Annotated in this window: 85 protein-coding genes, 2 tRNA genes and 2 riboswitches; of the genes, 78 read left to right on the top strand and 9 right to left on the bottom strand. The window is 44.8% G+C overall.

All coding sequences use genetic code 11. The features are described from left to right. Nucleotides 1-192: 192 nt before the first annotated feature. The 32 genes from K6T91_02440 (at nt 193) to speB (ending at nt 34,275) form a co-directional block, all read left to right on the top strand. Entirely contained in the window at nt 193-663 is a 471-nt protein-coding gene (locus K6T91_02440; GenBank protein ID MCL6471652.1) for an HAD hydrolase family protein, read from the top strand. Between the two features lie 541 nt (nt 664-1,204). Next, nucleotides 1,205-1,636, top strand: a complete 432-nt coding sequence (gene mraZ / locus K6T91_02435) for a division/cell wall cluster transcriptional repressor MraZ (protein ID MCL6471651.1) — start codon at nt 1,205-1,207, stop codon at nt 1,634-1,636. 10 nt (nt 1,637-1,646) lie between these two features. Continuing rightward, nucleotides 1,647-2,585, top strand: coding sequence for a 16S rRNA (cytosine(1402)-N(4))-methyltransferase RsmH (rsmH, locus tag K6T91_02430; protein MCL6471650.1), 939 nt, complete (start codon nt 1,647-1,649; stop codon nt 2,583-2,585). A gap of 3 nt (nt 2,586-2,588) precedes the next feature. After that, the gene (locus K6T91_02425) at nt 2,589-3,122 is read left to right on the top strand and encodes a hypothetical protein (protein ID MCL6471649.1); all 534 of its coding nucleotides are present in this window, start codon (nt 2,589-2,591) and stop codon (nt 3,120-3,122) included. 16 nt (nt 3,123-3,138) lie between these two features. Then, nucleotides 3,139-4,845 (top strand): penicillin-binding protein 2, encoded by a 1,707-nt coding sequence (locus K6T91_02420; GenBank protein MCL6471648.1) that lies wholly within the window; start codon nt 3,139-3,141, stop codon nt 4,843-4,845. Nucleotides 4,846-6,744: 1,899 nt separating this feature from the next. Further along, complete coding sequence (locus K6T91_02415) at nt 6,745-8,202, top strand: UDP-N-acetylmuramoyl-L-alanyl-D-glutamate--2,6-diaminopimelate ligase (protein MCL6471647.1); 1,458 nt, start codon at nt 6,745-6,747, stop codon at nt 8,200-8,202. Then, the gene (locus K6T91_02410; protein ID MCL6471646.1) at nt 8,199-9,596 is read left to right on the top strand and encodes a UDP-N-acetylmuramoyl-tripeptide--D-alanyl-D-alanine ligase; all 1,398 of its coding nucleotides are present in this window, start codon (nt 8,199-8,201) and stop codon (nt 9,594-9,596) included. The genes K6T91_02415 and K6T91_02410 overlap by 4 nt, the downstream gene beginning before the upstream one ends. A gap of 39 nt (nt 9,597-9,635) precedes the next feature. Then, complete coding sequence (gene mraY / locus K6T91_02405) at nt 9,636-10,682, top strand: phospho-N-acetylmuramoyl-pentapeptide-transferase (GenBank protein ID MCL6471645.1); 1,047 nt, start codon at nt 9,636-9,638, stop codon at nt 10,680-10,682. Beyond that, on the top strand, nt 10,682-12,076 hold the full coding sequence (gene murD / locus K6T91_02400; GenBank protein ID MCL6471644.1) for a UDP-N-acetylmuramoyl-L-alanine--D-glutamate ligase: 1,395 nt from the start codon (nt 10,682-10,684) through the stop codon (nt 12,074-12,076). The genes mraY and murD overlap by 1 nt, the downstream gene beginning before the upstream one ends. Next, complete coding sequence (gene ftsW, locus K6T91_02395; GenBank protein ID MCL6471643.1) at nt 12,057-13,535, top strand: putative lipid II flippase FtsW; 1,479 nt, start codon at nt 12,057-12,059, stop codon at nt 13,533-13,535. The genes murD and ftsW overlap by 20 nt, the downstream gene beginning before the upstream one ends. After that, on the top strand, nt 13,441-14,577 hold the full coding sequence (gene murG, locus K6T91_02390; GenBank protein MCL6471642.1) for an undecaprenyldiphospho-muramoylpentapeptide beta-N-acetylglucosaminyltransferase: 1,137 nt from the start codon (nt 13,441-13,443) through the stop codon (nt 14,575-14,577). The genes ftsW and murG overlap by 95 nt, the downstream gene beginning before the upstream one ends. A 64-nt stretch (nt 14,578-14,641) precedes the next feature. Then, complete coding sequence (murC, locus tag K6T91_02385; GenBank protein ID MCL6471641.1) at nt 14,642-16,039, top strand: UDP-N-acetylmuramate--L-alanine ligase; 1,398 nt, start codon at nt 14,642-14,644, stop codon at nt 16,037-16,039. Between the two features lie 108 nt (nt 16,040-16,147). After that, complete coding sequence (murB, locus tag K6T91_02380; protein MCL6471640.1) at nt 16,148-17,092, top strand: UDP-N-acetylmuramate dehydrogenase; 945 nt, start codon at nt 16,148-16,150, stop codon at nt 17,090-17,092. A 62-nt stretch (nt 17,093-17,154) separates the two neighbouring features. Next, the gene (locus tag K6T91_02375) at nt 17,155-17,946 is read left to right on the top strand and encodes an FtsQ-type POTRA domain-containing protein (protein MCL6471639.1); all 792 of its coding nucleotides are present in this window, start codon (nt 17,155-17,157) and stop codon (nt 17,944-17,946) included. A 486-nt stretch (nt 17,947-18,432) separates the two neighbouring features. Continuing rightward, on the top strand, nt 18,433-19,500 hold the full coding sequence (gene ftsZ, locus K6T91_02370) for a cell division protein FtsZ (protein MCL6471638.1): 1,068 nt from the start codon (nt 18,433-18,435) through the stop codon (nt 19,498-19,500). Nucleotides 19,501-19,609: 109 nt separating this feature from the next. After that, complete coding sequence (pgeF, locus tag K6T91_02365; GenBank protein MCL6471637.1) at nt 19,610-20,446, top strand: peptidoglycan editing factor PgeF; 837 nt, start codon at nt 19,610-19,612, stop codon at nt 20,444-20,446. A 455-nt stretch (nt 20,447-20,901) separates the two neighbouring features. Continuing rightward, entirely contained in the window at nt 20,902-21,582 is a 681-nt protein-coding gene (locus K6T91_02360; protein ID MCL6471636.1) for a YggS family pyridoxal phosphate-dependent enzyme, read from the top strand. Nucleotides 21,583-21,595: 13 nt separating this feature from the next. After that, a complete protein-coding gene (locus tag K6T91_02355) occupies nt 21,596-22,096 on the top strand; it encodes a cell division protein SepF (GenBank protein MCL6471635.1) in 501 nt (166 codons plus the stop codon). A 9-nt stretch (nt 22,097-22,105) separates the two neighbouring features. Further along, nucleotides 22,106-22,918, top strand: coding sequence for a pyrroline-5-carboxylate reductase (gene proC, locus K6T91_02350; GenBank protein ID MCL6471634.1), 813 nt, complete (start codon nt 22,106-22,108; stop codon nt 22,916-22,918). Between the two features lie 28 nt (nt 22,919-22,946). Beyond that, nucleotides 22,947-23,225, top strand: a complete 279-nt coding sequence (locus K6T91_02345; GenBank protein MCL6471633.1) for a YggT family protein — start codon at nt 22,947-22,949, stop codon at nt 23,223-23,225. An 84-nt stretch (nt 23,226-23,309) separates the two neighbouring features. Next, a complete protein-coding gene (locus K6T91_02340; GenBank protein ID MCL6471632.1) occupies nt 23,310-24,053 on the top strand; it encodes a DivIVA domain-containing protein in 744 nt (247 codons plus the stop codon). 20 nt (nt 24,054-24,073) lie between these two features. Then, nucleotides 24,074-24,373 (top strand): DUF167 domain-containing protein, encoded by a 300-nt coding sequence (locus K6T91_02335; GenBank protein MCL6471631.1) that lies wholly within the window; start codon nt 24,074-24,076, stop codon nt 24,371-24,373. Between the two features lie 33 nt (nt 24,374-24,406). Further along, nucleotides 24,407-24,745 (top strand): hypothetical protein, encoded by a 339-nt coding sequence (locus K6T91_02330; GenBank protein MCL6471630.1) that lies wholly within the window; start codon nt 24,407-24,409, stop codon nt 24,743-24,745. A gap of 210 nt (nt 24,746-24,955) precedes the next feature. Next, nucleotides 24,956-27,766 (top strand): isoleucine--tRNA ligase, encoded by a 2,811-nt coding sequence (gene ileS, locus K6T91_02325; GenBank protein ID MCL6471629.1) that lies wholly within the window; start codon nt 24,956-24,958, stop codon nt 27,764-27,766. A gap of 109 nt (nt 27,767-27,875) precedes the next feature. Next, nucleotides 27,876-28,247 carry a TraR/DksA C4-type zinc finger protein gene (locus K6T91_02320; protein MCL6471628.1) on the top strand — a complete coding sequence of 124 codons (372 nt, stop codon included), beginning with the start codon at nt 27,876-27,878 and terminating at the stop codon, nt 28,245-28,247. 88 nt (nt 28,248-28,335) lie between these two features. Beyond that, entirely contained in the window at nt 28,336-28,791 is a 456-nt protein-coding gene (gene lspA, locus K6T91_02315; GenBank protein MCL6471627.1) for a signal peptidase II, read from the top strand. Nucleotides 28,792-28,815: 24 nt separating this feature from the next. Continuing rightward, nucleotides 28,816-29,598 (top strand): prolipoprotein diacylglyceryl transferase, encoded by a 783-nt coding sequence (gene lgt, locus K6T91_02310; protein ID MCL6471626.1) that lies wholly within the window; start codon nt 28,816-28,818, stop codon nt 29,596-29,598. Further along, nucleotides 29,599-30,600 carry an RluA family pseudouridine synthase gene (locus K6T91_02305; GenBank protein MCL6471625.1) on the top strand — a complete coding sequence of 334 codons (1,002 nt, stop codon included), beginning with the start codon at nt 29,599-29,601 and terminating at the stop codon, nt 30,598-30,600. It begins immediately after the preceding gene. Between the two features lie 23 nt (nt 30,601-30,623). Further along, a complete protein-coding gene (locus K6T91_02300) occupies nt 30,624-31,508 on the top strand; it encodes a diacylglycerol kinase family lipid kinase (protein ID MCL6471624.1) in 885 nt (294 codons plus the stop codon). A gap of 285 nt (nt 31,509-31,793) precedes the next feature. After that, on the top strand, nt 31,794-32,834 hold the full coding sequence (locus K6T91_02295; GenBank protein MCL6471623.1) for a deoxyhypusine synthase: 1,041 nt from the start codon (nt 31,794-31,796) through the stop codon (nt 32,832-32,834). Next, nucleotides 32,831-33,181, top strand: a complete 351-nt coding sequence (gene speD / locus K6T91_02290) for an adenosylmethionine decarboxylase (GenBank protein MCL6471622.1) — start codon at nt 32,831-32,833, stop codon at nt 33,179-33,181. Before K6T91_02295 ends, speD begins: the two co-directional genes overlap by 4 nt. A 215-nt stretch (nt 33,182-33,396) precedes the next feature. Then, entirely contained in the window at nt 33,397-34,275 is an 879-nt protein-coding gene (speB, locus tag K6T91_02285) for an agmatinase (protein MCL6471621.1), read from the top strand. 47 nt (nt 34,276-34,322) lie between these two features. Here speB and K6T91_02280 read toward each other — a convergent pair whose 3' ends face one another. Beyond that, the gene (locus K6T91_02280; GenBank protein MCL6471620.1) at nt 34,323-35,522 is read right to left on the bottom strand and encodes a PD-(D/E)XK nuclease family protein; all 1,200 of its coding nucleotides are present in this window, start codon (nt 35,520-35,522) and stop codon (nt 34,323-34,325) included. Between the two features lie 79 nt (nt 35,523-35,601). On the opposite strand from K6T91_02280, the gene K6T91_02275 reads away from it, so the two are divergent. The 14 genes from K6T91_02275 (at nt 35,602) to coaBC (ending at nt 50,818) form a co-directional block, all read left to right on the top strand. After that, nucleotides 35,602-36,162, top strand: coding sequence for a hypothetical protein (locus K6T91_02275; GenBank protein ID MCL6471619.1), 561 nt, complete (start codon nt 35,602-35,604; stop codon nt 36,160-36,162). Continuing rightward, the gene (locus tag K6T91_02270; protein ID MCL6471618.1) at nt 36,163-37,074 is read left to right on the top strand and encodes a hypothetical protein; all 912 of its coding nucleotides are present in this window, start codon (nt 36,163-36,165) and stop codon (nt 37,072-37,074) included. It abuts the gene before it with no gap. A 218-nt stretch (nt 37,075-37,292) separates the two neighbouring features. After that, nucleotides 37,293-37,868, top strand: a complete 576-nt coding sequence (gene pyrR, locus K6T91_02265; protein ID MCL6471617.1) for a bifunctional pyr operon transcriptional regulator/uracil phosphoribosyltransferase PyrR — start codon at nt 37,293-37,295, stop codon at nt 37,866-37,868. A gap of 60 nt (nt 37,869-37,928) precedes the next feature. Then, nucleotides 37,929-38,861: an aspartate carbamoyltransferase catalytic subunit gene (locus K6T91_02260; protein ID MCL6471616.1), complete on the top strand. Its 933-nt coding sequence runs from the start codon at nt 37,929-37,931 to the stop codon at nt 38,859-38,861. Further along, nucleotides 38,854-40,197 (top strand): dihydroorotase, encoded by a 1,344-nt coding sequence (locus K6T91_02255; protein ID MCL6471615.1) that lies wholly within the window; start codon nt 38,854-38,856, stop codon nt 40,195-40,197. The genes K6T91_02260 and K6T91_02255 overlap by 8 nt, the downstream gene beginning before the upstream one ends. A 33-nt stretch (nt 40,198-40,230) precedes the next feature. Beyond that, on the top strand, nt 40,231-41,394 hold the full coding sequence (gene carA / locus K6T91_02250; protein ID MCL6471614.1) for a glutamine-hydrolyzing carbamoyl-phosphate synthase small subunit: 1,164 nt from the start codon (nt 40,231-40,233) through the stop codon (nt 41,392-41,394). Between the two features lie 122 nt (nt 41,395-41,516). Beyond that, nucleotides 41,517-44,795: a carbamoyl-phosphate synthase large subunit gene (gene carB, locus K6T91_02245; protein ID MCL6471613.1), complete on the top strand. Its 3,279-nt coding sequence runs from the start codon at nt 41,517-41,519 to the stop codon at nt 44,793-44,795. Between the two features lie 167 nt (nt 44,796-44,962). Beyond that, entirely contained in the window at nt 44,963-45,805 is an 843-nt protein-coding gene (locus tag K6T91_02240) for a dihydroorotate dehydrogenase electron transfer subunit (protein ID MCL6471612.1), read from the top strand. A 180-nt stretch (nt 45,806-45,985) separates the two neighbouring features. Continuing rightward, complete coding sequence (locus K6T91_02235) at nt 45,986-46,900, top strand: dihydroorotate dehydrogenase (protein ID MCL6471611.1); 915 nt, start codon at nt 45,986-45,988, stop codon at nt 46,898-46,900. Between the two features lie 97 nt (nt 46,901-46,997). Continuing rightward, nucleotides 46,998-47,735, top strand: coding sequence for an orotidine-5'-phosphate decarboxylase (pyrF, locus tag K6T91_02230; protein ID MCL6471610.1), 738 nt, complete (start codon nt 46,998-47,000; stop codon nt 47,733-47,735). 467 nt (nt 47,736-48,202) lie between these two features. Further along, nucleotides 48,203-48,514 carry an integration host factor gene (locus K6T91_02225; GenBank protein ID MCL6471609.1) on the top strand — a complete coding sequence of 104 codons (312 nt, stop codon included), beginning with the start codon at nt 48,203-48,205 and terminating at the stop codon, nt 48,512-48,514. 12 nt (nt 48,515-48,526) lie between these two features. Beyond that, nucleotides 48,527-49,096, top strand: coding sequence for a guanylate kinase (gene gmk / locus K6T91_02220; GenBank protein MCL6471608.1), 570 nt, complete (start codon nt 48,527-48,529; stop codon nt 49,094-49,096). 33 nt (nt 49,097-49,129) lie between these two features. Then, on the top strand, nt 49,130-49,357 hold the full coding sequence (gene rpoZ, locus K6T91_02215) for a DNA-directed RNA polymerase subunit omega (protein ID MCL6471607.1): 228 nt from the start codon (nt 49,130-49,132) through the stop codon (nt 49,355-49,357). A gap of 243 nt (nt 49,358-49,600) precedes the next feature. After that, nucleotides 49,601-50,818 carry a bifunctional phosphopantothenoylcysteine decarboxylase/phosphopantothenate--cysteine ligase CoaBC gene (gene coaBC, locus K6T91_02210; protein ID MCL6471606.1) on the top strand — a complete coding sequence of 406 codons (1,218 nt, stop codon included), beginning with the start codon at nt 49,601-49,603 and terminating at the stop codon, nt 50,816-50,818. 12 nt (nt 50,819-50,830) lie between these two features. Here the strand turns inward: coaBC and K6T91_02205 are convergent, their stop codons facing one another. Further along, the gene (locus tag K6T91_02205) at nt 50,831-52,201 is read right to left on the bottom strand and encodes a sensor domain-containing diguanylate cyclase (protein ID MCL6471605.1); all 1,371 of its coding nucleotides are present in this window, start codon (nt 52,199-52,201) and stop codon (nt 50,831-50,833) included. A gap of 224 nt (nt 52,202-52,425) precedes the next feature. Then, nucleotides 52,426-52,575, top strand: a riboswitch (SAM riboswitch). A gap of 253 nt (nt 52,576-52,828) precedes the next feature. Here K6T91_02205 and metK point away from each other — a divergent pair. From metK to K6T91_02125, 16 genes are all read left to right on the top strand, one after another. Beyond that, nucleotides 52,829-54,058, top strand: coding sequence for a methionine adenosyltransferase (metK, locus tag K6T91_02200; protein ID MCL6471604.1), 1,230 nt, complete (start codon nt 52,829-52,831; stop codon nt 54,056-54,058). A 147-nt stretch (nt 54,059-54,205) separates the two neighbouring features. Further along, a complete protein-coding gene (gene priA / locus K6T91_02195; GenBank protein ID MCL6471603.1) occupies nt 54,206-56,659 on the top strand; it encodes a primosomal protein N' in 2,454 nt (817 codons plus the stop codon). Nucleotides 56,660-56,804: 145 nt separating this feature from the next. Further along, nucleotides 56,805-57,314 carry a peptide deformylase gene (def, locus tag K6T91_02190; GenBank protein ID MCL6471602.1) on the top strand — a complete coding sequence of 170 codons (510 nt, stop codon included), beginning with the start codon at nt 56,805-56,807 and terminating at the stop codon, nt 57,312-57,314. A gap of 249 nt (nt 57,315-57,563) precedes the next feature. Next, a complete protein-coding gene (fmt, locus tag K6T91_02185) occupies nt 57,564-58,529 on the top strand; it encodes a methionyl-tRNA formyltransferase (protein ID MCL6471601.1) in 966 nt (321 codons plus the stop codon). A gap of 44 nt (nt 58,530-58,573) precedes the next feature. Then, nucleotides 58,574-59,920, top strand: a complete 1,347-nt coding sequence (gene rsmB / locus K6T91_02180) for a 16S rRNA (cytosine(967)-C(5))-methyltransferase RsmB (GenBank protein ID MCL6471600.1) — start codon at nt 58,574-58,576, stop codon at nt 59,918-59,920. A 119-nt stretch (nt 59,921-60,039) separates the two neighbouring features. Beyond that, nucleotides 60,040-60,708: a ribulose-phosphate 3-epimerase gene (rpe, locus tag K6T91_02175; protein MCL6471599.1), complete on the top strand. Its 669-nt coding sequence runs from the start codon at nt 60,040-60,042 to the stop codon at nt 60,706-60,708. A gap of 45 nt (nt 60,709-60,753) precedes the next feature. After that, a riboswitch (FMN riboswitch) is annotated at nt 60,754-60,934 on the top strand. 104 nt (nt 60,935-61,038) lie between these two features. Next, on the top strand, nt 61,039-62,211 hold the full coding sequence (ribD, locus tag K6T91_02170; protein MCL6471598.1) for a bifunctional diaminohydroxyphosphoribosylaminopyrimidine deaminase/5-amino-6-(5-phosphoribosylamino)uracil reductase RibD: 1,173 nt from the start codon (nt 61,039-61,041) through the stop codon (nt 62,209-62,211). 12 nt (nt 62,212-62,223) lie between these two features. Next, the gene (locus K6T91_02165) at nt 62,224-62,868 is read left to right on the top strand and encodes a riboflavin synthase (protein ID MCL6471597.1); all 645 of its coding nucleotides are present in this window, start codon (nt 62,224-62,226) and stop codon (nt 62,866-62,868) included. A gap of 169 nt (nt 62,869-63,037) precedes the next feature. Beyond that, on the top strand, nt 63,038-64,297 hold the full coding sequence (locus K6T91_02160; protein MCL6471596.1) for a bifunctional 3,4-dihydroxy-2-butanone-4-phosphate synthase/GTP cyclohydrolase II: 1,260 nt from the start codon (nt 63,038-63,040) through the stop codon (nt 64,295-64,297). 127 nt (nt 64,298-64,424) lie between these two features. Further along, nucleotides 64,425-64,886: a 6,7-dimethyl-8-ribityllumazine synthase gene (gene ribE, locus K6T91_02155; GenBank protein MCL6471595.1), complete on the top strand. Its 462-nt coding sequence runs from the start codon at nt 64,425-64,427 to the stop codon at nt 64,884-64,886. A gap of 64 nt (nt 64,887-64,950) precedes the next feature. Further along, on the top strand, nt 64,951-65,295 hold the full coding sequence (locus tag K6T91_02150; GenBank protein MCL6471594.1) for a phosphomannose isomerase type II C-terminal cupin domain: 345 nt from the start codon (nt 64,951-64,953) through the stop codon (nt 65,293-65,295). Between the two features lie 400 nt (nt 65,296-65,695). Next, nucleotides 65,696-66,112 carry an RrF2 family transcriptional regulator gene (locus K6T91_02145; protein MCL6471593.1) on the top strand — a complete coding sequence of 139 codons (417 nt, stop codon included), beginning with the start codon at nt 65,696-65,698 and terminating at the stop codon, nt 66,110-66,112. A 23-nt stretch (nt 66,113-66,135) separates the two neighbouring features. Further along, nucleotides 66,136-67,635, top strand: coding sequence for a glutamate--tRNA ligase (gltX, locus tag K6T91_02140; protein MCL6471592.1), 1,500 nt, complete (start codon nt 66,136-66,138; stop codon nt 67,633-67,635). Nucleotides 67,636-67,736: 101 nt separating this feature from the next. After that, nucleotides 67,737-67,807, top strand: a tRNA-Gln gene (locus K6T91_02135). Between the two features lie 174 nt (nt 67,808-67,981). Then, complete coding sequence (locus K6T91_02130; GenBank protein MCL6471591.1) at nt 67,982-68,581, top strand: tetratricopeptide repeat protein; 600 nt, start codon at nt 67,982-67,984, stop codon at nt 68,579-68,581. Nucleotides 68,582-68,724: 143 nt separating this feature from the next. Further along, entirely contained in the window at nt 68,725-70,131 is a 1,407-nt protein-coding gene (locus K6T91_02125; protein ID MCL6471590.1) for a CZB domain-containing protein, read from the top strand. Here K6T91_02125 and K6T91_02120 read toward each other — a convergent pair. After that, entirely contained in the window at nt 70,128-71,609 is a 1,482-nt protein-coding gene (locus K6T91_02120) for an HD domain-containing protein (protein MCL6471589.1), read from the bottom strand. The two genes, K6T91_02125 and K6T91_02120, sit on opposite strands and share 4 nt — an antisense overlap. Continuing rightward, nucleotides 71,594-71,785, bottom strand: coding sequence for a hypothetical protein (locus tag K6T91_02115; protein ID MCL6471588.1), 192 nt, complete (start codon nt 71,783-71,785; stop codon nt 71,594-71,596). Before K6T91_02115 ends, K6T91_02120 begins: the two co-directional genes overlap by 16 nt. Nucleotides 71,786-72,089: 304 nt before the next feature. Here K6T91_02115 and K6T91_02110 point away from each other — a divergent pair, with 304 nt between their 5' ends. The 9 genes from K6T91_02110 to K6T91_02070 all read left to right on the top strand — a co-directional run bounded on the left by K6T91_02110 (nt 72,090) and on the right by K6T91_02070 (nt 83,180). Next, nucleotides 72,090-73,679: a CZB domain-containing protein gene (locus K6T91_02110; GenBank protein MCL6471587.1), complete on the top strand. Its 1,590-nt coding sequence runs from the start codon at nt 72,090-72,092 to the stop codon at nt 73,677-73,679. A 186-nt stretch (nt 73,680-73,865) separates the two neighbouring features. Further along, entirely contained in the window at nt 73,866-75,746 is a 1,881-nt protein-coding gene (locus K6T91_02105) for a methyl-accepting chemotaxis protein (protein MCL6471586.1), read from the top strand. A gap of 36 nt (nt 75,747-75,782) precedes the next feature. Beyond that, on the top strand, nt 75,783-76,076 hold the full coding sequence (locus tag K6T91_02100) for an STAS domain-containing protein (GenBank protein ID MCL6471585.1): 294 nt from the start codon (nt 75,783-75,785) through the stop codon (nt 76,074-76,076). Nucleotides 76,077-76,112: 36 nt separating this feature from the next. Next, entirely contained in the window at nt 76,113-76,493 is a 381-nt protein-coding gene (locus K6T91_02095; protein MCL6471584.1) for a response regulator, read from the top strand. Between the two features lie 31 nt (nt 76,494-76,524). Further along, nucleotides 76,525-78,663 (top strand): chemotaxis protein CheA, encoded by a 2,139-nt coding sequence (locus K6T91_02090; GenBank protein MCL6471583.1) that lies wholly within the window; start codon nt 76,525-76,527, stop codon nt 78,661-78,663. Nucleotides 78,664-78,792: 129 nt separating this feature from the next. Continuing rightward, on the top strand, nt 78,793-80,505 hold the full coding sequence (locus K6T91_02085) for a HAMP domain-containing protein (protein MCL6471582.1): 1,713 nt from the start codon (nt 78,793-78,795) through the stop codon (nt 80,503-80,505). Nucleotides 80,506-80,523: 18 nt separating this feature from the next. Then, nucleotides 80,524-81,012 carry a chemotaxis protein CheW gene (locus K6T91_02080; GenBank protein ID MCL6471581.1) on the top strand — a complete coding sequence of 163 codons (489 nt, stop codon included), beginning with the start codon at nt 80,524-80,526 and terminating at the stop codon, nt 81,010-81,012. A gap of 83 nt (nt 81,013-81,095) precedes the next feature. Beyond that, the gene (locus K6T91_02075; GenBank protein ID MCL6471580.1) at nt 81,096-81,953 is read left to right on the top strand and encodes a protein-glutamate O-methyltransferase; all 858 of its coding nucleotides are present in this window, start codon (nt 81,096-81,098) and stop codon (nt 81,951-81,953) included. Nucleotides 81,954-82,070: 117 nt separating this feature from the next. Then, complete coding sequence (locus K6T91_02070; protein MCL6471579.1) at nt 82,071-83,180, top strand: chemotaxis response regulator protein-glutamate methylesterase; 1,110 nt, start codon at nt 82,071-82,073, stop codon at nt 83,178-83,180. Nucleotides 83,181-83,382: 202 nt separating this feature from the next. Here the strand turns inward: K6T91_02070 and K6T91_02065 are convergent, their stop codons facing one another. Next, on the bottom strand, nt 83,383-83,541 hold the full coding sequence (locus K6T91_02065) for a lmo0937 family membrane protein (GenBank protein ID MCL6471578.1): 159 nt from the start codon (nt 83,539-83,541) through the stop codon (nt 83,383-83,385). Nucleotides 83,542-83,723: 182 nt separating this feature from the next. Next, entirely contained in the window at nt 83,724-84,248 is a 525-nt protein-coding gene (locus tag K6T91_02060) for a hypothetical protein (GenBank protein ID MCL6471577.1), read from the bottom strand. Nucleotides 84,249-84,595: 347 nt separating this feature from the next. On the opposite strand from K6T91_02060, the gene K6T91_02055 reads away from it, so the two are divergent. The 3 genes from K6T91_02055 to K6T91_02045 all read left to right on the top strand — a co-directional run bounded on the left by K6T91_02055 (nt 84,596) and on the right by K6T91_02045 (nt 89,725). Beyond that, nucleotides 84,596-84,669 (top strand) — tRNA-Glu (locus K6T91_02055). Between the two features lie 254 nt (nt 84,670-84,923). Then, nucleotides 84,924-87,677 carry a PAS domain S-box protein gene (locus tag K6T91_02050; protein MCL6471576.1) on the top strand — a complete coding sequence of 918 codons (2,754 nt, stop codon included), beginning with the start codon at nt 84,924-84,926 and terminating at the stop codon, nt 87,675-87,677. Nucleotides 87,678-87,901: 224 nt separating this feature from the next. Next, complete coding sequence (locus K6T91_02045) at nt 87,902-89,725, top strand: APC family permease (GenBank protein ID MCL6471575.1); 1,824 nt, start codon at nt 87,902-87,904, stop codon at nt 89,723-89,725. 35 nt (nt 89,726-89,760) lie between these two features. Here the strand turns inward: K6T91_02045 and K6T91_02040 are convergent, their stop codons facing one another. Together K6T91_02040 and K6T91_02035 are read right to left on the bottom strand one after the other, a co-directional pair. Continuing rightward, the gene (locus K6T91_02040; protein MCL6471574.1) at nt 89,761-90,126 is read right to left on the bottom strand and encodes an STAS domain-containing protein; all 366 of its coding nucleotides are present in this window, start codon (nt 90,124-90,126) and stop codon (nt 89,761-89,763) included. Between the two features lie 161 nt (nt 90,127-90,287). Beyond that, on the bottom strand, nt 90,288-92,153 hold the full coding sequence (locus K6T91_02035; protein ID MCL6471573.1) for a SpoIIE family protein phosphatase: 1,866 nt from the start codon (nt 92,151-92,153) through the stop codon (nt 90,288-90,290). Between the two features lie 320 nt (nt 92,154-92,473). On the opposite strand from K6T91_02035, the gene tadA reads away from it, so the two are divergent. The 4 genes from tadA to K6T91_02015 all read left to right on the top strand — a co-directional run bounded on the left by tadA (nt 92,474) and on the right by K6T91_02015 (nt 97,431). Next, nucleotides 92,474-94,156: a Flp pilus assembly complex ATPase component TadA gene (tadA, locus tag K6T91_02030; GenBank protein MCL6471572.1), complete on the top strand. Its 1,683-nt coding sequence runs from the start codon at nt 92,474-92,476 to the stop codon at nt 94,154-94,156. Nucleotides 94,157-94,210: 54 nt separating this feature from the next. Then, nucleotides 94,211-95,758, top strand: coding sequence for an HD domain-containing protein (locus tag K6T91_02025; protein ID MCL6471571.1), 1,548 nt, complete (start codon nt 94,211-94,213; stop codon nt 95,756-95,758). Nucleotides 95,759-95,915: 157 nt separating this feature from the next. After that, nucleotides 95,916-96,350 carry a ferritin-like domain-containing protein gene (locus K6T91_02020; protein MCL6471570.1) on the top strand — a complete coding sequence of 145 codons (435 nt, stop codon included), beginning with the start codon at nt 95,916-95,918 and terminating at the stop codon, nt 96,348-96,350. A 46-nt stretch (nt 96,351-96,396) separates the two neighbouring features. Then, nucleotides 96,397-97,431 (top strand): flippase-like domain-containing protein, encoded by a 1,035-nt coding sequence (locus tag K6T91_02015; GenBank protein ID MCL6471569.1) that lies wholly within the window; start codon nt 96,397-96,399, stop codon nt 97,429-97,431. A gap of 348 nt (nt 97,432-97,779) precedes the next feature. Here the strand turns inward: K6T91_02015 and K6T91_02010 are convergent, their stop codons facing one another. Then, the gene (locus K6T91_02010) at nt 97,780-98,649 is read right to left on the bottom strand and encodes a mechanosensitive ion channel family protein (protein ID MCL6471568.1); all 870 of its coding nucleotides are present in this window, start codon (nt 98,647-98,649) and stop codon (nt 97,780-97,782) included. Nucleotides 98,650-99,441: the final 792 nt, after the last annotated feature.

Genomic DNA, 99,441 nt, shown 5'->3' with positions numbered 1-99,441 from the left:
GCACCTTAAGGTGCGGCCAGCAGTGTGCCCTTATAGGGCTAGTGCAAACCGCACCTTGAAGGTGCGGTTGTGATTATTCGGAGTTCTTGCAATTTTTAGGTTTTTAAGATATCTGCTGATTATCTTAATGGACAGATTGATGCAAAAGAGTATAGAATTTTCTTAACTGGTACTGGTAAAAAGGGGTGCGGAATGATAAGCATTGATATCCCAGGAAGGGGACGTTATGACCTTAAGAATCTCGTTCTTGATATGAACGGTACTATTGCAGTTGATGGGATTATCGCAGATGAGGTATTAGAAAGAATTAGGGTCTTGTCCAAGATACTGGATATCTATTTGATTACTGCAGATACGCACGGCAAACTCGAGTCTCAAAAAGAGAAGATAGCTGCAAAGATATCGCGTATTCAACCGCCCGGAGAGGCTTCACAGAAAGCAGATTTTATCGAGAGCATTGGCGCTTCTAATAGTGTTGCCATAGGGAACGGTGCAAATGATACTGAAATGTTAAAGAAAGCCAGGCTTGCAATAGCCGTTATTGAAGGAGAGGGTTGCGCTTTAGATGCGTTGCAGTCCGCTGATATAGTTGTAAAAAGTTCAGTAGACGCCCTGGACTTATTAATTCATACCAACCGCATTGTTGCTACTTTGCGAAAGTAGCGAATTATTTCTTGAACGACCCCCAGTTAATAATGTCATCTTCCCCACGCTATTTATGCAGATAGAGGAGATAGACAAGTTATCTGCATAAATTGAGAAGTGCTCGCAAATACCACATAATGGTATAACTCAGCAAATGGCCATCAAAAGTTTATGATGCAATTTAGCAGGTAGAGATATTGCGGCAGACATGAGAAGCAATATCAAGTGGATCGGCATCAAATAAATTGGCAGCTTATAGCATAAGAAGACAAGTAATCTACCTGAATCCTTTCAAACGATCGTCCTATCTTAAAAATCTCTTTAGAACCGGTCGGCAAATTTTTAAAAATTTTTAAAAATTTGCATTTTTTTTCTTCTTCTTTAAATCACCTTTTGTATCCAGCGGTGTTGGGTTGGAAGGCTAAAAAGTTGGCGGAAAGAGGATTAGAAATTCTTTAAAAATCGGAAGGAAAGTGAAAAATTTTGGAGAAAAGTAGTTGCAAAGTGGAACAAAGTGGAGTAAAGTGGATTGCAGTTCGAACGCCAAGGGGATAATAACTTGTTTTTTGGAGAGTACTACCACTCGTTAGATGAAAAAGGGAGAGTTATCTTACCTGCAAAGTTCAGGGAGATGCTGGCCGATGGGTTTTTTATAACAAAGTCATTTGATAACTGCTTGCTTGTATATACAAAGAGGGATTGGTTTGAATTAGTTGACAAGGTAAGAACACTGCCAACGACAAAGGCTAGCGTGAGGAACTTTCAAAGGTTCTTAATAGGAAGCGCAGTTGAAGGCGAAGTAAATCGGCAGGGAAGGGTATTAATACCGCAAAATCTTCGAGATTTCGCCGGTCTCGAAAAAGATATCGTAATTGTTGGCGTGGCTAACAAGTTGGAAATTTGGGCAAAGGAGAGATATGAGAGGTTCATAGCAAGCGCCGAGGAATCCAAAGCTGATATAGCAGAGGAAATAGCGGAGTTTGGCATCTAGGGAAAGCAAAATGGAATATTTTCATAAGCCGGTTTTGCTGGCTGAAGTCCTGAAGTATTTAAATTGCACTAATGGTAGCACGGTCATCGACTGCACTTTGGGCGGGGCAGGACATGCAGAGGCAATATTAAATTTAATTACGCCGGAAGGCTTCTTACTAGGGATCGATCTAGATGTCACAGCAATAAATGCAGCAAAGGTTAGATTAGCACGCTTCAGCCAGCAAAATTTTTCTCTAGTCCAGGGTAACTTTTATGACCTGGATCGCATCCTAAGCGATGCGAGACTTTATGCTATAGATGGAATCTTGTTCGATTTGGGTGTATCTTCGACCCAATTCGACCGGGCAGAAAGGGGGTTCAGTTACCGTTATGATGCACCATTGGATATGAGGATGGATCAGGGACAAAGTCTAACCGCAGCTGATGTAGTCAACACTTATTCGGAGGAGGAATTGGAGCATGTTATTAAAGCATACGGTGAAGAAAGATGGGCATCGCGAATCGCCGCCATGATCGTAAAAAACAGACAGAATCGTCCTATTCGAACGACTTTTGAGTTGGTTGATATCGTAAAGAAAGCAATCCCGGCGGCTGCCAGACGTCGGGGAGGTCATCCAGCAAAGAGAACGTTCCAGGCGATACGGATTGAGGTTAACGGCGAGATAAGAATCCTTGACAAAAGCTTTCGTGATGCCATTAAGTGGTTGAGGCCTGGAGGAAGACTAGTGATTATTTCCTATCATTCGTTGGAGGACCGGGTGGCAAAGGACGTAATAAATGAGTTCTCCAGGGGCTGCATTTGCCCACCTGGATTACCGGTTTGCAATTGTGGGTGCAAGGCACAATTGAAACCTATTACGAAAAAAGTTGTCAGACCCACACCCAGCGAGATAGCGGATAATCCGAGAGCCGAAAGTGCCCGACTCAGAGCAGCAGAAAAAATATAAGAGGTGAGAACAATACAAGCAGCAGTAGCACGGAAAGTAGCCGTTAAGCAACAGCCACAGTTAAGGGCGCAGCCACAAGGCAAATATCAAAAAAAGAAATTGAAGGTTATTGACAACAGAAGGCGTCAATCACTGTCGCTGCCAGAAATACCGTTTCCAGTGTTTATAATGTCTGTATCTGTTATCACAGCTGGCATCATTTTAAACGTTGCTCAACAGGCACTCGTATCTCAATTGAGCTATGAGACAGAGTCTGTTAAGAAAGAAATACAGCTGGCGCAGCAGATACAAGACAAACTGCTTGCTGAAAAGTCCATTTTAGAATCACCGCAAAGAATTGAATCTGTTGCCGTTAATAAGCTCTCGATGGTTAAGGCCCCAAAAGTATCATACTTAAGGATTGCCAATAGAGATCAGGTGGATACGAAGGGGAGTAACGAAAGCTCATCTGCAAACGCAGTCCATAGTGGTAAGACAATAAACCAAGAAAAAAGTTCCAGCGGCGGGAACTTAACTGGAAGTGTCTTGACACGTTAGTAGAGGGAAGACGCCGGTGAATAAAAAAGTTCACAGCATTGAGCGACGGCTGATTGCTCTACTAGTATTCATTTTTATATGCGTAGCGGGTATTGTGGGGCGGCTGTTTTTTGTGCAAGCTGTTTCGGCCGCTAAGTATGAGAAAGAGGCCGAGCAGCAAAGGCTATGCATAATCGAGATACCACCAAAAAGGGGGTCTATTCTCGATAGAAATGGCAATGAACTAGCCGTAAGTGTCATGATGGACACGATCTATGCGACGCCTTACTTAATAGAAGATCGCAAACAATTTGCGAAGAAGATTGCCCCAATACTCAAAGTGGATGAGCAGGAATTGCTTAACAAACTTACTAAGCAGGGGAGCTTTGCATACCTCGCAAGAAAAGCCGATTCAAAGACGGTTCAGGAGGTAAAAAAGTTTGTCCAAGATAACCATATCAGGGGCATCGGATTCTTAAAAGAAAGTAAGCGTTATTACCCAAACGAATCGCTTGGCGCACATGTTTTAGGGTTTGCGGGGATGGATAACAAAGGTCTTGCTGGGCTAGAACTATACTATGACGACGTGCTCTATGGGAAACCCGGCAGAATTGAGGCCGAACGCGATGCAAATGGAAGACCAATCCCTCAGAGCGTGCAACGCTCTTACAAAGCGGAAGACGGCTCGGATATTCGTATTAGTATTGACCGGGAAATACAGTACGAGGTAGAAACTGAGCTTGCTGCCGCAGTGGAGAAGTACAAGGCAAAATCGGGCAGCGTGATCGTTATGAACCCAAAAAATGGTGAGATATACGCTATGGCCAATGTGCCTTGCTATAACCCGAACCAGATTAAAGATACGCTAAACGATGGCAATTCAAGGAATATAGCCGTCACGGATCTCTATGAGCCTGGTTCAACCATGAAAGCTGTGATCGCGTGCGGGGCTCTTCAAGAAGGGTTATGCAATCCCTCTACGGAGTTTTTCTTAGAGCCAGAAATAAGGATAGGTTCTAAAAGTATCAAAGATGCCCATACAAGACCGGCAGTAAATTATACCCTATCAAAAATAATCCAGGAATCGAGCAATGTTGGAATGGTCAAAGTAGGATTGATGATGGGGAGGACGAGGATCAGCGCGTATTTAGAAAAGTTCGGTTTTAACCAAAAGACCGGTATAGATTTTCCTGGTGAGGCAAAGGGTTTCTATCCTAAGGCAGAAAACTGGTCACAGATGTCATTGGCCAATATACCGTTCGGCCAAGGTATTAGCACTACCCAGTTACGGATGGTTGAGGCATTCGCAACTATAGCCAATGATGGCATACCAGTTAAGCCACATTTTTTGGTCGACGTAACGGATCCGAGGGGAAGGGTTACGCGTAGGGCAGCCGTTATCCAGGAACAGCGCGTTATAGATGCTCAAACCTGCAGGCAGATGAAAACCATCCTCGAGAATGTGGTTCTTGATGGCACAGGCACGCAAGCTAAGGTACTAAATTACAGGGTTGGGGGCAAAACCGGAACCGCGCAGAAGGCAAAGGTTCATGGACGAGGCTATGAGAAAGATAAGTTTGTGGCATCGTTTATTGGAATGGTCCCTGTTCAAGACCCGGAATTAGTTATCTCTGTGGTTATAGACGAACCGCAGGAGAGTATTTACGGCGGGTCAGTAGCAGCGCCTGTCTTTAGCAGGATTGCTGAGTTTACATTGAGGTACTTAAAGATCCCACCTCAGTAAGCTAAGGCTAGAAAGGAGGATCATAACTTGAAAAATGAGGAGGTGAAGTGCGTATGAGGCGGATTGAAATTGCGTGTGCCCGGTTTATCGAATCTGTAGCAATTGGCAGGTATATCAATAACCGATAAACCGGGCGGCTCCAAACAACTGAATAATGAGCTTCCTTGCTTGCACTCCGCTAAAGTTGTTGCAATAAGTTTACGCTGAGACGGCAAGGTTCTCGGGCATAATATCTCCGGCGATGAGACCTTGGGTATGTATGTATCGGCAAAAAAGGAAGGGAGTATGCCACGGCCTTAAGTGTAAACATGTGGTGGGAATGATTTGTATTCATTGTCACTGCTATAAAAGGGTTTAAATTATATATTCCCTTCAGGCCAGATCCGCAAAGCGTGAACTATATGTGGAGCAAGGTTTTCCTACAGAATCCTATTAGGAAGCCTCATTAGTAGAGAAATCCATCCGTTGTAACAACGAAGAGATCGCAATTTGCAAGTATGAGCAAATGGAGCAGCATGACAGGTTAAAAAGCATCAAGCCGAAAGAAGATGAATGCATAATTTATCACGAAAAAGATGCTTCAACGAGAAAAGCTGATGCAAGTGTGTTCCGGAGGCATGGATTGCGGTGAGCAATAAATGCTATTGTCAAAGAGCCGTATTGAATACGAGATAACGGAATCCCATAAAGGGAAGGACGGCCAAATAGAGGAATAGCAGAGCATAAAGTCCGCGCGTATGGATCCATGGCTGAGGGAATCAAAGCGCCAAAAAGCATCTTGGATGAATGTGGGATGTGCGAATAAGAGCTGAGGAAGATGCAGGCGGCAGCAGGCATCAGGCATCAGTGAGGTAGCCTTGGTTAAGGCTTGTATGAGGCTTGGTTAAAGATTACGTGCAAAGCGGTACGTATGGAGGATGGATGGTGTGAGGATGTGGGATGCTTTGCCCACGAATCGCAAAAATTGAAAAAGGGGTGTCAATATAGAGAGGCATAAGGTGCTAGGTAGGGCATGCTCAAAAAGGCTGTTATGGCTATAGTAATGATGCCTATGCTGGAGCTGGGCATGAAAAACGAATGTCCAGTGGTAGGTGTGTTGCATGCGAATGCTAATGCAAAATCCACGATAAGCGGATAGTAAGTAAAATGTGAATGCTTACTAGTGGTTAGTGTGCCCTAAAACAAAAGTAAACTATAAACAACAAGAAGAATGTATCATGCAAACAGATTGGTAGGGTGTTTGCTGTTTTAAGTGGATCTTGCTTGGTAAAAGAGCATTTAAAGTGGGGGCATCTCGAAAAGCGCATATCAGGAATGCATATCCTGGTAGTAAAGACGTGCGGAAAGATATCCATAGAATTATATCCATAGAATTATAATGCATGCGTTATGGCTGTGTGCTAGGTATAGCAGCCTAAGGTGATGCATTAAGTTGAGCATGCTTTGCAACAAAAGCATATGTCTTGGGATATGGGGTAGTAAGGAAGGGATAGTAAGGATGTCTTGCGCTATGTGATCCCTTGTAGGCAAATAAATGCGTGTGGCGAATATTTGTCGCGGCGATGTGAAGAGGGCATTCTTGCGAGGCATCACAAGTAGAAGCTGCATTGAGAATAAGACATCTAGAAGAAGGAGCGTTTTAAATTTGGCGCTGCCTTAGGTAGAAGTACGCCATAAAACAGGATAGCTAAATATGGATACTTTAGGTAAGGCTGCATTAAAATTGGCGGCGGGATTTAGCATGCCTAAAAACAGATAAAGTTCGGCTGATGTATGGTTTTACAGGTGATAGATTTTATATAAAGGGAAAAGGGAAGCGGAACATAAGGTGGTGATAGGGTACAGCTTTATATGGACGTTTGATTGCAAAGCCTGGTATTATAGTGAGCGGTGGAGAGAGTGCATTTAAAAAAACTAATTTCCGAAGTAAATCACAGCGAGATAAGCGGAAATGCAGATATAGAAATAGCTGGCCTTTCATATGATTCGCGAAGAGTAAAAGAGGGCGAACTGTTTTTTTGTATAAGGGGGCTAAAAGCTGACGGTCACAAATTTGCAAAAAAAGCGGTAGAAGCAGGAGCTAAAGTCGTTGTAGTAGAACGAATGTTGCCGGAAGTAGAGGCAACCCAGATTGTAGTAGATGATGCGCGGAAAGCCATGGCCCGAATGGCAAGCGCATATTTTAATCACCCAACAAAAAGAATAAAACTAATCGGGATAACCGGAACGAATGGAAAGACAACGACAAGCTTTATGGTCGAGAGCATACTAAGGGCTCAAGGTTATAAAACAGGACTCCTTGGGACTGTTGAGTACAGGATAGGAGATAATAATCTACCGGTTAACCGGACTACACCAGAATCGCTTGACCTGCAATCACTTTTTGCACAAATGGTTGATGTGGGCGTTGAGGCGGCGGTTATTGAGGTATCATCGCATGCAATCGATTTGCAAAGGGTCGAGGCATGCGATTTTGATGTTGTAGTTTTTACAAATTTAAGCCAGGACCATTTAGATTACCATGGGACAATGGATGAGTATTTCAACGTTAAGAAACGGTTATTCGACTTGGCATTTGAGAGGGGTATAACCCAAATTATAAACATAGACGACCAGTATGGTCGTTTACTCATAAGAGAGGGCCAAAATAGCCAATTGAGATATAGCACTAAAGATAAGGTAGAGCTGTATGCCAAGAACATTACTCTACGGGCCGATGGCTCTGATGTAGAATTGGTAACCCCATGGGGTGAAGTTGAAGTATTACTTAAAATACCAAGTCATTATAATGTCTATAACGCTCTTGCGGCTGCTGGAGCGGCGTTTGCCGTTGGAGCTGATAAATATAAGGTTAAAGAAGGACTCGAGAAAGTAAGCCACGTTCCGGGCAGGTTTGAAAGAGTCGATTGCGGACAAGATTTTACGGTTATTGTTGACTATGCGCACACACCTGACAGTCTTGAGAAAGTTCTTACTGCAGCCAGGCAGCTGGCACAGCGAAAACTAATTACAGTTTTTGGCTGCGGGGGCGATAGAGATAAGGGGAAAAGGCCATTAATGGGTAGAATTGCAGTGGAGTTCAGTGACTGGGTAATAATTACATCTGATAATCCGCGAAGCGAAGAACCGATTCAGATAATTGAAGACATAAAAAGTGGAATAAATAATAAATCAGCATACGAAGTAGAGGAAGATAGAAGGCGCGCGATAAAATTGGCGCTTGAAAAGGCAGAAAAAGGTGACATCGTCGTAATTGCTGGGAAAGGACACGAGCAGGGTCAGGAGATAGGAGGCAGGGTAATTCCGTTTGACGATGTCGCTATAGCACGTGAAGTGCTAGAGGAGATGATGAAATGATTCCTTTAACGGTTGAAGAGATAGCCGATAGCACTGAAGGGATAATCATAAGTGGGTCGCCGAATATTAAAGTAACCGGTATAAGTGTAGACAGTAGAGCCATATCAAGCGGATACTTGTTTGTGCCGCTTAAGGGGACTACAGATGGCCATGCTTATATAACTGATGCCCTCAAAAAAGGCGCTTCAGGATTTTTGGTTGAAAGCAACGCGAACGAAAAAGAGAAGCTGGTTAAACTAAGCAGGTCTCAGTTTGTGATTGAGGTTCGGAACACACTAAAAGCTTTGCAGAGCATTGCAGCTTATTACCGGACGAAACTTTCTGCTAAAGTTATAGGTATAACGGGGAGCACTGGTAAGACAACCACAAAAGACATGCTTAATTGCATTTTATCAAAAAAAGCAAGAGTTGTTTGTACTGAAAAAAACTTTAATAACGAGCTAGGTGTGCCATTAACAATTCTCAGAGCGGATCAGAATACAGAAGTATTAATTATAGAGATGGCTATGCGTGGCAGGGGTCAGATAAAGGAACTTGCCGAAATAGCCAGGCCGAATATAGGCGTTATTACCAATATTGGTCAAGCTCATATAGAGATACTTGGTTCGGAGAAAGAAATTGCAGCCGCAAAGGCAGAACTGATCGAATGTATTCCAAGAGATGGGGTTGCTGTTTTAAACGCAGACGATTTATGGACTGAGAATATAGCAAGCGTTGCATGTTCTAAGATTATTACTTTTGGGATTGCAGATGGCGATATCCGTGGCACTGAAATAGATGTTGATGAGCTGGGCAGGCCAACATTTAGATTACATTTTGGCCGTGAACCGGCCTATGTTGTCCGCCTCTCCATACCAGGTAAGCATAATGTATATAACGCGTTGGCAGTTGCTGCGGTAGCATTGGAAATGGGCTATAGCATAGACGACATCAGGGTAGGTCTCTCTGGCTGCCGGCCGTCGGCAATGCGTATGGAGATTTTTGCGACCGATGATAATGTGCTAATCTTAAACGATACCTATAACGCCAATCCGATCTCTATGCAGGCGGCTTTGTCGACTCTTATCGATATATCGACGGCAGGAAGACATATAGCGGTGTTAGGTGATATGCTGGAACTCGGTCATATTTCAAATGAAGCACATAAAGAAATTGGAGAAATGGTAGCTTCGCTAGGTGTGGATGTATTGATTGCTGTAGGTAATGAGAGCCGGGTCATGGCAGAGAGTGCAACAAAGGCAGGAATGAGCGCCAAATCTATTATTACGTGTCTCGATTCAGGTACGGCTGCACGCATTTTGAAGCAGCTTATTACACCGGGGGATGTTGTACTGGTTAAAGGGTCACGTGGAGTTGGATTAGAAGTAGTTGTGAAAGAACTGGTCAAAATATAGACGAGCTATTGCTAATTTGAATAGGGATAATCATAAAAGATGATAACTTTCTTAAGATACCCAACCTATCAATTATTTCTAACAGCCGTTCTGGGTCTGGTAATCACAGCCGTTTTAACGCCGGCTTGGATTAAACTACTACGCAAAGAAGGCATAGGTCAGGTTGTAAGAATCGATGGACCCCAGCAACATCTTACGAAATCAGGAACTCCCACTATGGGAGGTATTGTCATCCTTTTTACGGTCGCCATCGTATATTCATTAATGGCTTCGGCTACAATGAGGGGGCTCATTGCGCTTTTGACCCTTATTGCCTGTGGTTTTGTAGGATTTATAGATGACTACCGCAAAGTAGTAAAGGCACGGTCTTTAGGATTAAAGGCAAGGTCAAAAATTGTATGGCAGCTAATCATAGCGATAGTTGCGGGTCTTGCGGCGGTAAATTTTGCCGGTCTTGGGACCGATGTACAGGTGCCGTTAACGCATATCGTAATACCGCTTGGGCAACCTTCTTTTCAATTTACGATCGGTCATATTGGAATTACTGTTCCTTTATTTTACATAGCGCTTGTTTTTCTAATTATTACTGCAACGACAAATACCGTTAATTTAACGGATGGTTTAGATGGGCTTGCCGCTGGCACAGTTACCATTGCGATGCTGGCATATGCAGGCATAGCTTTTAGACAGGATCGCCTAGATCTTGCTATAATAGCTGCTGCAATAGGGGGAGCCAGCATTGGTTTTCTATGGTTTAATAGCTACCCGGCCAGTATATTTATGGGCGATACCGGCTCGCTAGGGCTGGGGGGAGCAATCGCGATCCTGGCTATCCTCACCAAAACCGAACTGTTGCTTGTCTTTATAGGGGGCATCTACGTAATTGAGGGCCTATCAGTAATTGGGCAGGTTGTCAGCTACCGCTGGTTCCATAGGAGGATTCTTAAAATGGCACCTATTCATCACCATTTTGAGATGCTGGGATGGTCTGAGACCCAAATTATGATGAGATTTTGGATTATTTCCGGTATACTTGCCGGAGTAGGGTTCGGCATCTATTTTATGATGGCGGCAAGAGGTTCTTGATGGATTTTTTAAATAAACATGTTCTAGTTATAGGCCTTGGTAAAAGCGGTAAGGCCGCCTCGCTTAAACTCAAAGACCTCGGTGCAAACGTTCTGGCTTCCGATATTTCTGAAAGCGAAGATATGATGAAGCTTGCGGATGAGCTGAGGGCGAAAGGTATAAGTGTAGAGCTTGGGAAGCAGGAAGAATCGCTTTTACGTCGAATAGATCGAATAGATATAATAGTTGTCAGTCCTGGTGTCCCGAGTAAAGTTCCCGTACTCAAGGCCGCAGAGAAATTGAATATTCCGGTATGGAGTGAGATTGAGCTGGCATATAAGCTAGCCAATAAACCGATTATTGCAATTACCGGTACAAATGGAAAAACCACAACTACTACTTTGATTGGAGAGGTATTCAGGGCTGCCGGCAAAAAAGTCGCGGTTGCCGGAAATATAGGCATGCCGCTTGTAATGGCGGCAGATGATCCGGCTATTGAGACGTTAATAGTTGAAGTAAGCAGCTTTCAGCTCGATACGATTGTAGATTTTAGGCCAAATATCGCGGTTCTTCTTAATATCACAGAAGACCACCTAGACTGGCATCCGGATTTTGAGGATTATGTTCGGTCAAAAAGCCGGTTGTTTTTAAACCAGCAGGATAGCGATTTTGCCGTTCTTAACCTGGATGATCGTATCGTCAGTTCACTTGTTTCTGGAATAAGAGCAAATATTATAAGTACAAGTAAGCAAAAATTAGAAAAGGGAGTTTTTATAGACGGGGATCGTATTGTAGCAAAATTACCAAGCGTAAAGGCAGGCTCGGAGGATACCGTCGATATATGCGGTATCAGTGAGCTTAAGGTCCGTGGAAGCCATAATCTAGACAACGTAATGGCCGTTATAGGAGCATGTCTTGCGGCAGGCATCGATTATGCAATCATAAGAGATGTAATAACCTCCTTCCCGGGCCTTGAGCACAGAACCGAATATGTTGCTACCATAAACGGAGTAGATTATTTTAACGATTCAAAAGCTACCAATGTTGATGCAACCGTAAAAGCATTGACGGCTTTTGATAGCTCTATCATTCTACTTGTTGGCGGAAGAAATAAAGGTAACGATTTTAAGCCCCTTGCCCAGAGTTTAAGCGAGCAGGTTAAAGCAGTAATTGGTTTTGGAGAATCTGGGAGAGAAATCCTGGGAACGATTACAGCAAATATTTATCTAGAATACGCAGAGACGGTTGAAGAAGCAGTCAAACTAGCAAGTAAGCTTGCTCAACCCGGACAGGTCGTCCTTTTCTCACCATCTTGCGCGAGTTTCGATGCCTTTAGAAGCTATGCCCACAGAGGTGAGGTATTTAAACGAGCTGTTCAGGCACTTGGGGAAGGATATGGCGACACGACAAACTAAAAGTCAGAAGAAAGATCGAGCTAAGAAAAAAACCAGAGATCGCAAAAATTATTACCGATTACTTGGTATAGTATTTGTAATGATCCTGTTTGGCATGGTCATGGTACTCTCCGCCAGCTCTGTTCGCGCCATCGCAAGCAATGGCGATGCTTACTATTACATAAAAAAACAGCTGATCTCTGTAATTATCGGCTCTGCTGTCCTTTTTATATTCTCTCAAATTCCCAGCAGTAAACTGCAAAAAATTGCACCCCATGCCATCTTTATCACGCTAGCGATGCTTGTTGCCGTATTGATACCCGGAGTAGGTAAGTATGTGGGGGGATCGAGCAGATGGATACCGATTGGTGGTTTCCACTTGCAACCTTCGGAAATTGCTAAGATAGCGGTTGTTCTATATACGGCGGATTTTTTGTCCAAGAGAAAAAACAATCTAAGTGATATGAAGGATCTTGTATATCCATATGGTCTAATTATTGCAGCAATAGCATTGCTGGTATTGAAGCAACCGGATCTGGGTACGACGGTTACGATTTGTCTTGCTGCTTTTACACTGATATTTATCGGGGGCGTAAGCCTGCGCTATGTTGCTGCAATAGGAATAACGGGTCTAATTGCAGGTACTTATGCCATTTATTCTTCTAAGTATCGCTTCAGTCGATTTGCCGCTTTTTTAAATCCAGAAGCCGACCCTCTGGGAGCGGGATATCATATCAGACAAGGTCTGATAGCGTTTGGTTCTGGCGGCATTTTCGGGGTCGGGCTTGGGATGAGCCGGCAAAAATATTTTTATCTTCCTGCAGCGCACACCGACTTTATATTCGCCATAATCGGCGAAGAACTGGGCCTTCTCGGTACACTGTTTACTGTTTCGCTTTTTGCTGCTTTTACTTATTATGGAATCAGGATATCTTTTCAATCCAAGAATCTTTTTAGTAGGCTTTTGGGTGCCGGATTTACTTCAATGATCGCTCTACAGGCGCTAATCAATATGGGTGCAGTAACGGCGGTTCTTCCCATCACCGGAATACCGATGCCTTTTATTAGTTATGGCGGGTCGTCTTTGATTGTAAACCTTGCGGCTGTAGGAATGCTTTTAGGCATTGCGCTTGAGAATGAGAGGGAAGTTTCGTTACGTGAAAGAGCCCCGAGACTGCACGCAGTGGAGGATGGGTTAGGCGGCAAGAGAAAGCCTATAAAGAAGGGCAGGTCCATCGGGGAAGCTTCAAAGAAAAGAGCATCTACCGGCTCATCGAAGGCGAAAGCTGCAAGCTCAACCAGGTCTGCTAAATCCTCTAAGACTAAGTCGGCTAAAAAAGAGTCAGCTAAATCAAATACGCAAAAGACCAGGAGAGTTAAGGTTAATGCGGGTAGTAATAAGCGGAGGCGGAACAGCGGGCCACATTTATCCAGGGTTGGCTCTCGCCAAAGCACTTCAAAAAATAAGAGACGATCTTGAGATCGTCTATATCGGGACATCCTCGGGCCTTGAATCCACACTAGTACCACAAGCTGGTCTCACATTCAAGGCGGTGGAGGCAAGAGGACTTCCGAGAAAGCCGTCATTTAAGGCATTGGCTACTGTTTTTTCGGCAGGCTGGGGAACTCTGGAGTCGATCAATATACTTAAGGGTTTCAAGCCTGACGTAGTGGTCGGTATGGGCGCTTATGTTAGCCTGCCTGTTGTTGGAGCCGCTGTATTGCGTCAAATTCCTACTGTAATTCATGAACAAAATGCGGTTCCAGGTCTTGTAAACCGGGTTCTTGGAAAGGTAGCGACAGCAATTGCTGTTTCTTATCCAGATATGAGCAAATATTTTCCTTCAGGAAAAAAAGTTGAGTTTACCGGAAATCCGGTTCGGGAAGAGATTCTTCAAGCAAAGAGAAGTGAGGCGGTTAAGAATTTTAAAATAGATAAGGCACGGAAGGTCTTACTTGTATTTGGCGGCAGTCGAGGGGCTAAGCGGATAAATGAAGCGGTTGTTGAAGCATACGACGAATGGCGTGCCAGGGAAGACTTGCAGATAGTGCATGCGACAGGTAATATAAACTATGGGTCAGTTAAAGAAGCAATTGAAAAAATAAAATCACCTAAGGATACGCTACTATATAACGTCTATCCGTATATAGATAATATAGGTGAGGCATATGCCATAGCCGACCTCCTGGTTTGTCGTTCGGGAGCTACAACGGTCGCCGAGATAACTGCAAAGGGTTTACCAGCGATATTAATTCCTTATCCTTATGCCACCGATAATCACCAGGAGAAAAATGGCCGTCAACTTGAAAAACTTGGAGCAGCCAGGGTCATACTGGATCACGACTTAAATGGTAGGTTGTTGGCCGAAACTGTCACATCCCTCATTTCAGATGAAGACGAGTTGTTAAGGATGTCTGGAGCTTCTAAGCAGTTTGGTCAACCCAACGCGGCGGATGTACTGGCAAAACTGGTTCTTAAAGTAGCAAACACACATATTGAAATCCAAAAAAGTGAAGATTAGGTTAGCTTAATAGCTTGAGTGGGCGTTAAGACAAAAAACAAGATGCAAAATTAGAGGAGACAACATGGTTGAAAATTTGATGCACATTCACTTTGTAGGTATCGGCGGTGCCGGGATGAGCGGTATCGCCAAAGTTTTGCTTGAGATGGGTTATAAGGTCAGCGGATCGGATTTAAAAGATAGCCGCTACACAAGGGCTTTGAGGGCTATGGGTGCGAAAATATCGATCGGTCATTCAGAAAGTAACCTTAACGAGCCGGATATAGTTGTCGTTTCCTCAGCGATTCCAGAATCGAACCCGGAAGTTAAAGCAGCCGCGCGCGAAAATATTCCGATCGTTCGAAGGGCTGAAATGCTCTCGTGGTTAAGCCGCAATATGCGAAGTATTGCTATTGCTGGAACACACGGCAAGACGACTACAACGTCTATGGTTTCTCTTGCGTTTGAGAAGTTACAGCTCGACCCCACGTTTCTTATTGGTGGAGAGCTAAACGATATCGGGAGCAATGCTAAATACGGCAGCGGAGAATTTTTCATAACGGAGGCTGATGAGAGTGACGGCTCTCTACTTTACCTGCGCCCCGAAGCGATTGTTATTACCAACATTGAAGCCGACCATCTTGATTATTACAGTTCGCTCGAAGAGATTGAAGACCTTTTCCTAACCTTTACAGAATTACTTCCTGAGCATGGTTTTGTGGTTGCCTGTGCGGATAACCCCGGGGTAATCCACTTGATGAAACGATCCAGTAAAAAATTTGTTACTTATGCTATCGAGGCAAGAGGCAATGGGCAACCAAAACAATGCGATTTTATAGCCTGCAACGTGAGGCAAGAAAAACTTGGCAGCGTATATGACGTCTATCATCATCATAGTTTCATAGGTACGGTCAGGCTGAATGTCCCGGGGATACATAACGTATACAACTCGTTGGCAACGATTGCTTTGGCCATGAGTCTGGGGTTAGATAAAGATAAAGTCATTGCCGCGCTCAGCCAATTTTCTGGGGTAAAACGCCGGTTCCAGATTGTCGGCAAGGTGTCAAATGTTACCTTGGTTGATGACTATGCGCATCATCCCACCGAGGTCAAGGCAACTCTTGATGCTGCAAAGTCTGGTGATTGGCATCGACTTATATGTATCTTTCAGCCGCATAGATATACCAGGACTAAGTTTTTAGGTAAGGATTTTGGATCGGCGTTTAATGATGCGGATATCGTTGTGCTAACAGATGTTTATGCAGCTGGAGAAGAACCGATCCCCGGGGTAACCGGCAAAGTTATTGTTGATGCAGTGCTTGCGGAGAGTCCCCGTAAAAATATCGTGTATTTACCCAAAAAGACAGAGATACCCAAATTTCTACTTGAAACCGCTCGAGATGGAGACCTGATTTTGACAATGGGAGCGGGAGATATCAGCGCCATCGGTGAAGACTACCTTAAGCTGGTTTCTGCCGAGTAGGCACCGTGTTAAAATACTGTGAGGCTTTTACCCAAATAAATGTAGTGCGCAGGGCTTTTCCCTGCCTGACAGCCTGACGGTAGATAGACCCTCCAAAGGAGGTAAAGGTTGGCCAGTCGCTATGTAAACAGGGCTTTTACTATCCTGCAAAAGCACTTAAAAGAAAATGCCTTCAAGAATAAAGTCTTAGCAAAGGAAACCACCATGAGAATTGGCGGTCCTGCAGATATTTTTGCGGTTACCGATTCATTCGACCACTTAAATATCGTTTTAAGAACCGCAAAAGAATGGGGGATCCCGCTTTTTATCATAGGGAAGGGTTCCAATCTTTTAATATCTGACTCTGGCTTTCCAGGAATTGTCTTGCGTTTAGGTAGAGATTTTATGATAAAAAAGGTGAATGGAGCTAAGATTCAGGCCGGAGCGGCTGTTTCACTGCCATCTCTTGTACAGACTGCATCAAAATATGCTCTTAGTGGTTTATGTTTTGCCATAGGAATTCCTGGCAGCTTGGGGGGATCGCTTATAATGAATGCGGGTGCCCACGGCAACTGCATTGGTGATGTAGTCAAGAGGGTCTTGATATACTCGAGGGACTGTGAATTTAAAATCCTTGAAAAAGATCAATTGAATTTTGAATATCGGAAGGGAAGCTTTAGTAGAGATGATATAATCGTTGAGGCGACGCTGGTTCTCTCACCCGGAGAGCCTGATAACATAAAGCGGCAGATGGAGGATTACTTTACTAAAAGGAAGGATAGTCAACCATTACAATTTCCGACTGCTGGAAGCGTTTTTAAAAACCCAAGTAATGATTCAGCTGGCAGGCTAATTGAGGGTGCTGGCTGCAAAGGCATGAGGGTTGGGGATGCTGAAGTATCAGTTAAACATGCGAATTTTATAATCAACCGGGGCAAGGCGACCGCTTCTGATGTATATGCACTTCTGAGTGAGGTTCAGAGGAGAGTTTTTGAGCATTACGGCGTTATCCTTGAGCCCGAGGTTGAATTTCTCGGCGAATTTGATGAGGCTTTGTTAAAAAACAAAACTTAACCCATTAGATTATGGCAATCTAAGTAACAAATCTGTTGTTAAAAACAGTATGGTGATAATAATTGGTCGAAGGGAAATTGATAGCAAAATCTAAAGCACAGGAGAGAGAGCAAAAACTAGCGGCAATAAGGCGGAAGCGTCGCATCCAAATACTTATTATGACTGCAGGTTTGTTTGCCCTTATTTTTGGGGCTATTGGTATATACCGATCAAATCTGCTTGACGTTGAAAAGATTGAGGTAACCGGCAACAAATCGGTGGCTACTGCTGACATTATTAAAACCTGTGGCATAAACGAGCACACAAACCTACTCAGCATATCGTCTAGCGACATCAGGAAAAAAATACTTAAGAACGCATGGATTGAGAGTGTTAACGTGAAAAGGGTTTTTCCACACACACTCAGGCTAGAGATACGGGAGCGGTCTCCAATTGCCTCAATATCGTGCGGAGGGAAGTTTTACTTAATCGACGGCGATATGTTTGTTTTATCGGAACAGCAATATGACGATACACGCGACATACCAACTATCACAGATCTGCCGATTGATAAAATCAAGGTCGGAGAGCATTTAATAAATAGCTCGTTATCTAATGCACTAAGATGCCTTAAATCGATGGATACTGATTTTAGGAGGACAATCAGCCTTCTATCGGCCTCATCAATAGACAAGCTCTCGATTTACAATAAGGATAATGTGGAGATTCTCTACGGAGACGCCAAGCATGCCGATGAGAAGAACGAAGTTCTGAAAACAATTCTTAAAGAACAGGGTCAACAAGTCATCTTTATTGATATAAGAAGCTATCCTAAAACTGACCCGATCTTAAGACGTATGGATACTGTTCCGTAAAAACATACTGGGCGCTACTATGCTGCAGACAAGGTTAGAAATTACCGCTTAAAAGCAGCTGCTCTTTTGCATTTCTTTTTCTTCTAATTCCGGGTTTCTTAACTGTTTGTCTCGACTTATGGGCATTTCTAAATCTGCTTTTCGATAGCTCTTTTTTAGGAGTAATCTTTTAGTAAGACTGTATTAAAGTCGGCAATTTTGCTACTAGTTTTTACGGTTACTGCTCACTCTCTTAGTAACCGCAGCACGGTAGCAATAGTAACGGCAGCACTAATTATCACCGCAGTTCAGATAGCCTATCGTCTCGTCTCATCGACTCGATATTTTGATAATGTTTTTACTGAAAGAAGGTTGCTTTTTTTGTCCGATTAGGATAAGTTAGGATAAGGTTATTGCTAAGGTTCAGGTCGGTTAAAACTATAGTTGTACTAGAATCTACCACTGTAAGGGTCAAGCATAACTTGAGGATTTAGGAAGGAGGACACGGTGTTAGACGCAGGCGCCAATTATCTTGCAGTAATTAAAGTAGTCGGAGTAGGGGGAGGCGGCACGAACGCAGTTAATAGAATGATTGAAGCCGGTCTCAGAGGAGTAGAGTTTATAGCATGTAACACAGATGCTCAGGCGTTGCTGATGTCCGATGCCGATTACAAGGTCCATATTGGTGCACAGCTAACTAAAGGCCTCGGGGCAGGAGCTGACCCTGAAGTTGGATACAGGGCTGCTGAAGAAAGCAGAGAAGATATAAAAGAAGCCCTACAGGGGGCGGATATGGTTTTTGTGACTGCTGGCAAAGGTGGCGGAACAGGAACAGGAGCAGCTCCGGTTATCGCAGAAATTGCAAGGCAAATCGGCGCACTCACTGTTGGCGTTGTGACAAGACCGTTTAGTTTTGAGGGCAGAAAGCGCTCGATGCAAGCCGACGAAGGCATAATGAAACTGCGAGAGAATGTAGATACCCTTATTATTATTCCCAACGATAGATTGCTGCACGTAGCAGAGAAGAAGACCTCGATTGTAGAAGCGTTCCGCATGGCTGATGATGTACTGCGCCAAGGTGTTCAAGGTATAACCGACTTGATCACAGTTCCTGGCCTGATCAACCTTGACTTTGCTGATGTAAGAACAATTATGTCAAATGCAGGTTCAGCACTTATGGGAATTGGTATAGCAAGCGGTGAGAATAGGGCTGTGGAAGCAGCAAGGAATGCTATAGCAAGTCCTCTCCTAGAGGCTTCTATAGATGGCGCGCAGGGTGTTCTGTTAAATATTTCAGGCGGCTCTGATCTTGGCTTGTTTGAAGTAAATGAGGCGGCTGAAGTAATTGCAAATGCTGCACATCCTGAAGCAAATATAATATTCGGGGCAGTCATCGACGACACCCTGGGCGATGAAGTAAAAGTAACAGTAATTGCAACCGGATTTGACCTTAGGAAGCAAGAAAAAATCGAGTTAGTGCAAAAGCAAAAAGAAGTAGTAGAGGAGCCTGTCGGCCCGATCCCAACGTTTGACACCGAGGACCTCGATATACCAACGTTTCTTAGAAGAAAATAACTTAACTAAATGGTAGATACTTATATGCTTATATATAAATATATAGCCGCTGGTTTAGCCGGCGGCATATTTTATGGCAGGAACGGATTATTGCAGAGGGGACAATATAATGCCGTTACATACGCAAGCTTCGCCAGACTATAGTTTAACGCTTGAGTATAAGCAAGGTGTTGGCTACTACGTATCAAGACCGCTTTTAGAACGGCATGGAATCCTAGCGGTATTTACAACCAGACAAGGTGGTTTTAGCCGGGGAGCTTATGGATCGCTAAATCTTGCTCTTCATGTTGGCGATGATTCTGAGCTGGTGATAAGGAATAGGGAAAAACTATGTAGCATTTTTGGCCTTGATATGGCCCGCTTAGTTTGCGCTGAGCAAGTCCACGGAACAGATACGGCGCTAATTGACGAGTCCCGGGTGGGGCTTGGAGCTTTCTCTCTGGAGGATTCGATTAAAGGCACGGACGCTCTTGTCACCGCCAGCAAACTAGTTCCGTTGATCCTTTTTTTCGCCGATTGCGTTCCGGTTATCATAGTTGAACCATGGAAAAGGTCTGTCGCTGTAATCCATGCAGGCTGGCGGGGTATATACGGGGATATAATAGGGAAAACTATTGGCTCTATGTTTCCAGAGCGCGGAGATGCCTCTGAGTCAGCGTTGGCCTTTGTGGGGCCTGCAATAGGCGGCTGCTGCTATACAGTAGGCCGCGACTTAATACAGCTTTTCACAGAGCGGTTTGAAAGCAGCCAGGAGTGGCTGGATGGAGATCGCATAGACCTTAGAGCGATTGCAAGAGGGCAGTTGCTAAAGAGTGGTATATTAAATTCTAATATATACACATGCGAAGATTGCTGTACAGCATGCAATAGTGGGTTATTTTTTTCTTACAGAGCTGATAGTGGTACAACTGGGCGCCAGGCCGCGTTAGCGGCGATTTTAACCTGAGACGGATATCAAAAAGGCGATAAATATAACCGGTATCGCCCAATCTGAGCAGCAACCGGAAGGTAAATTAGAGACTGGGTATCAGGGCTCTGAGAGGCAAAAATTTTTCTAAAAAATTTTTAAAATTTTTAGTGGCATAATTTTTGCTATAATCTGGAACTGGGAGCAAACATCTTTAGCAACGTTCACAAAGTCATAAACTATCAGCCCCATTATGCAGCATCAACCATGTCTAAATCATGGCTTAATAGCTGGTAGGCGTATATATATAAAGGTAAACTTGAGGTATAGACATTACTATATCATCAGTATATCGCCAAATTACCGCTAGCCAATTGTTCAATCATCTATTATTCTTATTTTAAGGGGTAAAGGACATCTTCAGATTTAAACTTCACCGAAATCTTCTCGGTGATGCCGAAAATAGCAGTGATTGCGGATCAACAAATAATTGTATGTCGATAAGTGAGAACATCCGATCGGTTAAGAAAAGAATAGAGCTTGCCGCAAGAAGAAGAGGCAGAGATCCTAGCGATATAACCTTAGTGGTGGTAAGTAAAAATAGGCCGGTATCAGCTATAAGAGAAGTAATAGATCAGGGCATAACAGATATCGGCGAAAATAGGGCACAAGAGATATTACCAAAGTATGAAGCGATTGGCGACCAGGTCAAGTGGCACTTTATTGGTCATTTGCAAAGAAATAAAGTAAAATATATAGTGCCGTTTGTCTACCTGATACAGTCGGTAGACAGTATTGAATTGGCAGCTGAAATAAATAAGAGGGCAAATAAAGTATCAAAAGTACAAGATGTCCTGCTCGAAGTGAATGTTTCTGGGGAAGCCACGAAACATGGTTTTTCTGCGGAAAAGGTAATACCCGCAATTGAAGAGCTGAGACAGATGGAAAATATCCGGGTAAAGGGGCTAATGACGATGGCTCCGTTTACGGATAATGTAGAGCTGATAAGGCCTTACTTTGCAAGGCTAAGGGTGTTATTTAATGACCTGTCTGGCAGAGAGGGGCCAAATGTTAAAATGCGCTATCTTTCAATGGGAATGACTAACGATTTTGAAGTAGCAATTGAAGAAGGTTCAAACATGGTAAGGATCGGGACAGCCATCTTTAAGCCTTAGGGAGGAGAAATATATGCGGGAGAGCATATGGCGCAAGACGCTGAATTATTTCAAACTAACAGAAGAGGAACCGTTGGAAAATACTTTCGAAGATATGTATGAAGATGACAGTTTCGAAGACTTTGACCAAACGCCAACGGTTCGCAAGATCACACGCTATCCTGATCTGGAAAGGACACAGCGGCCAGTATCGTCTTCATCATCTGCATCTTTGAGGTCGATTACTCCGCCACCGCCGGTTAAGGTGCATATCGTTGAGCCAAATAACTTTAACGATTGCCAGCAGATCGCCGACAAGTTTAAAGCTGATATCCCGGTTATTATTAACCTGCAGCGAAGCGATAGCGATCTATCAAAAAGACTTGTAGATTTTGCGAGCGGTCTTACGTACGGGCTCAATGGTGGGATGCAAAAAATCGGCGATAAAATTTTCCTTTTGACGCCGAGCAATGTTGAGGTTTCGGCTGAGGAAAGAAGGCGTCTGCAAGAAAAAGGATTCTTTAACCAGCTTTAGGAGGCTTAATTGTTATTAAGGGGCAGAAGGCTCTCTATTATCGGAGCTGGACAGATGGGGGAAGCCCTTGTTAGAGGCTTTATACAGTCGGGTGTGTTGGAAGCGGAGCAGATCAAACTAAGTGATGTTAATGTTGAGCGTCTTGAATCTCTAAAGGCTAAGTATCAGGCGAATTTTACCACCGATAACCATGAAGCGGTCAAAGATAGCGATATTATTCTGCTAGCTGTCAAACCGCAACAAATAGAACAGGTACTAACTGAAACAAAAAATTTATTTTCAGAAGACAAGCTCGTTATATCAATAGCTGCAGGCGTTACGACTAAGAAAATAAATAATTTAATAGGTAAGCGAATTGCGGTTATTCGCGTCATGCCGAACACCCCTGCTTTAGTTGGGCAAGGTATGTCTGTTATCAGCAGGGGCAAGTATGCCAGCGATGAAGCGGTTAAAATCGCACTTTTGCTATTTTCTTCTATTGGTGAGGTTATCGAGCTATCGGAAGAATTGCAGAATCAGGCAACGGCCATTAGTGGGTCCGGGCCTGCTTACTTCTTTTTGATGGTAGAATCTTTAATAGAGGCCGGTGTTCGGGCTGGGCTTGAAGAAGACGTTGCGCAAAAGCTGGTCGTGCAAACTATGGCCGGTTCCGCGGCATTGCTGCAGCGGACCGGGAAAAAGGCCGATGAACTCAGGGAGATGGTCACGTCTCCCGGCGGCACTACAGAAGCAGCATTACGGGTATTTTCGAAACGAGAGTTTCGGTATATAGTACAAGAAGCAGTGAATGCTGCAATAAAAAGAGCCGAGGAATTGGCTTAAGTTGGAGGATGTGTGCGTGCCGTTTAATATATTTGATATAGTAAACATTGTATTTCGGCTTTTAGAGATATTTATTCTGGTAAGGATCGTGTTATCGTGGATACCAGTACCTGTAAATAACATTACAAGGCCGATCCTTAACTTTATATATGATATAACAGAGCCAATATTAAGACTTGTTAGAAACATTATTCCACCAATTACGATCGGTGGAATGGGGTGGGATCTATCACCAATTCTAGCGATGTTGTTACTTGGAATCGTGCATAGCTTGGTTAATGCAACTTTAGCACTCTTTATCAGGTAAGCAAGGAAAGTCCGATCAAGGAAATTTGTAATAGATATTAAAGAAATATTTGTGGTTGCCGGCTGTTCGAAGGAGGATACGTAGATGAAGCTAACACCCCTTGATATTCATCACAAAGAGTTCCATAGGTCTATACGTGGTTATAATGAGGAAGAAGTCGATAAGTTTCTGGATGAGGTGGCAGAAGAGTTCGAGCGGTTATTTAAAGAAAATATCGAGCTAAAAGAGGAAATTGAAAAATCAAAACAAGACCTTGAAAATTATGTGGGAATGGAAAAGACCCTGCAGAATGCATTGCTAACGGCGCAAAAATCGGCAGAGGATATAACAGCGCATGCCCAGAAAGAAGCGGAGTTGATCAAAAGAGATGCTGAGCTTAAGGCGAAAGAAATACTTCAAGAAGCCTATGATCTAAAGCGGAAATACGAAACTACCCTGAATCATCTTAAGCAGGCAGAGGAAGAGTTTCGCAGCAAATTCAAGAACATGCTTGAATCTTATATGAGAATCGCTGACAGTACGGCCGCTTTAGCTGATATTGGAAATAATATTATTGGGCTTAACGACGAACCGCCTGTCGATTTAGACCAAACAACGAAGGAGCAAGAGCTGCCCAAGCTCAGTGTTGCCAAGAGCGAGGAAAAGGATATAGAAGCAGAAGATTTGCTGTCAGGTAGTTTTACAGGCGAAACATATGTGCCGGATGATTTTATGGAAGTGTTCCCAGGTTCTAGTGAGCCCTCGTTCAGAGCTCCTCTTAAAGATGCCAGGGTTACGAAAGATTCAAATAAAATAGAAAAATCCGATTATGATAAGCTAGCTTTCTAGCAGGTGAGAAGCTGGTCGATATGTATGCTAGCCCTTATAACGACGGTACGCTTTTGAGTGTATGGATTCAGCCGAGGGCTTCGAAAACAAAAATAGTGGGTCTTCACGGCAATAATATTAAAATTGCAGTAAAGTCGCCGCCAGTTGATGGCAAAGCAAATGAGGAATGCATCGAGCTTTTATCCAAAATATTAGGTTTGCCAAAACGCCAAGTTGCGATAAAATCAGGTCAACAGGGTCGGAATAAAAGCATTTTGGTAAAGGGAGTTAGCCCTGAGAAAGTCAAAACAGATCTAGAGAATGCTATGAAGAGTGTCTAGTATTCCTCCAAGGGTTTACGGGTGTCAAATTTAATGAGCAAAGCCATCGATAAAAACCTTAAAGATTTCGTCCATTTATATGTTGATTCGCTGGTGGCGTGGGCGGTTATAGTATTTTACCATGAGAATCCTAGCGTCAGAGATAGGGTTACAGATTTAGCAAGACACTTAGGAAGGCGCGAGGACGACATTGCGAGGGCCGTTGAAGAGCTGGCAGTCAAAGGTCTCTTAAAGAAAGAAGAGATTGATGGTGAGGCCATTTTTGTTTATGAGCCAGATTCGGCATTGAGAGAGCAAGTCAATTCGTTTGTCGATGCGCTGGATAGTCGTGACCTCAGGTTATGGATTTTAGCGGAAGTACTAGATAGATAGCCTGCGTGAATTATTCGCAAAATAATTATTCGACGTGCAAAATAAACTAACTTTATTTCGGGACTTGCAAACAAGAACCTTTCTCGATATGGAGCGGGAGAGGGCTTTTTAATGTGCCTATACGTGGGCACTTTGTATTTAAATAATTTATAATCGATTACAAATAGGTCTTGCAGATAATAATTTATGATTACGGGGTGAAAAGGCATAATGAGTGAATCGTCTAAGCCGGATTACAAAGTGACATTAAACCTGCCTCAGACTGATTTTCCTATGAAGGCAAACCTACCGCAAAGAGAACCGGAGACCTTAAAGATCTGGAGCGATATTAACCTATACGGCGCGATTCGCAAGGAATCTGAAGGGAAGAAAAAGTTTATTCTTCATGATGGTCCACCGTATGCAAATGGAAATATACACGTCGGCACAGCAATGAACAAGATTCTTAAAGACATCATTGTAAAATACAAAACCATGATTGGATTTGACAGCCCGTACATTCCTGGGTGGGATTGCCACGGCCAGCCTATTGAGCATAATGTTGAGAAGCAACTCGGCGAAAAAGCGAAGACTATTTCGCAAGCGGATTTTAGAAAGCTATGTCACGATTATGCGATGAGCTTTGTTGATAAGCAACGCGAGCAGTTTATGCGGCTTGGGGTAAGTGGGGATTGGTTTAATCCATATCTTACGCTTAATCATGAATACGAAGCAACAAACGTCAGGGTGTTTGGCGAGCTTTATAAGCGGGGCCTTGTATACAAGCGCCGCAAGCCAATCCACTGGTGCATTGAAGATCAGACGGCACTCGCGGAAGCGGAGATAGAATACAAAGAACATTCATCGCCGTCCATCTATGTGAAGTTTCCTTTAAAAAGCGAATTCGAACCTTTAAGGGGCTTTAACGAGCCCAAGTATGTGGTTATCTGGACCACAACTCCATGGACGCTTCCGGCAAATGTTGCGGTAGCGGTTCATCCGGATGCCTGGTATATCGCTGTAAAATCCGGTAATGAGATGTTAATCCTTGCTGAGGCCAGGCTAGGTGAAGTGTCTCAAGAGATAGGGCTTGCCAATTACGATATTGCTGCCCGGTTTAAGGGTGCCGAGATGGAGTTTCTTAAGTGCGAACACCCACTTTTTCCAGAAAAAGAGTCGGTAGTGGTCCTTGCGGACTATGTCGGACTTGATACAGGAACTGGTGCGGTGCATACGGCGCCTGGGCACGGTCAGGAAGACTACATGACTGGGTTGAAGTACGACCTACCGTCCCCAATGCCGGTGGATGCAACAGGGCATTTTACTAAAGAGGCGGGCCAATTTGCGGGCATGCTTATCTTTGATGCAAATAAAAAGATAATCGAATTTTTGAAGGACAAGGGTCTTTTGCCTTATTCATCCGAGATAACCCATGCTTATCCTTGTTGCTGGCGATGCAAGAACCCGGTTATTTTCAGGGCCACGGAGCAGTGGTTTATTTCTATGGAGATTAACAACCTGCGTGGAGAGGCCTTAAAATCGATAAACCAGGTCAACTGGATTCCTGATTGGAGCATCAGGCGCATTACCGGAATGGTTGAGACCAGGCCAGATTGGTGTATATCGCGCCAGCGTTCCTGGGGCGTTCCAATACCGGTATTTTATTGCAGCGATTGCCATGAAGAAATCGTAAACGATGAAACTATAGGTGCAGTCGTTAATCTCTTCATGGCCGATGGTGCTGATGCCTGGTTTATCAAGAGTGCTGAGGAAATCCTGCCGAAAGGATTTAAATGTCCTAAATGTGGCGGAGGAGCACTTACAAAAGAAACCGACATTTTTGATGTCTGGTTTGAATCTGGGGTAAGCCACGAAGCGGTTCTTAAGAACCGCCCTGAGCTCAGGTGGCCGGCAGATATATATGTAGAGGGAAGCGATCAGCACCGCGGTTGGTTTCAGTCTTCGCTTATGACCTCAGTCGGTGAGCATGATAGAGCCCCATACGAGGCTGTATTGACACACGGCTTTGTCGTGGATGGCGAAGGCCGTAAAATGTCTAAATCGCTTGGTAATGTAGTGGATCCGCTGGATGTCATCGCGAAGTCTGGTGCCGACATATTGAGGCTTTGGGTTGCATCTAGCGACTATACGGTAGATGTGGCAATTTCCCCGGATATTTTAAAGCATGTTGGGGAAGCTTACAGAAGGATTAGAAACACGTTTCGGTTTATGCTCGGCAACCTCTACGATTTTAAGCCTGGCATTGATGACGTCGATTATGACAGGCTGCAGGAACTTGATAAGTGGGCCCTTCATGAGATGACAGGGCTGCTTAAAAATGTTACGGCAAGTTACAATGACTACAGGTTCCATGCTGTCTATCGCTCGGTCTATGATTTCTTCACTAATGAGCTGAGTTCATTATATCTCGACATTATAAAAGACAGGTTGTATGCTTCAGCTGCTGGCTCGGTTGAACGCAGGGCAGCTCAGACTGTTCTTTTTAAAATGCTGGTCACATTTACAAAAGTTCTTGCTCCAATACTTGCCTTTACATGCGAGGAGATTTGGTCTTACATTCCAGAGGAGGTTAGGGGTAAGCCGAGTGTTCATTTATCTGATTGGCCAACACCAAATGAAGAATATATAAATGTGGACCTTGATGGCAGATGGAACAAACTTCTTAAGATAAGGGGAGAGGTTGCAAAAGCGCTTGAAGAGGCGAGAAATGAGAAGAGGATAGGTAACTCACTAGAGGCACAGGTTGAGCTGTATGTCGATGATAGTACCCGTGAATTTTTAGACTCTTTTAAAGATCTTCTTGCGCAAGTAATGATTGTATCGAGTGTTAAAGTATACCCATATTTTGAGGCCCCGGTTGATTCGTTTAGAAGCGAGGTCATATTGGATTTTGCTGTGAAAGTTTCACAGGCGCCTGGTGCTAAATGTGAAAGGTGCTGGCGGTATGAAGAGACGGTAGGTGTATCGCATGAGCATCCGGGTCTATGTGCCAGGTGCGCTTCAGTGTTGGTGCAGGTCTGATAGCTATCAGCTCGTTACGGGTATAATATGATTGATGCCTCAAAGATCGTGGAACAGGATTTACCCAGAGGATTTCAGAGGAGTGCCGCAAGTTTAAGGAGGGTTTCCCATGGACGAGCGGGAGCTGAATGCGTTTAGGGAGCGGTTGTTAAAAGAGAAAGAGAGTCTGGAAGAAGAGCTGAAATATATAAACACCACTCTGGAGAATTCAGAACAGGAGTGGTCTGGTGAAAATAGCTCCTACGATAATCACATGGGAGACCTTGGAACCAATATAGACATGAGACAAAGGGACCTCTCGCTGTCACTTAATACTCAAGACCTTCTGAATCAGGTAAATAGAGCTTTAAAGCGAATCGAAGATGGTACGTATGGCTTTTGCAGAGTGTGCGGAAGACCTATAGAAATGGAAAGGCTTAAAGCCATTCCTTATGCCGAACTATGCATAGAGGACAAGAAAGCCGAGGAGAGAAGCTGGTAGGCCCGGCCCTCCCTCCAGGCTAGAGAATAGAAAATGAAAAATCAAAGAGTTAAACTAGAAGTAATAAAATCTATTTCTTGGTGGTTTAATGTTCTTGTTTATAGTGGCTGCGTTTGTAATAGTGCTTGATCAGGCTACAAAGGTCTTTATTCGATATCTTATGCCGGTCAATTCCTCATACCCTTTAGTTCCGGGGATCATTCATGTAACACACGTGAGAAATTCTGGGGCTGCATTTGGGTTACTGCCAAACCAAAAAATCATTTTTCTAGTTGTAAGTATTGTGGTTATAGCTGTAATAGTATACTATTACCTGCGTGCTAAAGTGGAGGACCGCCAGCAGATGTTAGCCTTGGGTCTGCTGCTTGGAGGTGCGGTAGGTAACGTAATTGACAGGATTTTTTTAGGAGAAGTTACTGATTTTATAGATCTGCGAATTTGGCCGGTCTTTAACCTGGCCGACTCGTCAATAGTCGTGGGTGCTATAATGCTTAGCATTATCTTTTTAATTAATGCTCGCAAAGAATCTTCTCAGGTGGGATAATCCCAGGAAAAAGGGTGGGGGATAGTGTTACCAATACTTTTTAAGATAGGCTCGGTCACCATACACACTTATGGCGTAGCTATTGCGGTTGCTTTCCTTTTTAGCATATTTCTAATTCGAAGCGAGGCAAAGAGAAAAGGTTTTTATCCCGATCTTGCATACGATATAGTTCTTTTCGCTATGATTGGCGGGATTATCGGTGCAAGACTGGTTTATGTAGTAGATCATTGGCGCGACTTTGCTGTTAACCCGGCACAGGTTTTTGCAATTTGGCAGGGCGGGCTTGTATTTTATGGAGGCTTAATCGGTGGCGCTTTAGCCGTTCTGATTTTTGTCAGGCAGAGAAGACTTTCAATCGGCAGAGTTGCCGATATGGTTGCGCCGTCACTGGCTTTTGGTTCAGCAATTGGTCGGCTTGGTTGTTTCGCCAACGGGTGTTGCTACGGGAAAGAAACGTCCCTTCCATGGGGAGTCACATTTACGAATAGCGAATCATCAGCCAGGCCTCTTGGCATACCTCTACATCCAACCCAGCTTTACGAATTTACATACAACCTGATTATTTTAGGCATTTTACTTTGGGCCAGGTCTCGGATTAAAAGCGATGGGTTGCTGTTCTGGATTTATATCTCAATGTACGGCTTTTCAAGGTTTATCGTCGAGTTCTTCCGCACAAACCCAACTTTTGCCCTAGGGATGAGCGCATCCCAAATATTCAGTATAATAATGCTGGTGACAGGGCTTACTGTTATATTTGGTTATTACTTCAGATCAAATCGGGTTGAGACAGAACAGGCGAACAATTAAATGCACCTCACAGAAAGAGGAACTTATAACGAGGAGATAGGGACTTTTGAGTTTTCTCTGGTTGTTGGACAAGAAGATGCAGGCCAGAGACTGGACGTATTTCTTGCAAAAAACCCTGAGATTGCCTCGAGAAGTTTAGCCCAGAATCTGATTAAAAAGGGATTAGTCTTAGTAGAAGGCAGACAAGCCGATAAAAATTACCGTCTTAAAGCGGGAGAAATGGTAGATGTTGCCATTCCCCCACCCGAATCCACCGAAGTAAAACCTGAACCTATACCGCTTGATATCAGGTATGAGGACAGCGACATTATTGTGCTATCCAAACCAGCCGGGATGGTTGTTCATCCGGCTCATGGGCATGCCAGCGGCACGCTGGTTAATGCTCTTCTTGCACATGCACCAGAGCTCTCCAGCATTGGTGGCGTTACCCGGCCTGGAATAATCCATCGCCTGGATAAAGATACTTCAGGTCTTATGATCATCGCGAAAAATGATTTTGCCCACCAGAAGCTAAGTTGGGAGCTAAAGAACAGGGAAATTAAGCGCACTTACCTCACCCTTGTCCATGGCCGCTTTAAGGAAATGAAAGGTACAATTGATGCTCCAATCGGGCGAAGTCCAAAGTTCAGGCAAAAGATGGCTGTTATGGGAACATCTGCTCGGGAGGCAGTTAGCCATTACAGGGTGCTTGCCATGTATAATGATTATAGCTTGGTTGAAGTAAGTCTTCAGACAGGGCGTACCCACCAGATTCGGGTGCACATGAAATATATCGGCCATCCGGTAGTTGGTGATCCCCTTTACGGTTCAGGTGGTTCTAAAAGAGACCTGGGGCTTAACAGGCAGTTCCTGCATGCGTATAAACTTGAATTCACTCATCCGAGGACAGGTGAGCGTATGCTTTTTGAAGATAAGCTTCCCCCGGACCTACAGAATGTCCTGGATAAACTCAGAAAAATGTATCCTGAGGAACAGTTCGCCGATGAGCCGACTAACCGGTGAATTAGTAGAAAGGTAAATTGTAAATGCTTGGCCAAAGAACCGGGGTATATCTAATTGCAAATCCAACCGCAGGGCAAGGGCGCGCAAAGAGAATTGCTGTAGCAGCGTATGAAGAGTTTTCGTGTCGCGGTTACCCGGCCGAGCTTCAGTTTACTGCTCAGTTGGGGCACGGGATCGATATCGCGCACAGGGCGTACCAGGATGGCTACAGGCTGGTAGTGGCGGTTGGTGGAGACGGCACGATTGCAGAAGTCGCTAACGGGATTGCAGGTACAGGGACTATAATGGGGGTCATCCCCGGCGGAACTGCCAATGATTTTGTGAAGGAGACAGGCCTTCCCTTAAATTTGCGGTCTGCAGTTGATGTAATAATTAGAGGCAAGACCAGGCGAATTGATCTAGGAAAAACAGATACCGGCAGATATTTTCTTAATGTAGCTGGCATAGGATTTGATGCGGCAGTTATAGAAAATCTTGACCTCAGACTTAAATACTGGCTGAAAGACACAGCCTACGTTGTTGCCGCCATCAAGACCTTGATGTTTTACAAACCGCCCTTGCTTAAAATCAAAGCAGATGGCAACCAATATGAAGGCTCGTTTGCTGTAATTGGAAATACCCGCTACTATGGTGGCATTTTTAAGGTAACCCCAAAAGCGGCAACTGACGATGGTTATCTCGATCTCTGCATTTTCTCAAAAACGCAGAAGGCTTCCCTTTATAAATACCTAGCAGGAGCGATCGGACAGTTCCACCTGAGATTTAGAGATGTTTCATACCTGCAGGTAAAGAAAATTGAGGTAAAATCAGCCGAGACGATTCCGGTTCAGGCCGACGGCGATATAATAGGGGTAACGCCGATTGAGTTTGAAGTTGCCCCGGGGGTGCTTGAAGTTATTGTGCCGTAAAAAGCCATCAGCATTTAGCTCTTGACCCCCACACTCTATCTTATTATTCTTATTATTGTTTGTTTTCTAGCCATGCTTGCGCTAATTAACCAGGCGGAATTTATAAGTTTTTTGATTAATTAGGGCAGGCATTTGTTATGCAATCTTTTGTTTAGCATAAAATATATATTGTATATTGGAAACTTTAGCGTTATTATAAAAAGGTTGAATTTGCAAGGTTGTACCTTGGTTTTGCTAAAAGTGGACGCATGTATTAAAAACTGTATAGCGCCGTGAGGAGGTCAGTTGAAAAAACACGATTTGTTAAAATTCCCGATCCAGCATTTGGATCTTGATAATATCGCTGATTTAAACCAGCTTCTCCAAGGGTTTGAGGCAACGTCATTTCAAAGCCGCAACCTGGCAAAATCAAGAATTGTTCTTCAAAATATGATGAGGGACGACAAGGCGGTTATTTTTCTTGGTATAGCTGGTGCTATTGTTCCGGGTGGATTACGCAAGGTAATCCGCGACATGATTAAAAAGCGCATGGTTGATGTTCTTGTATCAACCGGTGCGAACCTCACCCACGATCTTATCGAGGCCATGGGCTATCACCACTATGTTGGTTCAGCTCATGCCGACGACAAGGTGCTTGAAGATCTCAAAATCGATCGCATCTATGACACGTATGTCGACAACCAGGATTTTGAAACGGTCGAGTTAACCATATCTAAGATAGCTTCAGAGCTTGAACCTGGCTCCTATTCATCGCGCGAATTTCTAGCCTACATGGGCTCAAGAATTGAAGACCCCAATTCGATACTACGCGCGGCTTATGAAGAAGGAGTCCCGGTCTTTTGCCCCGCGCTTTGCGATAGCGCAATAGGTATTGGCCTTACTCACCTTTACGCTCAAAAAGATGCAAACGGGCAAAAGAGAGGCCTGTTCATTGACCAAATTAGGGATAACTATGAGATTGCCCAGATAAAACTGCAAGCAGAAGAAACTGGAGCAATCTACGTTGGCGGGGGCGTGCCAAAAAATTATATCCAGCAGTTGGAGCCGTTGTTGGACACGATGGGTTATCGTGAGGTAAACGGGCACAAGTACGCCATCCAAATTACTACCGATGATCCGAAATGGGGTGGTTTAAGCGGTTGCACATTCGAGGAAGCGCAGTCCTGGGGTAAAATCTCCAAAGAAGCGCAAATGGCAACCGTGTATATAGACTCAACCATCGGATTGCCGCTTCTGGTTGGAGCGTTTTTACAATCCAATAAGGATTTCTATAGAAAAAGAAACTTTAGTTGGGTTGGAGATCAACTAGAAAGGATTGAGAGATGAACAAGGGAAATCACTTAATTGTGGACGTCCACAACATGGACTACGATGTCCTCGTGGATGACAAGAAGCTGCTACAGACTATTGTCAACGCAGCAAACGAGGCTGGTGCAAATATAATTAACCAGTCCAGATACCACTTTGGACACAACTCATCGCCTGGCTGCACCGCATTTATTATGCTCGATGAGAGCCACGTTTCAATCCATACTTATGCCGATGACGGCAAGATGGCCCTTGATGTGTTTACCTGCGGCGCCACGAGCTGCGAGAAAATCCTAGAGTCGGTTTGCAGGCAGCTTAACATCAAGAAGGAGGATATTGTAGTCAAGCACGTTCCTAGATTCTAGAAATGTAAGCTGAGACAAAGGGGTTTTATGTTACTCAATTAATCTCCCCGCTTCCCGAAGACCGGAAGGCGGGGAGAACGCTTTTTAGAAGCTATCAGCTATAAGAACAACTATTAGCGCTGATGGCTGATAACTGATAGCTTCTAGATGTTTACGGTATAATAGGGTAAAAGCTCAGCCAGTAGGCCAGGTTATATTTTTGCTGGAGGTTTAACGTGTATTCATCTCTTCCCTTTAATTTTTTAGGGATAAGCGAGCACAATGCCTTTGAGGAGTCTAAAGTCGTGGTGCTGCCGTTTCCATACGATTCGACGACTTCGTTCAAAGCCGGCACGCGGGAGGGGCCGCTTGCCATTATTAACGCATCACGCCAGGTTGAACTATATGACGAGGAACTGGATATAGAAATATATGATAAGGTAGGTATCCATACTTTTAACGAGATAATGCCGAATATGGAGGGACCAAGATACCAGGTTGATACGGTACGGCGTGTATTTTTAGACGTCCTTGAGGCTGAGAAATTTCCCGTAATGATAGGCGGGGAGCACTCACTTACTCTCGGCGCAGTTCAGGCATTCAAAGATTTTTATGCCGACATTAGTGTGCTGCAGTTTGATGCTCATACCGACCTTCGTGACGAGTATGAGAATACTCAATATAGCCATGCCTGCGTTATGAAACGCATCTATGATGAGGGAGTAAGTTTCGCTCAGGTTGGGATAAGAAACAGTAGCAAGGAGGAATCAAGATTTATTAAGACCAACAATATTTTTTCGGTTACTGCTAGGCAGTATCGCTACGGTTACTACGGTGTAGAGGATATCGTCGATGCATTGACTGACACCGTATACATAACCATCGATATGGATGTTTTTGATCCATCTGAGGTGCCGGCAGTCGGTACTCCGGAGCCGGGTGGCTTAACCTGGTACGAGATCCTTGATGTCCTGCGTGAGGTGACCTTTCATAAAAAAGTGGTTGGCTTTGATGTAGTCGAACTTGCCCCTATCCCTGGCAACCCAGCAAGTGATTTTTTGGCTGCAAAATTGATTTATAAGTTGATAGGATATTGTTTTAGAGGGCAACTTTAGTGGTTGTTATTTGAGGCTATTGCTTGCCTTTGCTTTCCCCTTTACCTTTATTCTTCTCCTATTTCATCTTTAATGTATAAAGCATAGCTTATGTCCTCAACTTCTTTTGCAGTTTCGATTATTTTCCGCAGCTCTCCCTGCGATGCTTCATCATCAAGCAGCTCTTTTAAAAGTCGCCCGTTTACGTCGAGAATTTTCTCCCAAAGGCCACGGGGTTCGAGAAGCTCCCGGAGCTTTTTGACATTATAGTGGGTAGTCTTATGCACTCTTCGGGCAAGTCCTCCACGCGTGCCTCTGACCAAGGATAGCCCGTTTGCTTCACAGTAGTTGTGGATGATTGATTGAAGCTCATTTAGCCTGGCGCGGGCCTTATTAATATTTTGCACTAGCTCCAGATACTCATCGACTGCCTTTTCTATCTCGCCTGCACTTTGCTTTAGTTTTGCTATTGTCGTTTTTGGAGCTGTGCCGTTTAAGCTCTTCCCATTTGACACCTTGCCATTTGCGGCAGCTCTGGCCAGCATAATCGGGTCGTCTTTATGAAGTGGGCAGAATTCTATGTAATCACACCAAGGGCACAAAGGGTTCTTGAAGGGATCAAATTTTTGGGCACGTATATCTTCTGATACCTTGAGAATTGTATCCCTGGCTTTTGCAACGTCGGTTTTAGTTTTGCGGGTGCTCATCTTTTGATTTGGAACTAAAAAATAAAGCGTGACTTTTTGCGGGGCGACTCCGTACAGTTCTTCAACCGCCATGTGGTAGATAGGAAGCTGCAAATCCGTGTTCATTTTTGTTTTTGGTGGAAGCTTATCATTGGTTTTATAGTCAATGATCTCTATGCCCCCATTTGAGAGCCTATCTATGCGGTCGATTACACCTGATAGTGTAATGCCTTCCATATCGAGAGCAAATCGCTTCTCTACCGCAATCGGAATAGCAAATGTAAGGACGTTTTCGTTATAGAATTGGGTTAGTATCGCCCGCCCTTTTTCCTTGTATTGCCGCTCGTGTGCCTCATCCTCGTATCCCTCGCTCTCCCAGACGTTATCAAGCTCTTCTAACAACCGCTCAAGACTGCATGGCTCAGCTGTCTCCACGTTGTAAAAGAATTCTAGTGCAGAGTGAATGCTGCTACCAAAACTTAAGTAATGCGATGGTTTGGTTGGTAGCCTATCGATATAGGCAAATTTGTAGGAGAGGGGGCATTTCTGGTATGTTGAAATCGCCGAATAGCTTAGTCTCACGTCTGCTCCTGTAGGTTAATGATTGGTAAGTTACACCTGACCAGTTTACCTAACCAATTGGAGAGGGTCAAGGAGGCTGGTGAAGATAAAAGCACAAAAGCATAAAATTATGGTACTTCTGGTAGTTGCTCTGACTCTTTTGACGTCTTGTGCAAAGCAGTTAGCATCCAATGCTTTGCAGCATAGAGATGTGACTTCCGAGGCTAAAAAACAAGACCTGGAACTCACAAAGAGAAGTGCCGGTGTTACCATATACGGAAGACCAATAAAAATAGAGATATATTGCAACCACACCCAGAGGCTTATTAAGCCAGGCGATAAGATATACGACAAGGTATGCGACGCTGGTGAGCGAATAATTCTGCGGGTGGGTAGCCCAGCGAGCGATTCCCTCTTATCCGAAAAGGACATGGCCGTGATAAGAGATCAGGCGTACGCAGTTGTCACGTTTTCATATAATAAACCGCCCAAGTTTATCTTCTTCAAAGACCTACAAAATTCAGTAACCTTTTATATTCCGGCAAATTTCCTAGAGATGAAACCTGATACCATATACGATGGGTTTTATTACGGCAATAGACATATGGTTAGCACACTTACCAACAATGAGCTTCTGGAGATAGTTAAGGACATGGACTAGATGCAAAAGGCGATATCGCACGTGATGAGCACTAAAGGCTTATTGGCAAGAGTCATAATTATGGCGATTCTTGTTTCAATGCTCACCCCTTCTTTTGTATTTGCCATCATCCTACAAAGTGATTGGGCAACGCTTAGTACGCAACACTTTTTAATCTATGCACCAAAAAGAGCGGATATTGAACAAATAGGCGATGTTGCCGAGAGAATTTATACTGAGATGGCTTCTCGCTACAAGTATAACCAGAGCCAGATTATTAACCTATATATTTACACCGATCAAGCCGCCTTCTTAAGCGGAAGCCCTTCACCGGATGCTGCAGGTTATGCCTCACCTTGTCAAAACATGATAGCAGTCCTTCTCGGGGCTGGAAACTCAACCACGACTTTAAGGCACGAGATAAGTCACATGATGTTTTTGCGCAGCGTACCCAAGGTAAACACAGTTCCTATATGGTTCATTGAGGGGCTTGCTATTTATGAGTCTAAACCTGGGATAGAGGCTGCAGAAATAGCTAAGTATGCGCTTGCGAGGGATATCCCAGATCTGGTTGGGAATGAGAACCAGTCTTTAGATAACAATGCAACTAAGCAAGATTATGCACAAGGATATATGGTGATAGATTTCATTGTAAATGAGTTTGGTGAGCCGAAGCTCTATGAGGTAATAGAAAAACTCCAGAAAGGATTAGATTTCAATGATGCCCTCACGCAGGTTTTGGGCTTAAGCCAGGATAATTTAAATGCCAAATGGAAGGGCTTTGCAAGCGGCGAGGTTAAAAGCATCTGGCTTATGCAGCTTCGGGATATTGGCTGGTACCTGCTTAGCAGCTTAGTAATCTTAACCGCCATTATTGTCCCGTTTCGTAAGCGCAAGCGATTGCGCGAGATGGAGGATGAGGATTATCTTTAAGCGAGATTTTGCCGATAATTATATAGATATTAATTGCTTATCAAAAACCGGTTGCATAGAATCCGGCTTTTTGATACTATTATTGCGACCTTTAAATCTAGTCCTGCGAGGCTGGTAAGGGATGGTAAGTGAATATACCCGAGATTACTCTTTAACGTGCCTACCTTCATGCAGCCTGCAGAGAAGGTATTTTTTTGTGCTAAAACAGGGGGCGGCTGGTGAGTTTTAAGGAAAAAGCACTGGTGATGGATGGTGAGGCCATGGGGCGTGCCATTACTCGGATAGCCCATGAGATTTTAGAAAAAAACCGCGGTGCGGAGAACTTAGTAATTGTTGGAATCCGCAATCGCGGTATTTTTTTTGCTCAGAGATTAGCAGACAAGATAAAGGAAATCGAGGGCGTTGACCTCCCTGTCGGCGCGCTTGATGTTACATTTTATCGTGACGATGTAACAACATATTCGAACCCGAAGATATACAAGACCGAGATTCCGTTTGATGTTACAGGCAAGACAATAATCCTTGTCGATGACGTTCTCTATACTGGCCGCACAATAAGGGCGTCGATGGATGCGATCATGGATTATGGAAGACCAGCGGCAGTGCAGCTTGCCGTTATGATAGACAGAGGCCATCGCGAGCTTCCGATAAGAGCCGATTATGTCGGCAAGAATATCCCTACCTCGCGTAAAGAGCGGGTGCAGGTGAAAGTGACCGAAGTTGATGGTCAAGACCAGGTTACTATTGGAGAAGAGTTAGGCGAAGCTCCAAAAACAGGAGTTGACAGGCCATAAGTACGCATTTTGGTTTATCCAATGGGCCAGCATCTCAGTTGATAAGGGGATACTGCTAAATTGGGATTAAGACATAAGGATTTAGTAAGCATAGAGCAATTGACGAGCGAAGAGATAGCGCTAATCCTTGATGTGGCTGAATCGTTCAAAGAAATATCAAAGCGGCCGATCAAGAAAGTCCCGACTTTGCGGGGGCGCACAGTTATTACCCTTTTCTTTGAACCAAGCACGAGAACAAGAACATCTTTTGAGCTTGCTGCCAAGCGGTTAAGTGCAGATACAGTCAACATCTCGAAGAGCACAAGTGCAGTCGTTAAGGGTGAGAGCATTAAAGATACCGCACAAACTATCGAAGCGATGGCGGCCGACTTAGTAGTCATAAGGCACGCTGCGTCGGGTTCGGCGGCGCTTCTTGCAAAATATATGGATTGCAGTGTGGTGAATGCTGGGGATGGTTCGCATGAGCACCCGACTCAGGCACTCCTTGATCTGTTTACTATTAGACAAGAGTTCGGCACGCTAAATGGGCTTAAAGTAGCTATAGTGGGAGATATCCTGCACAGTCGGGTTGCTAGGTCAAACATCTTAGCTTTGAAGAAAATGGGCTCGGAGGTTATCGTGGTCGGTCCCCCAACGCTTATGCCGAAGGATATCGAGTTGCTGGGTGTTAGGGTCTCTTATGATATAGATACGGTGCTTCCCGAGATAGATGTCTTATATCTGTTGAGGATACAGCTTGAGAGACAAGGGGAGCCGCTTTTTCCCTCGCTCCGCGAGTATGCGGCCCTTTTTGGAATAAACAAGAAACGCCTGCAGATGACAAAGCCAGATTTGATCCTTATGCATCCTGGCCCAATGAACAGAGGCGTTGAAATTGCACCTGAGATAGCCGACATGCCGCAGGCGGTCATAACAACCCAGGTGACAAATGGAGTGGCAGTTCGAATGGCAGTATTGTACCTGCTCTTAGGTGGTGCTAGAGGCGATGAGTAAGTTTTTAATAAGAGGCGGCCATGTTGTCGACCCTGCAAACAATGTGGATGCACAACTTGATATCTTAATAGAAAACGGTCGCGTAGTTGCCATCAGTAAAGATCTGGCAAGCAAAAGAACTGCGGCAGGCGCAGAGGAAATCGATGTCTCCGGCAAAATAGTAATTCCTGGCTTGGTAGATATGCATGTACACTTGCGTGACCCAGGACGAACCGATGAAGAGACTGTTGAAAGCGGCCTGAGGGCGGCGGCACGCGGTGGATTCACAAGCGTAGCGTGCATGCCAAATACCGACCCAGTGATCGATTCGTCTTCAGTTGTTGAATATATAAAACGCCAGGCGGCAGATGTAGGCTTTGGAAATGTCTACCCGATCGGTGCGATCACGCAAGGACTTGAGGGTGAGCGTCTCTCCGAGATGGGTGACCTTATAAAAGCTGGTGCTGTGGCTTTTTCCGACGACGGTAAATGTGTAATGAATGCTCAGCTGATGAGGCGGGCCCTTGAATATACAAAGATGTGGGATAAACCAGTGATATCACATGCCGAAGAGGCTAATCTGGCCTGCGGTGGGCAGATCCACGAAGGCTATTGGTCAACTGTCCTTGGCTTAAAAGGCATACCCGCAGCGGCTGAAGAAATCATTGTCGCTCGTGATATTATCTTAGCCGAGCTTACTGGTGGTAGGCTTCACATAGCGCATTTAAGCACCGCAGGAAGTCTTGATCTTGTAAGAAGGGCAAAAGAGCGGGGAGTTAGGGTGACATGCGAAGTTACGCCGCATCACCTCATTTTAACCGATGAAAATTTGAAAGATTACGACACCAACCTTAAGGTAAACCCTCCGCTTCGCACAAAAGAAGATCTCGAGGCGCTTCGTCAAGGTTTAAAAGATGGTGTGATTGATGTTATAGCTAGCGACCATGCACCGCACGCCCGCCATGAGAAGGAGATGGAGTTTGACTACGCGCCGTTTGGTATGATAGGTCTTGAGACGACACTGGGCCTTATTCTAACTGAGATTGTTGAAGCGGATGTAATAAGTTTAAGCGAAGCTATAGCGAGAATGAGTGTCAACCCGGCAAAGATACTTGGGATTCCAAAGGGTAGCATAGGCGTAGGCGATATAGCTGACCTGGTAATAGTTGACCTTAACGCTGAACTTGAGGTTGATCCTACTAAGCTTGAGTCAAAAAGTGTTAACACTCCCTACGGCGGATGGAAGCTAAAAGGTGTTGTAACGGATGTATTCAGTGCGGGCGATCCAGTTATTAGAGATAGGGTCCTGGGTTCTGGGTTCAGGGCAAAGGGTAAAGTAATTCCTGCTAGGAGCTAGCAGCTCAGAGCTAGAAGCTTAAGAGGGAGAGCAATGGGTATACTGCATAAAAAGAAAGCGATTCTGGCACTTGAAGATGGAAAAGTGTTTTACGGGTATGGTTTTGGAGCCGAAGGTGAAGCACGCGGCGAGGTTGTTTTTAATACCAGTATGACCGGCTACCAGGAGATATTAACCGATCCATCCTATGCTGGCCAGGTTGTTACCATGACCTATCCTCTTATTGGAAACTATGGTGTAAATAGTGAGGATTTTGAATCCAGAAAACCATTTGTTGAAGGCTTTATTGTGCGCGAAGTCTCAGCGATTTACAGTAACTGGCGCTCAGATGGGTCACTGCAGGATTTCCTTGCCGAGCACGGAATTGTTGGTATCGAGGGAGTCGATACCAGGGCTCTTACCAAGCATATCCGAAGCATGGGTGCAATGAGAGGTGTAATTTCGATCGGCGGCGATAGCGAAGCTGCGGTCGTCGAGAAGGCTCGCAATATACCATCTATAGTCGGTCTGGATTTGGTAAAAGGCGTGACTACCGGCGAGCCCTATATGTGGAAAAGCAACGGCAAGAGTAGATATAAGGTAGTTGCCTTTGATTTTGGAGTAAAGCTAAATATCCTGCGTTGCCTTGCAAGTGTCGGCTGTGAAATAAAAGTAGTACCTGCTACGACCTCTGCAGAAGAAGTCATGGCAATGAACCCTGACGGCGTCTTTTTATCAAACGGCCCTGGTGACCCAGCAGCGGTGACTTACGCGATTAAAACCACCCGCGATTTACTGGGTAAAAAGCCGATCTTTGGCATTTGTCTTGGCCACCAGCTTCTTTCTCTTGCAATCGGTGGCGAGACTTATAAGTTGAAGTTTGGCCATCGCGGTGGGAACCAGCCGGTTAAAAACTTGCTGACGGGGAAAGTCGAAATAACAAGCCAAAACCACGGCTTTGCGGTCAACCCCTCATCTTTTGACGTTTCAGAGCGGCCTTGGCGAGTAGGTCAAACCATCCCATTGGGTGGCTGGAGCGGAAAGAGCGACTTTGGCAAGATCGAATTAACACATATAAACTTAAACGATGGCACAGTTGAAGGGCTGCGCTGCTTGGAGGTACCAGCTTTTTCAGTTCAGTATCACCCAGAGGCGGCGCCTGGTCCGCACGACGCAAGATATTTGTTTGACCAGTTTGTTGAAATGATGGAAGGGTAAGGAAGCAGGGGCCAGCGGCCAGGGACCAGGATTTATTGAATAATATAAATTAAATTCTTACCTACCTGGTTTCCGGACACCGGACCCGAACTCTATGAGGAGCGAGGAACGAGCGACGAGATATGCCAAGAAGAAGTGATATTCAAAAAATCTTGATAATCGGCTCAGGGCCTATAATTATCGGCCAGGCCTGTGAGTTTGACTACTCCGGTACGCAGGCGTGCAAGGTGCTTAAAGACGATGGCTATGTGGTTGTCCTGGTAAACAGTAACCCGGCAACAATCATGACCGATCCGGAGTTTGCCGATCGCACCTACATCGAGCCAATAACCCCTGAGGTGGTTGAGAAGATCATTAAAAAAGAAAGGCCTCAGGCGCTTCTGCCGACTCTTGGGGGGCAGACAGGCCTGAACACCGCAGTGACACTGGCCGAAAGCGGGGTGCTCGATAAATATGGAGTCGAGCTCATTGGTGCCAAACTTCGCGCCATCAGGAAGGCTGAAGACAGAAGCGAGTTTAAAGCCGCTATGGAAAAAATAGGTCTTGAAGTTCCAAAAAGCGGTTTTGCTTATAACCTAAACGATGCATTGACCCTAGCCGATGAGATTGGCTTTCCTCTTGTTATTCGGCCCAGTTTTACTCTAGGTGGAACTGGCGGCGGCATAGCTTTTAATCAAGAAGAATACATAAGCATCGTTTCAAACGGGCTTATGTTGAGCCCTGTCTCTGAGGTGTTGATCGAGGAGTCCGTTATAGGCTGGAAAGAATATGAGCTAGAGGTAATGCGCGATCTCAATGACAACGTAGTAATTATCTGCTCGATAGAAAACTTTGATCCGATGGGAATTCATACGGGCGATTCTATTACAGTTGCCCCAGCGCAGACCCTAACCGATGTTGAGTATCAAAAGCTTCGGGATGCCTCAATAGATATTATGCGCGAGATAGGTGTTGAGACCGGTGGGTCTAATATCCAGTTTGCTATAAACCCGGAGGACGGGCGCATAGTAGTAATCGAGATGAACCCGAGAGTAAGCCGAAGCTCGGCCCTGGCTTCAAAGGCTACCGGCTTTCCTATCGCCAAAATGGCGGCAAAGCTTGCTGTAGGATACACTCTGGATGAAATTGCAAACGATATCACCAAAGAGACCCCGGCATCTTTTGAGCCGACTATCGACTATGTGGTTACGAAGTTTCCACGCTGGGCATTTGAAAAATTCCCTGAGACCGACCAGACGCTTACAACGAAGATGAAATCCGTCGGTGAGGTCATGGCGATAGGACGCACTTTTAAAGAGTCTCTCCAGAAAGCAATACGCTCACTTGAGCAGGATCGTTACGGGTTGGGGGCCGACGGGAAAGACGATATAAACCCCGACGAAGTGAATAATAAATTGGCTATTCCAAATCAGGACAGGATTTTTTATATGAAGTTTGCACTTCAGCATGGAATGAGTGTTGAAAAAATACACGAACTTTCCAAAATTGACCCCTGGTTTATCGATCAAATTCGCCAGATCATCGAGGTGGAAAAGGAAATAGCTCAGTTCAAATTAACTGAGATGCCTAACGAGATTCTGCGTGAAGCGAAAAGAAATGGTTTTTCTGATCGTCAGATAGCCTATCTTACTGGCTCGACCGAGCTTGAGGTTCGCAACAAGCGAAAAGATGCTGGAATTGTTGCAACCTTTAAAACGGTTGATACCTGCGGTGCTGAGTTTGAAGCCTACACTCCCTATTATTACTCGACTTATGAATTAGAATGTGAGGTAAAGGAATCCGATAAACCAAAGATCATAATACTTGGCAGTGGCCCAAACCGGATTGGGCAGGGGATTGAGTTTGACTACTGCTGTGTCCACGCCTCGTTTGCGCTAAAAGAAGAGGGCTTTGAGACGATTATGGTCAATTGCAATCCGGAGACCGTCTCAACCGACTATGATACATCCGACCGGCTCTACTTTGAACCACTCACCTTTGAAGATGTTATGAATATTGTCGAGCGAGAGAACCCAAAGGGCGTGATCGTCCAATTTGGAGGTCAGACTCCCCTGAAACTTGCAACGGCTCTTGGCAAGGCTGGTGTTCCTATCATCGGAACATCTCCTGATAGCATTGACCTTGCTGAGGATAGAAAGAGATTTGAGGTCTTACTCAGAAAACTCAACATAAATCAGCCGCCAAACGGCACGGCCACTTCATATGAGGAAGCACTTGAAGTTGCCCGAAGGATCGGCTTTCCTGTTCTTGTAAGGCCGTCTTATGTCCTTGGCGGACGGGCAATGGAGATAGTTTACTCTGAGGAGAGGCTTGAGTCGTATATAATACAAGCGGTAAAAGCATCACCCGACCACCCAATCTTGATCGACAAGTTTCTTGAGGGAGCTATTGAGGTCGATGTAGACGCGATATGTGATGGCGAGGATGTTTTGATCGGCGGCATTATGGAGCATATTGAGGAGGCGGGCGTGCACTCGGGTGATTCCGCCTGCGTAATACCTCCCTACACTCTGAATGATGATATTATCAACCAAATAAAGGAATACACGATCCAGCTGGCGAAAGAACTAAACGTGCGCGGGCTTCTTAATATACAGTATGCGGTTCAAGGGCAGACCGTATACGTCTTAGAGGTAAATCCGCGCGCATCAAGGACGGTGCCGTTTGTCAGTAAGTCGGTAGGCGTACCGCTTGCCAAAATTGCGGCCAAAGTAATGGCGGGTAAAACCCTAAAAGAGATCGGCGTCCTTGAAATTCCGCCTGTTGAACACGTGTCAATAAAAGAGGCCGTTCTGCCGTTTGGTCGGTTTCCTGAGGTTGATACGGTGCTTGGTCCAGAGATGAAATCTACCGGTGAGGTTATGGGCATCGATACGGCTTTTGGTAAGGCATTTGCCAAGTCCCAAATAAGCGCAGGCCTTAAGCTTCCAAAGAAAGGTAACGTGTTTATCAGTGTTCGAAATAGCGACAAGAGGGCGATTATTTTCCCGGCCAAGAGGCTTCATGAACTTGGGTTTAAAATATACGCAACAAAAGGCACGGCGACAATGCTAAGCAGAAACGGCGTCGATGCAATCGCGCTTAAGAAAGTCCAGGAGGGCAGGCCAAACGTTATTGATCTTATTAAGAACCGGGATATCGACCTGGTAATCAACACACCCTGGGGCAGAGGCACTAGGATTGACGGATATGAGATTAGGACGACTGCATCTGTATACGGCGTCCCCTGCGTCACGACCTTAGCGGCTGCAACTGCTGTTGTCCAGGGAATAGAAGCTTTGATAGGCGGGGAACTAGATGTCAAAGCAATACAAGACTATCATGCCAAGGGTCCTGGGCCCAGGGACCAGGAGCCAAAGGAAAATATTTTGGATTCAGAGATCAGTATGAGCATGGAATAACCGTATCTTGAAATATTTATAAAACTCAGAGTTGCTAAGTACAACCAAGATTTATAACTAAGTACAACCAAGATTTATAATAAACGTGATTGAAGTTAAGGGGGCTTTGCCTGGTCCATATCTCAGGACACAGAATCCTCAAGCCTCTAGACTCTAAAAGGAAGATTATGTTTCAGGTTAAGGCAGACGTCATAGCAAAAGAAGAAATTATACCCGGTGTCTTCAATATTACGTTGATCTCACCCGAGATATCAAAGCAAGCAAAACCGGGCCAATTTGTCCATGTTCTTTGCGGTGAACCAAACGATAGTTTTATACTTAGAAGACCCTTTAGTATTCACCGCGTCGTTCCGGGGCGCGCTTTCGAAATACTTTTTCAGGTTAAGGGAAGGGGTACAGAGGCTCTTTCCAAGGTTAAGATACATGATAGTCTGGATGTAATCGGACCACTTGGCAGTAGCTTTAAGTATTCAGAAGGTATTAAATCGGCGCTGCTTCTTGCGGGCGGTCTTGGCGTAGCCCCACTTCTTTTCCTTGCTGAGGAGCTTACAGAAAAACACATTTTATTCCATGCTATGCTTGGTGCACAGAATAAAGCGGGGTTGCTGCGTTATATAGATTTTAAACGGCTGGCAAAGAAGACATATGCAGCCACAGAAGATGGGAGCTTTGGACATGATGGCACGGTGGTATCCCTTTTGAATCGTACTATTCACCAATTGCGACCGCAAATTATTTATGCGTGCGGGCCTGAGAGAATGTTGCAGAAGGTGTCAGAGACAGCAGACGAATTTGGTGTTGATTGCCAGGTCTCGATCGAAACCAAGATGGCCTGCGGCATAGGTGTATGCCTTGGATGCACATGTATTACGAAAACTGGCTATAAGTTGGCCTGTAAAGATGGTCCTGTGTTTGATGCGCGCGATATATATTGGGGCAAAAGCAACATCGAGCCTGTTTCTCTTGAGCAATACGGTTATGAAACGGAAGAAATTGCGAATTCGGATTAAGCCAAAGAAGGAACGTAAAACCTGGGAGATCAATCCCCGGACGAGGGTACACGATAGCAATGGTTACAGCAGAACCAAGAGTAAGCAGATGCTAAGAAGACTTGTCCAGGATGAGGATGAGTAACCTTAGAATCAGGGTAAAAACATTGGCCCAGGTAAAATGGGTTATTGGAGTAAAATATGAGCGTAAACTTGAGCGTTACACTTGCAGGAATTAAGTTAAAAAACCCGGTTATGCCAGCTTCCGGTACATTTGGTTCCGGACGGGAATTTAGCGAGTTTTTTGATATTTCACGTTTGGGTGCGATTGTTGCAAAGACAGTTACGCTAAAGCCTAGACATGGCAACATGCCTCCCCGTGTATGCGAAGTGACTTCTGGCATGCTAAATTCAATTGGGCTTCAAAATGAAGGACTTGATCATTTTCTTGAACATGACCTTCCCTTCATGCGGAAGTTCAAGATACCGATTATTGTAAACATTGCGGGAAATACGCTCGAGGAGTATGCTCAAATATGCCGTGACTTGCGAGGGGTTCCGGGTATAAACGCGATAGAGCTTAATATCTCCTGTCCAAATATTAAAGCTGGCGGGATAGCTTTTGGTGCATCTGCAAGGCTTGCAGAGCAGGTTACCGCTGCAGCTAGATATAATACTGACTATCCTTTGATTGTGAAGTTGACGCCAAATGTTTACAACATATCGAAAATAGCAAGGGCGGTTGTGAGCGCAGGGGCCGATGCGGTATCATTAATAAATACTTTAGTGGGCATGTCGATTGATTTAAACACCTTTAAACCGATGCTTGCTAATATTACAGGAGGATTAAGCGGACCTGCCATAAAGCCGGTGGCCGTCAGGATGGTTTGGGAAGTTGCCCAGTCAGTAAATGTGCCTATCATTGGTATAGGTGGGATCATGACCGCTGAGGATGCAATAGAGTTCTTTTTAGCCGGTGCAACCGCAGTTGCTGTTGGGACCGCCAATTTTATAAACCCCAGGGTGATGATCGAGATCATTGAGGGGATTGAAAAGTTCTTAGATGAGCGTGGTTATACGGATATCCGTCAAATAATAGGAAAAGTTCAGGTATAGGAAAAGCATTGCCCGCAGCCAAACCGCATTTTACTTGATGTTACTTAACTAAAACGCTAAGCTATTGAGGTTAGATCAATGGTTCAAGAGGAGTTAATTGCTGTCACTTAAATCAAAAGAGCGCCTGATTATTGCGCTGGACGTTAAAAGCAAAGAAGAGGTATCTTCAATTTGCTCGGCAATTGGAGACAAGGCTGTCTTTTATAAAGTAGGTCTGCAGTTATTCCTCGCCGAAGGTTGGGATATAATCAGGTTACTGAAGGACTACGGGGCAAAAGTTTTTCTAGACCTTAAGCTTCATGACATACCGTATCAAGTCGCAGGTGCGTGTCGTGAAATCGTTCGCGCCGGTGTAGACATGCTCACCGTTCACACAATGGGAGGATCAGAGATGATGAAGGAAGCGGCTTTAGCGGTGAAGCGGGAATCTGATCGGAATAACACGCTACCTCCTATTTTATTAGGCGTAACTGTTTTGACCAGTTTAAATCAGGTTGGAGCTGGGGAAATAGGTATCAAATACCCGATCGAGGAGCAAGTTGCAAATCTTGCCGTGTTGGCCAGAAAGAGCGGCATGGATGGGGTCGTGGCGTCACCGCAAGAGGTCGCAACTATAAGAAAGGCTGTAGGTAAAGAGTTTGTGGTCGTCACACCCGGGATACGCTCATCAACAGACGCAACCAATGACCAGAAGCGCATCATGAGTGCGTATGATGCAATAAGAGCCGGGTCGAATTACTTAGTTGTTGGTAGACCTATAGTTAAGGCAGACGATCCGGCAGCTGCAGCTGCTAAAATTGTGTCGGAAATTGAAAAAGCAAGCATGTCTGACTAACTGCGGAAACACAATGGAGCAACTACGCCCAGGCCGTTTACCTGCAATTGCCATTGGTAATTAGTAAAAAATTTGTTATTTTGGATAATAAAAGCAGGAGATACGCATTTACGAGGCGAATTGTTAAATGTCCTGGTCAGAAGTTTGTGTATAGGCATATTGTTTTTGATGTCGCTTCCAGGCAATTTGTTGAAAACATCGCTTGAGAAAGAAGGGAGGGAGGTACAGTAAGATAAGTTGCTAGCTAGATTGACAGGGGTAGAAACGAAGCTCTAGATGAACCACTGCAATCTTAGGCAACGATCGTAGCTTAGATCAGGGATTGTCTAAGCGCGGGCTGTGCCGGATGATCCCAAGTCATAACAGATATGGCATCTATGAAATAAAAGTATTATTTGTCATTCAGCTAGCTGTTACCTATAATCACCGTTTAAGAAATGTTTATCTAGCTAACTTAAGGAGGATTTATGCCGTTACCGAAACTAACTGAAGAACAAAGGCAAGAAGCCCTGAAAAAGGCAGCGGAAGCAAGACAAAAAAGAGCAGAACTTAGGAAGAAACTGAAAAGCGGAGAGATCAATGTCAAGGATATTATTAACAGAACCGATGATCCGATAATCTCCAGAATGAAAGTTAGTAGTTTGTTAGAATCTTTACCGGGAATTGGCAAAGCCAGAGCCCAGAAGATAATGCAAGATGCAGGCATTAGCCCGACTAGAAGGGTTCAGGGTCTTGGCAGCAAGCAGAAAGAGATACTTATCAGCTCGGTTAGTAAATAGGTGAACTTAACGATGGATACAGATCCTAAAGTATTTGTTATATCTGGTCCATCTGGAGCAGGAAAGGGGACTCTCACAGAAATACTTCTTAAGAGAGTCCCCTTTCTTACACGCTCTGTTTCAGCAACCACAAGAAGGCCCCGCCCGGGCGAAAAAGATGGCCTTGATTATTACTTTATGACCGAAGAAGAATTCAAGAAACATATCGAAGACGGTGATTTTCTTGAATGGGCTATAGTGCATAGCAATTACTATGGAACCTTGAAATCGGTGGTTGAAAAAGAGCTCAGCGCGGGTAAAAGTGTGGTCATGGTAATAGATGTTCAGGGGGCTGCTAGTGTAAAGCGGCAGATGCCCGAAGCAGTTCTCATTTTTATCGAGCCACCTTCTATAGAGGAGCTTGCTCGGCGCCTAGCCCGACGGAGTACGGAAACGGAGGCAGAGTTGGCTGAGCGCATCAAGAACGCAGAACAAGAGATGAGGCTTGCTAAAAACTATGATTATGTGGTAATAAATGATGATATGGAAAAAGCCGCCGGCGAGCTTGTTGAAATTGTCAAGGCGGAACTTACCAAGAATTAAGACAAAAGGTGATGATTGGTGACAAGGCTTGATATGGATAGGCTGTTAAGCAAAGTTGACAGTAAGTATACTCTGGTAATCGCCGCTGCTAAAAGGGCGAGGCAAATCAATGATTACTTTAGCGCAATAAAGCGTCATGACCTTGCAAGAGTAAGACCGCCTCAGATCGATGCTCTTTCAAGCAAACCGCTCACAATTGCATTAGCAGAGATCCAAGAGGATAAAATCACGTACGAGCGCGTAGTTGAGAGCATTAAGTAGGGTCAAAGGCCGGGGTCTAGGAGCCACGGTAAAAACTGATTGAAATTTAAGGTGGAGAAAATCTCCACCTTTTATAGTTGCCCGGTTTATCAGGCACATTATTATAGCAGCATATGCTGCTTTTTTTGTTATAATATCATTTAGCTTCCCTCTCTTGAGGGGCTAGGGGAGGATAAATCCTGAACAGGAGCTTGTTCTCTGGACCCTAGTAGTAAGCTTTTATAATAGGCGAGCGTTAGCAATATGAAGAAAAGCGTTTTCAGTGGCAAAACCATAGCGTTAGGTGTTTCGGGTGGAATTGCAGCATATAAGGCTGTTGATCTTGCAAGTAAGCTTACCCAGGAAGGAACAACGGTTAAGGTTGTCATGAGCCAAAACGCCACCAGGTTTGTTAGTCCCATCACTTTTCAGTCGGTTACTAACGAACCGGTACTAACTGACCTTTTTTCTGGCGATTTCAAGCGACAAATCCACCACATATCAATAAGCGAAGAAGCTAACTTAGTTGTCGTCGCTCCAGCGACCGCAAATATAATCGCCAAGGCTGCCCACGGTATTGCTGATGATGCGCTCTCAACGGTTATTCTTGCAGCAAGGAGCCAGGTTGTTATGGTTCCTGCAATGAATAATTTCATGTGGTTAAATGCGGCAACCCAACAGAATTTGCATATCCTTGAAAGTCGCGGCATAAGCGTAATAAAGCCGGAGGTTGGCAGGCTGGCATGCGGTGAAGAAAATGCGATCGGCAGGTTTCCAGATGTCGAAGTGATACTGGACCATCTTAGAAGTATGCTCTCAAGAACCAGAGATTTAGAAGGAAAAACCATCCTTGTAACAGCCGGGAGTACCCGTGAGCCTATTGACCCGGTGAGGTTTATCGGAAACCGCTCTTCCGGCAAAATGGGCTATGCGATTGCGGCAATGGCGCAGGCAAGAGGTGCACGGGTCGTCTTGATTTCAGGTCCAACCAGCGTGGAACCGCCGGCTGGTGTCAAAGTCATAAACATTGAGACTGCCGGTGAAATGCATCAAGCTGTGCTTGACAATCTAGCGCAGGCAGATGCAGTCATCATGGCGGCTGCGGTTGCCGATTTCAAGCCTCTTATCAAGCATACTAGCAAAATAAAAAAGGACAGGATGCCTGCTGCCATCGATCTTGAACTTAATCCTGATATTCTGCAATCAGTTGCTGGCAAAAAAGGGAAGAAACTTGTTGTCGGTTTTGCGGCCGAGTCGGATAACCTGGTCGAAAATGCGCTTAAGAAGCTTAAAGAGAAAAAACTTGACCTGATAGTGGCCAATGATATCGCAAGACCAGGTGTTGGCTTTGATAGTAATTTTAATTATGCGGTTCTAATAGATAAGAAAGGCCAGATTGGCAACCTTGAGACCATTAAGAAAGCCGACCTGGCGGAGAGAATTATTGATTGGATAGTAAATGCACTTAAATCATTTAGATAGATTTAAGATAAGTTACATTGTCTCTTGCTTTAATCCTGGATAAGTGCAAACTCGGTTTCTGCCTCTTCTTTTAGCTAAGTAAAGGGCGGTGTCTGCTTTTTCGATCAGCTCGCCTACATCGGCTGCGTCTTCGGGGAAGCAAGCAACTCCTGCACTTATTGTTATGCGCCCCTCCGGTTGGGTTTGCGCGTTAGGAAACTTATGTTCCTCAACGTTTTTCCTCAGACGGTCAGCAATATGGTATGCGTTTGCCCTATCTGATTTAGGGCAGATAACTGTGAACTCTTCACCACCGTATCTTGCAATGATATCCGAATCTCTGCATATTCGTCTTAGGATATCCGCAAGTTGTTTTAAGACATCGTTTCCTTTTACATGGCCGTTGATGTCGTTATAGTTCTTAAAATGGTCAATATCGATAATTATAAGAGACAAGGGCTCATTATATCTTTTAGCTCTGCTAAACTCAGTTTCGAGCCTTTGGTTAAAGTGCCTGTGGTTATAGAGTTTAGTGAGGTCATCCGTAATTGCGAGCAGTTTTGTTTCTTCCAATAATTTGGCCTTTTCAATTGCAAGTGCTGCGTAGGTTGAAAACAGGCACAGTATCGAGATATCTTTTGAAGAGAATTCTCTTACTTTGAAATCGTCAACATACAATATTCCAACGATTATATTTTCCAGAAAAAGCGGGCAGGCAATAAGTGACCGGATTCCTTCATTAACTAACTTAGCGGTGTTAAATTCTGGATATTTATGTATATCTGGAATAATAACTGGGCCTTTTTGATTCAAGATGTAATTGGTCAGCCCACCCGGCCTTAGCTTCCAGCGTTTCTGAGTGCTCATGTCTCCGCTGAAACCAAGGGTTGTGGCAAGCAGCATCTCACCGCTCTTTTCATCGTAGACTGCGAGACTTCCTGCGGGAGTATTGGTGAGTTTCATAGCGTGCTGCACTATAGTTCTACAAACTTCAGGAAGGCCTTTTGCGGAAGACAAGCTTATGCCAATTTCGTACAGCGACCAATGCTCACGGGTAAGCCTGTCGATAAGGTCGTAAGTAGCCCTTCCTTCGGATTCTAAAAGCCTGCTAATTATATTTGCGGTGGATTTATCGATAATTTCAGCGCGCTCCGGCTTTACCTTGCGGATTTTATCGATTAGCTTATTGGAACCGGATAGATCGATAATCATGTCTATATCCGTTCTTTCAAGAAGTTTGCAGTAATCATATTCAATGGGGATATCCAGGTATTTTGCAAGTTCGATGGATTCCTTATCATCCGATTCCGCAATTATGGCAAGTATATTTAAGGATGAAGCCTCGGCAATTGTCTGAAGCACCGAAGAATCCCCTTTGTCGCCGCTTATTATAACTATGTTCACGAGCCCTCACATTATATTTAATACTTGGATAGATCCTAAATATATCCTAAATATATCCTAAATATATCCTTATTATACCCGTGATATTATCGACGTTTTAAGACACTAACTTTACAGTCAGTTTGCATATATTGCTTGACTTGGGACGGTTTTATTGCTAATCTGACCTTGTAATAAGGTTTTTCTGCATGTTGACAATTACCGATTGTCGGTATAAATAGAAGCTCTTATCCAGAGAGGTGGAGGGACTGGCCCTGTGAAGCCTCGGCAACCTGGATGGCGGATGTACGGATGTATGGCCGCATCTAAGGTGCTAATTCCTGCAGAAGAGAAAGGCTTTGCCTTTCGATGACAAGGTTTCTGAAAGATGAGAGGAGGTTTATATTTTAAGCGTTAACCCTCGTGCACTTTCAGGCCGAGGGGTTTTTTTATTTATGGGTCCAGAGGCCAGGGTTCTGGGTCCAGGGTTATGTTAGTTAAAATTATCTAATAGATTTTCGGAGAGCTGTTGGTTTTCAAGTTGATGTGTTAATTTAGGCCAGAGATGGGGGTACCAACCAGAAACTAAAGAGTTTTTCTGGACCCTGGGTCCCAGTCCCCGGCCCCTAAAAACGGGAGGTACGGAAGTTGTCAAAGAATCGTTATCTAATTACATCGGAATCGGTAACAGAGGGACACCCCGATAAGATTGCTGACCAGATATCGGATGCGATCTTGGATGCAATCTATACGGATGATCCAATGGCAAGAGTTGCTGTTGAAACTCTTGTGACAACTGGCTTGGTAGTTGTAGCCGGAGAGGTTACCACAAGAACTTATGTTGATATCCCGAGCGTGGTCAGGGAGACTATCCGGCAGGTAGGATACACCAGGGCAAAGTTTGGTTTTGATTGCGATACCTGTGGAATTATAACAAGCATCGACCCGCAATCGCCTGATATTGCGCAGGGTGTTGATGATGCCTATGAGAGCCGCATCGGCGAGGGCCACGAGGACCTTGATAAGCAGGGTGCGGGGGATCAGGGCATGATGTTTGGGTATGCCTGCAATGAAACTCCCGAACTCATGCCGCTCCCAATTCTGCTTGCGCACAAACTCTCCTATCGCCTCTCTGAGGTCAGAAAAACCGGCTTAATCCCGTATCTTCGCCCGGACGGCAAGACTCAGGTCACAGTCGCTTATGAAAACGGGAAGCCAGTTTGGGTAGATACAATTATCATATCGAGCCAGCATGCGCCGGAAATCGATATCGAAAACGAGCTTAAGCCTGCGCTGATAGAAAAGGTCATCAAGCCAACAGTCCCGGCAGATATGATTGATTACAGCAAAGTAAAGATATTCATTAATCCGACGGGTAAGTTTGTTATCGGTGGCCCACAGGGCGACACCGGGCTTACCGGCAGGAAAATTATTGTAGATACCTATGGCGGCCTTGCCCGTCATGGTGGCGGCGCATTTTCTGGCAAAGACCCGACAAAAGTAGACCGGTCGGCCGCCTATGCCGCAAGGTATGTGGCTAAGAATGTTGTCGCTGCGGGTCTGGCCGAGCGCTGTGAAGTTCAGCTTGCGTATGCAATCGGTGTGTCGCGCCCGGTTTCCATTATGGTTGAAACATACGGCACAGAAAAAATCCCGGTTCCCGAGATCGAGTCTCTCATTAAGAAGCACTTTGACTTAAGACCTGCAGCTATTATCCGCGACCTTGACTTAAGAAGGCCGATTTACAAGAAGACCGCCGCTTATGGGCATTTCGGCCGCGAAGACAGCGATTTTACCTGGGAAAAAACAGATAAAGCCACGATTTTACGTGAAGAAGCGGGCTTAAAAGAGCTGGACGAGGAATTGACTACTCTGTAGGCTCCATGGCAGCCTTTCGGAGCCTGAGTTGTAGTGCTGCGGTGCTGCCTGGTGCAAGCCAATATATAACGGGCGGAGCTTGTTTCCGCCCTTTTTGTTATTATTAGACCAAACCCTGATTTCTAAATTCTGAAGCAAGGAGTGCTTTTGTTACAGAAACCATCTATCGCAAAAGTCATCGTCGATCTTCCAGTACGCGAGGTCGATCGCATTTTTGATTATTTAATCCCGACCAAGCTTGCTTCCAAAATCGATCTTGGTTCGGTTGTTCTAGTTCCCTTTGGCAGGACAAAGCAGGTCGGATACGTTGTTGGGTTTGCCGACACCTCAGAGGTGTCGGAACTTGCGCCAATTGAGTCGGTCATCAATGAGAGGCCGGTTTTTGATGAGCGCATGATTGAGCTCTCCCGTTGGATTGCAGGGTATTATCTCTCTACATTAAGCGAGGCTTTAAAACTCGCGATACCTCCCGGCCGTGGTACAAAGGTTATCCAGCTGGTTCGCACAACCGGGAAGTCACCGGCCAGGATTACACCACGTCAGATGGAAGTGCTCAAAAAATTAAGGGATTTAGGCGGGACAGCTCGAGCCGACACGCTAAAGGCTGCCTGTGGTGGTCGGGATGTATCGTCTGTGCTCAAAAAGCTGGAGGAAGCCGGTTTGATTGAAAAGGACTACGAGCTTGATTACCCCAAGGTTAAGGAGGCGATGGCTCGATATGCGGTTTTAAACTTTGACAATCGCAATAGCGGGGAAGTTGCTGCCGAGCTTAAGAAAGCGCCTAAACAGAAACTTATCTTCGACAAGCTATCTTCATGTGGGGCCGTCCAAGTATCGCATCTTCTTGCCGATACAAGAACCTCCTATTCATCGCTTCATGCTCTGGTTGAGCGTGGATTAGTATGTATTGAGAGCCGTCTTGTCGAGCGGGAGCCACAGCAGCATTTTTTTCATAAAGACAAAACAGTAAAGCTGACCAGCGAGCAAACTGTTGCACTAGCGGCAATTATAACCGCAATCGAGAAGGGCTCAGATGATGTGTTCTTACTTCAGGGTGTGACCGGTAGCGGCAAAACCGAAGTTTATTTAAGGGCGATCCAAAAGGCGCTTGAGATCGGGAAAAGCGCGATAGTGCTCGTTCCGGAAATTGCTTTGACCGCGCAGGCAGTAGCGCGCTTTAAGGCTAGATTTGGCGATACAGTCGCGGTGCTTCATAGCGGACTTGGTGCTGGTGAGAGGTTTGATCAGTGGCGGGGGATTCAAGAAGGTAGATATCGCGTGGTAGTTGGTGCCCGCTCGGCTGTTTTTGCTCCCGTGTCGGGTCTCGGCATCGTAGTCGTAGATGAGGAACATGAGGCAAGCTACAAGCAGGGCAAAAATCCAAGATACAACGCGCGAGAAGTCGCTATAAAACGGGCTAAATTGGAGGGGGCATGTGTCGTGCTGGGAAGTGCAACTCCTTCAATAGAAGCCAAGTGGCGGTCCGAGACTGGCTTTTATAGGCCGCTTTTTTTGCGCCGGCGGGTCGAGGAAAGGGAGCTTCCAAGGATTGAAGTTGTCGATATGCGCGAGGAATTGCCCGATTCGGGTAAACGTGAGCGACCGCTTTTAAGTGGGCTTCTGAAACGCAGGCTTAACGAGGCTCTGGGTGCAGGGGGGAAAGCGATTTTATTCCTAAACCGGCGCGGTTTTTCAAATTTTATCCTGTGCCAGGATTGCGGCTTCGTTCCTAAATGCCGCAACTGTGCGGTATCTCTCACCTATCATTCAGTTAATAATAGCCTGCGTTGCCACCACTGTAATTTTGTTGCACGGGCGCCTGCAGCGTGTCCCAGGTGCGGCGGTAGCGCAATAAGGTTTCCGGGCGCGGGAACTCAAAGGGTTGAGGCTGAACTTAAACATCTTTATCCACATGTCCCTGTTATAAGGATGGATGCTGATACTACTGCACGCAAGGGTGCGCACCAGGTGCGTCTTGCAAAGTTTCAGGCTGAAAAATCTGCTATCCTGCTTGGTACGCAGATGATAGCTAAGGGGCTGGATTTTCCTGAGGTCACGCTGGTTGGGGTCATAAATGCAGATACTTCTCTACACCTTCCCGATTTCCGTGCTGCCGAGCGCACGTATCAGCTTCTGATGCAGGTCGCAGGCCGTGCAGGTAGAGGTGAACAGCCTGGAAGGGTTGTAATCCAGACGTATGCACCGGATAGCTATCCCATCCAGGCTATATTGACTGGTGACTATGACGATTTTTACAAAGAAGAATTAGAGTCGCGCCGCGGACTTTCCTACCCGCCGTTTACTTCAGTGATTCGGATGCTTTTTTCCGGCCAGGACCCTGAGGCAGTTGTTGGCTTGGCAAGGCGGGCAGCCAAAATCATTGAGGTGTCAGGCCTATCGGAAGCTTTCGATATGATGGGGCCATCGCCCGCCCCCCTTCTTAAGGTTAAAAGGGAGTATCGCTGGCATATATTGCTCAAAGTGCGTGATAACTTGACAGTAAAAAGCTTTTTGGAAGATAATTTTCGACGGTTCATTCCTGAGAAGTATCGGAACATAGTAATATTATCCGTAGACGTGGATCCGGTGTGGGTGCTTTAGTATCCACCGAGAATCGAAAATGAAAAATCGAAAATCGATTGAATTACCGGGGCAATAAATGAAAGGTGAGAGTTTTATCGGCTCGAGCTATTTTTCGATTCGGTCGATTATCGATTTTTGGTAGAGTTATATAGGAGGAAGTAATGTGGCAGTTTTGCCGATTAGAAGTTTTCCAGATCCGGTATTAAAGGAAAAAACAAAACCGGTTGAAAAAATAGACGGTGAAATAAATCTGCTTATAAAAAATATGGCTGATACGATGTATGCTGCGCCTGGAGTCGGGCTTGCCGCAAACCAGGTGGGTGTAGTAAAGCGCGTTATGGTTGTAGATACCAGTGACAAACACCAGGAGCTTAGGGTCTACATTAACCCTGAAATAACCTGGTATAGCGATGAAATAGAGGAAGATGAAGAGGGTTGCCTTAGTATTTTCCCAAGCGAAATACAAGTAGTGGTTCCCCGTTCAGTAAAAATCAGGTTCAAGGCTATAAATGAAAAGGGAGAACCTGTTGAATTCGAGGCTGATGGACTTCTTGCGCGAGCATTGCAACACGAAGTGGATCACCTAAACGGCGTCCTTATATTAGATAGGACTACCCCTGAGGAGAGGCGGCGCGCACTAAAACTACTTGCCGAGAAAAGACCGTTAGCGTAGGGAGTGTCGAATAACGAATTATTAATCCCTCTCCCCTGTGTGTGGGGGAGGTTAGGTGAGAGGGGTTCCCTTGTTATTTGCTTCCATGCTAGGAGCTAATCCTTGAGCTTACGTGGCAATCTCAATGGGTCAGATAGTTATATCTAACCTTAAACTATAACTTTATAGTGTTATTGATAGCTACATACAACTAGAGATAGAGGGAATAATTAAAAGACTAAAGCTAAAGTACATACATTAGAGGTACAAATGCGCGTATTTTTTATGGGCACCCCGCAATTAGCGGTCCCGGTATTAAAAAGCATTATACAATCAAAACATGAAGTTGTCCTTGTCGTAACACAGCCTGATAAACCAGTTGGGCGCCAGCTGAAAATAGGTGCTTCTCCGATAAAGCTTCTTGCCTTGTCTGAGGGGCTTCCAGTTATTCAGCCTGTTACAATGAAGGACGAGGACTTCCGTAAAAAGTTGGAAGAGCTAAAGCCCGATATTGGTGTCGTATTTGCCTATGGCAAGATCCTGCCGCAATGGCTTCTTGACCTTCCAAGACATGGCGTTATAAATGTACATGCCTCGCTTCTTCCGAGGTGGAGGGGTGCAGCTCCGATTCAGAGAGCTATTATGGCTGGCGATAAGGTAACGGGTACGACAATCATGCAGGTCGTCAAGGAGTTGGATGCAGGGGATATCTTGCTTCAAAAGGAGATAGAAATTTCACCGCAAGATACCGCGGAGACGCTGGCTTTGCGAATATCTGATGCTTCAGCTGTGCTAATGGTAGAAGCGTTAGATAGAATAGAAGCTGGAACGATAACCCCGCGCAAGCAAGAGGAATCAGGTATTACCTATGCCGAGAAGATAACTGATGCAGACCTTGAGATTAACTGGGATAATTCTGCTGATAATATCATCAACCAAATAAGAGGATTAAATCCAAAACCGGGTGCACATACACACTTCGATGAAACTCTTCTTAAGGTTTGGTGGGTAGCAAAGGCGCCCGAGATAAAAAAACAAGGAGAGCCTGGCACGATAGTTCATATAGATAAACACAATGGCCCCTATGTTGCAACTACAACCGATGCCCTGTTGCTTGTTGAGGTCCAGCCTGCCAACAGGAAGAAAATGGGCGGTGCTGAGTTTATCCGCGGCTACCGGCTCAAAGTCGGAGACAAGTTAGGGTTCAGGGGCCAAGGTCCAGGGGCCAGGGTTTAATTTCTCTCCCTCGTGGGAGAGGTTGGGTGAGGGGGTAAAGGAGTATTAATGACAAATCGTCTCGAGAGATTGCATTAGAAGTCATTCATCGTGTCACTAAAGGTGGCGCGTATGCTAACATCCTTTTGCCCAAGAAACTTGCGCAAAGCAGGCTTGATAAAAGAGACAGGGCTTTTGTTACTGAGCTTACCTATGGCACTTTAAGAGCACTTGGGACGCTTGATTGGATTATAAAGCAGTTCTCAAAGCAAAAACTCGATAAAATCCCTGACCTAGTCCTTGATTTACTGCGCATGTCTATCTACCAGATTATATACATGGATGTTCCCGACCATGCTGCGGTAAATGAGGCTGTTGTTATAGCAAAGAGCTATTTTCATCCCGGCATATCAAAGTTTGTAAATGGGGTTTTGCGGGCCATCGCTCGCGGGCAGGACAAAATTCCCTGGCCCAGGAAGGATAAAGACCCAGCCAGGTACATCTCACTGAAGTACTTTCATCCCCTATGGTTGGTTAAGATGTGGATTGAGGATTTTGGTGTTGATGAGACCCAGGCTCTTTGTAAAGCAAATAACCGTCCTCCGAAATTAACTGTCCGGGTAAACATGTTAAAGACCACGCCTGAGAAGCTAACCGAGATATTTGAGAAGGCGGGATGGGAAGTCAACCCAGGTAAGTATCTGGAAGAAGCTCTTGTTGTAAATGGTGTGGGTGATTTAAGCAGCCTGCCTCAGTACAAGAAAGGCTATTTCTACGTGCAGGATGAGAGTTCTATGATAATAAGTCATGTCGTTGACCCACAGCCAGGTGAAACTATATTGGATATCGCCGCGGCACCCGGCGGAAAAACAACTCACATAGCAGAGCTTATGGAAAATAATGGGCAGATTCTATCGGTTGATATTAACCCAAACCGTGTCAACTTGATGAGAGAAAATATCCGGCGTATGGGGGCAAGTATCGCCCAGGCTATCAGAGCAGATGCAACAAAACTTAAGCCGGTAATAAAGAAGCCGGTCGATAGGGTTCTATGCGATGTACCGTGTTCAGGTTTGGGTGTGCTTGCCAGGAGACCTGATGCCAGATGGACAAAAAACCCTGAGCAAATCGAAGAACTCTCAAGCCTGCAAACTAAGATGCTAACTTCCGTTGCTGATTTTGTAAAGCCAGGCGGTGTTCTCGTCTACTCTGTCTGCACAATAGACAAGCCGGAAACCCGGCTTGTCGTTGAGAGATTCTTAAGGATAAGGGAGGACTTTTACGTTGACGATGTCGCCCCCTACCTGCCAGAGTCCCTTCGAAGCGATGTGCGTGACGGCACTATCCAACTCATGCCGAATCGCCATGGCATAGACGGACTATTTATAGCAAGGCTGAGAAGGATAGCTTGAGGGGAGGTGCTAGAAGAGGGTGAAAATCTGCCGATAATATATTAATATAAGCAGGTATTGTCAGGCTATGACGGGCAAACTTGCCATTTCTATATTATTGAAAGATTGAAAGGATTTTTATGGACAGAGAAATACTTATAGCCCCGTCGATATTATCAGCGGATTTTTCTTGTTTAGTCGATGATGTTGCGAAAGCAACAGAAGGCGGGGCGGATTTACTCCATGTCGATGTCATGGACGGGCATTTTGTGCCAAATATTACCATAGGCCCACTGGTGGTAGAGTCGCTGAGGAGAAAAACGTCTCTGCCGCTTGATGTTCATCTGATGATTGAGAGCCCTGAGAGATACATCGACCGGTTCATCGAGGCCGGTGCGTCCTGGATTTCGTTCCATGTAGAGGCTACAAACCATGCGCATCGTGTTATCCAGAGGATTAAGGAATATCCGGGTATAAAGGCCGGTCTTGCCTTAAATCCTGCAACACCGGTAACGCACCTGCATTACCTGCTTGAGGATCTAGATTTTGTTGTCGTGATGTCGGTAAACCCTGGTTTTGGCGGCCAGAAGTTTATTCCCAGTGCACTCGATAAGATTGAGGTCGTTCGCCACATGATAGATTCCAAAGGACTTGATGTAAAAATCCAGGTAGATGGCGGTATTTCTGAGAAGAACGCAGATAGGGTCGTCCTAAAAGGGGCGGATATACTTGTGGCAGGTTCTGCAGTATTCGGTACCAAAGATATACCCCAGGCGGTAAGGGGTATCCGCAAAGCCGCGTCTATTTAGCTTGCATAACGATTCCGTTACTGATAAAATTAACTATAACTTAATATGAACCTTCGGGGCAGGGTGAGATTCCCGACCGGCGGTAATTTCAGAGTTAAACTCTTGAATTAAGCCCGCGAGCCTGCATGTAGGTAAAAGTTAGGAAACGAATGCTCTTTACCTGCGTTTAGGCAGATCCGGTGGGATTCCGGAGCCGACAGTATAGTCTGGATGGGAGAAGGTTAAGGCTAAAGTATACGTTTATATGTATGCTTGTATATTGCGCCTGGCTTTCTCCTGGGCGTTTTTTATTTGCCTTGAAAAGTTAAAGCAACAAGGTGTTAAGGAGAAATGACGGGGAGTTTTGGTCTTTCATTTTATGAGGCGCATATGCGCAGAGCGATTGAACTTGCTGAGCAGGGGCGGGGAACAACCAGCCCAAATCCGATGGTGGGAGCGGTAATTATCAAGGACGACCGGGTAATAGCTGAAGGCTATCACAAGAAGGCGGGAGAGCCGCATGCCGAGATAAATGCTCTAAATAATGCGACCGAAGATGTGGCAGGCGCGACAATGGTGGTCTCCCTTGAGCCATGCAACCATTACGGGAAAACCCCTCCCTGCACAGAGGCAATTATAAGTGCAGGTATAAGCAAGGTTATAGTTGGGATGATCGATCCTAACCCTAAATGCGCAGGTAGCGGAATCAAAAGATTAAGGGATGCGGGTATAAAGGTTGAGTATGGTATTCTTTCAGAACAGGTTGCAAAGCAGAACGAAGTCTTCATAAAATACATTACAACCCACAGGCCGTTTGTAACAGTAAAGGCGGCAATCAGCATGGACGGCAAGATTGCCGAATCACCTGGAACAGCTACCGCTATAACCGGAAACGATGCAAGGCAAAGCGTACATGAACTCAGGAATGAGAGCGATGCGATTATGGTAGGCATCGGAACGGTTCTGGCTGATGATCCCCTACTAAATACAAGGCTGGACCGTGTGGGCACTAAGAATCCGATTCGGATTATTGTTGATTCGGCGGCAAAAATTCCGCTTGAGAGCAAGATTGTGCAAACAGCTTCCGAGATAAAGACAATTGTTGCAACCACAATGGCGGCCCCCGCAAAGAATATAAAAGCCTTAAGGGAAAAAGGCGTTGAGGTAATTGAAATCGACTCTTGGAACGGCAAGGTAGACCTCGAAGTACTAATGGAGGAGCTTGCCAATCGTGAGATATCAAGCATAATTGTCGAGGGTGGGGGTAAACTTATTGCTTCTCTTGTTAAAGCTGACCTGGTGGATAAGTACTTAATATATGTAGCGCCGAAGCTGATTGGTGAGCAGGGCGTCGATTTCGTAGGTGGTAATTTAAGCTCGATTATAGACTTGAGAATCCGTTATGTTGGCACAATCGGTGAAGATATATTTATACAGGCGTACCCAAGCAGTCGCAGGCAGGCGGCGTTGCTAAACGAAGCTCGAGCCATCCAGGCGGCTGTCTCTAAACAAGGCATTATTTGAGGTATTGATGGGATGTTTACAGGCATAATCGAAGAGCTTGGAACTACAAAATCAATAAGAAGAGCTGGGAAAGACTTTGTTATAGAAATAGAGGCCCCCTCGCTCGTTCCAGAGCTTGCAATTGGGGATTCAGTTGCAGTAAATGGGGTCTGCCTTACGGTTACAGCTAAGTCGGACACAAGCTTTACAGTTGATGTAATGCCCGAAACGGTTGCAAAAACCGACTTAGGCGAATTAAGGGTAGGTGAGAAAGTCAACTTAGAGCGTGCACTTACCTTATCGGCACGGCTTGGTGGGCATATAGTTGCAGGCCATGTCGATGCTGTCGGTACGATCAAGTCCAAAGTTGCCGAGAAAAATGCGCTTCTTATTAAGATAACAGCACCCGAGTCAGTAACCCGCTATCTAATTGACAGGGGTTCGATAGCTATTGACGGTATCAGCCTTACCGTTATGGATTATGGCGATGATTATGTATCTGTGTCGATCATCCCTCATACGGCAAAGGTTACGACTCTGGGCTTTAAAGAACCGGGCGATAAGGTCAACCTCGAGTCGGATTTGATTGGCAAATACGTCGAGAAGTTCTTAAGCAAAGAAAAGGAAAAGAAATCCGGCCTTACAATGGAGAAACTACGTGATTTTGGATTCGCATAATAAAGAAGACTAAGAGCCGATGGCAACCGGTTGCAGTATACCGAAAGGGTCAATGCCGGAAGGAGGAGCCTGGGTTGGCTCTTGTGTAAATATAAAGCGGGTGAAGGGTAAGCTAACGGGCGTTAGTCAGCAACAACCTTAAGTCAGTAAGCAGGAAAGGTGAGGCAAGATGTTGGATAGGATTGAGGATGCGATAGAAGATATACGAAATGGCAAGATAATAATCGTTGTCGACGATGAGGATAGAGAGAACGAGGGCGATTTTGTAATGGCTGCCGAGAAAGTCACGCCTGAGGCGATAAACTTTATGGCAAAGAATGGCAGGGGACTTATCTGCATGCCATGCATCCCTGAGAGGCTAGATGAGCTGGGCATCCGGCCGATGGTTCAGAATAATACGTCAGAGCAAGGAACGGCGTTTACTGTGTCGATTGGCGCCAAAGGAAAGATTACAACCGGTATATCTGCAAGAGACAGGGCAGTTACTATCCAAACGGTAGTTGATCCTAAGAGTAGACCCGAGGATATCTCTATGCCCGGACATGTCTTCCCTCTCAGGGCTAAGAGAGGTGGCGTACTCGAGCGGGCTGGACATACAGAGACGGCTGTTGACCTGGCGAGGCTTGCAGGCCTTTTCCCCGCCGGCGTAATCTGCGAGATTATGAACGAAGACGGTACAATGGCGAGGCTTCCTCAGCTAAGGAAGGTAGCGGACAAATTCGGCTTAAAACTTGTAAGTGTGGCTGATTTGATCGCATATAGGAGAAAGACCGAGAAGCTAGTGGAGCGCGTTGCAGAGGTGAATCTACCAACCAGTTATGGTGTTTTTAAGGCGATAGGTTATCGCTGCTCACTTGATGGTAAAGAATATTTCGCTCTAGTTAAAGGAGATGTGGAAGGTAAAGAAAATGTGCTTGTAAGGGTCCACTCTGAGTGTCTTACGGGGGATATCTTCCATTCGCTGCGCTGCGACTGTGGTGACCAGCTTGAAGCTGCTCTAAGGATGATCGATGAAGAAGGGCAAGGAGTTCTGCTTTATATCCTAGGGCATGAAGGACGGGGAATCGGTCTTTTAAATAAGCTAAGAGCTTATGAACTGCAGGAGAACGGCAGGGATACCGTTCAGGCAAATAACGAACTTGGCTTTCCTGCTGACTTAAGGGATTATGGGATGGGTGCGCAAATACTCGCAGACCTTGGCTTAAGCTCAATACGGCTTATGACCAACAACCCCAAAAAGATAGTAGGCTTAGAAGGCTATGGTTTGAAAATAGTGGAGAGGGTTCCTTTGGAGGTAAAACCTACCGAATACAACATCCACTATCTGCAGACCAAGAAAGATAAAATGAATCATATGTTGGAAGATGTACAGGGCCCCGAGCTTGGGAAGCAGGGTCCAGGCAAACCTGAGCATATTATTACGGTGTAGGATAGCTAAACAGCTTGATGATAGATAAAATTTTGTGGTTATTTATGGGTCTGTGGTAGGAGTCTAAGCTAGGGTTTGATATGATACAACTCTGAACCCAGGACCCTGATAATTAGGAGGTCGTTTAATGCAAACCTACGAAGGAAATTTGATTGCAAAGGATTTGAAGTTTGGCATTGTTGTTGGCCGTTTTAACGAGTTTATCGGAAGTAGATTGCTTGATGGGGCTTTAGATGCTCTAAAGAGGCATGGTGCGGATGATGATGCGGTGCACGTGGCGTGGACGCCTGGATCTTTTGAGATTCCGCTTGCTGCCAAGAAAATGGCTGAGAGCGGCCGCTATGATGCCATCATCTGTCTTGGAGCTGTTATCAGAGGCTCGACTCCACACTTTGATTATGTTGCTGGCGAGGTCGCCAAGGGAATAGCTAAGATAAATCTTGACCACGGAGTGCCCGTGATCTTTGGGATTGTAACCACTGATAGCATAGAGCAGGCGATAGAGCGGGCGGGCACCAAAAATGGAAACAAAGGTTGGCAGGCTGCAGTGGCTGCTATCGAGATGGCTAATCTAATAAAAGCGATATAGCTGTCAAGTTATATATGCTTGCACTAGTTTTTGATTAATGATTAGATTTAACTGGTGATAAATTATGAAAGTAGAAAAGCCGTGGGGGTTTTACAAGCAGTATGCTCACAACAAGACTTGCTCAGTAAAACTCCTAACCCTGAATCCTGGTCAGGAAACAAGCCTTCACTGGCATAACTTAAGAAGCGATGCCTGGGTTGTACTTGATGGCGGTGTAAGGGTTCAGATAGGTGAGGAGCTTCACGACGCGAAGATAGGCGAGGAGTTTTTTATTCCGTCCGGTACCGTCCACAGATTAATGTCCATAGGCAAGAGCCCGGCTCGAGTCCTGGAGATAGCTTTTGGCTACAATAGCGAGGACGACAATCATCGCTTGGCGGACGACTACGGTCGGGAATTAGAGCTTTAATCTAAAATTAACGGTAAGTCTCCGGCCGATGTAGCTTGCTGTTAGGTAAAGCATTCAGGAGGAGAACGGCTTCTTTGCTGCATCCCGGGGGCACGTTAACGTATTGCGTAAAAGCTCTGAAGGGGTTTTTGACTATAAGTTAACCGAGAAAGAAAAGCCGCCCTCTTCCTGAATATTGGTTTTAAAAAAGCGCGTTTTGGTAAATTAAATAATTTTTAGCGTCAGGTTGACTACAAAATCAGAAAATCCTATTATATTACTAGGATTTTATCCGTTATGAGCGGTTGTTGTCAAGCATTAATCTTGAACTAGTCACTATAACATTCTTTACCGAGGACAAAATCGGTATTCAGTAGAGCGCAGGACGGAAGTTTGGGAATCCAGGTTTGGGGGATTTAAGATGAAAATGTCAACCAGAGGGCGTTATGGTACAAGGGCAATGCTGGACATTGCGCTAAACTATGAGAAAGGCCCGGTCTCATTGAAAGACATGGCCGAGAGGCAAGAGATCTCGGTTAAATATTTGGAGCAGTTGATTCCGCCATTAAAAGCCGTCGGACTTATTAGAAGCATTCGCGGGGCTGGTGGAGGCTATACTTTAACGAGGCATCCGAGTCAAATCAATCTTTTAGAAATTATGCAGGCTTTGGAGAGGATATCTCCCGTAGACTGCTTAGACTCGCCGGATGTGTGTCCTCGAGTCAAGCAGTGCGCTACCTATGATGTGTGGAAAGAGATACAGGACTCGACAAATAAAATTTTAAGTTCCATAACTCTGGCGGATATGATCGAGCGCCAGAAGGCAAAAATGGAATAGAACTTTTCGGCTCTGGAGGTTGAATGGACAAAATAAGGGTACGCTTTGCGCCCAGCCCGACCGGCTATTTACATATTGGCGGGGCGCGAACTGCACTTTTTAATTGGCTTTTTGCGCGCCACCACGATGGCGTTTTTATTTTGCGAATTGAAGATACGGATCGTGAGCGGTCTACTGAAGAGGCGATCCATGCCATCATTGAAGCAATGGATTGGCTTGGCCTCAGCTGGGATGAAGGACCATTCAGGCAAATGGATAGACTTGACCGCTACCGCGAAGAAGCAGAACGCCTGCTCACAGAAGGGAAAGCTTACAAGTGTTATTGCACTCCCGAGGAACTTGAGGAGAGAAGAAAAGCTGCCATAGAGCGAAAAGAAACATGGAAGTATGATCGGCGCTGTCTTACTCTAACTGAGAAGGAACGAATGGCTTGTGAACTTGAAGGCAGAAAGCCGGTTATCCGATTCAACTGCCCTGATTTTGGTGAAACTCTGATAAACGATCTCGTAAAAGGCCCTGTCGTATTTGAAAACGCGAACTTAGACGATTTTATTATGGTGAGAGCTGATGGCATTCCCACTTACAATTTTGCAGTCGTTATTGACGATCATGACATGGATATAACCCATGTTATAAGGGGAGATGATCACCTCTCAAATACTCCTCGACAGGTTCTTCTTTATCAGGCTTTGGGTTATAGTGTTCCCGAATTTGGGCATTTGCCGATGATATTGGGTCCGGATAAAACACGCCTCAGCAAGCGGCATGGAGCAACTGCGGTCGAGGCCTATCGGGATGAGGGATATCTGCCACAAGCTCTAATAAATTATCTTGCCCTTTTAGGGTGGGGGTATGGGGACCAGACCATTTTTAGCATTGATGAACTGATACATAAGTTTAGTCTGGATGGTGTAGGCAAATCTCCTGCGGTTTTTGATCCCGCGAAACTCGAATGGATGAATGGCGTATATATTCGGGAGTTGCCTATTGATGTTCTTGCCAAAATGATCAAGCCGTTTATGGTTAAAGCGGGTCTGATACCGGCCTCCGGTGTGGAGCAGCCAGAAGATATAACCTATATGCAGAAATCTGAACGGGGACTTGATCTCAGTAAATATGATGATAATTGGTTTAGGAGGCTTGCTGAGATTACTCAAGAGAGGCTGACTAAGCTTAGCGATATCATAGGGCTTAGCGATTTCTTTTTTCGCCGCGTTGAATACCAACCCGAAGCGGTACAAAAGGTACTCAAAAAGGAAGGTGTTCCCGAGGTTTTGCAGAAGGTAATAGAGACCCTTTCAGATTCCTTTGATTTTTATTCTGAAGAGATCGAAAAGAGGCTTCGCGGGCTTGTTGAGCAACAGGGCCTGAAACCCAAACTTGTATTTCAGCCCATAAGGGTAGCAATTACCGGCCGTACCGTAAGCCCGCCACTTTTTGAAACAATCGAGCTTTTAGGCCGCGATGCTACACTTGAGCGAATCGGCGAGGCGCTACATGTGCTAGAAATAAGCGACGATTAATTCTTATAGCTGAGCAAAAGCCTCTTACACCTTGAACTGAAGACGTTTTCGTGGTAGTATTTCCCTGTTAATCTCGTGTCTATCGCGAGATTAACCCTTGTTGGGGGGTCGTCTAATGGTAGGACAGCGGACTCTGGATCCGTATGTGAGGGTTCGACTCCTTCCCCCCCAGCAAATTAAAAAGAGCTGGTGAGCAACCAGCTCTTTTTAATTTGCTTAAGATTCGAAAATTAATAGCCAAAAATCGATTTTAAATTCTTGAGAGTGCTTAACATTTTCCTCCATGTTTACTTCGATTCTGCCTGGGTATAGCACTTTATAACGCGTTATGCCAGGAGGCTGAGCCATGGGAACAATCGATGACCAGAGCAAGGATTATCTTGAGAGGCTAGGAAGTGTCTTTTTGCAGGCAGGTCAATACGAAGACGCGGCTGCTGCTTTTGATAACGCTCTTGATATTGATCCGGATAATGACTCAGCTTGGTATCTTAAGGGCGTTTCTCTAACGGCTCTTGGCAGATATGAGGAAGCGTTGCTGGCTTATGACAAGGCTATTGAAATTAATCCTAGTGGAGCGCATGTTTGGAATGCTATAGGTATCACACTAAGGTTACTTGAGAAATTCAATGAAGCGATTAGCTACTTTGATAAGGCTATTGATCTAGATCCGAATGTTTTTGCAATTTGGTTCAATCAGGGCGACCTTTTTGGAGAGCTTGGTAAGTATGAGCAAGCTCTTTATTGCTACAATAAGGCATTGGAATTGAAAAGCGATAGTATACCTGCATGGCGCAATAAAGGCATGTGTATGGCCGCATTGGGACGATATAGAGAGGCTATCAGCTGCTTTAACAAAGTGCTTCAGCTTGACCCATCCGATCAGGACGCTATATCCAGGAGGAAGCATTTGCTCGCAATACTAAGAGACCAATCCCAGGCAAGCTAACCAAAGACCTTATACTATCTCCAAGCCGCGCATTTATATTAAGTGTACGCTAGTAATTCCGATAAGTAGTATTAGCAATAGTACATGGCATAGGAAAGTATCATAAGGCTTTCATTTATTAAGGATTTCGGGCGGTCTTAGAGATGGGTACTAAAAACAAGCTATATCTGGTAATTGCAGCGTTAGTTGGGCTCTTGTTTGCCATTGTGGCTTCATTAAATAACACAAACACCGAGATGGCAGATGCAGGCAAGATGGCCGCAAGATACTCCGACTTTAAAACGCAGATTGAGGCTTACCAAAACGAGCATACTGGTTGGGTTAATGCCTTATCAAACCATATGTTGCTTGGCACCAAGTTTAATAAACCTCTCGATCCACACAAATGCAATTTCGGTAGATGGTACTACAGTTATTTAGAATCGGAGGACTTCAAGTTTCAGAACTCTGAAAGGCAGGTTCTTTTGGAGCTGCTGGGAGAGCGGCACCGTCGCCTGCATGAGAGTGGAGCTGAGGTTGTCAGTGAACTACAGAAGGGCAACAAGAAAAACGCTTCTAAACTTTTCCAGAACAACATCCTGCCGACACTTACCGAACTAAACGATATAAATATCAAGCTCATCAATCTATCAAAAACTCAAAGTTATAAGTACGAAGCACTGGTTAAAAAAAGCATGGAAAACCAGCGGATGATGGGCCTTGCAGCGATGGTAATTCTCATTCTTATAGGCATTATCTTAGCCGCTGTCGTGATCGTTGAAAACGCTAACGCCTTTAGAGGTGTGAAAAGCTCGCTTCAGGATTTCTCGCTGGATATAGAGGATAAGAAAGATTCTGTGGACGATGAAATCGATAACATCGCCCAAGTGTTTAATATGGACAGAGATGTTATCAAAAGGACGGTCAATGCTGCTTTCCAAAGTACTGCTCAGCCAGAGCAGAAACCTTCACTTTTAGGTAAGACCACAACGAGTGTGATGGGTAGCCCTTTAAATGTCGTCTCGGAAGGGCCACATGGTACTGAGTATTATCCTACTGCACGGGAAGGCTCTCCTTCGGTACAAGTCCAAGATGTAGATTCTGGTATGCAGGTGAGCCAATATCTGAAAACGCTTGCTAATAACATATTAATGGTCTTAAAAGAAAATATGGGGGCGATAAGTGGCGATATAAGAATTGTTGACAGCAGGCGGAACATTTTGACCACCATAGCATCTTTTGGGCACTCTAACGATTTTACCAGGCGACTTCAGGCTGTTCCATTAGATAAGGCTGATTATCTAACAGTTGAGGCAATCCGCAGAAGAGTGCCATTAACGCATAATGAGGACAAGATGACGATTGAAAGGATCGCAACTTTAAGAGCGTGTGGCATGGAAGATTGCCGTTATGTGGTGGTGCCGATAGATTATATGGATGAGATAGTCGGCACGCTATTGCTAATATTTGACGGTAAAAGGGATTTCATGAGGTCTGAAATAGACCTATTGCGTACCATCAATGAGACAATGGGTTTAGGACAGGCTATTAAGAGAACTATTTCTAGCTAAGCGCTAATACTTTTATCTTCTTTGGTTTCTAGTTTGCAAAGCGTCTCGTTGCTGCTAATCTGCTTATTATTTAGAACTGCCATCAAAGCTCCGACAACTATAGGGTCATATTTGACGCCACTTTCGTTTATGATCTCTTGGATAACATCAGCTTCGCTTGCAGCATCGCGGTAAGCCCGTTTATTCATCATTGCATCATAAACATCCGCAACTGCAATGATTCGCGCATGCAATGGTATCAAGTCGCCGGAAAGACCTTCTGGGTAGCCGGAACCATCCAGCCTTTCGTGGTGATAAAGGACGGCGGGTACGACTCTCTGCAGGCTGCTTATCGGTGTGATTAGGTTCGCACCTGTTTTAGGATGTTCTTTTATCAGCTCGAACTCTTGCTTAGTCAGTGGTTCTGACTTGTTGAGTATTTCCGCTGGAACTTTTATCTTACCAATATCGTGTATCAAACCGGCGTCATAGGCTAAAATGATATCGTCTTCGGACAGATCCATTTCTGCAGCGATTGATCTCGCAAGTTCCGCGACTCTTTTTGAATGGTCGTTTGAGAACTGGTCTATTGTGTTGACTAAGTTATTAAGCACGGAGATATTGTTTACGAACGCTGTTTCAAGTTCGAAATACAGACGGCTGTTGTCAATAGCCGTACCGAGCATCGTACAGCTGGCGCGAATCGCCTCCCTTGTTTCCGGTGATACTGGGAAGGTGGACTTCCAGCCGATGGTCAATACCCCGATGGTTTCATTATGCGGCTTAATCCTTACGCTTGCAAAAGAACGAACAGAAAGCCTCTTTGCTATGTCTGAGCGATGTCCGTTAAAGTCTTCAATGGCCGCCATCAGAATCTCGTCATTATTTGACGCACCTATGCTTTCACGGGTCACTGCTGATATTAAGGGTAATATATCCGCCGGGAACCCGTATTGAGCCTCGAGATTAAAATTTCCGCTCTCATTGTTCTTTAGATAAAGGGCGGCAAGTCTGATCTCTGGGATGCAGGAGAGGCTCTCGATATACTTGTTCGCCAGCTTTTTAGGTGACGGTTTTTCGTTGATCGAGTAGGCTAAGCTACTGAACAAACCAAGAATTATTTTACGCCGCATCTGACGTTGACTGTCGATAAATTTATAATCCTCACCTTTCAGAAGGCTTATTGCGCTTTTCGAGTATTCAAGTCCTACCTTTTTCTCAAGTTCGGGCGATGGCGAAAAATATAAATCAACACAACACGGATTTGGGGCCTGCTCAGGACCACTTACCTGTATTATCTTACTATAACCGAAAAATAAGAAGCCAAGCCCGCCAACGATACCTTGCATAATGGAGCATAGCGAAGGTGATTTGCCTTCTGCAAAAGGGCAGCGCTTTATCTTAAATCGAATATGGTCTTTCTGTATTGACTCAGGAGCGATTGAATATCCAAGCTCATCATTAAAGAATTTGCTTAGTTCTCTTATAAAAAAAGCCATCCTCTGCTGATATTGAGGTTGTCGGTTTGTACATCTGATTTGGTTTCGATTTGTAGCTTTACTTGTGAAGCTATCTTAAGACCTAGACTAGATACTGTTGTTTGAGGAAGAAGGGCATCATCGATGGTTTTTGCAAACTGGTACAGGATACTTCTAAAGATATCATTAGATAGCAAACTTCACAACCCCTTATACCAAGCATATTTAATAAACGGCCGCATTTATAATATAAATTCGGCAGAAACACGTAGAACATTAGCGTTAGATATTTATGTGCCAGAATAATACAAATAAGTGCTAAAGCAGCACCATAAACGCTAAACTACCAGTATTTAGTATAGAATGCTAATAATTAAGCTAAAGACGTGGTAACTAGTACCGATACTGAAGCATATACAAAGAATTCGTATATCCTATCAATCTAACATTAATTTATGAATAGGGGCCGTGAAGAAGGTCAATTAATGGGGGTAAGGCTGTATGAAAATAAGTATTCAGAAGAAACTGTACTTAGCTTTTGGGGTGATGATCGCCCTGTTTGTTGTTGCAAGCATTATAAGCTACACAACAAATGCCAATATCTCAGAAGCAAACAAGGCGGTTACTAAGAGCGCCAAGTTTGAGAGCCAGGCAAAAACCTTTCAGAAGCAGCATGCCGATTGGCTTATTGCACTATCTAACCACTTGCTTGTGGGAACTCCATTTGATAAGACACTTAATCCGCATGAATGTGGCTTTGGCAAATGGTACTACAGTTACATCGAATCAGAGGAGTTCAAGCACGAGAAACCTGAGATAAAAAATGCCCTGAAAGCCCTCGAGGAGCCGCATCGGCACCTTCACGAAGGCGGAGCTGCAGTAATAAGCGAGATGAAGGAGGGTCGACGGGTCGACGCTATAAAGCTTTACAACGAGAATACCCTTCCTACTATTGCCAAACTTGACGGTATCTACAATGAGCTTGTTAAAGTCTCTGAGGGTGTAATGGAGAATAACCGCGAAAAAGCTGCGGCAAGTGAGGCAACTCAGAAAAATCTCATAATCCTGGTGGCCTTAGTCGGTGTTGTATTAGCCCTGGCTATATCTACCATGCTTACCAGGAATGTTGGCCGGGTGGTTGGTGAGATTATAGATGTATCTAATAATGTTGCCAACGCAGCTGACCAGATAGCTGCCGGCAACCAGGAACTATCGCAGAGGACCCAGGAGCAGGCATCCGCTCTTGAGGAGACTGCGGCAACAATTGAGCAGATGACCTCAACAGTTAAGCAAAACGCTGAGAATGCAGGCAAAGCCAACAGACTTGCACAGGGATCAGTAGAGATGGCCCAAAATGGCGGCAAGGTGGCGGAAGAGACCGTTGCCTCAATGAACGAGGTAACCGAGGCCAGTAAAAAGATCGCAGACATCATTGACGTTATCAACGAGATAGCATTTCAGACCAACCTTCTTGCCCTTAACGCTGCAGTTGAAGCAGCTAGAGCAGGTGAGCAAGGCAAGGGCTTTGCAGTAGTTGCCGGCGAGGTGAGAAATTTAGCCCAAAGGTCAGCTGAAGCTGCAAAAGAGATCCAGGAGCTCATTCAAGACTCCGTGGATAAGATAGGAAAAGGCAACAAACTTGTTGAAGAGTCCGGCAGGACTTTAAAAGAGATAATTAACTCAATTCAGCAGGTTGCAGATACTATCTCAGAGATATCAGCCGCCTCACAGGAGCAGGCTGCTGGTATTGACCAGGTAAACAAAGCGGTTACCATGATGGATGATGTTGTGCAGCAAAATGCCGCTTTGGTTGAGGAGAGCGCTGCTGCTTCACAAAGTCTTGCCATGGAGGCAGAAGAAATGAAGAAATCGATAATAGCTTTTGGTGGGGAGCGAAAAGGCGCAAGCAATAGTGCGACCTATGGTTTAGCAAAGCGGAAAAGTTATCGTAAGCCTGACAAGAAAACGGGCTTACAGCTAATCAAAAGCACAGCGTTTCCAAAAGAAGATGCAGCGAAAGCGCCTCTGGCCAAAGTAGCGGGCGCAGAAAACGTTGATATAGAGCTGGAAGAGAGTTTCGAAGACTTCTAAAAGAGATAGCATGCATCTAGCTTGATTGAAGTTAATGCAGGCGTCATCCTTTGTGCTTGATAGCTTGATAAGAATTTAGCTATTGGTTATTAAGTATCAAGTTTACTGAGCCGATAAAGTAAGTCGAAGCAAAGTCGCAGGTAAGGCTTACAAAATAAGGAAAACTGTGCATGAAATCGAGAAGCCATGATTGAAAACTGCGCTCTAGAAGAAAAAAATATAGAGCACGACCAATCTCTTTTGGCTATGGCTATTAGTCAATATAAAACTAGGCTTGCCGATTACAAAGGCGTTGCCAAAGCGATAGTTTCAAAGCTCGACTATCTGCAGGGCTTCACAGAAGAAACCTTCATAAGAATTGGCGATAAGCTCCCCGACATAAACCAGGGCCTCCGAAATGTAGAAAATGAAGCTAAAAACCTTTCGGATTATTTTAGAAAAGAGAGCGGTCTCCTAAACGATGGCAACAGTAAATCTGGAGATTTAAATCGCCTGAATCATGCCTCGAAATATCTGATCGAGGTGGCCGAAGAACAAAGTAAAGCGTTTCTTAAGATGAGCGATATGATGAAGCGCATCGAGAACATAAAATCTTCGATTGAGAGTATCCGCGACTTTGCAGCCGAGATGGAAATGCTTTCACTTAACGCCTCAATAGTTGCAATTAAGGCTGGCGACTCAGGCCGAACCCTAAACCCAATAACGGTTGAGCTTAAGAAAATGGCCAACTCGGCTATTCTTCTTATAGATGAGATTGTAAATACTTCCGAACAGCTAGCGGATAAATATGACCTTTTTCGGGAGTTAAGTGAGAGGCAGGCCGAGTCGTGTAAGGCCGATGTTGAGAGAATAAGTGTAAAGCTTACCGAGCGGTATTTGTATCTTCAAAATAGCATTAGCGATTTAGTTGGTGGGCTTGAGCAAATAATCATGATTACATCGGAGTCCAAGCAGCCTATCAGTAAGATAATGAATATACTACAAATACAGGATATCCTCAAGCAATGCACTGACCATGTGCGTTTTTCCCTTGAGGAATCAAGCTCTGAAGCAGATAGCCTTGTAAACAACGTACAGGCGGGTGGCCCTAACCCGGAGCAGGTTTTTGATGCCATATCTTTCCAGGAGAAAGTCCCACTACTTTGTATTCAACTGCTCGATGATATTGATATTCGGCTTGAAGAATCAATAAGAGAGCTCAAAGACGGTTTTGAGACGTTAAATAGTCTACTAAATGGCATCACATCATGTCAGCGCAGCGGCATAACAGGTACTCTCAACGAATCAGCTATAGCCAGTATAGAGGAATCTTTTAAAGGTCTTGAGGGCGTTGTTGTACAAACGGCAAGCATGACGCAGAATGTTGCAAATAGCTGGGATAAGCTTTGGTCTACTGCGCTGGGTCTTGAGAACATGCTAGAAACTTTGGAGAAACAATTCAGGCAGCTTAAGAAGCTAACTAATTTTCACCTTATAAATATTCCCATCAAGATAGAAGTTGCCAGGAGTACGGGGCTTTCTAAAGATGGTGAACTATCCGAAAGGGTCGAAGGGCTGGCCGATTATATTAGTACTGAAATGCGGCAATCGCATAAAGACGTTGCACGGGACTACCAGTTCTTAGAGCAGATGGTTGAATCTATGAGTAGGCACAAGAACGATATTGAGAATAACTTAGAATCAATAGCTTTTGATATTGACGATTTGCTAGGCAGTTTCTTCAAGGCGAAAGAACAGGTTAAGAGCACGTACGGTAAAGTGTGCGATAGCGTTTCTGAATTGCACCAGCTCATCCATACATCTATCGCCGATCTTGAAAGAATAAACGAGCTTGTTGAGCAGAACAAAGAACTTAAAGGAGACTTCGGGATACTCTCGGAAATGATAGCCGATGTTAAGGAATCGGTGGTTTCTGCAGCCGGTACTGTTGATTGGGAGCTGCACGACGGCAGATTAAGCGAAATAGTCAATAAGTTTACCGTGCTAGCCCATAAGAAAATAGCCGGGGATATATGCAATATCGAGATAGAGGAAGGCGGGAAAGAGGGCGAGCTGGTTCTGTTTTAGATTGCCGAACAGTCGCTATTCTCAACGGAGGTACATATGTTTGAAATAAAAGTTATGGATGGCGGTGACAGGGTGGCGGTTTCAGGTTCACTGACGATTGCGTGTTTAAGCGACTTTTACCAGGATCTCACCAGGATTTTTAACGATGGTATCTGTACAGTCTTAGATTGCACAGGTGTAGTTGAAATCGATACAGCTTCTGTGCAGACGCTTATGGCATTTAAGAAGCTGAGCTCCGAGCTCAACCGGCCGGTCGAGTTTTTGATGAGTGATGCCATGCAGGAGACATTGTCGTTGCTGGGCCTTAAGAAGTTCTTTAAAACCGCTTAGTTTCTCAAGTCTGAGACTTTGAGGGGTGGGTTGTGAGTGAGTAAAAGTGTCTTGATAGTTGATGATTCGGCAACTCTGAGGGCTTCTGTTAAGTTTACGCTCTCTGAAGCCGGCTACAGCGTCCAGGAAGCTGTAAACGGAAAGGACGGCCTACAAAAGCTACAGGAGCTGCAGACGAAAGGCGATCAGGTGTCGCTAATTATAAGCGATATAAACATGCCCGAGATGGATGGCATTGCTTTTATCCGTGAGGTCAAACGAAACCTTTCTTTCAAATTTATTCCTGTATTGATTCTAACTACAGAGTCTCAAGAATCGAAAAAAATGGAAGGTAAAGCTGCCGGCGCTGCAGGGTGGTTAGTTAAACCTTTTAGCAACGATCAGTTAATAGATGTTGTAAAGAAGTTCGTGCGGTAAGTAGCTGAGCACTAGTATCGGGGGAGATATTATGGATCAAAGCAAGCTTCTTGAAACTTTTATAACGGAAGCGACTGAGCTAATCGAGGACCTCGAGATAGATTTAGTAGCACTTGAGGATTCAAGCGACGATGACCTTATCAACAGAATATTTAGAGCGGTACATACCATAAAAGGAAGCGCAGGTGTGGTGGGCCTTACAACGCTATCAGATTTTACACATGCTGTTGAGGGTGTGCTGGACTTTGTCAGAAACCGTGAACTTGAAGTCTCCAGCGAGCTTGTAAGCGTTCTATTAAGGGCTCTTGATATTATAAAATCTATGGTCAAGGTGGCAGATGAAGGCGGTGAGGATGTTGACGTGCGGGAAGTCCAGTTTATCCGCGATATGTTGGGGCAATTCTTGCCTGGCGGCCAGCGCCAAACCGATGGCCAATCTAAATCCAGCGGAAACAGCAGTGCTGAAGACAAAAGAAGCGAATATTTTGAGATTTATATAAAGCTTTCCGAAGACATTTTCGATACCGGAACCGATCCATTAATGTTGCTTCGCGAACTACAGGAGCTAGGTGAGATTGTTGAGCTTGAAGTCGATTCATCCCGTCTACCCGATTTCCATGCAATCGATATATACAAGCTGTACCTTAACTGGCGATTGATTATAAAAACTGATGAGCCTTTCTCAAGAATCGAGAATATCTTTATCTTTGTTCAGGATGCCAGCGAAATCTTAATCGAAGACGTTTCAAGATACTTTAAGAACGGTGTTGATACCAGAATAGCCGACATGAAGCTGGGCGAGATACTTTCAGATAAGGGTCTGGTTTCAAAAACAGACATCGACGAGGCTCTTTCCAAACAGCCCAAAATAGGTGAGCTGCTTGTGAAAAGCGGCAAAGTATCTAAGGAGGAAGTACAGGAAGCGCTTGAAAAGCAGCTCAAGAGCCGTGAAGTTCAGAAAGCGACTACTATCAGAGTGGATACTGAGAAGCTGGACAAGCTTGTTAACTTAGTCGGTGAGCTTGTCATTGCTGTAGCCCGGGTAGGCCAGCAGCAATTTTGCATGGGCAATGGTGGTAAACGAACTGGACAAGGTGCTATGGAGAGTCTGGAGCGCATTTGCAGGGATTTACAGGAGCAGGTTATGCGTGTTCGCATGGTTCCTGTTGAAGGACTTTTCAGCCGCTTTCACCGTGTGGTGAGAGACCTTGCAACTGATGAGGGCAAGATTGTTCGGCTTGAACTATCGGGGGTTGAGACCGAGCTTGATAAAAACGTAATCGAACAGCTAAGTGACCCGTTAAAACACCTAATAAGAAACGCTATCGACCACGGAATCGAAAAACCGCAGGATAGAATCAAACTGGGTAAGGCAGAGGAAGCTGTTATAAAGCTATCTGCTTTTCAGCAAGAAGGCAACATTATTATTGAGGTTTCAGATGATGGTTACGGCATAGATCACACAGCTATCGTCAATAAAGCCATAGAAAAAGGACTTATTAACCCGAATGATGAGCTTGACGAAGAGGAAGCCTATCAGCTTATGTTCCTGCCCGGATTTTCAACTGCTAAAAGTGTTACCGAGGTTTCGGGTCGGGGTGTGGGCTTAGACGTTGTCAAGCAAAACATCGCAGATTTACACGGCTCTGTCACTGTTATCTCCACGAAAGGCAAGGGCACAACCTTTAGAATCAAACTTCCCCTAACTCTTGCCATAATTGACGGTATGAATGTCAAGGTCGGTAAAGAGATACTAACCATTCCGCTGCTATCCATAATTGAATCAGTCAGGCCAAAGAAAGAAGCTGTAAAAACTATTGAAGGACGGGGTGAAGTGATCGATGCTCGTGGCGAGTATTTGCCTTTGGTGCGATTGCACAGGATTTTCAACATTGAAACCGATAAGACTGATCCGACCGAGGCTTTGGTCGTCATAGTCGAGAGTGGCCAGCGGAAGTTCGGTATTCTGGTCGATGATGTGCTGGGTGAGCAACAAGCTGTTATTAAGAGCCTGGAAAAAAATTTCCGCCAGGTTCAAGGAACGGCCGGGGCTACTATCTTGGGCGATGGTACGGTCTCGTTGATTCTGGATATACACGGCCTTGAAAGACTGGCGTTCGAGTGCTCAAGAGAACATCGTCTGAGAGAACTGGCAAATGAGGCTGCATAGGAGGGGGTCGCTAGAAGGAAGCTGTGAGTTTATGGTTGGTAGTTCAAAATGATATACAGGAAAGCTAAAGCAGCTGGCAGGTGGGAGCAGTTGAAAAAGCCGGCAAATTACGGGGGGTAAGTAAATTAAATGAAAACGTTTAGAATGACTGTAAGAAACAAACTGTATCTTGCATTTGGATCCTTAATAGCACTAATGATCATATCAAGTATAGCAATCTATATAACAAGCGAGAGTGTAGTGCAGGCTAACAAAGTCGTTATAGAGCACTCAGAATTTGCAACTTTAATGAAGACGTTTCAGGACCAGCATGGTGAGTGGTTGAACGCCTTAGCGCGTACCGTTATGTTTGGTGCCGAATTTGAAAAGCAGCTCAACCCTCACGAGTGTGATTTTGGCAAGTGGTATGACAGCTATATTAAATCTGATGAGTTCAAAAACGAAGAGGCCGAAATGGCGCGCCTTATCCAGGCACTTGGTGAACCGCACCGCAAACTACACGAAGTTGGCTCCAAGGTTATCCAAAATATTGATGAAGGGCACAAAGCGGCCGCTATTGATATTTTCCGCACGCAAGCAGAACCTGCGATGGAGGAAATAGACGGCGCTTATGACGAACTCTTCAACTCCATTCAGAAGGTTAAAGAAGAGAACAAGAAAGAGGCCGAAGCCAGTAACAGAACGCAAGAAATATTGGTCATAGTAATAACAGCAATCGCAGCATTATTGGGCTTGGCGGTGGCATTGTTGCTCTCAAGGAGTATTGTAACCGCTGTTCAGAAAATGGTAGAAGCACTTAAAACCCTGGCAAAAGGCGATCTAACCAGAAAAGTCGAGCTCGACAGAAACGATGAGCTTGGCGAAATGGCTCGTGAGCTAAATGAAACAATCGAGAACCTCTCTAGTATAGTTGGAAATATACTTGTGTCTTCCGAGTCTGTTGCCAACGCAGCTGACCAGATAGCTGCCGGCAACCAGGAACTATCGCAGAGGACCCAGGAGCAGGCATCCGCTCTTGAGGAGACTGCGGCAACAATTGAGCAGATGACCTCAACAGTTAAGCAAAACGCTGAGAATGCAGGCAAAGCCAACAGACTTGCACAGGGATCAGTAGAGATGGCCCAAAATGGCGGCAAGGTGGCGGAAGAGACCGTTGCCTCAATGAACGAGGTAACCGAGGCCAGTAAAAAGATCGCAGACATCATTGACGTTATCAACGAGATAGCATTTCAGACCAACCTTCTTGCCCTTAACGCTGCAGTTGAAGCAGCTAGAGCAGGTGAGCAAGGCAAGGGCTTTGCAGTAGTTGCCGGCGAGGTGAGAAATTTAGCCCAAAGGTCAGCTGAAGCTGCAAAAGAGATCCAGGAGCTCATTCAAGACTCCGTGGATAAGATAGGAAAAGGCAACAAACTTGTTGAAGAGTCCGGCAGGACTTTAAAAGAGATAATTAACTCAATTCAGCAGGTTGCAGATACTATCTCAGAGATATCAGCCGCCTCACAGGAGCAGGCTGCTGGTATTGACCAGGTAAACAAAGCGGTTACCATGATGGATGATGTTGTGCAGCAAAATGCCGCTTTGGTTGAGGAGAGCGCTGCTGCTTCTGAAGGACTTGCCATGGAGGCAGAAGAGTTGCAGAGGCTCATGAACACGTTTACCGTTACCCACGACAACTCATTCAAGAGGGATAAGGCCGCAGGAAGGCAATCAAAGACAAGCAAGGCCAAACTTGCGGCTATACACGAGCTTCCGCTGAAAGAAGAGAAACCGGCTTTGGCAAAGGCGGCCGGCGCTGAGGACATACATGCTGACAACCCTGAAGAGGGTTTTGAAGAATTCTAATAAAGGAGATGGTATGTCATGGATAAACTGGAGAAAGTAAATGAGGCCATCTCCAAAGGAACAGGTGACCAATTTGTAACCTTTACCCTGGAGGGTGAAGAGTACGGGGTTGAAATTCTGAAAGTACAGGAAATCATAGGATACCAGGGGTTTACCAAAGTCCCTAACGTTCCGGATTTCGTAAAAGGGGTTTTAAACCTGCGCGGCTCTGTGGTACCTGTAATAGATTTGCGCCTCAAATTCTCTATGAAGGAAAAGGAATACGATAAGTTTACCGTGATCCTTATCCTTGAGGTAAAAGAGAGGATCATCGGAGTCATAGTAGACGCGGTTTCTGACGTAGTTTCTCTTACAGAGGACGATATTCAGCCGACACCGGATTTCTCTTCTGGAATCAGGGCTGATTTCATAGCGAGCATGGGAAGAAAAGATGACAAACTCATAATCATCTTAGATATCGATAAGGTGCTTTCTGAATCTGAGCTCGAGGTTTTGGAAGCGGCATAGGTAATAAGAAAGGTCCCGGTGTGGACAAAACCACACCGGGATTCGTTTTAAGGTTTGCAAAAATCGACAGCAGGGCGGTTTCAATGAACTCAAAGATAGTAACGCAATTTAATATCAACGATACCGAGTTTGATTTACTGCGCAAGCTTATTAAAGAGGTATCTGGTATTAACCTATCCAACCAAAAAAAGATGTTGGTTGTGGCTAGGCTATCCAAACGCTTGCGGGCTTTGGGGATGTCAAGCTTTACCAAATATTACAATTACGTAACTAAAGACCCGGCAGGGCGGCAGGAGCTCAACCACCTGGTAAACCGTATTACGACGAACAAGACAGATTTTTACCGGGAGAGCCACCACTTTGAATTTTTGCAAGACGTTCTGTTGCCGCAACTTTACGAAGAAGGAATTAGATCTTCCAACCGACGCTTAAGGATTTGGAGTGCCGGATGTTCTTCCGGTGAAGAGCCTTACACCATTGCAATTACGCTAAAAGAGTTCTTCAAAGGCAAGTTGGGCTGGGACATTAAGGTACTAGCAACCGATCTAGATACGGAGATGTTAGATAAAGCCAAGAAAGGTATTTATGACGAGCAGGCTGTAGCTCCAATACCACCTGAGTACCTTCGGGATTATTTTATGAGGGGTACTGGAGCCAACAGTGGCCTGTATAAAGTTAAAGACTCGCTTAAAGATATAATTGCTTTCCGCAAGCATAACATGGTCAGCGATGACCTGCCGGCAAAAAATCCCTTTGATATCATTTTTTGCCGCAACGTCATTATATATTTCGACGAAGAGACAAAAGAAAAAGTCATCAACCGTTTTTATGACTGTCTAAGGAGCAACGGTTATCTGTTTCTCGGCCATTCAGAATCACTTATAGGCTGCGAGTCACAGTTTAAACTGGTTGGCAATAGTATCTGTCTCAAGGTTGATTAATAAACGTTGGATTCAAGAGCTTCGAACGAAGGTTCTCGTTACTTGCTTTCACTGGCTGATAGCTGGCAGCTAGTGGCTGGTGACAGCTCCAAGGGAGCCATGTTATAGGTGAATAATATGGAGAAAATAAAAGTACTAATTGTTGATGATTCAGCCGTGATACGGCAATTAGTAAAAGAGATCTTAGAAAGCGATCCTGGTATCGAAGTGGTCGGGGTGGCTAGCGATCCTATATTTGCAGAAAAAAAACTGGAAAAGCTAAAACCAGATGTTATCACGCTTGATGTTGAAATGCCCCGCATGGACGGCATTTCATTCCTTAAGAAACTTATGAAAACCAACCCTGTGCCTGTAGTTATGGTAAGCGCGCATACGGATCATCACGCTGCAGAAACGATTAGGGCTTTAGAGTTGGGCGCGGTCGATTTTATAACCAAGCCTAAGATGAATATTGCGGAAGGGATTGAAGCTCTAAGAGAAGAGATAGTCACAAAGGTTAAGGCAGCGGCCAGGGCAAAGATTCGCAATAAAAACACTGCCCGACCATCCGACGGAGAAATTCATTTAGCAGTCTCCCCAGCCTATTCTGTCGATGAAGTAGTAAGTAAAGGCAGGATACGTGCGGCAGAACCAAAGGATAAGATGGATAGCGTAATTGTGCTGGGCGCCTCAACAGGGGGAACCGTTGCTATAAGCGACCTGCTGCAGTTGATGCCGGTAGATTCTCCAGGGATAGTTATAGTCCAACATATGCCGGAGAAGTTCACCAAAGCGTATGCCGATAGAATCAATGGGATTGTTGATTTAACCGTAAAAGAGGCTGAAGACGGTGACAGGGTAAAAATGGGATTGGTTCTTATTGCACCGGGCGGCAAACACATGTTGCTGCAGCGTGATAAAAAGGGATTTTATGTTCAGATAAAAGACGGTCCGCCGGTAAATCGGCATAAACCATCAGTGGATGTGTTGTTTCGCTCAGCAGCTAACTCTGTCGGTAAAAGGGCGATAGGCATAATATTAACTGGCATGGGAGCCGATGGTGCCAAAGGCATGCTCGAGCTTAAAGAAGCCGGGGCTTTTAATATCGCCCAGGATGAGGATTCATGCGTTGTTTTCGGCATGCCGAAAGCAGCAATAGAAATAGGCGCGGTTGATAAAGTTGCGCCGATTGAAACAATGCCGGCCTTGATATTAGGACATGCCGCAGGATACCGGAAGCCAGCATAGCGATTAAAGCCCGCTATTTAAATGCCTCAAGATATATAATTACTTTATACTCGCCCTGTAAGTATAAAGGTAAGCTTTAACAATTAGTAATAAAAGCATCACAACAAGATACACATAACTTGTGGACCAGGGATTATGCATCTTATACTTACCATCAAGTAATGGTTTAGACTAATACGCAAATATAGACTGCTACTTTATGCTAGCTTCGTCTAAAGACACCGGAGAGAAAGTTAATAATTATTAAGACAAGTATGATAACTAAAAGGATGTGAATCAAACCCCCGGCTATTCTGAAAATGGCGCCTAAGAGCCAGAGACCCAACAATATAAGAATAAGCACCCACAAAATTTTTAACATACCGGCCACCTCCATGCTGAACCACCCTGTATATACCCTTTACGTAAATAGAAAAAAGCCGCAAGCCCTCCATGGCTAGCGGCGGTTTATGGGAGCGGCCGTAAGACCGGCCGTGTCATCAGCTCATCGTTTCTATTTTATCTGATGATATAAGTTATCGGCAGAAAACCGTATTTTCTGCATTAATCTTCCGCAGCCGCGCTTTTTCTCATCTCGGTAAGTAGCTCTTTGAACATATCTGCATGAATGCGCTCGATTTGCGATAGTGAGTCGAAGAAGCGGGCTATATAATCGAATCCCTCTTCTTTTGCCTTATCGGCAAACTCCCTATACATTTTATCCGCTTCGTAAGTCTCACCTTTGATGGACTCGATTATATTCTCTTCGGCAGTTCTGGTACCGCCAAGTAAATACAATAGATGCGAGAGAGCATGCCATGTTTCCTCGTAGGAGAATTTTAAGAAAAGGTTCTCTGCAAAGGGATTACCCTCTAATCGCGCCATCTGTGAGAATAACACATACCTGCGGTTGGCCTGCGATTCACCTGCAAAAGCCGTCTTTAGATTCTTTTCGGTCTCGGTTCCTTTGACATCTTCTAACTGCTCGACCTTAATAATTTTATTTGACCGGCTTTTGCATACTTCACACTCTTTGGGTGGATTTGCACCGATCGTCAACATCCCGCAGCCTTCACATCTCCATAACATTAAAAGTCCTCCTTTTTGATTGCTAGTAATATATGGTAGCATATCGCTTTATTCTATACCTGTTTGAGGTATTATGGCTAGACTTTCACTTATATAAATGAATTACAATATAAATGAATTACGCTGCAATAAACCATAAAGATATAGTGTAGGTACAAGCATAATAATACCTGGTAAATGAGGCATTAAAGCAGTTTAAATTCCAGAAAACTATAAATAATAAACCATTGGTCTAAAGTTATAGCGTTGCCTAAACAAAAGCAACCATGATGGTGGGCACTTGTCACGATGGGGCGGCTTCAGTATAATATTGGCGGCAGTCGAAAGCTGCCATAATTTTATATCACGGCGCGTTCGTCTAGTGGCCTAGGACACCGCCCTCTCAAGGCGGAGATCACGGGTTCGACTCCCGTACGCGCTACAAAAAGAACGCTAAATGGCGTTCTTTTTTTTATGAGAGCAGAAGAACTAATTAAACTATCTGGAGTTCTTGGATTTCTCAATCATTTCATAAATGCACACTTTTTTCTGTTTGTAGCTACAAACCCACTGGTAAATTAGTTACCCGGTACCTGTCACCGTAAAAGAAGGAAATTACTATAGATTTAGCGAATTCAAATTAAATCTAAAACAGAACTCCCTGGCCAAACCGTCAAAAGAATACTGGAGGATATCTTGAAGAAACAAGCCTCTGGGGAGCGATACGAACACATATTAGGGATGATATCTGACTGCTTTACCGTTGTTGATGAAAATGGTAGCGTTGCTTTTGCCAGCATTGGGCTAGATGCAATCGAAAAGCTCAGGCAGGATGGGGTTAGTTCAAGTCCAAGTGCTAATTCGAAGTGGAAAATCACAACTTTCGACGGGCGGCCAATTAAAAAAAGCGAGCTGCCTCTTGCCAAAGTCATAGACACGGGAAAGGCGGTATACGGTTTTAATCTTGCGGTTGAGCGTCCCGGAAACTCGCGTCTTTTCCTATCGGTCGATGCTATGCCCATATGTGATAAAGACGGCAATATAACAAATATAGTCTTATCTTTAAGGGATATTACCGAGCATGAGCAGGTAAAAGAGGCATTGAGGGCTAGCGAGAAAAGGCTGCGCGATATCACTTCTGCGCTGGGAGAGGGGCTCTTTGTACTTGGTAAAGATGGCACGCTCACCTTTATGAATCCTGAGGCGGAAAAACTGCTGGGCTGGACCGAGAAGGAACTTATCGGCAAGAAAATGCACGATATAATTCATTGCCGAAAGGCCAATGGCACCGTGCTGCCAGCATATGAATGCCCTGTCCTTAAAGTTATAAGGTCCGGAAAAACATATCGCACTCATGATGATATCTTCATCCGCAAAGATGGAAGCGCGCTACCGGTAGCATATATCACCACGCCCTTGATTGAAAATGGTAAGCTTGTCGGCTCAGTCACATCGTTTCATGACATAACCAGGCGTAAACTGTATGAGCGTACTATTAAGGAGAGCGAAGAACGGTATCGCCAGCTTATTGAAACTGCCAACGAGGGCGTCTGGGTTTTAGGGCCCGACAACAAAACCGTATTTGTTAACAATAGGATGGCCGAAATGCTTGGTTATACCGCCGATGAAATGATTGGGATGTCCTCGTTCGCATTTATGGATGAAGAAGTTCAGGCTGTTTCGAAAAACCGCCTTCGCCGACGTCGCCAAGGTATTAAAGAACAGTTTGATTTTAGGTTTCGACGTAAGGATGGAACCAGTCTATGGGTAATTATGTCGGCAAGTCCGCTATTTGATAGAGATGGGAACTATATCGGTTCACTTGGCATGGTAACCGATATCACCAATCGCAAGCGCATAGAGAGGGCTTTACTGGAAAGCGAAGAGCGCTACAGAGCCCTTTTTGAAGATGCAGCTGATGCTATTTTGATTATGGAAGCCGAAGGTGAAGATATTGGCCGAATAATTGCAGCTAACCAAGCGGCAGCGGACATGCACGGCTATACAATTGAGGAGCTGCTAAAGCTTAACATCAAGGACCTTGATGCGCCGGATGAAGCGGCTAAAGTGCCTGAAAGAATGAAACGAATTCTAAGTGGAGAGAAAATTAAGCTTGAAGTTATGCACCGCAAAAAAGACGGTACAGAATTTCCGGTTGAGGCTCACGTTCATCTTCTGGATATTGCAGGTCGCAGGTATATACAGGCCATTGACCGGGATATGACTGATAGCAGGAATGCAAAAAGGCTGAGCGATGCTCTAAATGAGATTAATGCGGCCATAAACTCAACATTGGATGTTGATGAGATAATGCAGAAAGCTATAGCGGAATCAGCTAGGGCTCTTGGTGCTGATAATGCGTCAATTGCTATTAAAGAGGGCGATGAATGGTTTACAAGATATAAATACGGTGCTGGGGGCGTTTCTGCTAATACTCGATTAACTGGCGATGAGACAAAGTATATAGATATTGTAATCCAGACAAAAGAAACAGTTGTTATTAGTGATGCTTATAATGATGCAAGGGTTGATCCTGAATTGATGAAGCGGTATGGTGTTCGCTCGATCATTGTTACACCCCTTGCATTTAAAAGTGAAGTGATCGGTATACTAAAGCTTACATTCTTTTCGAGAACGACTTTTTCGGATGCCCAGATTGATTTCATTAATAAGCTTGCCGCATCAGTTTCGCTGGCGCTCGAAAACGCACGTCTCTACGAATTGGAACACAGGATTGCTAGGACTCTACAGGAGAATCTGATCCGGCCGGTACCATCTCTACCGGCTCTCGATGTTGAGGTTGTTTATAAACCGGCTTTAGGGGGCGAAATAGTCGGAGGAGATTTCTATGACATATTCGAGCTCGACGATCAGTCGATTGCTATGGTTATAGGTGATGTTTCCGGCAAAGGGATTGAAGCTGCGGGCTTAACAGAGACCATAAGAAGTACTATCAGAACGCTTGCCTATATAGATCCCTCGCCTTCTTTTGTACTTAACCGGGCTAACCAGACTCTTATGCGGCAATTATCTAATGAAAACTTTGCGACAGCTGCGTTTCTAACTCTTGATGTTGCAACTAAAGATGTCAGGATTGCAAGTGCGGGCCATCCTTTGCCCGTACTTTGCGGGAACGATGGCTGCAGCCTTCTTAATATCACACAGGGATTTCCATTAGGGTCATTTAACTGCAGCTATGTAGAATATTGTTTAAGACTTAAGAAAGGGCAGGGTTTACTTCTATATACCGATGGTTTAGTGGAAGCAAGGAGGGGAGCTGAGTTATTTGGCGAGGAAAGAATCTTAGTAACCATCGCGGACATGAAAGTGAAAGATCCCTGTAAAGCGGTACATGTACTGCTTAAATCTGCAAACGATTTTGCGCAAGGTAAATTGGTAGATGATATTGCATTAGTTGCTGTTCGCTTTTCGCCATCGCTATACGATTAAAACGAATATACTGCGCTAGTTGCATATCACTGCATCTCTTTTAGCTAATACCTCAACTATGATTTGGCTTACATTTACCATTCACGTTTATTCCTCATACCCTGGGAGCTGGGATTTCAGAGCTAAGAGCTAGCATATGCGGGTAAAAATACTTGAATTGATTTAAGTTTTATGATTGAAGTTTTCCGTTGCGGTTGACAATTTAACGGATGGGGTCGAGTTAGTTGGCTTACGTGAATATCAAACGGCTTTTACTTGGTAGACCTTTGCCTACAGAGCGTTTGGCCGCAGAGAGATTACCTAAACGTTATGCGTTGGCATTGTTTGCACCAGATGCTCTTTCATCGACTGCGTACGCAACAGAGGAAATTCTTATTGCGCTTGTAGCAGCGGGTGCGGGTGCGTTTTTATATTCTGTGCCGATTGCAATTGCTATCGCACTTTTGCTTTCCATAGTTGTTATCTCATATCGCCAGCTAATCCTTGCTTATCCGGGCGGGGGTGGCGGCTATATTGTAGCGAAAGAGAACTTTGGCGAGCTACCAAGTCTTATAGCAGGAGCTTCATTGTTGATCGACTATACTCTTACTGTTGCTGTTAGTCTTAGCGCCGGCGTTGCCGCTATTACTTCTGCCTTTCCCGCACTCTTGAATTTTAGGGTTGAGTTGGCAATTTTTGCACTTGTGTTAATAACAGTCGCCAATTTGCGTGGAGTCCGAGAATCCGGCCGCATATTTGCTATTCCAACTTATGCGTTTATACTAGGCCTCGCCGGGATGGTAATCTATGGTTTTGTGCTCTACTTTAGTGGTTATCATATACCTCCAGCGAGCGGGGAGGTTGCTATTAGGGCAACAGTGCCGTTGACCACCTTCCTTATCCTGCGGGCTTTCGCTTCTGGTTCTGCGGCACTGACGGGTATTGAGGCAATTGCAAACGGTGTACCGTCTTTTAAGGAACCTGCAGCTCAAAACGCACGCATCACGCTCGCTGTTTTGGGTATTATATTGGGCTCTTTATTTTTAGGCATAACAATATTGTCCCGGCTTTTTGCAATCCTGCCAAGCGAAACAGAAACCGTGATTTCACAGCTTGCACGGGGTATCTTTGGGTCAGGCTTTTTTTACTATTACATCCAAATAACCACTCTGGTCATTTTAGTTATTGCGGCAAATACAAGCTTTGCTGGTTTTCCGACCCTTGCTTCAATTATGGCACAGGATAAGTACTTGCCGCGTCAGCTCAGGACGCGTGGCTCGCGGCTTGCATTTTCGAACGGGATTATCCTGCTTGCGTTTTTCGCGGGGCTTCTTATAGCTATTTTTAATGCTAATGTAAATAGCTTGATTCCCCTTTATGCAATCGGTGTTTTCACCGAATTTACACTCTCGCAATCCGGGATGGTCAAACACTGGTACGACACACGAGGGCAGGGGTGGTGGCGCCGAGCCACCATTAATGGAATTGGTGCCGCAACAACGCTGGTTGTTGCGGCCATCCAGGCAATAACAAAGTTTCTGGATGGAGCATGGATAGTTCTGATTGCAGCTCCAATCCTTGTATTAATGTTCAGAGGTATACACCGGCATTACATATCAATTGCTGGGCAGCTTACCATTGAGCAGCTAAAGTCTATCCCACCGATTAAGCACAACATAGTTGTACTTGTTTCAACGGTTCATGTAGGAACCGTACTTGCCGTAAGGTACGCGCAATCTTTGAATCCAACCATTATACGTGCAATACACGTCAATATTGACGAAGCTGAAACTGAGAAAGTTAAAAAGCGGTGGAGGCAGCTTAACTTTGGGATACCGCTCGAAATACTGGAATCTCCGTACCGTGACGTCGTTGGTCCCATTACAGCCAGATTGCGCCAAATTGATAAAGAAATGACCGACGACATCATGTCGGTTGTAATTCCGGAATTTGTTGTCTCGCATTGGTGGGAATACTTCTTACACAATCAGACTGCACTTGTTTTGAGGGCAATATTATTTTTCTGGCCAAATGCAGTTGTGATTAGCATTCCGCAGCATTTGGAGTAGGCTAGCTGAAATTGGCGTTACATATAAAAAGCAGGCTACTGATTAAGGTTGGCAAGAGAAGACATAGCTTCATCTAGGGTTTTGTAGCTATCTATGCCAATATCGCTAAAAACTCCAATGCGCTCGAGTTTTTCTATAAGGTTATTGTTATGGTTTACGACAAGCGCCATGCGGATACCCGTGCTTTTCAATTTAGCATGGTGGGCAATCAAAATGCCTATTCCTGAGCTATCGATTAGAGATATATCCGATAGATCGATAATCAAAGCCCTAGGCAGTTTGGAAATCGCCTCAGTCAGGTAACTATCAATTATATCTCTGTGCACGATATCGAATTCACCCCGGAAGGTTAACACGAGGATATTCGAGCTATCGTCTCTTTTAGTATTTACATCAAGCATTTCTCCCACCACGGTGTCGGCAGAAATCATTTCTAATATGATAGTATCACATATATTCCCTCTCGGCTCATTTAATTCGGCTCATTTAATAGAAGAATATGGCCGGCATACGGCTGACCAGTCGTGGATAAGCAAGAAGAATAAGCCAAAGTTTGCGCGTTTTAGGCGGTTTTAATGACAAAAGCTGCGGCATCGTCCAGGAGTTTCTCTCCTCCAAATGATTTTGCATCTTTAACAATAGATTGTGCAATTTCGTCTGATGAAAGAAATGCATGACTTTTTATCGACTCCTCGAGGCCGGATTGGCCAAAGAACCTGGTGTCTATCCTTGACTCGACAACTCCATCGGTGTAAAGAACGATTATTAATCCAGGCGCAAGCTTTATAGCGTGGTTAGTGTAATCTGCTTTCGGGAATATTGCCAGCGGGAGCCCACCTGTTTCGAGTGTATAAAAAGTCTGCTGAGCAGGGTTATACACAACAGGCGGCCAGTGAGCGGCGTTCGTGTAAGTAAGTTCGTAATTTTCAGCGTTAAATACTCCGTAGAACAGGGTTACAAATATTGATGGCGGGGTCTCAAGGATTGAAACCTCATTTACTTTTTTGACGACTTCTGCTGGTGACAGGCCATCATAAGCAAAAGCTCTGATAGTGTTTCGAACCATCGCAGCAAGCGTAGCAGCCTCAATCCCCTTGCCTGAGACATCGCCTATAACGATACCAAACCTATTGTCTGATATCTCAAAAAAATCAAAAAAGTCTCCACCGACAAGTGCGGCCTCAGTTGCTGATTCAAGTTTTAGGCCTATCTCGAGATGGTCTAATCTCTGTGCAATTTTGGGCAGGAGGCTCTCCTGAAGGACGGATGCAATGTTTTTTTGCATTTCATAGAGCTCTGCTAACTCTTTATTTCTCTCTTGAAGCTGCTCTTGAAGACGTCTTTGCTCCGTTTGTGCAGCAAGTATTTCATCCTGCATCTGGTTGAAGCTATTTGCCAGGTCTTCAATCTCATCGCCGGTTTGTAGGAAGACACGTTCGGTAAAACCGGTTTTTGGCGCGTCTCTCATGCGGCTTTTAAGGGTAATTAGACTTTCGGCAATGCGGTTTCCAAGCACATAAGCCAGAGTTAACGTGATGATTAATGTTAACAGGGCTAAAAACGCACTTACCAGCGCGGTTTGTCTGACTGGGGCTAAAACGGATTCTACGGGCACGAATGATCCTGCTGCCCATCTGATATTTCGTATAGGTACCTCAACGCCTGTGCGGAAACTTCCATCAAGTGGAAAGACAATACCCGTTGTCCTGTAAACCTTACCTGCAAGGGCTGTTTTAACAAAAGTCTCTTGGCTCCAGTCACGTTTGCTTAAAGGAATAGATGGCGTTTGGCTTTGATAAATCAGGTGACCGCTTGAGTCGACTATGTTTGCACCGCCCTGCTGTATAATAATATCAAAAACATCTGTAAGCTGGTTTGCTTTAACCGATATGCCGACAATTCCGACGAGGTTGTTGTTTCTTTTTATCCCTGTTGCGATTACAAAACCTGGCTCACCATCAGCATTAACCTGCAAATCACCAACGGCCGACTCTTTCCCGTCGATAATTTCTTTAATGGCAGGGCGATTGGATCTATTTTCTCCTACCGTATTGGGGATAGCTGCCGCAAGTACAATTCCATCTCTATTTGTGAAAACTGCATTAGAAAAGAGAGAGCGTCGCTCTTTGGCTGCGCGCCTGCTCTCGACAATCCTGGTCAGCAATCTACTGGTATCTTCAGTATTAAGATTCTGGTCGATTATGGTATTTCCAGCGATTATTTCGGTGCGCACGGTTTGGTCGACGAATAAATCGAAATTTGAAGCGGTAAGCCTTGCAATATCAAATCTCTCTGTTAAGACATTTCTTTGATCGGCGCGGTATCGCTCGTAAAATGCTGCCGCAAGAAGGGCGATAAGGGGTACAGCAATGAGCAAATATATTACCATAAGCTTAGTTTTTATGCTGTAGTGACGTTGTCTTTGCATAGCATCCATCCAAATAGGCGCAATATTGTAAATCCTAAAATCAATATATATTGCAATTTATTGCAGGCGTTTGGTCTATCTGATCCTCCCTTTAAGATTTTTACGTCTTATGCCAGCAGTCTTTGGTCTAAATCCATATAATTAATTTTACCCTTAATGAACAGCGAAAATTCATCCTCCACCTTGTAAATCCAACCTTCTTAGTATGCAAAACGGCTGCATAAAGCATTTATTACGTGTCAAGAGAGGTCTCAGGGCTGCCGATGTAATGGAATAGAATAGCAAAGTTCAGCATTGTTGGGGGTTACGTGAAGCGTTCAATCAGCAGGATTCCGCTTGGGGAACTGCTTGTGGCATACGGGGTTATAACAAAAGAACAGCTGGATACTGCACTTGCCGAACAGAAAAAAGTAGGTGGAAGGCTTGGTGCTGTGCTTAAAAAACTCGGTTTTGTAAGCGAAGAGACTATGATCGAGTTTCTTGGCAGGCAGCTGAATATGCCATGCGTAGATTTAGAGCAGATTAAGCCTGATGAGCAGGCCGTAAACTTGATTCAGGAAGCGCTTGCGCGAAGACATAAAGCTATACCGATCTCTAAAAAGGGCAACGTCCTAACGGTGGCTATGGCCGATCCGCTGGATATTTACGCTATAGATGATATAAGCGGGGCTAGCGGCTGCGAGGTAAATCCGGTTGTGTGTTCGGAGAAAAGCATCCTTGAGGCCATAGATAAATATTATTGGGCACGGAGCCTGGAGAATGGATATGGCCTGGATATTTCGGTTACGTATACACCTTCAGCTGGCGTTGGTCCTATAGTTGGCCGCAATATCTCAGATGATTCGATTGTAAGGTTGGTCAATACGATAATAGCCCAGGCTATTAAAGACAAGGCAAGCGATGTGCATATCGAGCCAACTGAAGGAGGCATGGAGGTCAGAAACCGGGTTGACGGCATATTGCATCGCACGATGACTGTTCCTATGGATATGCACCCGGGCGTTGTATCAAGACTAAAGGTGATGAGCGATCTTGACATATCCGAAAAAAGGGCGCCCCAAGATGGACGCTGTTCAGTTAGTGTTAGCAATGTAAGCGTTGATATCCGGGTATCCACGCTACCTACAATCTACGGCGAGAAAGTTGTTTTAAGGCTGTTGGAAAAGAATAAATCGTTAATTAATCTTGATGGATTGGGTTTTGACGAACGGGATTTGCAAAAGTTTAGACGCATGATTAACAGGCCCTATGGGATGGTGCTTGTTTCTGGCCCAACCGGCAGCGGTAAAACAACCACCCTTTATGCGGCTTTAAATGCGATAACAACTGTTGAAAAAAATGTAGTCACTATTGAGGACCCGGTTGAATACAGATTAAGACTGGCAAACCAGGTCCAGGTTAACCCTAAGGCTGGAGTGACATTTGCGAGCGGACTAAGATCGATAGTTCGCCAGGACCCAGATATTATCATGGTAGGAGAAATTAGGGATAAGGAGACAGCAGAGATAGCGATTCATGCAGCCCTATCAGGGCATCTTGTTTTTTCTACAATTCATACCAATGATGCCTCCTCAACGGCGGCTCGATTTATTGAGATGGGTATCGAGCCGTTCCTGGTTGCCTCATCCATTCTCGGCATTATCTCACAGCGTCTGGTAAGGTCGCTTTGCCAGCATTGTAAGGAGCCGTATGAGCCTGCTCCAGAGTTGCTGAAACAGCTGGGAATACCGGATGACGGCAAATTTTTATTTTACCGTGCGTTTGGATGTTCTGAGTGCAAGGGAGCTGGATACAAAGGGCGCGAAGCGATATTTGAAGTTATGGAGATCAATGATGAGCTAAAAGAACTGATAGTGGGCAAAGCGCCGGCAGTTCGCATTAGGGAAGCCGCGATGAAAAATGATTTCAGAACGCTCAGGATGTCGGGCATAAACAAAGTTGTTCAGGGCAGGACATCTCTCGAAGCGGTTCTTCAGGCGACAATGGATTCAGAGTCGCTATAAGTATGGCTTAAGCAAGAGCAATGGAAGGTTGCATTACTAAGGATGGTTGCGTTGTTGACAAAGTTTTTAGATAAAAAAATATCGGTATGGGTTCTTTATATACTTACTATTTTGCCAAATATTTATGCATTAGCGATATGGTTTCCGATCAGGGATGAACCGAGTAAACTGGCTGCCGCTGTTCCGAATCTGATCTTCATAATTTTAGTCGATATCCTGCTGGTAACAATCGATTTGTATCTGATGAATGAAATAACATTCAAGCCGCTGTATAGACTGGCATCTGCAGCTGAGCAAATCGCTGAGGGCAATCTGCAGGCTCCAATTGGTTTTTCCGGCAATGAAGACGTGCAGCTTCTTTCCAGGTCGTTCGATAAAATCCGGCAGATGACTGCTGATTCGTATGGTGTAATTCGTAAGTATACTCGCCAGCTTGAGGATAGAATCAAAGAGCTTAACCTATTGATGGAAATCGACTCGGCAATTCTCAGTGGGCAGAATCTTGATTCTATATTTGGTCTAATAACCGAGAAGATTTGTGAGCTTTTTGGCGCTGATTATTGTTGCGTTACTATGCTTGACAATAAAGGTTTTTTTCAGATTAAAAGCATGTATGGATTTAGCTCTGATGAATCCTTACGGCTTAAGAAGGCCTTAATAGGCAAAGTCATTGATAAGGATTTTTGCCCTGCTATCAAGTTTGGAGACGTGGTGTCTTTGGCAGACATAAAATCGGCGGCATTATCCGAAAACATAAAACATATCTACGCGGGTTTTGAAATAAAATCGGTTCTGTCAGCACCGCTAATTAACGAGGGCCATACGGTTGGAAGTATAAACGTGTGGTATAAAAACCAGTGTGATTTCGATGGGACAATCGTCGATCGGCTGAAGCTGTTTGCGGAGCAAACATCCATTGCGGTAAACAGTGCAATGCTGTCTGAAGGAAACCGCAAGTTGTCTCTCGATATAATCAAGTCTCTTGCTAATGCAATCGATGCGCGGGATAAATACACAGCAAATCACTCAGCAAGGGTAAGCCAGCTTTCGGTAGCTCTTGCTCAGGAACTTGGCTTGAGCCAAAAGGAGGTCCAGACAATAGAATGCGCCGGTCTGCTTCACGATATAGGCAAAATAGGAATAGATGAGCGCGTGCTGAACAAACCAGATAAACTCACGATGGATGAAATGGAGGCCATGAAGCAACACGCGGTAATTAGCGCCGAAATAATCCGCCCGATTAAATTTCTTGAGGATGTTGTGCCGATTGTTTTACACCACCACGAATGGTTTAACGGTTTGGGATATCCATCTGGCCTGTCTGGCAGTGATATACCCTTAGGAGCACGCATCTTGGCCGTTGCAGATGCCCTGGAAGCGATAACATCGGACAGGCCATACAGAAAAGCGATGTCTCTCCACCAAGGAGCCATCAGACTCAAAGATACCGCTGGCATTCAGTTTGATCCTGTTGTTGTCAAGGCCATGATTAGAGTTATCGAGAGAATAGAGTTCATTCAGGAGTTCGACTCAGTTGACAAATTGAACTCCTGTGAGTACAGCTCCGGTACAGATGATTTACACATTGAGGATGCTCTCTAGAACAAGAGTTTAGAAAGCTCCGCTTTAACTACTTATTTTGTGGGAAAGAAATAATCGTGCTGTAGTTTGTTTGTGCTGCGGTGCTGCAGAAATAAATATTAGCTGCAGCACCGGCAACCGGTAGCTTAAGCAACTGTTAAAACCGGAGGTTTAATTAATGGCATCATCTCGCCAACATCTTTATGACATCTTCAACGAGTTTTTGCGTTTAGCAAGAACCGCAAAACTGCAATACGAATTGCATCTTACAAGGATAGAGCATGAGCCCGCCCAGGACATTCTGGCCGACATCATAAATGAAGAGAATAGCCATATTGAATGGCTGGTAACGGGGATCGAAGATGCAGGTGGCAGTGCCTCAACAGACCACTATGAGCTTGTAATGCCAAACGAGTTTGAACATATGATGAGAGCCGATTACGACCTCGAATCCCAAATCGTAAGAGAATACGAACTGCACATAGACGAGATTTGGGACCCGCAGCTACGCTCGCTAGCAGAGGTTATACTAAAACAGGCCAGGGAGCATAAGCAGGCTTTTCAGGGTCTGCGGGAAGACTTCGGCACCGACGAACTCATGGATGTAGGATAAATAGGATAGACTCAATTTCACTTATCTTATAAACTTAAGAACTAGCATGCAACAAAGAATAGATCTAGATAGGGCGAGAAAGGGTTTAGCAATAGTTATCCTGCTTGGCATTTTTGCTATTGCAGTTATTAGCTTGCTTACATTCAACAAAGACACCATATCGGCCCTAAAGAACGTGCGCCTCATATATATTGGCCTTGCCGTACTCTCAGTTTTTTTGAGCTGGCTTTTCAGTGCAATACCTTTCTACATTTTGACGCGGGCGGTTAAGAAGCCAATCAGCCTCCCAAAGTCCTTCAGTATCTATCTTGGGGGGAGTTTTTTTGGGTTTGTAACGCCTTTCGGTTCAGGGTTGGTTCCGGCACAAATTTTTATACTGACCAACGATGGGCTGTCTCCCGGGCAAGCGACCGCAGTTACAAGCAGTCGGGCAACCATCTCCTCGTGGCTATTTGTTGTGCTGGGTTTGGTAATCTTTCTAGCCTTTGGTTCGAAGCTGTCCGGTACTGCCAGGGCGGGACTGCTGAGCATCGCCGCTGCAGCTGCTGTGTGGTCTCTTATCATCTTATTTTTTATCAAGAAACCTGGGAGCGCAAAAAGTGCCGTAGCCCGCATCCTGGAGCGGCCTGTATTTCTAAAACTGCTGGGCGAGGTTCGACTCAATAATATGCGGGCACGGTTAAATCGCGAGATCGAACATCTTAGCTCAAACCTAAAGGACCTCTTCTCGGGTGCAAACCTGCTTGCGGTTATCGCTGTGTTTGTGGCGGAGATGATTGCCTGGTCGGCCATATTCTCTGTTTTACCTTTAGTAATGCTTGCTTTTGGGCTACAGAGCAACTTTGCACAGCTGTTGTTCAGGCTTTTTCTTTTATTTAGCGTTGCACCGGCATCTCCAACACCAGGTGGGACTGGCCTTGTTGAGACGGCACTTGCAGGTTTGTTAAATGGTCTTGTAGTAAAATCGCTTCTTGCTCCAGTTATTGTAATCTGGAGATTTCTCACCTATTATTTAATCATTTTGGTCGGTGGCTTAATTGTATTAAGACTCATTGCAAAGCCATCCTCTGCCAAGCAATAGTTAGCACAGCCAAGCAATAGTTAGCGCGGGATTACTCTTAACTGCACGTTTACTGTTTTTGATGACAAATTTTGGGTACATCAAAAACTGTGGGGGGTGAAGATGATGGCAACAAGACCCGCAAGTACGTTCTGGAATATTTTGTACGTGGTGCTTGTTATCTTAGTTATTCTGGCCCTGTTACAGTTGTTAGGTGTGTTCACATTTAGCGCTGCGGTAGCTAACATTATCTACATATTATTGGTTCTTGCTCTGGTGCTGGCAGTTATCCACTGGGCTGGCTTATTCTGAGTAAGCCAAGTAAGTCAAAATATCCACGGTAGCGGGAGTTTTTAACTCCCGCTATTTTTACGGTTTTCCTATGACTTCAATGTTTTCTCTTGCCAGACGGGTTTTGATGCTTGTTCTGATTTGCTCTGCCAGGCTGTCCTGGTGACCAGGTTTAGTTACCGCCGAAACCCTGATGATCATAGCGTTCTCTCTGAACTCTTCAATGCCTGAAACTTGGGGTGGTTCGAAAAGGATTTCCTTCCATTCGGCTGCACCGGCAAGTATATCCATCTCTTCCTGCATTATTTGTTTTACTTTATTCGGATCTACCTGATTTGAAACACCGATATCAACGATAGCTCTTGCCCAGCCCCGCGATTGGTTTATTACTAGCTTGACCTCGCCATTTGGTATGATATGAAGCCTTCCTTGAATATCTCTGAGCCTAGTTGTGCGCAAATCTAAGTCTTCGACCGTTCCCTTGCTGGAGCCGATTTGAACGACATCTCCCACACCGTATTGATTCTCAAAAAGGATAAAAAATCCCGAGATGAAATCTCTAACAAGGCTCTGCGCGCCAAAGCCAATGGCAACGCCGGCGATGCCGGCGCCGGCAAGCAACGGGCCGATGTTCGTAAACCTGTCGATGATCATCAGAATGGCAATAAAGGCGATAACGAATCTTGCCAGGGCTTTAAGGACTGACCCCAATGTCTTGGCACGCTGTTTAGCCTGTTCCGCAGTTAGAAACGTATCTTTGCTGATCAATGCTATAGCCCGGTCTATGGTTATACTGAGCAGCTTATAGGCTATAGCGCTGATGGCCAGGATAAAAATGACCTCTGGCCCGTTGGTTTTTACCCACTGAACGATTCTGCCGGCGGCATCGGTAAAATTGAAATCTTCAAGCAATTGCGAAAGGGTAACCAAAGCTATATTTACGGCCATGACTTCTCCTGCTAAAAGTTTTCATACATCCTTATCTTAGGATAAGTATTATAGAGAGCCCTAACAATAGTGATTATCCTTTACTTATGTGTTTAGGGTGACATTATGGTAGGGTGTCATTGAGATAACGGGCATCGAAGCGGTATGGTTTTACCATACTCTTAAAGCGGTAAAGAGCAGTAAGCGTTAAGGAAATTTTTATTAAGGTGATTTTATTAAGGCGATGTATAAAGGTAAATATTGGTAATGCCGATATAATAATTACCAAATAGTTACCGGTAGAACTGCCGGTAGGTCGATAGCATACGAAGAACTGCTCTTGAAAAAATTAGCTTATTTATTTTTTATATTAGCAGCTCAGAGTAGGTGCTATCCTGAAAGAATAGTGTATTTTGTATTGACGGATTCCAGATTTTAGAGTTATAGTAAAAGGGAGAGCAGCGACTTGCTCTCAAATTTAAAAATTGTATATATAAGGGCTTAAGATAGTAGAAGAAGGCTGGCGTACCCCACCGTTATGGATGGGATCGACGGTCGGGCATAAGTTGTCATGTAGGAGAGAGTCCTGTTGGTATGTTGGGTGAGTAAACCCGAGGTGTTTACAGGAACTGATATGAGCCCCAGTTGGGGAAGGACAACGAAGCGAAGGTTATCTTAAGCCCTTTATTGTTTTACTTTTTATTGTTTTTGGCAGTAGGTGCCCGGTTTCGCTTAAAATTAGATTGTTGAAAGCTTTGCTGCTTTTGACACGTCAAAAATCGGGTGTAAAATAGAATTGGGTGAGAAAAAGGG

Source organism: Bacillota bacterium (assembly GCA_023511485.1).
Taxonomy (GTDB): domain Bacteria; phylum Actinomycetota; class Aquicultoria; order Aquicultorales; family Aquicultoraceae; genus CADDYS01.
The sequence above is the reverse complement of the archived record's forward strand: the minus strand, read 5'-3'. Positions and strand labels throughout refer to the sequence as shown.

Bases quoted from the DNA above. Each gene is read 5' to 3' on its own strand.
- coaBC (MCL6471606.1), top strand. From the start codon at position 49,601: ATGAAGAAAAGCGTTTTCAGTGGCAAAACCATAGCGTTAGGTGTTTCG.
- lspA (MCL6471627.1), top strand. From the start codon at position 28,336: ATGTTCTTGTTTATAGTGGCTGCGTTTGTAATAGTGCTTGATCAGGCT.
- K6T91_02330 (MCL6471630.1), top strand. From the start codon at position 24,407: ATGAGCAAAGCCATCGATAAAAACCTTAAAGATTTCGTCCATTTATAT.
- K6T91_02150 (MCL6471594.1), top strand. From the start codon at position 64,951: ATGAAAGTAGAAAAGCCGTGGGGGTTTTACAAGCAGTATGCTCACAAC.
- K6T91_02340 (MCL6471632.1), top strand. From the start codon at position 23,310: ATGAAGCTAACACCCCTTGATATTCATCACAAAGAGTTCCATAGGTCT.
- K6T91_02300 (MCL6471624.1), top strand. From the start codon at position 30,624: ATGCTTGGCCAAAGAACCGGGGTATATCTAATTGCAAATCCAACCGCA.
- K6T91_02015 (MCL6471569.1), top strand. From the start codon at position 96,397: ATGCAACAAAGAATAGATCTAGATAGGGCGAGAAAGGGTTTAGCAATA.
- ribE (MCL6471595.1), top strand. From the start codon at position 64,425: ATGCAAACCTACGAAGGAAATTTGATTGCAAAGGATTTGAAGTTTGGC.
- K6T91_02020 (MCL6471570.1), top strand. From the start codon at position 95,916: ATGGCATCATCTCGCCAACATCTTTATGACATCTTCAACGAGTTTTTG.
- K6T91_02335 (MCL6471631.1), top strand. From the start codon at position 24,074: ATGTATGCTAGCCCTTATAACGACGGTACGCTTTTGAGTGTATGGATT.
- ribD (MCL6471598.1), top strand. From the start codon at position 61,039: ATGACGGGGAGTTTTGGTCTTTCATTTTATGAGGCGCATATGCGCAGA.
- gmk (MCL6471608.1), top strand. From the start codon at position 48,527: ATGGATACAGATCCTAAAGTATTTGTTATATCTGGTCCATCTGGAGCA.
- K6T91_02270 (MCL6471618.1), top strand. From the start codon at position 36,163: ATGCAAAAGGCGATATCGCACGTGATGAGCACTAAAGGCTTATTGGCA.
- pgeF (MCL6471637.1), top strand. From the start codon at position 19,610: ATGCCGTTACATACGCAAGCTTCGCCAGACTATAGTTTAACGCTTGAG.
- murG (MCL6471642.1), top strand. From the start codon at position 13,441: ATGCGGGTAGTAATAAGCGGAGGCGGAACAGCGGGCCACATTTATCCA.
- ftsW (MCL6471643.1), top strand. From the start codon at position 12,057: ATGGCGACACGACAAACTAAAAGTCAGAAGAAAGATCGAGCTAAGAAA.
- K6T91_02035 (MCL6471573.1), bottom strand. From the start codon at position 92,153: ATGCAAAGACAACGTCACTACAGCATAAAAACTAAGCTTATGGTAATA.
- K6T91_02320 (MCL6471628.1), top strand. From the start codon at position 27,876: ATGGACGAGCGGGAGCTGAATGCGTTTAGGGAGCGGTTGTTAAAAGAG.
- rpe (MCL6471599.1), top strand. From the start codon at position 60,040: ATGGACAGAGAAATACTTATAGCCCCGTCGATATTATCAGCGGATTTT.
- K6T91_02060 (MCL6471577.1), bottom strand. From the start codon at position 84,248: ATGTTATGGAGATGTGAAGGCTGCGGGATGTTGACGATCGGTGCAAAT.
- K6T91_02255 (MCL6471615.1), top strand. From the start codon at position 38,854: ATGAGTAAGTTTTTAATAAGAGGCGGCCATGTTGTCGACCCTGCAAAC.
- murD (MCL6471644.1), top strand. From the start codon at position 10,682: ATGGATTTTTTAAATAAACATGTTCTAGTTATAGGCCTTGGTAAAAGC.
- K6T91_02160 (MCL6471596.1), top strand. From the start codon at position 63,038: ATGTTGGATAGGATTGAGGATGCGATAGAAGATATACGAAATGGCAAG.
- K6T91_02080 (MCL6471581.1), top strand. From the start codon at position 80,524: ATGGATAAACTGGAGAAAGTAAATGAGGCCATCTCCAAAGGAACAGGT.
- K6T91_02110 (MCL6471587.1), top strand. From the start codon at position 72,090: ATGAAAATAAGTATTCAGAAGAAACTGTACTTAGCTTTTGGGGTGATG.
- carA (MCL6471614.1), top strand. From the start codon at position 40,231: ATGGGTATACTGCATAAAAAGAAAGCGATTCTGGCACTTGAAGATGGA.
- K6T91_02075 (MCL6471580.1), top strand. From the start codon at position 81,096: ATGAACTCAAAGATAGTAACGCAATTTAATATCAACGATACCGAGTTT.
- K6T91_02410 (MCL6471646.1), top strand. From the start codon at position 8,199: ATGATTCCTTTAACGGTTGAAGAGATAGCCGATAGCACTGAAGGGATA.
- K6T91_02360 (MCL6471636.1), top strand. From the start codon at position 20,902: ATGTCGATAAGTGAGAACATCCGATCGGTTAAGAAAAGAATAGAGCTT.
- K6T91_02125 (MCL6471590.1), top strand. From the start codon at position 68,725: ATGGGTACTAAAAACAAGCTATATCTGGTAATTGCAGCGTTAGTTGGG.
- K6T91_02165 (MCL6471597.1), top strand. From the start codon at position 62,224: ATGTTTACAGGCATAATCGAAGAGCTTGGAACTACAAAATCAATAAGA.
- K6T91_02100 (MCL6471585.1), top strand. From the start codon at position 75,783: ATGTTTGAAATAAAAGTTATGGATGGCGGTGACAGGGTGGCGGTTTCA.
- murC (MCL6471641.1), top strand. From the start codon at position 14,642: ATGGTTGAAAATTTGATGCACATTCACTTTGTAGGTATCGGCGGTGCC.
- K6T91_02225 (MCL6471609.1), top strand. From the start codon at position 48,203: ATGCCGTTACCGAAACTAACTGAAGAACAAAGGCAAGAAGCCCTGAAA.
- K6T91_02440 (MCL6471652.1), top strand. From the start codon at position 193: ATGATAAGCATTGATATCCCAGGAAGGGGACGTTATGACCTTAAGAAT.
- K6T91_02130 (MCL6471591.1), top strand. From the start codon at position 67,982: ATGGGAACAATCGATGACCAGAGCAAGGATTATCTTGAGAGGCTAGGA.
- K6T91_02065 (MCL6471578.1), bottom strand. From the start codon at position 83,541: ATGTTAAAAATTTTGTGGGTGCTTATTCTTATATTGTTGGGTCTCTGG.
- K6T91_02085 (MCL6471582.1), top strand. From the start codon at position 78,793: ATGAAAACGTTTAGAATGACTGTAAGAAACAAACTGTATCTTGCATTT.
- K6T91_02240 (MCL6471612.1), top strand. From the start codon at position 44,963: ATGTTTCAGGTTAAGGCAGACGTCATAGCAAAAGAAGAAATTATACCC.
- K6T91_02070 (MCL6471579.1), top strand. From the start codon at position 82,071: ATGGAGAAAATAAAAGTACTAATTGTTGATGATTCAGCCGTGATACGG.
- rsmH (MCL6471650.1), top strand. From the start codon at position 1,647: ATGGAATATTTTCATAAGCCGGTTTTGCTGGCTGAAGTCCTGAAGTAT.
- ileS (MCL6471629.1), top strand. From the start codon at position 24,956: ATGAGTGAATCGTCTAAGCCGGATTACAAAGTGACATTAAACCTGCCT.
- K6T91_02355 (MCL6471635.1), top strand. From the start codon at position 21,596: ATGCGGGAGAGCATATGGCGCAAGACGCTGAATTATTTCAAACTAACA.
- mraY (MCL6471645.1), top strand. From the start codon at position 9,636: ATGATAACTTTCTTAAGATACCCAACCTATCAATTATTTCTAACAGCC.
- speD (MCL6471622.1), top strand. From the start codon at position 32,831: ATGAACAAGGGAAATCACTTAATTGTGGACGTCCACAACATGGACTAC.
- K6T91_02090 (MCL6471583.1), top strand. From the start codon at position 76,525: ATGGATCAAAGCAAGCTTCTTGAAACTTTTATAACGGAAGCGACTGAG.
- K6T91_02305 (MCL6471625.1), top strand. From the start codon at position 29,599: ATGCACCTCACAGAAAGAGGAACTTATAACGAGGAGATAGGGACTTTT.
- K6T91_02120 (MCL6471589.1), bottom strand. From the start codon at position 71,609: ATGGCTTTTTTTATAAGAGAACTAAGCAAATTCTTTAATGATGAGCTT.
- K6T91_02010 (MCL6471568.1), bottom strand. From the start codon at position 98,649: ATGGCCGTAAATATAGCTTTGGTTACCCTTTCGCAATTGCTTGAAGAT.
- gltX (MCL6471592.1), top strand. From the start codon at position 66,136: ATGGACAAAATAAGGGTACGCTTTGCGCCCAGCCCGACCGGCTATTTA.
- carB (MCL6471613.1), top strand. From the start codon at position 41,517: ATGCCAAGAAGAAGTGATATTCAAAAAATCTTGATAATCGGCTCAGGG.
- K6T91_02145 (MCL6471593.1), top strand. From the start codon at position 65,696: ATGAAAATGTCAACCAGAGGGCGTTATGGTACAAGGGCAATGCTGGAC.
- K6T91_02105 (MCL6471586.1), top strand. From the start codon at position 73,866: ATGATTGAAAACTGCGCTCTAGAAGAAAAAAATATAGAGCACGACCAA.
- fmt (MCL6471601.1), top strand. From the start codon at position 57,564: ATGCGCGTATTTTTTATGGGCACCCCGCAATTAGCGGTCCCGGTATTA.
- rpoZ (MCL6471607.1), top strand. From the start codon at position 49,130: ATGGATAGGCTGTTAAGCAAAGTTGACAGTAAGTATACTCTGGTAATC.
- K6T91_02040 (MCL6471574.1), bottom strand. From the start codon at position 90,126: ATGCTTGATGTAAATACTAAAAGAGACGATAGCTCGAATATCCTCGTG.
- K6T91_02235 (MCL6471611.1), top strand. From the start codon at position 45,986: ATGAGCGTAAACTTGAGCGTTACACTTGCAGGAATTAAGTTAAAAAAC.